The sequence below is a fragment of the Aeromonas mytilicola subsp. aquatica genome, assembly GCF_044336385.1.
In the GTDB taxonomy this organism is placed as follows: Bacteria; Pseudomonadota; Gammaproteobacteria; order Enterobacterales; family Aeromonadaceae; genus Aeromonas; species Aeromonas rivipollensis.
Map to the genome: position 1 here is coordinate 1,937,831 of NZ_CP172298.1, position 112,416 is coordinate 2,050,246.

109 protein-coding genes, 1 tRNA gene, 2 other RNA genes and 1 riboswitch (1 of these 113 running past the window's edge) are annotated in these 112,416 nt (G+C 61.5%); of the genes, 66 read left to right on the plus strand and 46 right to left on the minus strand.

Annotation, left to right across the window (positions count from 1 at the left end):
• The 7 genes from ACFWHB_RS08970 to zapA all read right to left on the minus strand — a co-directional run.
• On the minus strand, positions 1–42 hold the beginning of the coding sequence (locus tag ACFWHB_RS08970; RefSeq protein WP_262110700.1) for a sugar phosphate isomerase/epimerase family protein. It extends 1,056 nt beyond the left edge of the window; only the first 42 of its 1,098 coding nucleotides appear in the window; it begins with the start codon at positions 40–42; its stop codon lies off the left edge, out of view.
• Positions 43–191: 149 nt separating this feature from the next.
• Complete coding sequence (locus ACFWHB_RS08975) at positions 192–1,160, minus strand: substrate-binding domain-containing protein (protein ID WP_234566827.1); 969 nt, start codon at positions 1,158–1,160, stop codon at positions 192–194.
• Positions 1,161–1,275: 115 nt separating this feature from the next.
• Positions 1,276–2,268, minus strand: a complete 993-nt coding sequence (locus ACFWHB_RS08980; RefSeq protein WP_290029725.1) for an ABC transporter permease — start codon at positions 2,266–2,268, stop codon at positions 1,276–1,278.
• Entirely contained in the window at positions 2,249–3,736 is a 1,488-nt protein-coding gene (locus ACFWHB_RS08985; RefSeq protein WP_395949999.1) for a sugar ABC transporter ATP-binding protein, read from the minus strand. Before ACFWHB_RS08985 ends, ACFWHB_RS08980 begins: the two co-directional genes overlap by 20 nt.
• A 48-nt stretch (positions 3,737–3,784) precedes the next feature.
• Positions 3,785–4,801: a LacI family DNA-binding transcriptional regulator gene (locus ACFWHB_RS08990; protein ID WP_395950000.1), complete on the minus strand. Its 1,017-nt coding sequence runs from the start codon at positions 4,799–4,801 to the stop codon at positions 3,785–3,787.
• A 203-nt stretch (positions 4,802–5,004) separates the two neighbouring features.
• Positions 5,005–5,187: non-coding RNA, 6S RNA (ssrS, locus tag ACFWHB_RS08995), on the minus strand.
• A 16-nt stretch (positions 5,188–5,203) separates the two neighbouring features.
• Positions 5,204–5,536, minus strand: a complete 333-nt coding sequence (gene zapA, locus ACFWHB_RS09000) for a cell division protein ZapA (protein WP_025327271.1) — start codon at positions 5,534–5,536, stop codon at positions 5,204–5,206.
• A gap of 173 nt (positions 5,537–5,709) precedes the next feature.
• Here zapA and ACFWHB_RS09005 point away from each other — a divergent pair, with 173 nt between their 5' ends.
• From ACFWHB_RS09005 to ACFWHB_RS09055, 11 genes are all read left to right on the plus strand, one after another.
• Positions 5,710–6,279, plus strand: a complete 570-nt coding sequence (locus ACFWHB_RS09005; protein ID WP_163148693.1) for a UPF0149 family protein — start codon at positions 5,710–5,712, stop codon at positions 6,277–6,279.
• Positions 6,280–6,487: 208 nt separating this feature from the next.
• Positions 6,488–7,711 carry a 2-octaprenyl-6-methoxyphenyl hydroxylase gene (ubiH, locus tag ACFWHB_RS09010; RefSeq protein WP_395950001.1) on the plus strand — a complete coding sequence of 408 codons (1,224 nt, stop codon included), beginning with the start codon at positions 6,488–6,490 and terminating at the stop codon, positions 7,709–7,711.
• A 99-nt stretch (positions 7,712–7,810) separates the two neighbouring features.
• Positions 7,811–9,031, plus strand: coding sequence for an FAD-dependent 2-octaprenylphenol hydroxylase (locus tag ACFWHB_RS09015; RefSeq protein ID WP_395950002.1), 1,221 nt, complete (start codon positions 7,811–7,813; stop codon positions 9,029–9,031).
• A gap of 387 nt (positions 9,032–9,418) precedes the next feature.
• Positions 9,419–10,516 (plus strand): glycine cleavage system aminomethyltransferase GcvT, encoded by a 1,098-nt coding sequence (gene gcvT / locus ACFWHB_RS09020; protein ID WP_395950003.1) that lies wholly within the window; start codon positions 9,419–9,421, stop codon positions 10,514–10,516.
• 77 nt (positions 10,517–10,593) lie between these two features.
• On the plus strand, positions 10,594–10,983 hold the full coding sequence (gcvH, locus tag ACFWHB_RS09025; protein ID WP_025327266.1) for a glycine cleavage system protein GcvH: 390 nt from the start codon (positions 10,594–10,596) through the stop codon (positions 10,981–10,983).
• A gap of 299 nt (positions 10,984–11,282) precedes the next feature.
• Entirely contained in the window at positions 11,283–14,159 is a 2,877-nt protein-coding gene (gcvP, locus tag ACFWHB_RS09030; RefSeq protein WP_395950004.1) for an aminomethyl-transferring glycine dehydrogenase, read from the plus strand.
• Positions 14,160–14,697: 538 nt separating this feature from the next.
• On the plus strand, positions 14,698–14,988 hold the full coding sequence (hxsD, locus tag ACFWHB_RS09035; protein ID WP_157868080.1) for a His-Xaa-Ser system protein HxsD: 291 nt from the start codon (positions 14,698–14,700) through the stop codon (positions 14,986–14,988).
• A complete protein-coding gene (hxsB, locus tag ACFWHB_RS09040) occupies positions 14,978–16,432 on the plus strand; it encodes a His-Xaa-Ser system radical SAM maturase HxsB (protein WP_395950005.1) in 1,455 nt (484 codons plus the stop codon). Before hxsD ends, hxsB begins: the two co-directional genes overlap by 11 nt.
• A 3-nt stretch (positions 16,433–16,435) precedes the next feature.
• On the plus strand, positions 16,436–17,641 hold the full coding sequence (hxsC, locus tag ACFWHB_RS09045) for a His-Xaa-Ser system radical SAM maturase HxsC (protein ID WP_395950006.1): 1,206 nt from the start codon (positions 16,436–16,438) through the stop codon (positions 17,639–17,641).
• Entirely contained in the window at positions 17,638–18,216 is a 579-nt protein-coding gene (gene hxsA / locus ACFWHB_RS09050) for a His-Xaa-Ser repeat protein HxsA (protein ID WP_395950007.1), read from the plus strand. Before hxsC ends, hxsA begins: the two co-directional genes overlap by 4 nt.
• Before the next feature lie 41 nt (positions 18,217–18,257).
• Positions 18,258–18,530 carry a DUF5334 family protein gene (locus ACFWHB_RS09055; RefSeq protein ID WP_395950008.1) on the plus strand — a complete coding sequence of 91 codons (273 nt, stop codon included), beginning with the start codon at positions 18,258–18,260 and terminating at the stop codon, positions 18,528–18,530.
• A 376-nt stretch (positions 18,531–18,906) separates the two neighbouring features.
• Here ACFWHB_RS09055 and ACFWHB_RS09060 read toward each other — a convergent pair whose 3' ends face one another.
• Positions 18,907–19,395 (minus strand): VOC family protein, encoded by a 489-nt coding sequence (locus ACFWHB_RS09060; RefSeq protein WP_395950009.1) that lies wholly within the window; start codon positions 19,393–19,395, stop codon positions 18,907–18,909.
• 207 nt (positions 19,396–19,602) lie between these two features.
• Between ACFWHB_RS09060 and ACFWHB_RS09065 the strand changes: the two genes are divergently transcribed.
• Together ACFWHB_RS09065 and ACFWHB_RS09070 are read left to right on the plus strand one after the other, a co-directional pair.
• Positions 19,603–20,352: a class I SAM-dependent methyltransferase gene (locus tag ACFWHB_RS09065; RefSeq protein WP_395950010.1), complete on the plus strand. Its 750-nt coding sequence runs from the start codon at positions 19,603–19,605 to the stop codon at positions 20,350–20,352.
• A 347-nt stretch (positions 20,353–20,699) separates the two neighbouring features.
• A complete protein-coding gene (locus tag ACFWHB_RS09070; protein WP_395950012.1) occupies positions 20,700–22,256 on the plus strand; it encodes a GGDEF domain-containing protein in 1,557 nt (518 codons plus the stop codon).
• Positions 22,257–22,384: 128 nt separating this feature from the next.
• Here the strand turns inward: ACFWHB_RS09070 and ACFWHB_RS09075 are convergent, their stop codons facing one another.
• Positions 22,385–22,630, minus strand: a complete 246-nt coding sequence (locus tag ACFWHB_RS09075) for a hypothetical protein (protein WP_025327258.1) — start codon at positions 22,628–22,630, stop codon at positions 22,385–22,387.
• 116 nt (positions 22,631–22,746) lie between these two features.
• Between ACFWHB_RS09075 and ACFWHB_RS09080 the strand changes: the two genes are divergently transcribed.
• Positions 22,747–24,048, plus strand: a complete 1,302-nt coding sequence (locus ACFWHB_RS09080; RefSeq protein WP_368168826.1) for an MFS transporter — start codon at positions 22,747–22,749, stop codon at positions 24,046–24,048.
• A gap of 77 nt (positions 24,049–24,125) precedes the next feature.
• Here the strand turns inward: ACFWHB_RS09080 and ahpF are convergent, their stop codons facing one another.
• From ahpF to ACFWHB_RS09095, 3 genes are all read right to left on the minus strand, one after another.
• Positions 24,126–25,712, minus strand: coding sequence for an alkyl hydroperoxide reductase subunit F (ahpF, locus tag ACFWHB_RS09085; protein WP_395950013.1), 1,587 nt, complete (start codon positions 25,710–25,712; stop codon positions 24,126–24,128).
• Positions 25,713–25,853: 141 nt separating this feature from the next.
• Entirely contained in the window at positions 25,854–26,420 is a 567-nt protein-coding gene (ahpC, locus tag ACFWHB_RS09090; RefSeq protein WP_005324327.1) for an alkyl hydroperoxide reductase subunit C, read from the minus strand.
• Between the two features lie 641 nt (positions 26,421–27,061).
• Entirely contained in the window at positions 27,062–27,508 is a 447-nt protein-coding gene (locus tag ACFWHB_RS09095; protein ID WP_106886567.1) for a CBS domain-containing protein, read from the minus strand.
• Between the two features lie 276 nt (positions 27,509–27,784).
• Between ACFWHB_RS09095 and queA the strand changes: the two genes are divergently transcribed.
• The 7 genes from queA (at position 27,785) to nlpI (ending at position 34,804) form a co-directional block, all read left to right on the plus strand.
• A complete protein-coding gene (gene queA, locus ACFWHB_RS09100) occupies positions 27,785–28,837 on the plus strand; it encodes a tRNA preQ1(34) S-adenosylmethionine ribosyltransferase-isomerase QueA (RefSeq protein ID WP_395950015.1) in 1,053 nt (350 codons plus the stop codon).
• Between the two features lie 117 nt (positions 28,838–28,954).
• Positions 28,955–30,091: a tRNA guanosine(34) transglycosylase Tgt gene (gene tgt, locus ACFWHB_RS09105; protein WP_042650443.1), complete on the plus strand. Its 1,137-nt coding sequence runs from the start codon at positions 28,955–28,957 to the stop codon at positions 30,089–30,091.
• A 50-nt stretch (positions 30,092–30,141) separates the two neighbouring features.
• On the plus strand, positions 30,142–30,477 hold the full coding sequence (gene yajC / locus ACFWHB_RS09110; RefSeq protein ID WP_395950016.1) for a preprotein translocase subunit YajC: 336 nt from the start codon (positions 30,142–30,144) through the stop codon (positions 30,475–30,477).
• Between the two features lie 18 nt (positions 30,478–30,495).
• Positions 30,496–32,349, plus strand: a complete 1,854-nt coding sequence (gene secD / locus ACFWHB_RS09115; RefSeq protein ID WP_395950017.1) for a protein translocase subunit SecD — start codon at positions 30,496–30,498, stop codon at positions 32,347–32,349.
• A gap of 9 nt (positions 32,350–32,358) precedes the next feature.
• The gene (gene secF, locus ACFWHB_RS09120; RefSeq protein ID WP_395950018.1) at positions 32,359–33,306 is read left to right on the plus strand and encodes a protein translocase subunit SecF; all 948 of its coding nucleotides are present in this window, start codon (positions 32,359–32,361) and stop codon (positions 33,304–33,306) included.
• Between the two features lie 106 nt (positions 33,307–33,412).
• Entirely contained in the window at positions 33,413–33,781 is a 369-nt protein-coding gene (locus ACFWHB_RS09125; RefSeq protein WP_163137803.1) for a rhodanese-like domain-containing protein, read from the plus strand.
• A 90-nt stretch (positions 33,782–33,871) separates the two neighbouring features.
• On the plus strand, positions 33,872–34,804 hold the full coding sequence (gene nlpI / locus ACFWHB_RS09130) for a lipoprotein NlpI (RefSeq protein ID WP_395950020.1): 933 nt from the start codon (positions 33,872–33,874) through the stop codon (positions 34,802–34,804).
• Between the two features lie 151 nt (positions 34,805–34,955).
• Here nlpI and ACFWHB_RS09135 read toward each other — a convergent pair whose 3' ends face one another.
• Both ACFWHB_RS09135 and ACFWHB_RS09140 read right to left on the minus strand, forming a co-directional pair.
• Positions 34,956–35,828, minus strand: a complete 873-nt coding sequence (locus ACFWHB_RS09135) for a U32 family peptidase (protein WP_395950021.1) — start codon at positions 35,826–35,828, stop codon at positions 34,956–34,958.
• A 12-nt stretch (positions 35,829–35,840) separates the two neighbouring features.
• Positions 35,841–36,836, minus strand: coding sequence for a ubiquinone anaerobic biosynthesis protein UbiU (locus ACFWHB_RS09140; RefSeq protein ID WP_395950022.1), 996 nt, complete (start codon positions 36,834–36,836; stop codon positions 35,841–35,843).
• Between the two features lie 190 nt (positions 36,837–37,026).
• On the opposite strand from ACFWHB_RS09140, the gene ACFWHB_RS09145 reads away from it, so the two are divergent.
• A complete protein-coding gene (locus ACFWHB_RS09145; RefSeq protein WP_290071010.1) occupies positions 37,027–37,542 on the plus strand; it encodes a ubiquinone anaerobic biosynthesis accessory factor UbiT in 516 nt (171 codons plus the stop codon).
• Here ACFWHB_RS09145 and ACFWHB_RS09150 read toward each other — a convergent pair.
• Positions 37,507–37,923 carry a hypothetical protein gene (locus ACFWHB_RS09150; RefSeq protein WP_106886574.1) on the minus strand — a complete coding sequence of 139 codons (417 nt, stop codon included), beginning with the start codon at positions 37,921–37,923 and terminating at the stop codon, positions 37,507–37,509. The genes ACFWHB_RS09145 and ACFWHB_RS09150 overlap by 36 nt on opposite strands.
• 183 nt (positions 37,924–38,106) lie before the next feature.
• Between ACFWHB_RS09150 and trmJ the strand changes: the two genes are divergently transcribed.
• The 20 genes from trmJ (at position 38,107) to ACFWHB_RS09250 (ending at position 57,030) form a co-directional block, all read left to right on the plus strand.
• Positions 38,107–38,838, plus strand: coding sequence for a tRNA (cytosine(32)/uridine(32)-2'-O)-methyltransferase TrmJ (gene trmJ / locus ACFWHB_RS09155; RefSeq protein WP_290071009.1), 732 nt, complete (start codon positions 38,107–38,109; stop codon positions 38,836–38,838).
• A 93-nt stretch (positions 38,839–38,931) separates the two neighbouring features.
• Positions 38,932–39,435 carry a Fe-S cluster assembly transcriptional regulator IscR gene (iscR, locus tag ACFWHB_RS09160; protein WP_025327241.1) on the plus strand — a complete coding sequence of 168 codons (504 nt, stop codon included), beginning with the start codon at positions 38,932–38,934 and terminating at the stop codon, positions 39,433–39,435.
• A gap of 52 nt (positions 39,436–39,487) precedes the next feature.
• The gene (locus tag ACFWHB_RS09165) at positions 39,488–40,702 is read left to right on the plus strand and encodes an IscS subfamily cysteine desulfurase (RefSeq protein ID WP_395950023.1); all 1,215 of its coding nucleotides are present in this window, start codon (positions 39,488–39,490) and stop codon (positions 40,700–40,702) included.
• A 54-nt stretch (positions 40,703–40,756) separates the two neighbouring features.
• Entirely contained in the window at positions 40,757–41,140 is a 384-nt protein-coding gene (iscU, locus tag ACFWHB_RS09170) for a Fe-S cluster assembly scaffold IscU (protein ID WP_005299770.1), read from the plus strand.
• 15 nt (positions 41,141–41,155) lie between these two features.
• Complete coding sequence (gene iscA / locus ACFWHB_RS09175; RefSeq protein ID WP_005324290.1) at positions 41,156–41,479, plus strand: iron-sulfur cluster assembly protein IscA; 324 nt, start codon at positions 41,156–41,158, stop codon at positions 41,477–41,479.
• 86 nt (positions 41,480–41,565) lie between these two features.
• Positions 41,566–42,084: a co-chaperone HscB gene (hscB, locus tag ACFWHB_RS09180; RefSeq protein ID WP_025327239.1), complete on the plus strand. Its 519-nt coding sequence runs from the start codon at positions 41,566–41,568 to the stop codon at positions 42,082–42,084.
• A gap of 28 nt (positions 42,085–42,112) precedes the next feature.
• Positions 42,113–43,975, plus strand: a complete 1,863-nt coding sequence (hscA, locus tag ACFWHB_RS09185; RefSeq protein ID WP_395950024.1) for a Fe-S protein assembly chaperone HscA — start codon at positions 42,113–42,115, stop codon at positions 43,973–43,975.
• A 1-nt stretch (position 43,976) separates the two neighbouring features.
• Positions 43,977–44,315: an ISC system 2Fe-2S type ferredoxin gene (gene fdx / locus ACFWHB_RS09190; RefSeq protein ID WP_005324284.1), complete on the plus strand. Its 339-nt coding sequence runs from the start codon at positions 43,977–43,979 to the stop codon at positions 44,313–44,315.
• 158 nt (positions 44,316–44,473) lie between these two features.
• On the plus strand, positions 44,474–45,778 hold the full coding sequence (pepB, locus tag ACFWHB_RS09195; RefSeq protein WP_395950025.1) for an aminopeptidase PepB: 1,305 nt from the start codon (positions 44,474–44,476) through the stop codon (positions 45,776–45,778).
• Complete coding sequence (gene pepB, locus ACFWHB_RS09200) at positions 45,775–47,067, plus strand: aminopeptidase PepB (protein WP_290029758.1); 1,293 nt, start codon at positions 45,775–45,777, stop codon at positions 47,065–47,067. The genes pepB (ACFWHB_RS09195) and pepB (ACFWHB_RS09200) overlap by 4 nt, the downstream gene beginning before the upstream one ends.
• A gap of 270 nt (positions 47,068–47,337) precedes the next feature.
• On the plus strand, positions 47,338–47,766 hold the full coding sequence (gene ndk, locus ACFWHB_RS09205; protein WP_005324280.1) for a nucleoside-diphosphate kinase: 429 nt from the start codon (positions 47,338–47,340) through the stop codon (positions 47,764–47,766).
• A gap of 168 nt (positions 47,767–47,934) precedes the next feature.
• A complete protein-coding gene (locus tag ACFWHB_RS09210) occupies positions 47,935–49,038 on the plus strand; it encodes a bifunctional tRNA (adenosine(37)-C2)-methyltransferase TrmG/ribosomal RNA large subunit methyltransferase RlmN (protein WP_395950026.1) in 1,104 nt (367 codons plus the stop codon).
• 12 nt (positions 49,039–49,050) lie between these two features.
• Complete coding sequence (tapF, locus tag ACFWHB_RS09215) at positions 49,051–49,842, plus strand: PilW family type IVa pilus biogenesis/stability lipoprotein TapF (RefSeq protein ID WP_106886581.1); 792 nt, start codon at positions 49,051–49,053, stop codon at positions 49,840–49,842.
• Positions 49,832–50,761 (plus strand): RodZ domain-containing protein, encoded by a 930-nt coding sequence (locus ACFWHB_RS09220; RefSeq protein ID WP_163137810.1) that lies wholly within the window; start codon positions 49,832–49,834, stop codon positions 50,759–50,761. Before tapF ends, ACFWHB_RS09220 begins: the two co-directional genes overlap by 11 nt.
• Positions 50,762–50,771: 10 nt before the next feature.
• The gene (gene ispG / locus ACFWHB_RS09225; RefSeq protein ID WP_025327232.1) at positions 50,772–51,887 is read left to right on the plus strand and encodes a flavodoxin-dependent (E)-4-hydroxy-3-methylbut-2-enyl-diphosphate synthase; all 1,116 of its coding nucleotides are present in this window, start codon (positions 50,772–50,774) and stop codon (positions 51,885–51,887) included.
• Positions 51,888–52,026: 139 nt separating this feature from the next.
• Positions 52,027–53,304, plus strand: a complete 1,278-nt coding sequence (gene hisS / locus ACFWHB_RS09230) for a histidine--tRNA ligase (protein ID WP_205641911.1) — start codon at positions 52,027–52,029, stop codon at positions 53,302–53,304.
• Positions 53,305–53,307: 3 nt separating this feature from the next.
• Positions 53,308–53,958: a YfgM family protein gene (locus ACFWHB_RS09235; protein WP_041205942.1), complete on the plus strand. Its 651-nt coding sequence runs from the start codon at positions 53,308–53,310 to the stop codon at positions 53,956–53,958.
• Positions 53,951–55,135, plus strand: a complete 1,185-nt coding sequence (gene bamB / locus ACFWHB_RS09240; protein ID WP_106886584.1) for an outer membrane protein assembly factor BamB — start codon at positions 53,951–53,953, stop codon at positions 55,133–55,135. Before ACFWHB_RS09235 ends, bamB begins: the two co-directional genes overlap by 8 nt.
• 74 nt (positions 55,136–55,209) lie before the next feature.
• A complete protein-coding gene (gene der / locus ACFWHB_RS09245) occupies positions 55,210–56,709 on the plus strand; it encodes a ribosome biogenesis GTPase Der (RefSeq protein ID WP_106886585.1) in 1,500 nt (499 codons plus the stop codon).
• Between the two features lie 87 nt (positions 56,710–56,796).
• Positions 56,797–57,030 carry a zinc ribbon domain-containing protein gene (locus ACFWHB_RS09250; protein WP_395950027.1) on the plus strand — a complete coding sequence of 78 codons (234 nt, stop codon included), beginning with the start codon at positions 56,797–56,799 and terminating at the stop codon, positions 57,028–57,030.
• Positions 57,031–57,374: 344 nt separating this feature from the next.
• Here ACFWHB_RS09250 and mltF read toward each other — a convergent pair whose 3' ends face one another.
• Positions 57,375–58,868, minus strand: coding sequence for a membrane-bound lytic murein transglycosylase MltF (mltF, locus tag ACFWHB_RS09255; RefSeq protein ID WP_111912205.1), 1,494 nt, complete (start codon positions 58,866–58,868; stop codon positions 57,375–57,377).
• A gap of 149 nt (positions 58,869–59,017) precedes the next feature.
• Here mltF and purL point away from each other — a divergent pair, with 149 nt between their 5' ends.
• Positions 59,018–62,911 (plus strand): phosphoribosylformylglycinamidine synthase, encoded by a 3,894-nt coding sequence (purL, locus tag ACFWHB_RS09260; RefSeq protein ID WP_395950028.1) that lies wholly within the window; start codon positions 59,018–59,020, stop codon positions 62,909–62,911.
• Positions 62,912–63,176: 265 nt separating this feature from the next.
• Here the strand turns inward: purL and nuoN are convergent, their stop codons facing one another.
• The 21 genes from nuoN to mepA all read right to left on the minus strand — a co-directional run bounded on the left by nuoN (position 63,177) and on the right by mepA (position 83,622).
• Positions 63,177–64,640 (minus strand): NADH-quinone oxidoreductase subunit NuoN, encoded by a 1,464-nt coding sequence (gene nuoN / locus ACFWHB_RS09265; RefSeq protein WP_041205930.1) that lies wholly within the window; start codon positions 64,638–64,640, stop codon positions 63,177–63,179.
• 49 nt (positions 64,641–64,689) lie between these two features.
• Entirely contained in the window at positions 64,690–66,207 is a 1,518-nt protein-coding gene (gene nuoM, locus ACFWHB_RS09270) for an NADH-quinone oxidoreductase subunit M (protein ID WP_394293711.1), read from the minus strand.
• 68 nt (positions 66,208–66,275) lie between these two features.
• A complete protein-coding gene (gene nuoL / locus ACFWHB_RS09275; protein ID WP_106886589.1) occupies positions 66,276–68,123 on the minus strand; it encodes an NADH-quinone oxidoreductase subunit L in 1,848 nt (615 codons plus the stop codon).
• Positions 68,120–68,428: an NADH-quinone oxidoreductase subunit NuoK gene (nuoK, locus tag ACFWHB_RS09280; RefSeq protein WP_041205926.1), complete on the minus strand. Its 309-nt coding sequence runs from the start codon at positions 68,426–68,428 to the stop codon at positions 68,120–68,122. The genes nuoL and nuoK overlap by 4 nt, the downstream gene beginning before the upstream one ends.
• A complete protein-coding gene (nuoJ, locus tag ACFWHB_RS09285; protein WP_163137819.1) occupies positions 68,425–68,976 on the minus strand; it encodes an NADH-quinone oxidoreductase subunit J in 552 nt (183 codons plus the stop codon). Before nuoJ ends, nuoK begins: the two co-directional genes overlap by 4 nt.
• Positions 68,977–68,985: 9 nt before the next feature.
• Positions 68,986–69,528 carry an NADH-quinone oxidoreductase subunit NuoI gene (gene nuoI, locus ACFWHB_RS09290; protein ID WP_005324242.1) on the minus strand — a complete coding sequence of 181 codons (543 nt, stop codon included), beginning with the start codon at positions 69,526–69,528 and terminating at the stop codon, positions 68,986–68,988.
• Positions 69,529–69,535: 7 nt separating this feature from the next.
• Positions 69,536–70,504 carry an NADH-quinone oxidoreductase subunit NuoH gene (gene nuoH / locus ACFWHB_RS09295; protein WP_005324240.1) on the minus strand — a complete coding sequence of 323 codons (969 nt, stop codon included), beginning with the start codon at positions 70,502–70,504 and terminating at the stop codon, positions 69,536–69,538.
• Complete coding sequence (gene nuoG, locus ACFWHB_RS09300; protein ID WP_395950029.1) at positions 70,501–73,230, minus strand: NADH-quinone oxidoreductase subunit NuoG; 2,730 nt, start codon at positions 73,228–73,230, stop codon at positions 70,501–70,503. Before nuoG ends, nuoH begins: the two co-directional genes overlap by 4 nt.
• A gap of 58 nt (positions 73,231–73,288) precedes the next feature.
• Entirely contained in the window at positions 73,289–74,656 is a 1,368-nt protein-coding gene (nuoF, locus tag ACFWHB_RS09305; RefSeq protein ID WP_395950030.1) for an NADH-quinone oxidoreductase subunit NuoF, read from the minus strand.
• The gene (gene nuoE, locus ACFWHB_RS09310) at positions 74,653–75,219 is read right to left on the minus strand and encodes an NADH-quinone oxidoreductase subunit NuoE (RefSeq protein ID WP_395950031.1); all 567 of its coding nucleotides are present in this window, start codon (positions 75,217–75,219) and stop codon (positions 74,653–74,655) included. The genes nuoF and nuoE overlap by 4 nt, the downstream gene beginning before the upstream one ends.
• 65 nt (positions 75,220–75,284) lie before the next feature.
• The gene (gene nuoC / locus ACFWHB_RS09315) at positions 75,285–77,090 is read right to left on the minus strand and encodes an NADH-quinone oxidoreductase subunit C/D (RefSeq protein WP_395950032.1); all 1,806 of its coding nucleotides are present in this window, start codon (positions 77,088–77,090) and stop codon (positions 75,285–75,287) included.
• A 2-nt stretch (positions 77,091–77,092) separates the two neighbouring features.
• A complete protein-coding gene (locus tag ACFWHB_RS09320) occupies positions 77,093–77,767 on the minus strand; it encodes a NuoB/complex I 20 kDa subunit family protein (protein WP_025327215.1) in 675 nt (224 codons plus the stop codon).
• A gap of 29 nt (positions 77,768–77,796) precedes the next feature.
• The gene (locus ACFWHB_RS09325; RefSeq protein WP_025327214.1) at positions 77,797–78,201 is read right to left on the minus strand and encodes an NADH-quinone oxidoreductase subunit A; all 405 of its coding nucleotides are present in this window, start codon (positions 78,199–78,201) and stop codon (positions 77,797–77,799) included.
• A 258-nt stretch (positions 78,202–78,459) separates the two neighbouring features.
• Complete coding sequence (locus tag ACFWHB_RS09330) at positions 78,460–79,338, minus strand: MotB family protein (protein WP_395950189.1); 879 nt, start codon at positions 79,336–79,338, stop codon at positions 78,460–78,462.
• Positions 79,313–80,071 (minus strand): flagellar motor protein, encoded by a 759-nt coding sequence (locus tag ACFWHB_RS09335; RefSeq protein ID WP_111912217.1) that lies wholly within the window; start codon positions 80,069–80,071, stop codon positions 79,313–79,315. Before ACFWHB_RS09335 ends, ACFWHB_RS09330 begins: the two co-directional genes overlap by 26 nt.
• Before the next feature lie 348 nt (positions 80,072–80,419).
• A non-coding RNA gene (locus tag ACFWHB_RS09340) (RtT sRNA) lies at positions 80,420–80,548 on the minus strand.
• A 54-nt stretch (positions 80,549–80,602) separates the two neighbouring features.
• A tRNA-Ser gene (locus ACFWHB_RS09345) sits at positions 80,603–80,690 on the minus strand.
• Positions 80,691–80,867: 177 nt separating this feature from the next.
• Positions 80,868–81,485 (minus strand): TPM domain-containing protein, encoded by a 618-nt coding sequence (locus ACFWHB_RS09350; RefSeq protein ID WP_106886594.1) that lies wholly within the window; start codon positions 81,483–81,485, stop codon positions 80,868–80,870.
• Positions 81,486–81,505: 20 nt separating this feature from the next.
• Positions 81,506–82,234, minus strand: coding sequence for a TPM domain-containing protein (locus ACFWHB_RS09355; RefSeq protein ID WP_395950033.1), 729 nt, complete (start codon positions 82,232–82,234; stop codon positions 81,506–81,508).
• Positions 82,231–82,836: a LemA family protein gene (locus ACFWHB_RS09360; protein ID WP_162627421.1), complete on the minus strand. Its 606-nt coding sequence runs from the start codon at positions 82,834–82,836 to the stop codon at positions 82,231–82,233. Before ACFWHB_RS09360 ends, ACFWHB_RS09355 begins: the two co-directional genes overlap by 4 nt.
• Positions 82,837–82,878: 42 nt before the next feature.
• The gene (mepA, locus tag ACFWHB_RS09365; protein WP_106886596.1) at positions 82,879–83,622 is read right to left on the minus strand and encodes a penicillin-insensitive murein endopeptidase; all 744 of its coding nucleotides are present in this window, start codon (positions 83,620–83,622) and stop codon (positions 82,879–82,881) included.
• A gap of 163 nt (positions 83,623–83,785) precedes the next feature.
• On the opposite strand from mepA, the gene ACFWHB_RS09370 reads away from it, so the two are divergent.
• Both ACFWHB_RS09370 and ACFWHB_RS09375 read left to right on the plus strand, forming a co-directional pair.
• Complete coding sequence (locus ACFWHB_RS09370) at positions 83,786–84,328, plus strand: hypothetical protein (RefSeq protein WP_106886597.1); 543 nt, start codon at positions 83,786–83,788, stop codon at positions 84,326–84,328.
• Between the two features lie 211 nt (positions 84,329–84,539).
• The gene (locus ACFWHB_RS09375) at positions 84,540–84,818 is read left to right on the plus strand and encodes an RNA recognition motif domain-containing protein (protein WP_081805676.1); all 279 of its coding nucleotides are present in this window, start codon (positions 84,540–84,542) and stop codon (positions 84,816–84,818) included.
• A 76-nt stretch (positions 84,819–84,894) separates the two neighbouring features.
• Here ACFWHB_RS09375 and ACFWHB_RS09380 read toward each other — a convergent pair whose 3' ends face one another.
• Positions 84,895–85,794 (minus strand): aldo/keto reductase, encoded by a 900-nt coding sequence (locus ACFWHB_RS09380; protein ID WP_111913375.1) that lies wholly within the window; start codon positions 85,792–85,794, stop codon positions 84,895–84,897.
• 178 nt (positions 85,795–85,972) lie between these two features.
• On the opposite strand from ACFWHB_RS09380, the gene ACFWHB_RS09385 reads away from it, so the two are divergent.
• The 3 genes from ACFWHB_RS09385 (at position 85,973) to ltaE (ending at position 88,265) form a co-directional block, all read left to right on the plus strand.
• Positions 85,973–86,380 (plus strand): transcriptional regulator, encoded by a 408-nt coding sequence (locus ACFWHB_RS09385; RefSeq protein WP_025327205.1) that lies wholly within the window; start codon positions 85,973–85,975, stop codon positions 86,378–86,380.
• A 74-nt stretch (positions 86,381–86,454) separates the two neighbouring features.
• Positions 86,455–87,162 (plus strand): short-chain dehydrogenase, encoded by a 708-nt coding sequence (locus ACFWHB_RS09390; protein WP_163147531.1) that lies wholly within the window; start codon positions 86,455–86,457, stop codon positions 87,160–87,162.
• An 86-nt stretch (positions 87,163–87,248) separates the two neighbouring features.
• Positions 87,249–88,265, plus strand: coding sequence for a low-specificity L-threonine aldolase (gene ltaE / locus ACFWHB_RS09395; RefSeq protein WP_289983159.1), 1,017 nt, complete (start codon positions 87,249–87,251; stop codon positions 88,263–88,265).
• A 66-nt stretch (positions 88,266–88,331) separates the two neighbouring features.
• Here ltaE and ACFWHB_RS09400 read toward each other — a convergent pair whose 3' ends face one another.
• The 4 genes from ACFWHB_RS09400 to ACFWHB_RS09415 form a co-directional block, all read right to left on the minus strand.
• Positions 88,332–88,763: a PAS domain-containing protein gene (locus ACFWHB_RS09400; RefSeq protein ID WP_042650276.1), complete on the minus strand. Its 432-nt coding sequence runs from the start codon at positions 88,761–88,763 to the stop codon at positions 88,332–88,334.
• 59 nt (positions 88,764–88,822) lie between these two features.
• Complete coding sequence (locus ACFWHB_RS09405; RefSeq protein ID WP_395950034.1) at positions 88,823–89,845, minus strand: response regulator; 1,023 nt, start codon at positions 89,843–89,845, stop codon at positions 88,823–88,825.
• Between the two features lie 46 nt (positions 89,846–89,891).
• Positions 89,892–90,836, minus strand: coding sequence for a LysR family transcriptional regulator (locus ACFWHB_RS09410; RefSeq protein ID WP_395950035.1), 945 nt, complete (start codon positions 90,834–90,836; stop codon positions 89,892–89,894).
• Between the two features lie 77 nt (positions 90,837–90,913).
• The gene (locus tag ACFWHB_RS09415) at positions 90,914–91,615 is read right to left on the minus strand and encodes a DUF2982 domain-containing protein (protein ID WP_111913365.1); all 702 of its coding nucleotides are present in this window, start codon (positions 91,613–91,615) and stop codon (positions 90,914–90,916) included.
• Between the two features lie 169 nt (positions 91,616–91,784).
• On the opposite strand from ACFWHB_RS09415, the gene ACFWHB_RS09420 reads away from it, so the two are divergent.
• The 5 genes from ACFWHB_RS09420 to ACFWHB_RS09440 all read left to right on the plus strand — a co-directional run bounded on the left by ACFWHB_RS09420 (position 91,785) and on the right by ACFWHB_RS09440 (position 97,706).
• Positions 91,785–93,725, plus strand: coding sequence for a putative bifunctional diguanylate cyclase/phosphodiesterase (locus tag ACFWHB_RS09420; RefSeq protein WP_163157413.1), 1,941 nt, complete (start codon positions 91,785–91,787; stop codon positions 93,723–93,725).
• A gap of 153 nt (positions 93,726–93,878) precedes the next feature.
• Positions 93,879–95,441 (plus strand): AbgT family transporter, encoded by a 1,563-nt coding sequence (locus ACFWHB_RS09425; protein ID WP_395950036.1) that lies wholly within the window; start codon positions 93,879–93,881, stop codon positions 95,439–95,441.
• A gap of 67 nt (positions 95,442–95,508) precedes the next feature.
• Positions 95,509–96,234: an oxygen-insensitive NADPH nitroreductase gene (nfsA, locus tag ACFWHB_RS09430; RefSeq protein WP_395950037.1), complete on the plus strand. Its 726-nt coding sequence runs from the start codon at positions 95,509–95,511 to the stop codon at positions 96,232–96,234.
• 159 nt (positions 96,235–96,393) lie between these two features.
• The gene (locus ACFWHB_RS09435) at positions 96,394–97,158 is read left to right on the plus strand and encodes a hypothetical protein (RefSeq protein WP_042650272.1); all 765 of its coding nucleotides are present in this window, start codon (positions 96,394–96,396) and stop codon (positions 97,156–97,158) included.
• Positions 97,152–97,706, plus strand: coding sequence for a VOC family protein (locus ACFWHB_RS09440; protein WP_395950038.1), 555 nt, complete (start codon positions 97,152–97,154; stop codon positions 97,704–97,706). The genes ACFWHB_RS09435 and ACFWHB_RS09440 overlap by 7 nt, the downstream gene beginning before the upstream one ends.
• A gap of 13 nt (positions 97,707–97,719) precedes the next feature.
• Here ACFWHB_RS09440 and ACFWHB_RS09445 read toward each other — a convergent pair whose 3' ends face one another.
• On the minus strand, positions 97,720–98,940 hold the full coding sequence (locus tag ACFWHB_RS09445; protein ID WP_395950039.1) for an MFS transporter: 1,221 nt from the start codon (positions 98,938–98,940) through the stop codon (positions 97,720–97,722).
• Positions 98,941–99,033: 93 nt separating this feature from the next.
• Between ACFWHB_RS09445 and ACFWHB_RS09450 the strand changes: the two genes are divergently transcribed.
• Positions 99,034–99,945, plus strand: a complete 912-nt coding sequence (locus ACFWHB_RS09450) for a LysR family transcriptional regulator (RefSeq protein ID WP_395950040.1) — start codon at positions 99,034–99,036, stop codon at positions 99,943–99,945.
• Positions 99,946–100,017: 72 nt separating this feature from the next.
• Here ACFWHB_RS09450 and ribA read toward each other — a convergent pair whose 3' ends face one another.
• Entirely contained in the window at positions 100,018–100,611 is a 594-nt protein-coding gene (gene ribA, locus ACFWHB_RS09455) for a GTP cyclohydrolase II (RefSeq protein ID WP_106886607.1), read from the minus strand.
• A gap of 261 nt (positions 100,612–100,872) precedes the next feature.
• Between ribA and cmk the strand changes: the two genes are divergently transcribed.
• The 6 genes from cmk (at position 100,873) to pyrF (ending at position 106,173) form a co-directional block, all read left to right on the plus strand.
• Entirely contained in the window at positions 100,873–101,565 is a 693-nt protein-coding gene (gene cmk / locus ACFWHB_RS09460; RefSeq protein ID WP_042649706.1) for a (d)CMP kinase, read from the plus strand.
• Between the two features lie 93 nt (positions 101,566–101,658).
• Entirely contained in the window at positions 101,659–103,329 is a 1,671-nt protein-coding gene (rpsA, locus tag ACFWHB_RS09465; RefSeq protein ID WP_005327816.1) for a 30S ribosomal protein S1, read from the plus strand.
• Positions 103,330–103,421: 92 nt separating this feature from the next.
• Complete coding sequence (gene ihfB / locus ACFWHB_RS09470) at positions 103,422–103,706, plus strand: integration host factor subunit beta (RefSeq protein WP_005299934.1); 285 nt, start codon at positions 103,422–103,424, stop codon at positions 103,704–103,706.
• A gap of 156 nt (positions 103,707–103,862) precedes the next feature.
• Positions 103,863–104,147 carry a LapA family protein gene (locus ACFWHB_RS09475; RefSeq protein WP_005327818.1) on the plus strand — a complete coding sequence of 95 codons (285 nt, stop codon included), beginning with the start codon at positions 103,863–103,865 and terminating at the stop codon, positions 104,145–104,147.
• 9 nt (positions 104,148–104,156) lie between these two features.
• Positions 104,157–105,323, plus strand: a complete 1,167-nt coding sequence (gene lapB / locus ACFWHB_RS09480) for a lipopolysaccharide assembly protein LapB (protein WP_106886608.1) — start codon at positions 104,157–104,159, stop codon at positions 105,321–105,323.
• Positions 105,324–105,474: 151 nt separating this feature from the next.
• On the plus strand, positions 105,475–106,173 hold the full coding sequence (pyrF, locus tag ACFWHB_RS09485) for an orotidine-5'-phosphate decarboxylase (RefSeq protein WP_111913353.1): 699 nt from the start codon (positions 105,475–105,477) through the stop codon (positions 106,171–106,173).
• Between the two features lie 105 nt (positions 106,174–106,278).
• Here the strand turns inward: pyrF and rrtA are convergent, their stop codons facing one another.
• Entirely contained in the window at positions 106,279–106,857 is a 579-nt protein-coding gene (gene rrtA, locus ACFWHB_RS09490; RefSeq protein ID WP_395950041.1) for a rhombosortase, read from the minus strand.
• Here rrtA and ACFWHB_RS09495 point away from each other — a divergent pair.
• From ACFWHB_RS09495 to ACFWHB_RS09515, 5 genes are all read left to right on the plus strand, one after another.
• Entirely contained in the window at positions 106,823–107,467 is a 645-nt protein-coding gene (locus tag ACFWHB_RS09495; protein ID WP_395950042.1) for a tRNA-uridine aminocarboxypropyltransferase, read from the plus strand. The genes rrtA and ACFWHB_RS09495 overlap by 35 nt on opposite strands.
• Before the next feature lie 28 nt (positions 107,468–107,495).
• Positions 107,496–108,185 (plus strand): 7-cyano-7-deazaguanine synthase QueC, encoded by a 690-nt coding sequence (gene queC, locus ACFWHB_RS09500; protein ID WP_395950043.1) that lies wholly within the window; start codon positions 107,496–107,498, stop codon positions 108,183–108,185.
• Positions 108,186–108,246: 61 nt separating this feature from the next.
• Positions 108,247–108,918, plus strand: a complete 672-nt coding sequence (queE, locus tag ACFWHB_RS09505) for a 7-carboxy-7-deazaguanine synthase QueE (RefSeq protein WP_163147543.1) — start codon at positions 108,247–108,249, stop codon at positions 108,916–108,918.
• A gap of 1 nt (position 108,919) precedes the next feature.
• The gene (locus tag ACFWHB_RS09510) at positions 108,920–109,150 is read left to right on the plus strand and encodes a DUF3820 family protein (protein WP_005327834.1); all 231 of its coding nucleotides are present in this window, start codon (positions 108,920–108,922) and stop codon (positions 109,148–109,150) included.
• Complete coding sequence (locus tag ACFWHB_RS09515; RefSeq protein ID WP_106886611.1) at positions 109,147–109,710, plus strand: cob(I)yrinic acid a,c-diamide adenosyltransferase; 564 nt, start codon at positions 109,147–109,149, stop codon at positions 109,708–109,710. Before ACFWHB_RS09510 ends, ACFWHB_RS09515 begins: the two co-directional genes overlap by 4 nt.
• A 71-nt stretch (positions 109,711–109,781) precedes the next feature.
• Here the strand turns inward: ACFWHB_RS09515 and ACFWHB_RS09520 are convergent, their stop codons facing one another.
• The gene (locus tag ACFWHB_RS09520) at positions 109,782–110,186 is read right to left on the minus strand and encodes an H-NS family histone-like protein (RefSeq protein ID WP_025327182.1); all 405 of its coding nucleotides are present in this window, start codon (positions 110,184–110,186) and stop codon (positions 109,782–109,784) included.
• Positions 110,187–110,506: 320 nt separating this feature from the next.
• A riboswitch (Lysine riboswitch) is annotated at positions 110,507–110,678 on the plus strand.
• Positions 110,679–110,763: 85 nt separating this feature from the next.
• Here ACFWHB_RS09520 and ACFWHB_RS09525 point away from each other — a divergent pair.
• Positions 110,764–112,344, plus strand: coding sequence for a Na+/H+ antiporter NhaC family protein (locus tag ACFWHB_RS09525; protein WP_111913730.1), 1,581 nt, complete (start codon positions 110,764–110,766; stop codon positions 112,342–112,344).
• Positions 112,345–112,416: the final 72 nt, after the last annotated feature.

Genomic DNA, 112,416 nt, shown 5'->3' on the forward strand with positions numbered 1-112,416 from the left:
GAACTGGGCGAGGAAGATGGCCGGTCCCTTGATGGTCTTCATGGGCACTCCTGAATAAAGGCAGTTAACCCCCCCCGGCCTCCCCCTTCACAAGGAGGAGGAGTAAAAACTCCCTCCCCTGCGAAGGGGAGGGTTGGGGTGGGGTCTGGGCTCCCGTGAAGGGGAGGCCGGGGCTCTCACATATGACAGCCTTAGAACGGGGAGTCGGGGAAGTAGAACTCCTTGGCCGTCTGCGGGGTGATCAGCACAGAGGGGATGATGGTGTTGGCCGGCAGCCGTTCGCCCTTGAGGCGAGCCTCTGCGGTCAGCATGATGGCGTCATACATGAACTTGGGGGAGTAGGAGACGTTGGCCTGGATGCGGGGATCGCTGCCCTCCATCAGTGTCTTGATCGCCCCCTTGGCCCCGGCGCCGCCAAACACCAGCTTGATGTCGGTGCGCTTGGCCTGATCGATGGCCTTGATCACCCCCACCGCCATGTCGTCATCGGCGGCCCAGACGGCGTCTATGTGCTTGAAGCGGGTCAGGAAGTCCTGCATCACCTTGAAGGCATCATCCCGGTTCCAGTTGCCATATTTGGCATCGAGGATCTTGATGCCGCCGTGCTGCTTCATCACGCCGCTGAAGGCATCGAAGCGCTCGTTGTCCAGGGTGGTGGGAATACCGCGCAGGGCGACTATGTCTCCCTTCCCATTGAGGGTCTTGGCGATGAACTCGGCGGGCAGCTTGCCAAAGGCGGTGTTGTCCCCGGCCACGTAGGCATCCTGGGCGCTGGTGTCCGTCAGCCCCCGATCGACCACGGTGACATAGACCCCCTTCTGCTTGACCTGGGCGACCGGCTTGGTCAGGGAGGCTGACTCGAACGGGAAGATGACCAGCGTATCCATCTTGTTGACCGTCAGCAGATCCTGCAACTGGTTGGCCTGTTCAGGGGCATTGGCGGCGGTCTTGACGATCACCTTGAGATCGGGATGGGCCTTCTCGAGATCCTCCTTGGCCTTGTTGGCCCACCAGACGATGCCGGCGGTGAAGCTGTGGGTCGCGGTCGGGATGGAGACCCCCAGTGTCATCTTCTCGGCTGCCGAGGCACTGCCGGCAGCGATCATCAGGGCGCAGGCGCCCAGGGTGTGTAGCGTTAAGTTGTGTAGCATCTTGTTCATCTTGATAGCCTCTTGACTGTTGGGCTGCTGCCCGTTCCTTGTCGCAGGCGAGGGGAGACCCCGCCACTGGTGTCATTGCCGTTTCTTCGCTTTCATCTTCCTGTCCACAACAGCCTCAACGCCTGTGTTGCATGAAGGCAACCATGATGATCACTATGCCCTGCACGGCGGCATTGAGGTAAACACTGATGATGCTGGTCAGATTGAGGATATTGCTGATGACCGACAGCAGTATGGCGCCCACCAGGGTGCCGAAGATGCGCCCCTCTCCACCCTTGAGGGAGGTGCCCCCCACCACCACGGCGGCGATGGCCTCCAGCTCCCACAAGAGCCCTGTGGTGGGAGTGGCGGATCCCAGACGCGGCACATAGAGCAGGGTGGCGATGCCGACGCAGAGCCCGAGCAGCGCATAGGTGAGCAGCTTGACCCTATCGACCCGGATGGCGGCATAGCGCGCCACCTGCTCGTTGGAGCCGATGGCCTGCACATGGCGGCCGAAAGCGGTGCGGTTGAGCAGCAGCCCCCCCGCCAGCGCCACCAGCAGCAGGACCCAGACCGGGATGGGCACCCCCAGCAGGCTGCCGTAATAGACGGGGCTGTAGCTATCGCTGAGGGCATCGTCCAGGGTCAGGGCGCCGCCATCGGCCAGATAGGTCAGGACGGCCCGAAAGATGCCGAGGGTGCCCAGGGTGACGATAAAGGGCTCAATCCTGCCTTTGGTGATGAGCAGGCCATGACCGGCGCCAAACAGCAGGCCGAGCAGCAGGGCCAGCCCTATGCCGAGCACAACCACCAGCAAAGGGGCATCCACCAGCACCCCGGCACCGAGCCGGTTCATGATGAGGATCATGGCCCCGGCGATCAGGGCGGCCATGGCACCGACCGAGAGATCGATGCCGCCGGACATGATAACGAAGGTCATGCCCACCGCTATGATGCCGATGAAGGCGGTGCGGGTCAGCACGTTGAGAAGGTTGTCCAGGGTGGCGAAGTCGGGGTTGAGCAGGGCGCCGAGCAGGCACAGCAGGATCAGCCCCAGCAGCGGGCCAGTCGCCGATAGCAGGGAGAGCAACCGCTCTTTGCGAGTATCAGTGGGTACCGGTTGCATAGGCGATCAACTCCTCTTCGGTCAGATGATGGGCGGGCAGCACCGCCTGGAGGCGGCCAGCCCGCAGCACGGCGACTCTGTGGCACAGGCCGATCAGCTCGATCAGCTCGCTCGAGATGACGATGACGGCGCGCCCCTCGGCGGCCAGTCGCTGGATCAGGAAATAGATGTCACGTTTGGCGCCCACATCCACCCCCCGTGTGGGCTCGTCGAGGACGATGACCCTGGGGTCCGGGTGCAGGAACTTGGCGAGGGCCAGCTTTTGCTGATTGCCCCCCGACATCATGCGGGCCCGGGCCGAGTGGGAGCCGGCCTTGATGCCGAAATCATTGATGGCCCGGGTGAGGGCCGCCTGCTCGGCTCCCTTGTCCAGCCAGGGGTGGGCATAGCGCGCCAGCGTCATCAGGGTGAGGTTCTCGGCCAGCCCGAGGTCGATGTGCAGCCCCTTGCCCTTGCGATCCTCCGGCAGATAGGTGAGCCCCTGGCGCATGGCGGTGAGCGGGCTGTCGATGCGCACGGCCTTGCCCGCCAGCTGGATGCGGCCCCCCTTGCGCTCGCGCAAGCCTAGGATGGCCTCGAAGGCCTCGGTGCGACCGGCCCCCACCAGTCCGGCGAAGCCATAGATCTCGCCGCTGCGCACCTCGAAATCGAGACTATCCACCCAGCCGGTGACGCAGAGCCCGCTCACCGCGAGGGCTATCTCTGTGCCCTCCGGCGGCGGCAGCCTGGGGGGGAACATGTCCGACATCTCGCGTCCCACCATGAGGTTGGCCATCTGCTGGCGGGTTAAGGACGCCGTCTCCCCCCGGCTGACGAAGCGACCATCGCGCATGACCACCACCTCGTCGGTGATCTGCTTGACCTCGTCCAGCTTGTGGGAGATGTAGATGATGGTGGTACCCTGGGCCTTGAGCCTGGCGATGAGGGCGAACAGCCGCGCCGTCTCCCCCGGGGTCAGGGTGGCGGTCGGTTCATCCATGATCAGCAGGCGGGCCTGGCGTGACAGCGCCTTGGCTATCTCCACCAGCTGCTTCTCCGCGACGATAAGCTGCCGTACCTTGGTGGCAGGGGCGCGTTGCAGCCCGACCTGCTCCAGATAGTGCTGCGCCCGGGTCGCCATGGTGCGCTCGTCCAGCAGGCCGCCCCTGGTCAGCTCATGGCCGAGGAAGAGGTTCTGGGTCAGGGTCAGGTGCTCGGCCAGGTTGAGCTCTTGATGAATGAGCACTATGCCCGCCTGCTCCGCCTCGCGGGAGGAGCTCCAGCTGCGCTCCTCGCCATCGATGCGGACCACACCGGCGCTGATGGACTCGTAACCGGCGAGGATCTTCATCAGGGTGGACTTGCCGGCGCCATTCTCCCCCAGCAGGCCGTAGACCCGCCCCGGCGCCAGGCTGAAGTCTACCCCGTGCAGCACCCGGATGGGGCCGAAGTCCTTGCAGACGCCGCTAAATTCAACACTGAGACTCATCAGCTTCTCCTTTGATGTTGATCCCGTTCGGTCTGCTGGTGGCGTGCATCAGGCGCTGGCTCTGCTGACGAGCCTATGGGGGAGCAGGCGTCCGATCAGAGGAGTGTCTGGGGCGTTCAGGCGCTGCAGCAGCAGCTGGGCGGCCTCGGCACCGAGCGCCTCCATGGGTTGCGCCATTGTGGTGAGCGGTGGATTGAGCTGGGCGGCCATGGGTATGTCATCGAAACCCATGATGGCGATGTCGTCCGGGATGCGCAGCCCCGCCTCCTGCAAGCGGTGCATCAGGCCTATGGCCAGCGCATCGGCGACGGCGAAGATGGCGGTGGGGCGCTGCGGGCAGTCGAGCAGTTGCTGCGCCGCCTCGGCCCCGGCCAGGAAGCTGAGGCTGGTGACCCGGATATTCCACTCATCCGCCAGCGCGAGGCCGGCTTCTGCCAGGGCCTGGCGGACCCCGGCCTCCCGCTGGCGGGCATAGAGGTAGGCGGGATCCGCGCCTATGAACGCGATGCGGCTGTGGCCCCGGCTCAGCAGATAGCGGATCGCTTCCGCCGCCGCTCCCTGGTTATCTATGCCCACGTAGGGAACCGGCATGGCGGGATCAAACTCGCAGCAGGCAACCCAGGGCAGCGCGTTGATCTCCTGGCTCAGTCCCTGCTGGATGGAGTCGGGATCCAGGCAGATGGCGCCGTCGGCTCTGTGGGTGCGCAGCAGTTCGAAGGCCGAGCGCTCCCGGCCAGGGTCGGCGCCGGTGTCGCACAGCAGCACGAAGTAGCCGTGCTGGCGGGCTACCCTGTCTATGCCGCGCACTATCTCGATGTAGAAGGGGTTGCCGAGGTCGGGCACCATGATGAGCAGCAGCCAGCTTCTGGCGGTGCGCAGGCTGTTGGCCAGCTGATTGACGCGATAGCCGAGCTCCTCGACGGCGCGGTTGACCTTGGCCTGGGTCTTGCCGGTGACGCCCTCCTGATGGTTCAGCACCCTGGAGACGGTGGCGACCGACACCCCGGCCCGCGCCGCGACGGCGGCCATGGAGACGGGATTGACGGGGGCGGGGGAGCGGCGCATTCCTGGTTCCTGTGGTTGAAATGTAATCGATTACATTTTTAGGTGATACAGGGACAGTTCGCAAGGTGGAAGTAACAAAAAAACAACAATCAGATATCGCGTTGATATTGTGCGTATTTTTAATGGCGATTTTGCTGCGAAGGGGGCTGAGTGGGGGGAACGAATAAAAAAAGCCCGTCATATCAATGACGGGCTCTTGCACTAGGTACCCCGGAGATGCCGTTGCCGGTTTGGGCCCTTGAACCGTGAGTTCAAGGCGGAGTCCTAAACTGGCCGCAGGCTTCTCGGTCGGGCCGAGCATGCGCAATAGTCAGAAGATAGAACTCCTGTTGGGTATGATTATCGGCTCGGGGACTTGAACCGGCTGACGCACACCCCAGGGAATTTTAAAACGGGTCGCGCTTAGGGCTTAAGGCCCTCATCGCTGGAATCACCATATTGTCCGTGCTCGATCAAGGCCGCTTCTATGGTGCGCTGCAGCATCTTGATCCGCTTGTCCATGGTCTCAGAGTATTGGTGGTTCTTGTCTTTTTCAAGGCAGAGCTCATGACAGAAATTGAGCGCCGCCATGATGGCAAGCTGTTCATTGCTGGAGACCTTGGAGCGTTGACGCAGCTCGATAAGCTTGTCACTCAGCTGGTCGGCGGCCTGGCGCAGGGCATCCTGTTGTCCCAAGGGACAGGATACCTTGTAGGGACGTCCCAAAATGACGATTTCTACGGCCTCTATGCTCATGCCTTCCTCAATACGGCGGGGCTGATTCCCGCCTTTATCCACGTGGACAACTGGGCGGGACTATATAGCGCAGATGCAGAAGTTTCAAGGCCTTGCTGGCTCTGGGAGGGGGAGAATGCTAGGATCTCGGCCATAATTTTTGCATATTTGCCTGAACTTTGAGCGGATCTTCGATGAGCAAAACGAACCCCCTGAAATACATGGCCGTGGCCGACCTGATGGAGCAGCACGAGCTGATGGCGACGGCTGTCGAGGCCCATGGCGTGATTTGCGGCCTGGTGTGCGGTGGCGTGGTACTGGATGACAAGAGCTGGCTGCCCCCTTTCAACGATCTGATCAACGATGGTTTCGGCCTGCCGGCGCCGGTGCGCCAGGTGATGACAGATCTCTATCAGGGTGTCATCGAGAGCCTGATGGCGCAAAAAGGGGTCGAGCTGCTGCTGCCAAGCGACGAGGCACCCCTCGACGAGCGCATCGATGCCCTGGTGGACTGGTCCCAGGCCTTCCTGGCCGGTTTCGGCGTGGTGCAGCAGGAGCTCTCCAAGGCCTCCGAGGAGCTGCAGGAGATGATCCAGGACATCGCCAGCATCACCCAGGTCTCCGCGGAGTTCGATCAGGAGGATGACGAGAACGAAGCCTCCTTCCTGGTGCTCTACGAACACGTGCGCCTCGGGGTCATGATGGCGTTCGAGGAGTTTGGCAAGCGCCCGGATACCCCGAGCGCCCCACCGACCCTGCACTGAATCCCGGAAGAGTCCCCACACTGACATAGAAAAGAGCGCCGGATGGCGCTCTTTTTACGTGACGGCTCTGCCAGGGGGGAGGGGGCGCTCGGCGCCGTCTTGCATGCCAACTGACGGTGCCAAATCGGTTTTTTGCCCGTGGCCTCGCATCCCGTCTCCCGGCTTTGTGATAGCATTGGCCCACGTTTTTAGCCTATGCCCTCTTCTCATGTCTCATTCTGATCCGGTTCACGTCGACGTGGCTATCGTCGGCGGTGGTATGAGCGGCGCCGTGCTGGCCCTCTCCCTCGCCGCCCTGAAAGGGCCGAGCGGTGCCCCCCTGCAGATCCTGCTGCTGGAGGCGAGCGCCCCCGAACTTCATCGCCATCCCGGCTTCGATGCCCGCGCCATCGCGCTCTCCGCCGGCACCTGCGAGGCGCTGGCCCGTCACGGGCTCTGGTCCCGTTTCGCCCCTCACTGCGCCCCCATCACCCATATCCATGTCTCGGATCGGGGCCACTGCGGCCAGACCCGGCTCACGGCGGCGCAGTTTGGTCTGCCCGCCCTCGGCCAGGTGATCGAACTCTCTGCCGCCGGCATAGAGCTGCAGCAGGCGATGGACGCCACCGCGAACATCAGGCTGTGCTGTCCGGCCCAGCTTTCGACCATAGCGCCGCAGGAGGAGGGGGTGACCCTGACCCTCGCCAGCGGCGAGCGCTATCAGACCCGGCTGCTGGTGGCGGCCGATGGGGGCAACTCCTTCGTGCGCCAGCACTTCAAGCTGCCGGTCAGTCGCCATGACTATGAGCAGAGCGCCATCATCGCCACGGTCAAGACCGCCGAGGATCCCGCCGGCCGGGCCTTCGAGCGCTTCACCGAAGGGGGCCCGCTGGCACTGCTGCCCATGCAGGAGGGGCTCTCCTCCCTGGTGTGGAGCGTCGCCCGGGACGAGGCGCAAGCCCTGATGGCGCTGGATGACGCCGCCTTTCTGGCCCGCCTGCAGCAGGCCTTTGGCTGGCGGCTCGGGCGCTTCGTGCGCACAGGGGCGCGTCACCTCTACCCTCTGGTGCTGACGGTGGCCGACTATCCGCTGGCCCAGCGTACCGTGCTGGTGGGCAATGCCGCCCATCTGCTGCACCCCATCGCCGGCCAGGGCTTCAATCTCGGCATGCGCGATCTGGACTTGCTCACCCAGGCGATGGCCCGGGCGCTTGCAGCCGGGGAGGACATCGGCAGTTTCGAGGTGCTGAGCGCTTACTGGCAGCAGCGCAAGGGGGATCAGGAGCAGACCATCTGGCTCACCTCCTCCCTGGCCCAGCTCTTCTCCAACGGCCATGCGCCCCTGGTGGCTGGCCGCAATCTGGCGCTCTCCCTGATGGGGCGACTGCCTTGGCTGCAGGCGCCGCTTGCCTCCCGCACCCTGGGGTTCGTCGCCGACCTGTGTCGAAAATGAGGTGTGCCGAGAAGAGGCCGCAGCGGACAACTTGATGAGGGGATGCCAGCGGGCGTCCCCCTGCTGATCCCGGCGATCAGCCACCAAAGGATAGAGATGATGCAGATGCAAAATGTGGATGTGGTGATTGTGGGGGGCGGCATGGTGGGCCTTGGGCTCGCCGCCGCCCTCAAGAACAGTGCGCTCAAGGTCGCCATCGTCGAGGGGCAGTTGCCCGACACCGGGCTCGGGGAGGCACCGGACAACAGGGTCAGCGCCCTTAGCCTCGCCAGCCAGCGCATCTTGCAGGGGGTCGGTGCCTGGGACGGGATAGTGGCGCGGCGCCTGCAACCCTATGGCAGCATGGAGGTGTGGGAGCAGGACAACTTCGGCCATATCGGCTTCGATGCCGCCAGCTTGCGCCAACCGGCACTCGGCCACATAGTCGAAAACCGGGTCATCCAGCTGGCGCTGCTCGATGCCATTGCGGGGGCGAGCAACATCAGCCTGCTCACCCCGGCCCGGGCCCAGAGCCTGCAAGTGAGCGATGCGGGGGCCCTGTTGCTGCTGGAAGATGGCCGCGCCCTCTCGGCTAAAGTGGTGGTGGCCGCCGACGGTGCCCACTCCTGGGTGCGCCGCCAGGCCGACATCCCACTCACCAGCTGGGACTACGGCCACCACGCCCTGGTGGCGACGGTGCGCAGTGCCGAGCCCCACGAGGCGGTGGCCCGCCAGATCTTCACCCCCGACGGCCCGCTCGCCTTCCTGCCCCTGTGGCAATCCGACCTCTGCTCCATCGTCTGGTCGGTGCCCGCCGTGCGGGCCGAGGCGCTGTGCGCCCTGGATGACGAAGGGTTCAATCGCCAGCTGACCGCCGCCTTTGATGGGCGGCTGGGATTGTGCAAGGTGGAGGGGCCCCGCAGCGCCATCCCGCTCACCGCCCGCTACGCCCGGGACTTTGCCCGCGAGCGGCTGGTGCTGGTGGGGGATGCGGCCCACACCATACACCCGCTGGCGGGGCAGGGGGTCAACCTGGGTCTGCTGGATGCGGCGGCCCTGGCCGAGCAGCTCCTCAAGAGCCAGAGCGCGGGGGCGGATATCGGCCTGCTGGCCAACCTGCGCGGCTATGAGCGCTGGCGCAAGAGCGAGGCTGCCCGCATGTTGGCGGCGATGGAAGGGCTCAAGCGGCTATTTGGTGGCAGCCACCCCCTCAAGAAGCTGGTGCGCGGGGTGGGATTGCGGGCCGTCGATGGTCTGGCGCCGCTCAAACAAGGGGTTATTCGGGCAGCCATGGGGTTAGAGGGTGAGCTGCCCGCCCTGGCCAAGGGTGAAAAAATCTAATCTTACTCCCGGGTTTTGACAATAAAACTAATCTGACAAGGCTGAATGCCCCTCCGGGGTGTCAGCCTTTAATGTTGGCGGGAAGCGAAACGTTTTTCTGTAAATTGTGACGTAACGGTAAAAATCAACATTAAATCTCGTGCATGCCGGGTTTGTACTGTTTTTATCACTGTTTTTGTCTTAGTGTCTGGTGTCAGTTTGTCGGGGCGGTATTAGTTTTTTTTGAGCGGCACCCAGGCGCTCTTGTCATATAATCCGCACCGTTCAAGGAATCACTCCTGCCCCACGGGTGGGAACGAGCACAGACCTTGTGGTCCGCCCTCCCGCTGTGCTGGGGAGCCGGAGCGGATTGCGAGCGTTGTCGCGAACGCTTAAGGAAACACAGCGATGATCCAGACTACTGTACTGCATCCCAAACACCTGGAAGCTGGCGCCAAGATGGTGGACTTCCACGGTTGGGAAATGCCCATCAACTACGGCTCCCAGCTGGAAGAGCACCACGCGGTGCGCAGCGATGCGGGCATGTTCGATGTCTCCCACATGACCATCGTCGATTTGACCGGCGAGCGGGTCAAAGCCTTCCTGCAACACCTGCTGGCCAACGACGTGGCCAAGCTCACCGTCCCCGGCAAGGCCCTCTACAGCGGCATGCTCAACCCGGAAGGCGGCGTCATCGATGACCTCATCACCTATTTCCTGACCGATACCTTCTACCGCCTGGTGGTGAACTCCGCCACCCGCGAGAAGGATCTGGCCTGGATCCGTCACCACGCCATCGACTTTGGGGTGAGCGTGACCGAGCGCCCGGAGCTTGCCATGATCGCGGTGCAGGGCCCCAACGCCAAGGCCAAGGCGGCCAAGGTGTTCACCCCCGAGCAAAATGCGGCTGTCGAGGGCATGAAGCCTTTCTTCGGTGTGCAGGCCGGTGATCTCTTCATCGCCACCACAGGCTACACAGGCGAAGATGGCTACGAAATCGTGGTCCCCCAGGAGAAGGCGTGCGATCTGTGGCAGGCCCTGCTGGACAACGGCGTGGCCCCCTGCGGCCTCGGCGCCCGTGACACCCTGCGTCTGGAAGCGGGCATGAACCTCTACGGCCAGGACATGGACGAGTCAATCTCGCCCCTGGCCGCCAACATGGCCTGGACCCTGGCCTGGGAGCCTGCCTCCCGCCAGTTTATCGGTCGCACCGCCCTGGAAGACCAGAAGGCCGCCGGCACTAGCCCTAAGCTGGTGGGTCTGGTGATGATCGATAAAGGGGTGCTGCGTGCCGGCATGCCGGTCACCTTCACCACAGCAAGCGGCGAGACTCGGGAGGGGGTGATCACCTCCGGCTCCTTCTCCCCCACCCTGGGCTACAGCATCGCGCTGGCGCGGGTGCCCCGTGATATCGGTGCCGAGGCCCAGGTGGAGATCCGCAAGAAGCTGGTCACCGTGAAGGTCACCAAGCCGGCCTTCGTGCGCAACGGCCAGCCCCTGGTGTAATCATTGATTGCGGTGAAGGGTGTCCCTTCGCCGACCCCATTTTGTTGAAGCGATCCAAGAGCATAAAGGAAGCACAAATGAGCCATATCCCGAGCGAACTGAAATATGCCACCTCCCACGAGTGGGTCCGTGTTGAAGCCAACGGCGAGGCCGTGATCGGTATCACCGAGCACGCCCAGGATCTGCTGGGTGACATGGTGTTCGTCGATCTGCCGGAAGTGGGCAAGCAGGTGAGTGCCGGCGAAGATTGCGCCGTGGCCGAGTCGGTGAAAGCCGCCTCCGACATCTACAGCCCGGTGAGTGGCGAGATCCTGGCCATCAACGAAGAGCTGGAAGGCAGCCCCGAGCTGGTCAACTCCGACCCCTACGGTGCCGGCTGGCTGTTCCGTATCAAGCTGGATGACGCGGGCGAGCTCGCCAACCTGCTGGATGCCGAAGGCTACCAGAACGTGGTGGACGAAGAGTGATGCCCCCGGGCCCTGCCAACACAGCAGGGCCCCTTTGTATGACCGCCAGCCGGGTACACGCCGGCCGGCGGAAGGGTGAAGTCGCCCGAGCCTGCCGTTTGCCAGCCTGGCCTTGCCAGGGGGCAAGCGGGTCGGTACGCCACAAGGCGATCCCCTGTCGATGCTGTCGCAGCATCCGGCGCCGCACCCTGTCTGCGGGGCCCAGAACATGAGTGGAGTCGGTATCCGCCGACGATCAGGAACATCAGGTCTTGGTTATCAGGATTTCATGCCAGGACTTATTACCAGGAAATAGGGAAATGACCCAGTCACTGTTTGAACTCGAGCAAAAAACCGATTTCATCCGTCGCCACATAGGCCCGGGTGAGGAAGAAGTGCGGGCCCTGCTCGCCACCGTGGGCGCCGAGAGCCTGGACGATCTGATTGAGCAGACTGTCCCTGCTGCCATCCGCCGCCTGGGCCCGCTCGGTATCGGCGCCCCCATGACCGAAGTGGAAGCCCTGGCCAAGCTCAAGGGCTATGCGGCCAAGAACCAGATCGCCAAGAGCTACATCGGCATGGGCTATCACGACACTCACGTGCCCCACGTCATCTTGCGCAACGTCTTGGAAAACCCGGGCTGGTACACCGCCTACACCCCCTATCAGCCGGAGCTGGCCCAGGGCCGTCTCGAGGCGCTGCTCAACTTCCAGCAGCTCACCCTGGACTTGACCGGCATGGATCTGGCGAGTGCCTCCCTGCTCGATGAAGCCACCGCCGCCGCCGAAGCCATGGCGCTCGCCAAGCGCATGGCCAAGTCCAAGTCCAACCTCTTCTTCGTGGCCGACGACGTTCACCCCCAGGTGATCGACGTGGTCAAGGAGCGCGCCGTTCACTTCGGTTTCGACGTGGCCGTGGGCCCCGCCTGTGATGCTGTGAGCGAGGAGGTGTTCGGTGCCATGTTCCAGTACCCGTCCACCACCGGGAATGTGACCGATCTGCGCTCCCTGATCGCCGCTGTCCAGGCCCAGAAAGGGCTGGCCTGCGTCGGTACCGACATGCTCTCCCTGCTGCTGCTCAAATCCCCGGGTGAACTGGGGGCCGACGTGGTGTTCGGCTCCGCCCAGCGCTTCGGCGTGCCCATGGGCTACGGTGGCCCGCACGCTGCCTTCTTCGCCACCCGCGATGCCTACAAGCGCTCCATGCCGGGACGCATCATAGGCGTCTCCAAGGATGCCCGTGGCAAGAGTGCCCTGCGCATGGCGATGCAGACCCGCGAGCAGCATATCCGCCGCGAGAAGGCGAACTCCAACATCTGTACCGCCCAGGTACTGCTGGCCAACATGGCGAGCTTCTACGCCGTCTACCACGGCCCTGTGGGGCTGAAAACCATCGCCTCCCGCGTCCATCGTCTGACCAGCATCCTGGCACTGGGGCTCACCGCCAAGGGGCTGACCCTCAAGCACGACAGCTGGTTCGACACCCTCACCGTGCTGACCGCGGGCAAATCCGAGTTGATTGCCAAGGCCGAAGGACTGGGCATCAACCTGCGCGCCGATCTGGACGGTGCTGTCGGCGTGTCCCTCTCCGAGACCACCACCCGCGATGACGTGGCCGAGCTGTTCGACCTCTTCCTGGGGCAAGGCCATGGCCTGGATGTCGCGGCTCTGGATGCCAAGGCCCAGGCTCACCACGGCATCCCGCAGGATCTGCTGCGCACCGACGCCGTGCTGACCCACGAGGTGTTCAACAAGTACCACTCCGAGACCGAGATGCTGCGCTACATCCACCGTCTCGAAGCCAAGGATCTGGCCCTGAACTACGCCATGATCTCCCTGGGCTCCTGCACCATGAAGCTCAACGCCACCGCCGAGATGATACCGGTGACCTGGCCCGAGTTTGGCAAGCTGCACCCCTTCGCCCCGCTGGCCCAGACCCAGGGTTACCAGCTGCTGCTGGCAGACCTCGAAGACTGGCTGGTGAAGGTGACAGGTTATGACGCCGTCTGCATGCAACCGAACTCCGGCGCTCAGGGCGAATACGCCGGTCTGCTTGCCATCAAGAAGTACCACGAGTCACGCGGCGAGGGGCATCGCGATGTCTGCCTCATTCCGGCATCGGCCCACGGCACCAACCCGGCCTCAGCCCAGATGGCGGGCCTCAAGGTCATAGTCACCGCCTGCGACAAGTTCGGTAACGTCGATCTCGACGATCTGCGTGCCAAGGCCGCCGAGGTGGGGGAGAAGCTTAGCTGCCTGATGGTGACCTACCCCTCCACCCACGGGGTGTACGAGGAGACCATCAAGGAGGTGTGCGACATCGTTCACCAATATGGCGGTCAGGTGTACCTCGACGGTGCCAATATGAACGCGCAAGTAGGTTTGACGGCGCCAGGCTTTATCGGTGCTGACGTGTCGCACCTCAACCTGCACAAGACCTTCGCCATTCCCCATGGCGGTGGCGGCCCGGGCATGGGCCCCATAGGTGTGAAGCAGCACCTGGCCCCCTTCGTGGCCGGTCATGCGGTGGTCAAGACCGACAAGGAGAGCCGTGACAACGGCGCCGTCTCGGCGGCCCCCTTCGGTTCGGCCAGCATTTTGCCCATCAGCTGGATGTACATCGCCATGCTGGGGGACGAGGGGCTCAAAAAATCCACTCAGGTCGCCATCCTCAACGCCAACTACCTGGCCAAGAAGCTGGGGGAATCCTTCCCTGTGCTCTATACCGGGCGCAACGGCCGGGTGGCTCACGAGTGCATCCTGGACATCCGCCCGCTCAAAGAGGCCTCCGGCATCAGCGAGATGGACGTGGCCAAGCGCCTGATGGACTACGGCTTCCACGCGCCGACCATGAGCTTCCCGGTGGCGGGGACCCTGATGGTCGAGCCGACCGAGTCGGAATCCAAGCGCGAGCTGGATCGCTTCGTGGAAGCCATGACCGCCATTCGCGCCGAGATAGCCCGGGTGCAGGACGGCCACTGGAGCCTGACCGACAACCCCCTGGTCAATGCGCCCCACACCCAGGATGACGTCATGGACGAGCAGTGGAACCGCGGCTACACCCGCGCCGAAGCCGTCTTCCCGTCCGACGCCGTGCGCGCCAGCAAGCTGTGGCCCTCGGTCAACCGCATCGACGACGTCTACGGCGATCGCAACCTGTTCTGCTCCTGCGTTCCGACCGAGGATTACGCCAAGTAATAGCGGCGCTGATCACGGCCATTTAAGTTGGAAACCGTGACATTGAAGTTGGAAACCGACCATTTAAGTTGGAAACTCAAAGGCCCTGCAACAGCAGGGCCTTTTTTATGCTTGGTTTGATATAATGTAATTAAATTACAAATTAAGAATTTATTAGACCGTCGTTAGTTGATCAGTAGCATTCATATATCAAGGGCGCGGTATACTTGATACAAAAGTTTGCGTTATTACTCAAATTTCCCTATCGGGCTAAGCACCGGCATGGTGCCAAAGGATAATCTGGGTACCGAAGGAGGGCCAACGATAGGCACATGAAGGGGTAAAGCAGCTCACCAACACATAATGGTAACAACATCAGCTATTCACAACACTAAGTATGAGATGTTCCGTCGTGAGCATTGCACCTAAACATTGAGCTAACGCAAGCATAGCTTAGATAATCCAAAAAATACTAACTTGAAAATTCACTTCGATACCTCATTTTTGGTATAGTGGAAGAATTCTTTGTTTTCCTCATATGTATTTCCTGAGTGTAATCATGATCGTAATCATCGACCCTTTTTTCAGTAAAGATGCCATATTGCGAACTTGTTACGGGTTTGCAGGTAATTTTAATTTCGAAATTCAAATGAAAAGTGGAATGTATTTCATTACTGTTGCGGCATTGGATACCACTCCGATAGCCAGCGACTTTGAGGCTGAATTTAAAAATGCGCTGATTGACCACGAGTTGCGGGTAGTGATTGAGGAAAAAACGAAGGTAGTGAAAGAGGCGTTGGTGTGTGCTGCGCTGCGTGAAGCATGGAGCGAACCGGTTGATGCGAAATAAATTTAAGAATAAAGCCGATTTTGCTGACAAAGATAAAAACTATACACTGTTTCCTTTTAACTTTGAACGCTTGAGTCAAGATGAAATACTCATCGTCAATGCAGTTGGTGAATTTTCATTTATTCAGGATCGCGAATTGCAAGAATTGGTGGTTGGTGAACTGCCAACTGACACTGAGTTATATCAAGAGTTAAAACGAAAGAGCTTCTTGGCAGGTTCTGAGGATTCGTATGCACTGCGCTGTTTATCTGCCAAATACAGGCAGCGCAAATCTTTCCTCAGTGGCGGGCCGGGACTGCATATCTTTGTGATCACATTGCGTTGTGGAAATTCTTGCGAGTATTGTCAGGCGAGCCGCAAATCAGTGACCTCGTCACAGCACGACATGTCACAAGAGACGGCCAGAAATGCGGTAGATCGGGTGTTCGAATCACCCAACCAGCGCATCACCATTGAGTTTCAGGGAGGTGAGCCTTTGCTCGCCTTCGATTTAATTAAATTTATCGTGGACTACGCTCACGAAAAAAACAGTGTGCATGGCAAGAGCCTCGTGTTTGTCATTGCAACTAGCCTGCAATACATTACCGATGAGATGCTGGATTTTATCAAGTTCCACAGTATTCAGATCTCAACGTCGCTGGATGGCCCAGAAGCGCTACACAACAAAAATCGGCCATCCTCATGTGGTAATAGCTATCAAAGTACCCTTGCGGGTATTCGAAAGGTGAGAGAGGCCATTGGCGATGAGGCCATCGCCGCCATGACCACCATCACTAAAGACAGTCTACCTTTTCACCAAGAGATCGTAGATGAGTATGTGAAGCATGGCTTCCATTCGATATTCTTACGGCCGCTCAACATGTATGGCTTTGCCGTCAAAAGGGAAAGCAAGGTCAGCTATACCGCTGCCGAGTATTTCGCGTTTTATCAAAAGAGCCTGCAATACGTCATCGATATCAATAAAGCAGGCTACTACCTAGATGAAGTCACTGCGTCCTTGGCACTGAACAACATGCTGACCGGACGTGCGGTGGGCTATGTGGATCTGCGCTCGCCCTGTGGCGATGGCACAGGGGTGCTGGTCTATCACTACAACAGCTATGTATACCCATCCGATGAAGCCAGAATGCTCTATGACATGGGCGATAACAAATTCTGTTTGGGCTCAGTAGAGGCACCCTATGTGGAGCTGATTTCGTCGGATGTGATGGGCGAGATATTGATGAGCGGGGTGGCCGAATCCCTTCCGGCTTGCGCCTATTGCGCCTATTTACCCTACTGTGGTGCGAACCCCATCCAGAACTATTCCCGTACTGGTGACATGGGCGGACACAGGGCTAAGAATGACTTCTGTAATAAGCAGAAGCCGTTGTATCGCCACTTGTTCAGCCTCCTTGAAGAGAACAAGGATGTATTCACTTCATGGATCACAAGGGGGAAGTGAGCGATGAGCTTCAAACTGAAATTAAGAGCGGTCATTCATCATCCCTCTACAACTCGCCGCCCGTTGCGGGTAACAACAATTGATAGCTACATAGCCACGGGGAGATCACCGGACGAGTTATGCCTGATCTACCCCGACTGGCAATATAGAGGCGAAGCCCTGCTTTCCATCAAGTGGGGGGCTATTGTCATTTATGATCAAGCAACCCCGCTTTTTGACGGTCAAATCATTCACGTCACCGAGGAAGGCGAGCGCCTTGACGATGGCGACATCATTGTGACGTTAACGGATGCCGTGTATATCGCCTACAAGCAGCACAGTGACTCCAACTCACTGTTTCTGACAGAGCGGTGCGATAACTTCTGCATCATGTGCTCGCAGCCGCCGAAAAATGTGGATGACACGTGGCGGGTAAATGATGCACTGGGCATCATTGATTTGTTGGATGATGAGCCGCGTACTTTGGGGATCAGCGGCGGTGAACCGACGACGTTAGAGACAGATTTTTTGAAAATTCTGGCCCATTGCCACCAGAAATTACCGCAAACCCAGCTTCATATTTTGACCAATGGAAAAAACCTGAGTAACAGGGAGCTGATCGATGAGATTCAGCAGATTGGGCATGAGCGGGTGCTATGGGGGGTCCCATTGTATGGGGCAATTGCCATCGATCACGATTACCATGTGCAGTCTCGCGGGGCATTCAACCAGACCATCAACGGCCTCTATCACCTAAAAACGATTGAACAGTCCATCGAACTGCGGATCGTCTTGACGAAAGATGTACTCAGCAATATCGAAGCGCTGTGTGAATTTATTGCTAGAAATTTATCGTTTGTCTCTTTTGTTGCCCTCATGGGGCTCGAATTAACGGGCTTTGCCAAGCGAAATTACACTACGGTGTACTCTCCCATCGCTGAGTATTTACCCGCGTTAAGCTCTGCCATGAATACCCTGAAAATGAATAATATGCAGTTCTGTCTTTACAATATCCCGCATTGTCACCTACCGCGGAGTTTGCGCGATTTTGCCGCGCAAAGTATTTCCGACTGGAAAAATGGATTCCCGCAAGGTTGTGAAGATTGTGCCTCGAAGGCGGTTTGCTGTGGTTTCTTTGCTTCGAACCTAGATCACAAATCTGGTATTTTAATTAGTTCATTATGTAGTGTTGATGATGACTCTTACATTGGGGTAATAGATCTTTTATGAAAAAACTAATGTCCACGTTGCAGCGTTGGGGTGTACTGAGTCTGGGTGTGCTAGGTGGTCATGGGGTCACGGCCAGCGAAGCGCATCTCTCCGATGACGCCTTCAATCAGATGAACTTAGACAACTTGCCCAACATGGAAGCGTCGTTGAATATGGACGTGAACAACCTCTATGCAGGGCATAGTTCACATCGCTCGCACAGTTCACATCGTTCGCATTCTAGTCACCGCTCCCACTACTCAGGCTATGGCACCTCAACCTATTCGACCCCTGTCGCAGTTCCTTCGCGAGTATATAGCGGCACCCGAAACAGCCTAAACCAAAGCTTGCAGGCCCCTCTTGAAGTCACTTCACCAGCAAGACGGCTGACAGCCAATGACAGCGCCATGATGGATCTGGTCATGCGGGTGCAATTAGCACTGTTCACCAAAGGCTATGATGTAGGCACTATCGACGGCAAGATTGGGCCGAAAACCCGCGCCCAGATAAAACGCTATCAGAGTGATAACAGGTTAAGTAGTACGGGAACACTGACGACCGCCTTACTCACAAGTTTGGGTATTCAAATTCAGTGAGTCATTAGGGCATTCTTAACTTAATTAAAAAGGGATTACAGATGAAAAAAATAACAATCACTCTAGCTTTCTTTGCTGCAATAATGTCTTCTAATATTTATGCATGGGAAGGTGTTGACAATCATTCTGGGAGTGACATTGAGATTGAAAGTGGTAGTTTAGTAAGAGCGGGGCAGGAAATTGAATATTATGACCATGATTCTGGAGAGTATCGTTCAGCGGATGTTGAGAGCGTAGAGTCTAGTGGTAGTGGTGCAGAGGTAGAAGTATATGATCATGAATCAGGTGAATATCGTACATTTGAAATGGAATGACTTCGCAGTTTCACTTGGGTAATACCTCCAATCGGTTGAGCACCGTGTCCTGACCAGCTAATAATCTCTCCGAGAGGGATGCGGATGATTCGGTGTAGTAATGTAGGCAATAAACAGAAGCCTGTTTTAATATTACACAGCAATCAAAGCTTGGTTTCTAACTTCAATGTCCTATTTGCTCGTGAAGCTGGTGGAGAATCGCTTTTGAGTTTCCAACTTAATTGTCACATAGGATCTAGTTAAGATATTGAAATTTTTGAGCCACGAGTTTCCAACTTAAATGGTCGTGATCAGGCGCCCGGAAGGGCTGATAACCCATAAGCACAAGGCCACCCCATCGGGTGGCCTTGTCGTTTGTGGCGCCCGCGCGAACGGGCTAGTCGCCCCGGCGCGCCGCCTCTATGGCGGCGATATCTATCTTGCCCATCTGCATCATGGCCTCGAAGGCGCGCCTGGCGGCCTCGGGGTCGGGATCCGTGATCGCCTCGGTGAGGGCCAGGGGGGTGATCTGCCAGGAGATGCCCCACTTGTCCTGGCACCAGCCGCACTCGCTCGCCTGACCACCGTTATCGATGATGGCGTGCCAGTAGCGATCCGTCTCGGCCTGGGTCTTCGTTGCGACCTGGAACGAGAAGGCCCAGCTGTGCTTGACCCCGGGGCCGCCATTGAGCCCGAGGCAGGGGATCCCCATCACCCTGAACTCGACCGTCAGCACATCCCCTCGCTTGCCGGCGGGGTAGTCGGCCGGGGCGCGGTGCACGGCGTCGACGGCGGAGTCGGGGAAGGTGCTTGCGTAAAACCGTGCCGCCTCCTCGGCATCCCCGTCATACCAGAGGCAAATCCTGTTCTTTGCGGTTGTCATCATCTCGTGGCTCCTGCCGGTTGCTGTCATCCTATGCCCCTCCCTTTCTCTTGCCCCAGTGGTTGCTACCTGGCGCCGTCTGTTGCCAGCCGGGGAGTTGCATGATGTCGTCAAGTGTAGTGGCATAGGGATCCGGGCCGCCCGGTTTGGCGTGCAGAGCGACAGGCAGGGCGACCCTATGCCCCGCCAATGACAAGAGAGGTGTGCGCGATGGACAGTACCCAGCGATTCTCGACCCGGGTCGAGGCCTATGTGAAGTACCGCCCCGGTTATCCTGCGGCCATGCTGGACTTTCTGGCTGGCGAGCTTGCCATGGGGCCCGAGGCCCAGGTGGCCGACATAGGGGCGGGCACCGGCATCCTGACCGCCCTGCTCGCACCCCGGGTGGCGCGGGTCTGGGCGGTGGAGCCCAATGACGAGATGCGCGCCGCCGCGAGGCGACTGCTGGTGGATGTGGGCAACATCGGCTGGTCTCACGGCAGTGCGGAGGCCACGGGCCTGCCGACGGGCTCGGTGGATCTGGTCACTGTCGCCCAGGCGTTTCACTGGTTTGATCGCGCGGCCTTTCGGCAGGAGTGCCAGCGCCTGCTCAGACCCGGTGGCCGGGTCGCCCTCATCTGGAATGACAGGCTGACCGACACCCCGTTTCTCAGGGCCTATGAGGAGGGGTTGCACGCCTATTCCGGGGATTACGAGGAGGTCAATCATCGCAACCTCGGCGAGCACGACTTTAGTGCCTTCTTCGAGGGGGAGTATCGGCTCGATCGCTTCGAAAACCGCCAACTGTTCGATCTGGACGGCGTGCTTGGGCGGCTCAACTCCTCCTCCTATGCCCCCGCCGTCGGCACCCCGGCCCATGAGCAGATGACGGCGCTCATCCGCCGCGAATTTGGCCGAAATGCGGTGGGCGGCAGGGTCTCTTTCAACTATTGCACCCTGGTCTACAGCGGCCGGGTGTAACGGGGCCCATGCAGAAAATGAAGGGCGATGGGGCAGGGGGCATGCCCAATCGCGTGGACTGGTGACAGTCGGCGCGAACGGCATGCTCCCTTGGCTCCCGTTCTCTAATCGCAGAAAACGACACCCTGGCGTTGCCGACTGGTTTTTTTTTGCTCAGAAAACAGACCGCATCTCTCTGTTTCCCCTGATAAAACCTAATTTCGCCGAAAATCTGCCTGAATCGTGCTTGAACAAGGCCGTGAAAAGAGTCGCCCTCCCTGAAGGGCTGGCGGCATACTGCGCGCCTTCCGATGTGGCCATGCCTGTCTTGCAGGGCAAACAGCGGGGTATTGAGCAGGACCCAGGGTATGTTGACCTTCAGACGCACGCAGAAAAATTTCACCTTCATTACGGGCTATCTCTGGCTGCTGGCCTTGCCGATGCTGCTCGGGATCGGCGGCATGTTCGCCCTCTCCGTCTACAACCACGGGGTGGTGGTGGAGCAGAAGCTGGTCAGCCTCAACGGCATGGCGGTGGTAACCGAAGCCAGGATGCTCGATCACCTCGAGCAGCTGATGTCTGTCGAAGTCACTGCGGATGCACTGACCCCAGTGCTCTCCACCTCTAGGACCCGGGAGGCCTATCGCGAGCGCTGGGGGAAGATGACGGCCCTGGATCCCCTGGTGATGCTGATTTTTCATGCCGATTCGAATGGCTATTTCTTCTCCGGCAGCGAAGAGGCGGATCTGGCCTGGGTGAATGCCAAGGTCAATGTGGACTCCCGCGCCTGGTTCAAAGGGGCGCTGGCGTCGCGCGCCTTCTACTGGACACCGGCCTATCAGGACATCTTGACGGGCGATCATATTCTGACCCTGGCCCACCGCCTGCCCGATGACCAGCAGCAGGGTGAGCGGGTCATCGGCATCGATGTGAACGTCGCACAGTGGTCCCAGATGCTCAGGGACATGCTCTATGGGGACAACGCCGTGAGCCACATGGTGATTGACCGCCGCACCAACCAGATCCTGGTGAGTTCGCAGTCGGCCTACAACGGCCAGATCTTGCAGGCCCCCTGGCTGGCGCGTCTGACGGCGCAATCAGGCTCTTTCTACGAGGAGATGAGCAACGAATATGTGGCTTACGGTACCCTGCCAGACAGGGAGCACTGGATGGCCATCACTGTGCAGCCAAGGCGGGATTCGGTTGCCGTCATCGGGGGCAGTCTGGCGCTGGGGCTGCTGGCCGTTGCCTGCACCCTCTTCATCACAATGTCGGCCTTCTTTCGCCTGCGTTTGCTGGTGCTCATCGACAGTCTGGCGAGCCGCATCCGCCGACTCGGCGCCGGTGCGCGCGAGCCCCGGCCGGTGAGTGCCTTGCCCTCCTTCCCTGAGATGGCCTTGCTGGATCAGGAGCTGGATCAGGTGTCCGATCACCTGCAAGAGTCCTTTGACCTGGCCCACAGGGACGCGCTCACCGGCAGCTATAATCGGCGCTTCCTGGATCAGCGGCTGCGCCAGTTGCACCAGGAGGGGCGCAGTGTCGTCCTCGCCCTGGTCGATCTGGACAATTTCAAGCAGCTCAACGACGTCTATGGTCATGCCGGCGGTGATGCGGCGCTGTGCCGCAGTGTCGAGCTGGGACGGGAGTTGCTGGGGGAGGGGGTTTCCCTGTGTCGTTACGGTGGCGAGGAGCTGGTCGCCCTCTTCGAGCAGCACTCGCTGGCGCAGGCCGAGGGGTTGATGGAGCTGTGGCGCTGCCGGCTCAGTGAGCTGAAATGGCGGGAGAAGGGGATGCGGGTCACCTTCAGTGCCGGCATAGGCGAAAGCCAGGGGCGCACCCCCGAGGCGCTGATGACCCTGGTCGACAAGGCCATGTATCAAGCCAAACGGGCCGGCAAGAACCGCATTCATCGCAGCGAGGAGTGAGCGCCCTGGCTGCTGGCGTCTCTCTCATGACAAGGCCCTCGTCGTTCACGGCGAGGGCCTTTGTTATTTCCCGGGTACCTCGTTTGGCTGTGCTGCGAAGCAGACAGTCGCGAGGGGGCCTTGTGACCTTAGCCCTGGTCTATGCCCAGGATGGCCATGGCTTTGGCCAGGGTATCGACGGATTCCTGATGCTTGCCCGCGTTATGCAGGGTCTCTCCTTCGGCCCTTAGCTGCTTCACCTCGGCCAGTTTCTCGGCACTGAGGGCGGGGTTCGTGGCCAGGGCATCATCAATCTTCTTCATGTCCATGGGGCAGTGAAAGGCGATGGCGCTCCCGGCGAAGAGCAGGGCGGCCAACAACAGCATGAGTCTCATTTTGACGACCTCCTTGATGGGATCCCGTTAAGAATAGCCCCACAGGGCCGGGACTATTGGGTTGAACCGGGCAAGAAACAGACGCTACCATGATCTTTTCGACACGAGGAGGCGTCATGACACTCACAAGGTTGCTGTCACCCCTGACCAGTCTGGTGATCTTCATTCTGGGTCACGGCATGTTCAATACCCTGCTGACGGTGCGCCTCTCGGCAGAACAGGTGTCGGTGCAGGCCATCGGCCTGGTGTCGGCGGCCTATTTCGGGGGCCTGGTGCTGGGGGCCTTCATCAACGCCCGCCTCATCATACGGGTGGGCCATATCCGGGCCTATGCGGCCTACGCCTCCCTGCTCTGTTTCCTGTTCCTGCTGCACGGCATGGTGGTGGAGCCCATCGCTTGGGCGGCGCTGCGGCTGGTGGGGGGCTTTGCCACCGGCGGCCTCTTCGTGGTGCTGGAGTCCTGGATGCTGGTCTCCAGCACCCCGGCCAACCGGGGACGGCTGATGTCCCTCTACATGATACTGCTCTACGGATCCCTGGCCATGGGCCAGTTGCTGCTCAAGTGGGTGGATCCCATGGTGTTGACCCCCTTTGCCCTGTGCGCCATGGCCGCCACCCTGTCGGTGGTGCCGCTCGCCCTCTCCCGGGTGGCCACTCCTGCCATGGTGGCGCCCCAGCCGGTCGGGGTGCTGGAGCTTGTCCGGCTCACCCCGGCGGGGATGGGTAGCAGCTTCACCTCGGGCCTGATTCTCGGGGCCATCTACGGCCTGTTGCCGCTCTATTTTACCGACAGCGGCGCCTCGCTCTCGCGGGTAGCGGACATGATGGCGCTGGTGATCCTGGGGGGCATGTGCCTGCAATACCCCATAGGGCGGATGTCTGACCGCTATGACAGGCGGCTGGTGATCCTGCTGCTGTGCGCAGCGCTGACTCTGCTCGCCCTGCTGATGGTGTTGTTGCCCGAGGGCTGGCGCGAGCCGATCGCGGGGGCCCTGGTGTTCCTGCTGGGGGGCATGGCGTTCTCCATCTATCCCTTGAGCCTCAGTCACGCCTGCGACGAGTTGCGCCCGGATCAGGTGCTGGGGGCCAATCAGGGGCTGCTGCTCGCCTACAGCCTGGGGGCCATGATAGGGCCGCTGCTGGCCCCCTTCGTCATGCTGCAGTTCGGGTCAGAGGGGCTGTTCGTCTACTTCGCCCTGTGCGGCGCCCTGCTGGCGGGCTATCTGGGCTGGCGCAGGCGGCAGCGGGCACCCATTCCCCTGGCCGAGCATCAGGTGTTCATGCCGGTGCCGCCCAATACCCCCATGACCGCCGAGCTGGAGCCGAGAACGGATCTGGAAGGAGAGGCGGTGCCCGCGACCTATGCCACACCCGAGGTGGAGGATGTGGAAGGGATGGAGGAGCCGCAGGCTCGCTGAGAGCCAGCCTGCCCGAAGACGCGCATAAAAAAGCCGACTCCCAGGGAGTCGGCTTCTTGTTGGTGCTAAGGCCGTTATCAGGCGGTCACGGCGTCGGCTTTGACGGCATGAGCCTCAGGGGCCGCATTGCGGATAAGGTAATCGAAGGCACCCAGGGCTGCGGTGGCACCGGCGCCCATGGAGATGATGATCTGCTTGAACGGCACTGTGGTGGCGTCCCCTGCGGCATAGACGCCGGGCAGGGAGGTCGCGCCCTTGGTGTCGATCTCGATCTCGCCAAAGCGGGTCAGGGCCACCTCGCTCCCTTTCAGGAACTCGGTGTTCGGTACCAGACCTATCTGCACGAAGATGCCCGCTACCGCCAGGTGCTTGATCTCGCCCGTGGTGCGGTCCTCGTAGTCCATGCCCACCACCTTGCTGCCGTCACCTATCACTTCGGTGGTGCGGGCGCTCATGATGATGTCGATGTTGCCCATGGAGCGGGCCTTCTTCTGCAGCACCTCGTCGGCGCGCAGGGTATCGGCGAACTCCACCACGGTGACGTGCTCGACGATGCCGGCCAAGTCGATGGCCGCTTCGATGCCGGAGTTACCGCCACCTATCACCGCCACCCGCTTGCCCTTGAAGAAGGGACCGTCGCAGTGCGGGCAGTAGGCCACGCCCTTGGTGCGGTACTCGAGCTCGCCCGGCACGTTCAGATCGCGCCAGCGGGCACCGGTCGCCAGGATCACGGCGCGGCTCTTCAAGGTGGCGCCGGAGGCCAGCTCCACGTTCACATAGCCATCCTTGCTGATGGCGGCGGCACGCTGCTCGGTGATCACTTCCACGCCGTACTGCTTGACGTGTTGCTCCAGGCTGGCGGCCAGCTTGGGGCCCTCGGTGTAGGGCACTGAGATGAAGTTCTCGATACCGACGGTGTCCATCACCTGGCCGCCGAAGCGCTCGGCGACGATGGCGGTGCGGATCCCCTTGCGGGCGGCATAGATGGCGGCTGCAGCGCCAGCCGGGCCACCGCCGACCACCAGCACGTCATAGGGGGCTTTTTCGCTCAGCTCTGCGGCCTTGCGCTCGGCCGCGCCGGTATCGAGCTTGGCGACTATCTCTTCGAGCGAGGTGCGACCCTGGCTGAACGGCTGGCCGTTCAGGTAGACGTTCGGCACCGCCATGATCTGGCGCTCGTTCACCTCATCCTGGAACAGGGCACCGTCGATCATGGTGTGGGTGATGCCGGGGTTCAGGGTGGCCATCAGGTTCAGGGCCTGCACCACGTCCGGGCAGTTGTGGCAGGAGAGGGAGATATATGTCTCGAAGTGGAACTCGCCCTTCAGGTTCTTGACCTGCTCCAGCACGGCCGGATCGGCCTTGGAGGGGTGACCGCCGCTTTGCAGCAGGGCGAGCACCAGGGAGGTAAATTCATGACCCATGGGGATGCCGGCAAAATGCACGCGCGGTGCCTGGCCTTGTGGCGCCACGCTCATGGAAGGCTTGCGAGCGGCGGTGCCATCGTTCATGGAAATCTTGGGGGACATCTCTGCTATCTCGTTGGCCAATGCCAGGAGCTCTGCGGATTTGTCGCTGTCATTGCCGGACACGCTGATCTCGATGGGATTGACGATGTACTGCAAGTAACCGTTGAGTTGTTGTTTGAGGTTGGTATCTAACATGGTCGAATTCCTTCTTGTTATGGCGGTCGGCACTATTCATGAATACAGAAAGCACTGGATGCAAAAAACAGTGAATGCAGGAAGCGCTGGGCCAGAAAGCAGACCGGCCCTTGAGTGGGCCGGTCTTGGAGAGCAGGAGGCTTAGATTTTGCCTACCAGATCCAGGGACGGGGCCAGGGTGGCATCGCCTTCTTGCCATTTGGCCGGGCACACTTCACCCGGGTGAGCGGCAACGTACTGGGCAGCCTTGACCTTGCGCAGCAGTTCCAGAGCGTCACGGCCGATACCGCCGGCGTTGATTTCAACGATCTGGATGACGCCTTGCGGGTCGATGACGAAGGTACCGCGGTCAGCCAGGCCAGCTTCTTCGATCATCACGCCGAAGTTGCGGGTGATGGTGCCGGTCGGGTCGCCGATCATCGGGTACTGGATCTTCTTGATGGTGTCAGAAGTGTCGTGCCAGGCCTTGTGAGTGAAGTGGGTGTCGGTGGAGACGGCGTAGATCTCGACGCCCAGCTTCTTGAAGGCAGCGTAGTTGTCAGCCAGATCGCCCAGCTCGGTCGGGCAAACGAAGGTGAAGTCAGCCGGGTAGAAGAAGACCACGGACCACTTGCCTTTCAGGTCAGCGTCAGACACCTGAACGAATTTGCCATTGTGGTAGGCGGTAGCGTTGAACGGCTTGATTTCAGTGTTGATATAGGTAGACATGTATTTGCTCCTTGGTGATGTACATATGCCCGTCTGGTCGTGAAGTGCTTGGCCAGGCGAGGCGCTTAACTTTCGATGGAGGCATCATAGGGCTTTTCTCTAATCGGTCAAAGCCACAATTTTGAATCACTTAAATCTACTTATTAGATAGCCCATCGCAACTGTACCTAACATGAATATCTCAGGCCTTCAGAGATAACTCATTGTCGAAGTTCAATTTCTGTCCTCCATGTCACATTTTCAAGTCCCGGATGGGAACTTGTTTTATGCCAAAGGGGCGAGAGGAGTGTTGAAGGCGCGTCGGGACAGGGGGGAGGCGTGAGAGACGGGCAAAAAAAATCCCGGCGCCGTCGCACAGACAGGGCCGGGTCATCAAACAAGGAATGGCGATATAAAAATGCTTTACAGCAAAGACTAACTACGGGGTGTGCAAACTTGCAGACATATGAAGAGAAGACATCGGGTGCACAATCCTCATCTTCTCTTCGGCAACTATTGCATGGACGGCATCATAGTGTGATGAAGATCACAAAGCAAGTTTGTGGTGTAATTTTTCAATCAAACTGAAAGTGTTTCAGTTATTTAGCCGGTAAATTAGGCTGAAAACGCTTTTATTGTAATTTTATTACAGTTTTTGGTGATCAGAAATCCGAGGGCGGCTCCTGCTCTTCCATCAATTCCAGCAGATTGATGGCCACAGTGATGAAATCCGACTCCGTGACTATGCCCACCAGTTTGCGTCCCCGCACCACCGGCAGGCAGCCATATTTGTGGCGCTGCAGGTAGAGGGCCGCCTCCTTGATGCCGGCGTGGGGATCCACGCTCGCCACCTGGCGGGTCATGATCTCGTCGAGCTGGACGCTGTCGGTGAATTCTGCCTCCCGCTCCGGATTGATCAGCAGCAGCTTGGACTCGCGGGTGGCCAGGATGTCGGAGAGGGTGACCAGTCCCAGCAGATGCTGGTGCTCGTCGACGATGGGGATGTGGCGGATCTGCTCCTGCTGCATCAGCTCCATCGCCTGCTTGACGCTGTTCTGCGGCCCCAGGGTGAAGGGGTGTTCGGTCATGATTTCAGTCAGGGTCATCATGGTGGGCCTCCTTGTGTCTCTGATCTCACCCTAGCTCAGCTCCTGGCCGTGGAACCTGATCAGGGTCAATACAGATCATTAAAGAATCATTAACCCAGGGGGCTGTGGGCGCTGCGGGGTACAAATTGGCGTCCAAGCGCCCGTGTCGGCGCGTCCAGGGCCCACAAGGCTCACAAAAAGAGCGCTATCCCTTGCCGGCCTTGGGTTTTTGGTCTTTTGGGTTGCCTTGGAAGAGGGGGATAACTAGACTAGCCGCCGATTCCCCCGAGGTGAAAGATGCAAGTATCCGATTTTCATTTTGATCTGCCAGACGAGCTGATTGCCCGCTATCCGATGGCAGAGCGTACCGCCAGCCGCCTGTTGCAGCTCGATGGTCAAAGCGGCGCCCTGCGCCACGGTCAATTTGTGGATGTGCTGGACCAGCTCAACCCGGGCGACCTGCTGGTGTTCAATAACACCCGGGTCATTCCGGCGCGCATGTTTGGCCAGAAGGCCAGCGGCGGCAAGCTGGAGGTGCTGGTGGAGCGCATCCTGGACGAGCACAGCGTGCTGGCCCATGTCCGCTCCTCCAAGTCCCCCAAGCCCGGCACCCGTCTCATTCTTGATGGTGGGGTCGAGGCCGAGATGCGCGCCCGCCACGACGCCCTGTTCGAGATCCACTTCCTGGACCCGCGCCCCGTGCTTGAGATCCTGGAGGCCATAGGCCACATGCCGCTGCCGCCCTATATCGACAGGCCCGACGAGGATGCCGACAAGGAGCGCTACCAGACCGTCTACAACCAGAAGCCGGGCGCCGTGGCGGCGCCGACCGCGGGTCTGCACTTCGACGAGCCGCTGCTCGAGCAGATCCGGGCCAAGGGGGTGGAGCTGGCCTTCGTCACCCTGCACGTGGGGGCGGGCACCTTCCAGCCGGTGCGGGTGGACAGGATCGAAGATCACCACATGCACTCCGAGTATGCCGAAGTGCCGCAGGAGGTGGTGGACGCCATAGCCGCGACCCGCGCCCGGGGTGGCCGGGTGATTGCGGTGGGCACCACCTCGGTGCGCTCCCTGGAGAGCGCCGCCAAGGCGACCCTGGCCCAGGGCAAGCCGCTGGCGCCCTTCTTCAGCGACACCGACATCTTCATCTTCCCAGGCTACGAGTTCCAGATTGTCGATGCCATGGTCACCAACTTCCACCTGCCGGAATCGACCCTGATCATGCTGGTCAGCGCCTTCGCCGGGTACGATCAGGTGATGGCGGCCTATCAGGCGGCGGTGGAAGAGCAGTACCGTTTCTTCAGCTACGGGGACGCCATGTTTGTCACCCGTCGCCAGGTTGAGGCATAAGCCTCAGCCTTCAGAAGCCGTTCAGGGAGGCCTTGTCAGGATCCTGGCCGGTTTCTTGTATCGGGCCCATGGGGCCCTCCGTTGTCAGACTGTTTCTCTGACTGAATCGAGGTAGCAATGAAATTTGAACTGAAAACCACAGATGGTCGCGCCCGTCGCGGTCAGCTGGTATTCGAGCGCGGTGTGGTCCAGACCCCGGCCTTCATGCCGGTCGGTACCTACGGCACCGTCAAGGGGATGACCCCGGAAGAGGTGCGCGAGACCGGCGCCCAGATCCTGCTTGGCAACACCTTTCACCTCTGGCTGCGGCCGGGTCAGGCGGTGATGCGCGCCCACGGGGATCTGCATGACTTCATGAATTGGCAGGGCCCCATCCTCACCGACTCCGGTGGTTTCCAGGTGTTCAGCCTGGGTCACATTCGCAAGATCACCGAGGCGGGGGTGCATTTCCGTCACCCCATCAACGGCGAGAAGATCTTCCTCGACCCCGAGAAATCCATGGAGATCCAGTACGATCTGGGCTCCGACATCGTGATGATCTTCGACGAGTGCACGCCCTATCCGGCGACCTACGAAGAGGCGCGCAAGTCCATGGAGATGTCCCTGCGCTGGGCCAAGCGCTCCCGCGACAAGTTTGATGCCCTCGGCAACAAGAACGCCCTGTTCGGCATCATCCAGGGCTCAGTCTACGAGCCGCTGCGGGATGTCTCTCTGGACGGCCTGCTGGAGATAGGCTTCGACGGCTATGCGGTCGGCGGTCTGGCGGTGGGTGAGCCCAAGGAAGACATGCACCGCATCCTGGATCACGTCTGCCCGAAGATCCCGGCCGACAAGCCGCGCTACCTGATGGGGGTGGGCAAGCCCGAAGATCTGGTGGAAGGGGTGCGCCGCGGCATCGACATGTTCGATTGCGTGATGCCGACCCGTAACGCCCGCAACGGTCATCTGTTCACCACGGACGGTGTGGTCAAGATCCGCAACGCCAAGTATCGCGAGGACACCAGCACCCTGGATGCGGACTGCGACTGCTACACCTGCAAGAACTACACCCGCAGCTATCTGTACCATCTGGACAAGTGCAACGAGATCCTCGGTGCCCGTCTGAATACCATTCATAACCTGCGTTATTACCAGCGTGTGATGCAGGGTTTGCGGGACGCGATCGAGCAGGGTAAATTAGACGACTTTGTAACTGAGTTTTACCGTCGGCAAGGGAAGCCCGTGCCTCCGTTAACTGAAAATGACGTGAAATAACAACGACATATAAGTTAGTTTTCAAATCTACATCAATAAGAGGTTGTTAAATGAGCATTATCTCCAAGGCGTATGCAGAAGGCGCAGCTCCGGGTGCACAGGGTGGTGGCATGGAAATGATCATCATGCTGGCCGTGTTTGGCCTCATCTTCTATTTCATGATCTATCGTCCCCAGGCCAAGCGCGCCAAGACTCATCGCGATCTGATGAGCTCCCTGGCCAAGGGTGACGAAGTGCTCACCTCCGGTGGCCTGGTCGGCAAGATCGCCAAGGTCTCCACCGATAGCGAATACATAGTGCTGGCCCTGAACGATCAGACCCAAGTCACCATCAAGCGTGATTTCGTCTCTGCCGTTCTGCCCAAGGGTTCTATCCAGTCCCTTTAATCTCCCGAGGAGCACAGCGTGTTAAATCGCTATCCGCTGTGGAAATACCTGATGGTGATCGTCGTGATCGCCATCGGTTTTCTATATGCAGCCCCCAATCTTTACGGCGAAGACCCGGCCTTGCAGGTATCTGCCAGCCGTGGTGCCGAAGTCAAACTAGAGACGCTCGATCAGGTGAAGGAGACGCTCGAAGCGGCTCAGATCCCGGTCAAACATGCTGCGTTCGAACACGGTTTCATCCTGATCCGGTTCACCAATACCGAAGACCAGCTCAAGGCACGTGACATCGTCGCCAACAAGCTGGGCGACAACTTCATCACTGCCCTCAACCTGGCACCTTCCACTCCTGCCTGGCTCGAAGCCATAGGCGCCGCTCCCCTCAAGCTGGGTCTGGACCTGCGCGGTGGTGTGCACTTCCTGATGGAAGTGGACATGGCCGAGGCGCTGACCAAGCAGCAAGAGCAGATGGTGCAGGATTTCCGCTCCGAGCTGCGCACGCAGAAGATCCGTTACTCCGGCGTGCGCCGGGTCGGTGATCAGGTGCAGGTGGTGTTCCGCGAGGAGGCCGATCAGGCCAAGGCGACCTCTTTCCTGCGTCGGCAGAATCCGGATCTCACCTTCACCACGGAGCAGAAAGGGGATGACTTCATCCTGCTGGCTGGCCTGAGTGAAGCCAAGATCAAGGAAGTGAAGAAGTACGCCCTCGAGCAGAACATCACCATCATCCGTAACCGGGTGAACGAGCTGGGTGTGGCTGAGCCGCTGGTACAACAGCAGGGTGCCGAGCGCATCGTGGTGGAGCTGCCCGGTATCCAGGACACTGCCCGTGCCAAGGAGATCCTGGGGGCCACCGCCACCCTGGAGTTCCACATGGTCGATGAGGCCGCCGACATCCAGGCCGCTGCCGCGGGCCGGGTGCCGCCGAGCTCCAAGGTCTACAACGATCGCAATGGTCGTCCAGTGGTGCTGCAAAAGCGCGTGATCCTGACCGGTGACCACATAGTGGGTGCCCAGTCCGGTTTCGATGAATACAGCCGTCCCCAGGTCAACATCAAGCTCGATGGCCAGGGTGGTAACAAGATGGCCAACTTTACCAAGGACAACGTCGGTAAGGGCATGGCCACCGTCTTCATCGAGTACAAGCCGGTGGGACAACCCGGTCCGGACGGCAAGCGCAAGTTCCGCAAGCAGGAGGAGGTGATCAACGTCGCCACCATCCAGTCGCGCCTTGGCAGCCAGTTCCGCATCACCGGCATCGACAACGCCAACGAAGCCCACAACCTGGCGCTGCTGCTGCGTGCCGGTGCCCTGATAGCCCCCATCCAGATAGTCGAAGAGCGCACCATAGGCCCGAGCCTGGGTCAGCAGAACATCGACAGCGGTATGGAGGCCATCGGCTGGGCCATGCTGGTGATAGTGCTCTTCATGGGGATCTACTACCGTGCGTTCGGCTGGGTGGCTAACCTGGCCCTCTCCATGAACCTGGTGCTGATCGTCGGCATCATGTCGATGATACCCGGGGCCACCATGACACTGCCGGGTATCGCCGGTATCGTGCTGACGCTGGGCATGGCGGTGGATGCGAACGTGCTGATCTACGAGCGTATTCGTGAAGAGATCCGCAACGGCCGCGGGGTGCAGCAAGCCATCCACATGGGCTTCGACCGCGCCTTCTCGACCATCGCCGACTCGAACGTCACCTCGCTCATCACCTGTGTGATCCTGTTTGGTATCGGCACCGGCGCCATCAAGGGCTTCGCCCTGACCCTGGGCATAGGTCTGACCGCCTCCATGTTTACGGCCATTACTGTATCCCGCGCCATCATCAACCTGGCCTGGGGCGGACGGCGCATCGACAAGCTGCCGATCTAAGGAAGAGACATGTTTCAGATTCTACATTTTGAAAAGCCCATCCCCTTCATGCGTTTCGCCAAGTCGGGAATGGTGTTCTCTGCCTTGCTGACGATGCTTGCCCTGTTCTGCCTGTTCGATCGCGGTCTGAACTGGGGGCTGGACTTTACCGGGGGCACCACCATAGAGGTGGGGTTCCAGCAATCGGTGAGCCTGGACAAGATGCACGAAGCGCTGGATCAGCAGAAAATTGAAGGGGCGACCCTGCAATTCTTCGGCTCCAGCCGCGACGTGCTGGTGCGCATGGCCCCTCAGGAGGGGGTCAAGGTCGAGCAGCAGGGCAACGAGGTGCTGGCGGCCGCCAAGCTGATCGACGAGAGCGCCGTGCTCAAGCGGGTCGAGTTCGTCGGTCCTTCGGTGGGTGACGAGCTGGCGACAGACGGTGCCCTGGCCATGCTGGCCTCCATCCTCTGTATCCTGGCCTACGTGGCGGTGCGCTTCGAATGGCGTCTGGCGATGGGGGGCATCCTCTCCCTGGCGCACGACGTCATCATCACCCTCGGCATCTTCGCCTACTTCCAGTACGAGTTCGATCTGACCGTGCTGGCGGCGCTGATGACCCTGGTGGGCTACTCCCTGAACGACACCATAGTGGTGTTCGACCGCCTGCGGGAGAACTTCCGCAAGGTGCGCAAGGGGGATACCGCCTTCATCATGGATCTCTCCATGACCGAGACCCTGAGCCGGACCATCATCACCTCGGGGTTGACCTTCGTGGTGGTGGTGGCGCTGCTGCTCAAGGGCGGCCCGCTGATCCACGGTTTTGCCATCGCCATGGTGATAGGGGTGGCCTTCGGGACCTACTCCTCCATCTATGTGGCGAGTGCCTCTGCCATGTTCTTCGGGGTCAAGCGGGAGCACATGCTGCCGACCCAGGTGGAAAAAGAAGGGGCGGATCAGCAAGAGATCCTGCCGTAACAGACAAGGGCGCCACAAGGCGCCCTTTCTCTTGGGGGGCGGCTGAGTCATTATGCTCCCCAGTACCCATCCTCATGACCCATTGCAAGAATGCAAGGAGCAAGCCATGCAACACAATCCCCGTTTTCTGGCCCTGGTAGAGGCCATTCGCCCGCAGATACGGGAAACCGACGTGCACCAGATCAGGCGCTGGCAGGAAGAAGGCCGTGTTTTTCACCTGATCGATGTAAGGGAAGATAACGAGTGGGCGAAAGGGCACCTGCCGGGGGCCGAACACCTTGGCCGCGGCGTGATGGAGCGGGACATCGAGACCCGTTTTCCCGATCCCGACACCGAGCTCTACCTCTATTGTGGTGGGGGATTTCGCTCCATCCTGGCGGCGGACAACCTGCAAAAGATGGGGTATTCCCGGGTGGTCAGCGTCGATGGAGGCTTTCGTGGTTGGCGTGACGCCGGATACCCTGTCGAATCCTGATTTATTTGAGGGATAGGGGTTGCGCCACATGACAAAAGGCCGGTTGACCTTTACCATATGCGGGGTCAAGCGTAAGCGTCGGAGTGTTCATTGAACGTCAGGATAGGGATTGGATACCTCACCGGTATCCTGTTGTTGCTCCCCATGTGGGGATGCAGCAGTAGCAGTCAGGTTACAGCGCCTCAAGTTCCCAAGCCGCAACCCGCTTCATTGGTATTGGCGACCCCCTTGCAGGTCTCCTACCAGAGCGAGTTGGCCTTGGCGCGACTCGGGCAGATGCTCAGTGAAATGGAATTGACGACCGAACAGCGCGCCGAGTTGTTCTATGAGCGTGCCGTGGTGTTTGACCGGGTTGGCCTTCGTTCCCTCGCTCGGCTCGACTTCAACCGCGCCCTGCGGGAGAAGCCCGACTTTGCCGAGGCTTACAACTTCATCGGTGTCTATCTGGTTCAGCAACAGAACTATGACGAGGCCTATGAGGCATTCGATTCGGCTCTCGAGCTCGCCCCGGATTACGATTACGCCTACCTCAACCGTGGCATAGCGCTCTATTACGGCAACAGGCCCGAGCTTGCCACCGCCGACATGAAGCGTTTCTACGAGGCGCAGCCGGAAGATCCCTACCGGGTGATCTGGCTCTATCTGGCCGAGCAGAAGCTCAACGGGCCGGCGGCCATGAGCCGGATGCGCGAGCGGCTGAACAAGTATGACGACGACGCCTGGAACTGGGATCTGGTCCGCCTCTATACCGGCGAGGTCAACGCCACCCAGCTGATGGGCAACGTGGTGAAAGGAGTGAAGGACAACCGGGAGCTCGCCGAGCGCCTGTGCGAGACCTACTTCTACCTCGGCAAGTTCGAGCTGGCCAAGGGCAACCGCAAGGAAGCCATCAGCTACTTCAAGCTGGCGCTGGCCAACAACGTCTATGACTTCATCGAGCATCGCTATGCCCTGCTCGAGCTGGAGCTGATGGCGCGCAAGCCCTTGCCGCCGGGTGCCCAGGGCAAAAACAGCAAAGCGTGAGAAGGGCATCAGCCCTCAGTGAAAAAGGCCTCTTGATGAGGCCTTTTTGCTGTCTGTTGCTGAGGGATGCGGGGTGTCATTCCACTGTCATTCCACCAGGCTCATGCGGGGACCTCTGGTGCCGGTAGCCGTGGCGGCCGTCCCCGCCTGATTACTCCACCAGGCTCATGCCGGGGATCTGCCGCCAGTAACCGTTGCAGTCCCGCTCCTGCTGCAGGGGCAGCGGTGCCTGACCCTGCTGGTTGGCCTTGAAACGGGCCAGCATGTCGAGTGTCTCCATCCCTTCGGGGGAGAGGCGCACCACATCCACCAGTCCCGCCATGCCTTCGAGCTCGTTGCCGAGGTTGTAGCAGTAGCCGGACTGGGTCTGGATGCCGTTGAGATTGAACACCTTCTGCCCCTCGCGGCTGTAGGCCAGTCGCCCAGTAGGGTAGTGTATGCAGGCGAGCTCGCAATTGTCCTTGGGCTTGTCGAGGGATCGGGCGGTGAAGCAGCGCGCCGAGTAGGCGAGCGGCAGGTGGCCGTAGGCGAACACCTCCACCTCGAACTGCTGGCGGGCGCTGCCCAGATCCTCATTGAGCTGCACCAGCCAGTCGCGGGAGAGCTCCACCGGCATCACCCAGCGTCGCATCCCCTGTTTGAGCAGCATGCGCAGCACTTCGGCGTTGTAGGCATTGATGGCCGGGCCGCACACGAAGGGCAGCCCCGCCTCCCAGGCGAGCTGGACTGTGCCGAGATCGTTGGCCTCGACCATGAGATCGCCGTTGTCGACCAGCCGCTTGACCTCCTTGAGCTCCGACGGCGCCGAGATCAGCGCCAGGGTGGAGAGCACGGCCTGCTTGCCCGAGCTCGCCACCTGGCGGGCCAGGGCAATCCAGTCATCCCCTTTCAGTTCACGGCGCTTGCTGCACACCGTCTCGCCCAGATAGATGATGTCGGCCTGGCTCTGCGCCGCCGCCTCATAGAAGGCCTGGGTATCGGCCTTGGGCCAGTAGAAGAGCAGGGGTCCGAGAGAGAATTGCATGATGTGCTCCTTTTATTGCCACTGGCGATGATAGGCGCCGAGGGTGGTCTGGCTTCCCTCGGAGACGCGGGCAAGCTGGGCATCCCACTCGCTCTTGACGCTGTAGGCGTCGGGGTTGGCCTGATAGGCGTCGATGGCGGCGCGCCAGACCCGGGTTACCTGCTCGACATAGGCGGGGCTGCGCTGGCGACCCTCGATCTTGACCGACTGGATCCCGGTCTGGAACAGCTCAGGTAACAAGCCAAGCGTGTTGAGACTGGTGGGCTCCTCCAGGGCGTGATAGGTCTGGCCATCCACCTCGAAACGCCCCTTGCACAGGGTCGGGTAACCGGCGTTTTCCCCGGGGCCGTAGCGGTCGATCAGCACCTCGTTGAGCCGCGATTCGAGGCCGTTCGGGGTCTCCTCCCAGCGCACGAACTTGGCGGGGGAGCAGGCGCCCACTGTGTTGGGGCTCTCGCCGGTCATGTAGGAGGAGAGATAGCAGCGCCCCTCCGCCATGATGCAGAGGCTGCCGAAGGCGAACACCTCGAGGCCGACGTCGGTTTCGCGGGCCAGCTGCCTGACCTGATGCATGGAGAGCACCCGTGGCAAGACCACCCGGCCGACGTTGAAGTGCTGCTGGTAGAAGCGAATGGCGGCGGCGTTGGTGGCGCTGGCCTGGACAGAGACATGGAGCTCCATGTCGGGATGATGGCGGCTGGCGTAATCCAGCACGGCGAGATCGGCGATGATCAGGGCATCGGCACCGAGTGCCACCCCTCGGTCCACCGCCTGCTTCCATCTGGCATCCGATCCCGGGTGGGCGAAGGTGTTGATGGCGATGTGCAGCTTGCGACCGTGCTGGTGCACATAGTCCACCGCTCTTTCCAGCTTGCTGTCGGTGAAGTTGAGCCCGGCGAAGTGGCGGGCATTGGTGTCGTCCTTGAAGCCGATATAGACGGCATCGGCCCCGTTATCCACGGCTGTCTTCAGTGCCGGCAGGGTGCCTGCCGGGCAGAGTAATTCCATCGGGTACGCTCCGAGAGGGCAAAAATGCAAAAAGTGGCCCGATTGTATGCAGGCTTGGGCCCCCGCTTTTTGACCTGAGGCAGCTTTAGGTGGCTTTACCCTTCTTGAGGTAAGTCGGCACAAGTTTGATTTTCAACAGGATCCTGATAATTGCACTGTGTTTGAATGGGCAAAAAACTGGGAGTTTATCGTGTTTCATCAACTGCAACGCCGCCTGGTCGAACAGGCCCCTCGTCTCTTGCGCCATCCCCTCAAGCTGGTGCCCTTCACCCTGCAGCAAAACCTGATGGAGGCCTTGCTGGCGCAGGCGTTCAAGGAGGCCATCCAGGATGGGGACTTCGCCTTCCTGGCGGGCAAGTGGCTCAAGGTCGAGGTGTCGGATCTCGAGCTCTGCTGGTTTGTCAGCGAGCGAGCGGGAAAACTGGTGGTGGCCCGTGAATGCGAGCGAGCCGATGTCTGCTTCAGCGGCAGCAGCCAGGATCTCATCCTGATTGCCGGTCGCAAGGAGGATCCGGACTCCCTCTTCTTCCAGCGCAGGCTGAAGATTGAAGGGGATACCGAGCTGGGCCTTGAGGTGAAGAACCTGATGGACAGCCTGGATCTCGATGGGCTGCCCGGGCTGATGAAATATCCCCTGACGGATCTGGCCACCCTGATAGAGCGGGTGCGATCAGCGCAGGATCCGCTGCCCGCGTCTATGGCCTGAGCCGCGTCTCAGCTGCAGGGCCAGCCCCCGGGTATGGTGGCGGTGACGCCGCCGGGCCCACAGGCAGCGGCCAGCCCAGAGGCAGGGGAGCAGGGCGAGCAGGGCCGTGGTGTCAGGCAGGCGCAGCAGCACCAGCCCGAGTGCCAGCCACAGGAAAGGCAGGGCCTCGTAGTACCACTCCGGTTGCAGCCAGCGCTTGGCGGGATAGATGACCAGATCGGTGCGCCTGTAGTTGGAGCGCATCATCCAGATGAGGGCGCCCACGGCAAACAGCAGGGTCGCCGCGAGCCAGAGCAGCGGGGAGTGGGCAAAGGACCACAGCACGGCGGAGAGCAGCAGGTAAAGCAGCGGCAGTTGTTCGTAGATCCAGGGGGGCAGCATGAAAGGGTGACTCCGGGTAATGCAGCTGACCCTCTAAGGTTAGCCCTCCCTTTTCCCGTCTTCAGGCCGGTTGGTTATACGAACCATCACTTTTGTTCTGAAATGCAGGGTCAGAAGCGGTGCCAAAATAGCGATTGGTTATGTTACAATTGCGCGCCATTTTTGACTGAAGATTGACTGGGCATGTTGGATCAGATTCGTATCGTGTTGGTAAACACCTCTCACACCGGCAACATGGGGTCTGCGGCGAGAGCCATGAAGACCATGGGGCTGACGCAGCTGGTGTTGGTTGATCCGCAAGCCTTGCCAGATGACGATGCCATCGCCCTGGCGGCAGGGGCCAGCGATGTGCTGGCCAATGCCCGCATAGTCCCGACGCTGGATGACGCCATCGCCGATTGCGGCCTGGTCATCGGCACCAGTGCCCGATCCCGCACCCTGAGCTGGCCCATGCTGGATCCCCGCGAAGCGGGCGAGAAGCTGGTAGCGGAAGGGGTGGAGCACCCGGTCGCTCTGGTGTTTGGCCGTGAACGCACCGGCCTCACCAACGATGAGCTGCAAAAATGCCACTATCACGTGGCCATCCCGGCCAATCCCGAATACAGCTCCCTCAATCTGGCCATGGCGGTGCAGACCCTCTGCTACGAGGTGCGCATGCACTGGCTGGCGACTCAGGAGACTGACACAGCGGCAGAGGCGGAGCGGGTCGATTACCCCAGCGCGCAGCAGTTGGAAGGCTTCTATCAACACCTGGAGCAGACTCTGCAGAAGACAGGTTTCATCGCCGATGATCATCCCGGTCATGTGATGAGCAAGCTGCGTCGTCTGTTCAATCGCGCCCGGCCGGAAGTGGTTGAATTGAATATATTGCGGGGCATTCTCACCTCGGTGCAGAAAGCCCGGCCGCAGGATTAATCCCGACTGATTTACTCAACCATATACTTGACTGTTTTAGTCGGGTATGTGACCATGTGCCCATATTGATTTGTTCGCAAGACGGTAAGGCATATGAGACTGACCTCAAAAGGACGTTACGCTGTGACAGCCATGCTAGACGTGGCGTTGCATGCAGAGCAGGGGCCCGTTCCCCTGGCTGATATTTCAGAGCGCCAGGGCATCTCCTTGTCCTATCTGGAACAACTGTTTGCCCGTCTGCGCAAGCATGGACTGGTGAGCAGCGTGCGCGGCCCTGGCGGCGGTTATCGCCTCGGCCTGGCCCCTGGCGAGATCTCGGTAGGTCAGGTGATCACCGCGGTCGATGAGTCGGTCGATGCGACCAAGTGTCTCGGCAAGGGTGGCTGCCATGGCGGTACCCAGTGTCTGACCCACTCCCTGTGGCGTGACTTGAGCGAGCGCATTTCCAGTTTCCTGGGTGACATCACCCTGGCGGAGCTGGTCGGCCAGGCCGATGTGCGCCGCATCGCCGGCAAGCAAGATGAACAAATGAAAACCGTGTTGTCCCTGGTTGACCGGGCAGAACGCGGTGATGTGAGCTTGAAAGTCCAACTATAAACGTGCTTTCCACGACGAGTCGCTGTGTGACTCCGTCGTAACGGAGAAAAACATGAAACTGCCTATTTACCTTGATTATTCGGCAACCTGTCCGGTGGACCCGCGTGTCGCAGAAAAAATGATGCAGTGCCTCACCATGGACGGCCTGTTTGGCAATCCTGCCTCCCGCTCTCACCGTTTCGGCTGGCAGGCCGAAGAGGCGGTGGACCTGGCCCGTAATCAAGTGGCAGAGCTGATTGGTGCAGATCCTCGCGAGATCGTCTTCACCTCCGGCGCGACCGAATCCAACAACCTGGCCATCAAGGGCATAGCCCACTTCTATGCTGGCAAGGGCAAGCACATCATCACCTCCAAGACCGAACACAAGGCGGTGCTCGACACCTGCCGTCAGCTGGAGCGTGAAGGTTACGAGGTGACCTACCTCGAGCCGATGCCCAGCGGCCTGTTCACTCTGGAGCAGATCGAAGGCGCCCTGCGCGATGACACCATTCTGGTCAGCATCATGCACGTCAACAACGAGATCGGTGTGGTGCAAGATATCACCGCCATCGGCGAGCTGTGCCGCTCCCGCAAGATCCTGCTGCACGTGGACGCAGTCCAGAGCGTGGGCAAGATCCCGGTCGACGTGGAAGCGCTGAAAGTGGATCTGCTCTCCATGTCCGCCCACAAGGTATACGGTCCTAAGGGCATAGGTGCCCTGTACGTGCGCCGCAAGCCGCGGGTCCGCCTGGAAGCCCAGATGCACGGTGGTGGTCATGAGCGCGGCATGCGTTCCGGCACCCTGGCGACCCACCAGATCGTCGGCATGGGCGAGGCCTTCCGCATCGCCAAGGAAGAGATGGCGAGCGAGAGCCAGCACATCATGGCCCTGCGTCAGCGTCTGTGGAACGGCATCAAGAACATCGAAGAAGTCTATATCAACGGCGATCTGGACCATCGTGTCCCGGGTAACCTGAACGTCAGCTTCGCCTATGTGGAAGGGGAATCCCTCATCATGGCGCTGAAGGATCTGGCTGTCTCTTCCGGTTCGGCCTGTACCTCGGCCAGCCTGGAACCTTCCTACGTGTTGCGCGCCCTGGGCCTGAACGACGAGCTGGCACACAGCTCCATCCGTTTCAGCATCGGTCGCTTCACCACAGAGGAAGAGATCGACTACGCAATCAAGCTCATCTGCGACTCCATCGGTCGTCTGCGCGAGATGTCCCCCCTGTGGGAGATGTTCAAGGACGGCGTCGATCTGAACACGGTCGAATGGGCACATCACTGATCCTTGCCAGCGTGGCAAGTGTTTGGTGAACAACGGAATTAGCAGGAGTTAGATATGGCTTACAGTGAAAAAGTAATCGACCACTACGAGAATCCCCGCAACGTCGGTGGTTTTGACAAGAACGATCCCAGCATCGCGACCGGCATGGTCGGCGCCCCGGCCTGTGGCGACGTGATGAAGCTGCAACTGAAGATCAGCGACGACGGCATCATCGAAGATGCCAAGTTCAAGACCTACGGCTGTGGCTCCGCCATCGCCTCCAGCTCCCTGGTGACCGAGTGGGTCAAGGGCAAGACCCTGGACGAAGCCGCCGGCATCAAGAATACCGACATCGCCGAAGAGCTGGCCCTGCCACCGGTGAAGATCCACTGCTCCATTCTGGCGGAGGATGCCATCAAGGCCGCCATCGCCGATTACAAGCAGAAGAAAGGTCTCTAAGGTCCGGAGAGCAGTATGGCCATTACCATGACAGATGCCGCAGCGGCACGGGTTTCCTCTTTCATAACCAACCGGGGCAAGGGCATAGGCCTGCGCCTCGGCGTTAAGACCACCGGCTGTTCTGGCCTTGCCTATGTGCTCGAGTTTGTGGATGAGCTGGCCGCTGAGGATCAGGTGTTCGAGCAGAACGGTGTCAAGATCATCGTCGATGCCAAGAGCCTGATCCATCTGGATGGCACCGAGCTGGACTTCGTCAAGGAGGGCCTCAACGAGGGCTTCCAGTTCAACAACCCGAACGCCAAGGGCGAGTGCGGTTGTGGCGAGAGCTTCAGCGTCTAATCGATGAAGCCGGCAGCCTGCTGCCGGCTTTGCCGTTCAAGATGGATGTTGAGCAAGGCACTAGCCTTCGAGTCTGAGGACACAGAATGAATCATTTCGAGCTGTTCGGGCTGGCAGAGGGCTTCGAGCTCGATACCCGCCAACTGGCAGACACCTACCGCCAGTTGCAAACCCGGTTCCACCCCGATCGTTTTGCCACCGCCCCCGAGCGGGAGCAGTTGGCCGCGGTGCAGCGTGCCGCCCAGATCAACGATGCCTTCACTACCCTCAAGTCCCCCCTGCGCCGAGCCGAATACCTGCTCTCCCTGCGCGGCACCGACATTCGAGGCGAGCAACAGACTCTGCAAGACACCTCTTTCCTGATGCAACAGCTGGAGTGGCGCGAGCGTCTGGCTGACCTGAAAGGGAATGCGAGTCCTGAGCGTGCCATCGAAGATTTTCGTCGCGAGATCAGGCATGATCACCAGTCTCTGATGCAACGGCTGACCGACGCCCTCACCGCGGGTGAAGATCTGACGGCGGCCGATTGCGTGCGCAAACTCAAGTTTGTCGACAAGCTCCTCGAGGAGCTGGAACGATTCGAAGACTCGCTGTTCGAGTCTTGACCCTCTAACGCTGGAATTGTGATTACCCATGGCATTACTGCAAATCGCCGAGCCCGGCCAGAGCGCCGCGCCTCATCAGCACAAACGTGCCGTTGGCATCGATCTCGGCACCACCAACTCCCTGGTCGCGGCAGTGCGCAGCGGCCAGGCCGACACCCTCTGTGACGAGCAAGGGCGCGATCTGCTGCCCTCTGTGGTGCACTATCAAGCTGCCGGGAGCCAGGCCGACGCCATCCGGGTGGGCTTTGACGCCAAGCGTGAAGCCGCCCTCGATCCCCACAACACCATAGTCTCGGTCAAACGGATGATGGGCAAGGCGCTGGCCGACATGGATACCCGTCAGCAGCCTTACGAGTTCGTGGCCGCCGACAACGGCATGCCCCAGATCCAGACCCGCCAGGGGCTGGTCAATCCGGTGCAGGTCTCGGCCGAGATCCTGAAAAAACTGGCCGAGCGCGGCGCAGCCTCCCTCGGCGGCGACCTCGACGGCGTGGTCATTACTGTGCCCGCCTATTTCGACGACGCCCAGCGCCAGGGCACCAAGGATGCGGCTCGTCTGGCCGGCCTGCACGTGCTGCGGCTGCTCAACGAGCCCACTGCCGCCGCCATCGCCTATGGCCTCGACTCCGGTCAGGAAGGGGTGATCGCCGTCTATGACCTCGGGGGTGGCACCTTTGACATCTCCATCCTGCGCCTGCATCGCGGGGTATTCGAGGTGATGGCCACCGGCGGCGACTCGGCGCTGGGGGGCGATGACTTCGATCACCTGCTGGCGGACTGGATCAAGGCACAAGCCGGCCTGAGCGGCCAGCTCGATGCCCGCACCCAGCGCGAGCTGCTGGACGTGGCGGCGGCGGTCAAGCACGGCCTGACCGATGCCGACCGCGTTCCCTGCACCTTTGCCGGCTGGCAGGGGGAGGTGAGCCGCAGCCAGTTTGACGAGCTCATCATGCCGCTGGTCAAGCGCACCCTGCTGGCCTGCCGCCGCGCCCTGCGCGATGCGGGGCTCGAGCAGGTGGAAGTGCTGGAAGTGGTGATGGTGGGGGGCTCCACCCGGGTGCCTCTGGTGCGCGAGCAGGTGGGAGACTTCTTCCAGCGTACGCCGCTGACCAGCATAGATCCGGACAAGGTGGTCGCCATCGGCGCCGCCATCCAGGCGGACATCCTGGTGGGCAACAAGCCCGATGCCGAGATGCTGCTGCTGGACGTCATCCCGCTCTCTCTGGGTCTCGAGACCATGGGGGGGCTCGCCGAGAAGGTGATCCCGCGCAACACCACCATACCGGTGGCTCGCGCCCAGGAGTTCACCACCTTCAAGGATGGACAGACTGCCATGGCCATTCACGTGGTGCAGGGAGAGCGCGAGCTGGTGGCGGATTGCCGCTCCCTGGCCCGCTTCACCCTGACCGGCATTCCGCCCATGGCGGCCGGCGCCGCCCACATTCGCGTCACCTTCCAGGTGGATGCGGACGGGCTGCTGTCGGTCAGCGCCATGGAGAAGTCCTCCGGCGTGCAGGCGGAGATCCAGGTCAAGCCCTCCTATGGCTTGGCGGAAGAGGACATCCTCAGCATGCTGAGCGCCTCCATCGCCAATGCCCAGCAGGACATGGATGCCCGCATGCTGGCGGAGCAGCAGGTCGAAGCCGATCGGGTGGTGGAGAGCCTCAATGCGGCGCTGGCCGCCGATGGCGAGGCGCTGTTGAGCGCGGCTGAGCGTGCCGAGATCGATACCGCGATCCATCATCTGCTGGCCATGCGTGCCACAGGCACAACCAATCAAATCAAAGATGCCATCGAGGCGGCGGATGCCGTCAGTGGCGAGTTTGCGGCCCGTCGCATGGATGCCTCCATTCGCAAGGTGCTGACCGGCCAAAACGTCAACAAGGTGTAATATGCCAAAACTGATCATTCTGCCTCACCCCGAACTCTGTCCGGACGGCGCTGCCCTCGAGGGTGCGACCGGTGAGACCATACTGGACATCGCCCTGCGCAACGGCATCGAGATCGAGCATGCCTGCGAGAAGTCCTGTGCCTGTACCACCTGCCACTGCGTGGTGCGGGAGGGCTTTGACTCCCTCGAGCCGAGCGATGAGCTGGAAGATGACATGCTGGACAAGGCATGGGGGCTGGAGCCGGAATCCCGCCTGAGCTGCCAGGCCCGTCTGGCGGACGAGGATCTGGTGGTGGAACTGCCCAAGTACACCATCAACCTCGCCTCCGAGCGTCATTGATTGACCCGCTAATTACACATGAGTGAATTGCGCGTGCAGCATCCCATGGTGCAGTGATGATATGGTGAAGGCCGTACCCCTCGGGGGAACGGCCTTTTTTGTTTCCGTTACCCCGCGTTGTTAATGAATCGTGCCAAGAAAAAAGGAAGCAAGAGAAGATGGCTGACATGATGAAGGTACTGTTATCCGCCCAGGCCGCTGCCGCCGTCTGGGGTGAAGGCGCCCTGCTCAGTTTCAGCGGTGAGGAGACCCTGATCCATCTGGGCGCCACCGCCCAGCAGCAGGATGCCTTGCGCACCATTCAGCGGGCAGCCCGCCGACTCGAGTCGAGTGGCATCAAGCGGGTGAGCCTGGCCGGTGAGGGTTGGGATCTGGAGCGTCGTTACGCCTTCGCCCAGGGCTTCTATGCCGCCAAGGGGCAGCGTGAACTGGACTTCGGCGAGCAGAGCGCGGCGCAGGCCCGCGAGCTGGAGGCGCTGATCAAGGCGACCCGCTGGGTGCGCGAGGTGACCAACGGTTGCCCGGAAGAGATCTACCCCATGAGCCTGGCGGAGTCCGCCCTGCTGCTGATCCGCGGCCTGGGTGGCGATCAGGTCACCGCCCGCATCACCGCAGGAGAAGCCCTGCGGGAGGCCGGTCATATCGGGATCTGGTCGGTGGGCCGCGGCAGCGAGCGCGAGCCCGTGCTGCTGGAGCTGGACTACAACCCGACCGGGGATCACAACGCCCCCGTGGTGGCGGCCCTGGTGGGCAAGGGCATCACCTTCGACTCCGGCGGCTACTCCATGAAGTCCTCTGACAACATGCTGCCGATGAAGTCCGACATGGGCGGTGCCGCCATGGTGACCGGCGCCCTGGCGCTCGCCATCAGCCGTGGCCTCGACAAGCGAGTGAAGCTCATTCTCTGCTGCGCCGAGAACCTGGTCTCCGGCCACGCCTTCAAGCTGGGTGACATCCTCACCTACAAGAACGGCATCTCGGTGGAGATCCAGAACACTGACGCAGAAGGGCGTCTGGTGCTGGCCGACGGCCTGCTGGCGGCCTCCGACAGCGGCGCGGCCCACATTCTCGATGCCGCCACCCTGACCGGCGCCGCCAAGACGGCGCTGGGCCGCGACTACAACGCCGTGTTTGCTCTCGACGAGGGGGAGCAAGCGCGCGCCCTGGCCGCCGCTAAAGCCGAGAACGAGAAGGCCTGGCCCCTGCCGCTGGAACCCTGGCATGTGGGTCAGCTCACCTCGGCCTTCGCCGAGCTGGGCAACGTCGCCTCCGCCGAAGGCACAGCCGGTGCCACCACGGCGGCCGCGTTTTTGTCGCGCTTCGTGCGTGACGAGGGCAAGGGTTGGGTGCACCTGGATCTCGCCGCCTCCTATCAAAAATCCGGCAACGAACTGTGGGCGACCGGCGCCAAGGGTCACGGTCTGCGCACTATCGCCCGCTGGCTGCAGGAGGTGACTCAATGAACATCTGGCTGAGCCGTGAATTTGCCGCCCCCGAGTGGGGAGAGGGGGCACTGCTTTCCCATCGCCCCGATGGCATGGTGATCCACCTGGTGACGGCGTCGCCCTTGCTGGACATCCAGCAGGCGGCCCGCCGCCTCTGTGGTCAGGGGATCCAGAAGGTCGCCCTGTGCGGTCACTGGGAGCGCGAACAGCAGTGGGCCTTCGCCCAGGGGTTGCAGACCCCCAAGGCAGAGGTGGAGCTGCAGTGGGCGACCTCGTCCGAAGAGGACAGGGAGGAGCTGGAGGCGCGCTGGCTGTGCGGGCGCTGGGTGCGCGAGATGACCAATGCGACCCCGGAGCAGCTGGGCCCGCTGGAGCTGGCGGTGGAGGCGGCGGCCTTCATCACCGAGCTGGCGCCGGACAGGATCAGCCATCGCATCCTCAAGGGGGAGGCGCTGCAACAGGCGGGTTGGGTCGGTCTCTATCAGGTTGGCCGCGGCAGCGATCGCGAGCCGGTGATGCTGGAGCTGGACTACAACCCCACCGGGGATCGCAATGCCCCCGTGGTGGCGGCCCTGGTGGGCAAGGGGATCACCTTCGACTCCGGCGGCTACTCCATGAAAACCTCCCAGGGCATGCTCACCATGAAGCATGACATGGGGGGGGCGGCCATCGTCACCGGCGCCCTGGCGCTGGCCATACTGCGCGGCCTCGACAAGCGGGTGAAGCTCATCCTCTGCTGCGCCGAGAACCTGGTCTCCGGCCATGCCTACAAGCTGGGTGACATCCTCACCTACAAGAACGGCACCACGGTCGAAATCGTCAACACAGACGCAGAGGGGCGCCTGGTGCTGGCCGACGGCCTGCAGCTCGCCGGTGAATCCGGCGCGCCCCTCATCATAGACGCCGCCACCCTGACGGGGGCCGCCGTGATGGCGCTGGGGGGACGCTACAACGCCCTGTTTGGCCTCGACAAGGGGCTGGTGAGCCGCGCCATGGCCTATTCGGATGCGGAGCAGGAGCCGGCCTGGCCGCTACCGCTCGAGCTCTGGCATCGTCAGCAGTGCCCGTCCCACTATGCCGATACGGCCAACAGCCGTCCGGTGCCGGGCGGTGGCCCGGGCGGTGCCTCCAACGCGGCGGGTTTCCTCTCCCGTTTCGTTGCCAACGAGGGGCAGGGCTGGCTGCACGTGGATCTGGCCGCCTGTTTCAGCGAGAACGGCGACAACCTCTGGGCCCCCGGGGCCAACACCCTGGGGATGCGCACCATAGCCCATACCCTGCTGGCGGAGACGCGCCGAGGGGCATGACAAGGCGAAAGGGCACCTCGGGGTGCCCTTTTCAGTGGTGCTGGTTATATGAGCAATAGATAAGGTTTTAGCGGGTTAGCGTGACTATCGTGCACAAGCGCACATTTTTTCTCAGTGCCATGGCACAAGATGAGTCACCATGTTGTTTCAAGGAATTATTTGTTTAATAAAAAGTTGCTTTTTTGTGTGTTATTTCTTTTTTTGTTTACGTATAATCGCCGCCGAACATGGATTCCTACAATAAAACTCTGTAGTTAAGGAAAGAACTCAATGGCTATCGAACGTACCTTCTCTATCGTCAAGCCGGACGCGGTCAGCAAGAACCTGATCGGTGCCATCTACAGCCGCTTCGAGAGCGCCGGCCTGAAAGTGGTCGCCGCCAAGATGCTGCACCTGAGCAGCGAGCAGGCCGCCGGTTTCTACGCCGAACACCAGGGCAAGCCTTTCTATGATGGCCTGGTCGCTTTCATGACCTCGGGTCCCGTCATGGTACAGGTGCTGGAAGGGGAAGACGCCATTCGCCGTCACCGCGAAATCATGGGCGCCACCAACCCGAAGGAGGCCCTGGCCGGCACCCTGCGTTCCTGCTACGCCGAGAGCATAGATCGCAACGCCGTGCACGGCTCCGATGCCCCGGCCTCTGCCGCCCGTGAAATCGCCTACTTCTTCTCCGACGCCGAGATCTGCCCGCGCGGCTGATTTTCGTCAGAAGATCAACAAGGGAGCCTCGGCTCCCTTTTGTTTTTTGGTCATTCGGTCAATATCCCCTTATTCTCCAGGTGGAAAGGCAGACCCATTATTTGTACAATGCCGCCCCCTGACGTAGGTCAGCCGATAATTTATGAAGTGTGTGAGCTGAGGCCCTTGATGAGCGAAACAAAAACCAACCTGCTGGATCTCGATCGGGATGCCATACGTGCCTTCTTCGTCGAGCTGGGCGAGAAGCCGTTCCGGGCAGATCAGATAATGAAGTGGATCTACCACTCCGGTTGTGATGACTTCGATCAGATGAGCAACGTCAACAAGGCGTTGCGTGAGCGTCTCAAGGCCATTGCCGAGATCCGTGCCCCCGAGATCAGCCGTGAACAACGCTCCGCAGATGGCACCATCAAGTGGGCCCTGCAGGTCGGGGATCAGGAAGTCGAGACCGTCTACATCCCGGAGGCGGATCGTGCGACCCTCTGTGTCTCCTCCCAGGTCGGCTGCGCCCTGGCGTGCACCTTCTGCTCCACCGCCCAGCAAGGTTTCAACCGCAACCTGAAGGTCTCCGAGATCATCGGCCAGGTCTGGCGCGCCGCCAAGGTAGTCGGTGGCAAGCGCCCCATCACCAACGTGGTGATGATGGGCATGGGCGAGCCGTTGCTGAACCTCGCCAACGTGGTGCCTGCCATGAGCCTGATGATGGATGACTTTGGTTTTGGCATCTCCAAGCGCCGCGTCACCCTCTCCACCTCAGGTGTGGTACCGGCACTGGACATGCTGGGGGACCAGATCGACGTGGCCCTGGCCATCTCCCTGCATGCGCCGAACGACAAGCTGCGCTCCGAGATCATGCCGATCAACGACAAGTACAACATCGAGGCCTTCCTGGCGGGTGTGCGCCGTTATCTGGCCAAATCCAACGCCAATGGCGGCCGGGTGACGGTGGAGTATGTGCTGCTCGATCATATCAATGACGACATGCAGCATGCCCACGAGCTGGCGCAGGTCCTCAAAGAGACCCCTTGCAAGATCAACCTGATCCCCTTCAACCCCTTCCCGGGCAATCCGTTCGGCAAGCCGAGCAACAGCCGCATCGACCGTTTCTCCAAGGTGCTGATGGAATACGGCCTGACCGTCATAGTGCGCAAGACCCGCGGGGATGACATAGACGCCGCCTGTGGCCAGCTGGTGGGGGAGGTGATCGACCGCACCAAGCGCACCATGAAAAATCGGATGCAACAGGATGGGATTTCCGTCAAAATGGTTTAACTCGCTAAGCCATTGTATAGACAGGAAATGGATATCCGTACATTGATCGTAGTGGCAGCGCTCTGCGCGCTGCCTGGCTGTGTCACCGAGACCACTTACGCTGGCCAGAATTCGACCCAGCGTGAAGTGGGTCCCGACTTCAAGGCGGCTGCCCAGACCCGTCTCGATCTGGGTATTCAATATCTGCGTCAGGGCAATGCCGAACAGGCCAAATTCAACCTTGACCGCGCCCTCCAGTACGATCCCAGCAACCCTCAGGTCTATATCGGCTTCGCCTATTTCTACCAGCAGGTATCCGATTTCAAGGCGGCCGAGGAGAACTACAAGAAGGCGCTGGCCATGGATCCGACCAATGCTGACGCGATGAACAACTACGGTGCCTTCCTGTGCAACCGTGGGCGTTTCGAGGAGGCAGAGAAGGCATTCCTGCAGGCGGTCAGCCAGCCAGATTACGTCAAGATCGCCGATACCTACGAGAATGCGGCGCTCTGCTCGGTGCAAAATAACAGAAATGACAAGGCCAACGAGTACTATCGTCTGGCCTTGGGGTATAATCCCCGCAATCCAAGGTTATTGCTGGACATGGCCGAGCTTTCCATGAAAGATGGCAAGCTGCCTGATGTGCAGTCTTACCTCGTGCGTTTTGCCGAAGTGGCAGACGAAAACGAGGAGAGCCTCTGGCTCCGGCTGCGGCTGGCCCAGGCCATGGACAAACCGGCATTACTTCACCAATTCGGGACTGAGCTGGTAAGGCAATATCCCACTTCGCAACAAGCCAAGCGTTACTTAGCCAATGACTACTGAACAGCCACACGATTTTCAAGACGACTCCCAGGCAGTGGGCCCAGGCCAGCTGCTGCGCAACGCCCGTGAACAGCTTGGCTGGACGCGAGAGCAGGTTGCGTCCCGCATTCACCTTCGTCTGACCCTGATCGCCGCCATCGAGGCGGATACCTACGACAAGCATACGTCCCACACCTTCATTCGCGGCTATCTGCGCGCCTATGCCAAGCTGGTCGGCATTCCCGAGGAGACCATACTCGCGGCCTACGACAAGCTGGGACTGACGCCGCCCGATAACATCGACATGCAGAGCTTCTCCCGTCGCTCCCGCCAGCAAGCCAACGATAGTCGGCTCAAGGTGGTGACCTGGCTGGTGATCCTGGTGCTGATCGCGCTCTCCATCGCATGGTGGTGGCAGAGCACTGCACGTCGTTCCGCCGGGGATGAAGCCCTGGCGGCGAGCGAAATGGGCACGGAGCAGACGATGTCTGTCGCCAGCGTGACGCCTGCCGTGGATGTCGCCGACCCCGTATTGCCCGTGGCCTCCGACGCCGTGGCGACGGAAGTTGTGGTGAGCGACGCCGCCGCCACAGTGCCGGCCGTCGTTGCCGCGACCAGTGCCGCCCTGTCTACCGAGACCTCGGCTGCTGAGGCAACCCTGGCACCGGCAGAGCCGGCCGCCACCGAACCTGGCAAGGCGCCCCAGCTCAAGATGAGCTTCACCGCCGACTGCTGGCTGGATGTCAAGGATGCCAACGGCAAGACCCTGTTCAGCGGTCTGAAGAAGGCGAACGACGAGCTTGTTCTGGAAGGACCCGAGCCACTCAGATTCATCGTTGGCGCGCCCATGGCGGTCAATCTCGAATACCAGGGCAAGTCCTTCGACATGAGCCGTTACAACAACGGTCGGACTGCTCGCTTCTCACTGCCGCAGGAGTAATCTGTCCGCCATGTCCGCTCACGAATCCCCCATTATTCGTCGTCAATCCAGGCAGATCATGGTCGGCAATGTGCCGGTTGGGGGCAATGCCCCCATCACGGTGCAAACCATGACCAACACCAAGACCACGGATGTCGCCGCCACCGTCGAGCAGATCCAGCGGATCGAGCGGGTCGGTGCTGACATAGTCCGGGTCTCGGTACCCACCATGGAAGCGGCGGAAGCCTTCAAGCTCATCAAACAGCAGACCCGCATTCCCATCGTCGCCGACATCCACTTCGACTACCGCATCGCCCTGAAAGTGGCCGAATACGGTGCCGACTGCCTGCGCATCAACCCGGGCAACATCGGCAACGAAGAGCGGGTGCGCGCCGTGGTCGACTGTGCCCGTCATTACAACATTCCGATCCGCATCGGCGTCAACGGCGGCTCCCTGGAGCGTGATATCCAGGAAAAGTATGGCGAGCCGACCCCGGAAGCCCTGCTCGAGTCGGCCATGCGCCACGTGGACTACCTGGATCGCCTCAACTTTGAGAATTTCAAGGTGAGCGTCAAGGCCTCCGATGTGTTCCTGGCGGTCGGTGCCTATCGCCTGCTGGCCAAGCAGATCGACCAGCCGCTGCACCTGGGGATCACCGAGGCGGGCGGCTTCCGTGCCGGCGCGGTGAAATCCGCCATCGGGCTCGGCATGCTGCTGGCCGATGGCATAGGCGACACCATCCGCATCTCCCTGGCCGCCGATCCGGTGGAAGAGGTGAAGGTGGGCTTCGATATTCTCAAGTCCCTGCGCATTCGCTCCCGCGGCATCAACTTCATCGCCTGTCCCTCCTGCTCCCGTCAGGAGTTCGATGTGATAGGGACGGTGAACGCCCTGGAAGAGCGGCTCGAGGACATCATCACCCCGATGGATGTTTCCATCATCGGCTGCGTGGTGAACGGCCCGGGCGAGGCCCTGGTCTCGGATCTGGGGCTGGCGGGCGCTGCCAACAAGAGTGCCTTCTACGAAGGGGGCCAGCGGGTCGACAGGCTCGACAACAAGGATCTCATCCCGACCCTGGAGCGCCGTATCCGCGCCCGGGCGGCCATGCTGGATCCGGCCAACCAGATCCAGGTGGACAAAGGTTGAACCATTGAGGGGCCACCTGGGGTGGCCCCGGCTTTAGGTTGTTGATTTTAAATCCCGCATCCGGGCACCCTGATTTTACCTCGGGGCCGAAAATCCCTATAATGCGGCCAAATTTTACCTCTTTTTCTCGAGTATCAACGTGGCAAAACAGATCCAAGCTATTCGCGGTATGAATGATTGCCTGCCGGAGCAGAGCCCGGTATGGCAGAAAGTGGAACAGATCCTGCGCCAGGTCGTCGCCAGCTACGGCTACAGCGAAGTGCGCATGCCCATCGTCGAACAGACCCATCTGTTCAAGCGCGCCATCGGTGAAGTGACCGACGTGGTCGAAAAAGAGATGTACACCTTTGAAGACCGCAACGGCGACAGCCTGAGCCTGCGTCCGGAAGGGACCGCCAGCTGCGTCCGTGCCGGCATCGAGCACGGCCTGCTCTACAACCAGGAACGCCGGATGTGGTACATGGGCCCCATGTTCCGTCACGAGCGTCCCCAGAAGGGCCGTTATCGCCAGTTCCACCAGTTCGGGGTCGAGCTGTTTGGCATCAACGGGCCTGATATCGACGCCGAGCTCATCATGCTGACCCACCGCCTGTGGCGTCTGTTCGGCATCAGCGATCACGTCACCCTGCAGCTCAACACCCTGGGTCAGAGCGACGAGCGCGCCGCTTACCGCGATGCCCTGGTGGCCTACCTGGAGCAGTACAAGAGCGAGCTGGATGAAGAGAGCCAGCGCCGCATGTACAGCAACCCGCTGCGAGTGCTCGACTCCAAGGACGAGAAGGTACAGGCCATTCTGGTGGGTGCCCCCCGTCTGTTCGATCACCTGGGTGAAGAGAGCCTGGCCCACTTCGAGGGGCTCAAGCGCCTGCTCGAGTCTGCCGGCATCCAATACGAGGTGAACGAGCGTCTGGTACGCGGCCTCGACTACTACAACCTCACCGTGTTCGAGTGGGTGACGAGCAGCCTGGGCGCTCAGGGTACAGTCCTGGCCGGAGGCCGTTACGACGGTCTGGTGGAGCAACTCGGCGGTCAGGCGACCCCGGGCGTGGGCTTTGCCATGGGCATGGAGCGCCTGGTGCTGATGCTCGAAACCCTCGAGCTCAACGCCGACATCCGCCCGGCGGTGGATGTCTATCTGGCCATGGTGGGCGAGGGCACCGAGCAGGCTGGCTTCCAGCTTGCCGAGCGCCTGCGCGACGCCCTGCCGGACTTGCGCCTGATGAGCCACTGCGGTGGCGGCAACTTCAAGAAACAACTCAAGCGTGCCGACAAGAGCGGCGCGGCCATTGCCCTGATCCTCGGCGAGACCGAGGTGCAAAGCGGGGAGATCACCATCAAATATCTGCGTGGCCAGGCCGAGCAACAGACCGTCTCGGTCGATGCCGCCATCGCCCTGCTGGCAGCTAAAGGAGAGTAAGCTGTGGAAGTGTATACCACTGAAGAACAACAGGTTGAGGTCATCAAGAGCTGGTGGAAAGAGAACGGCACCTCGGTACTCGCCGGGACTGTGATCGGTCTGGTCGGCCTCTTTGGCTGGCGTTACTACAACGAGCTGCAGCAGACCAACCAGGAAGCCGCCTCCCAGGCTTATAACGCCATGACAGCCCAGCTCGCCAAAGGTGACGATGCCGCCCTTGAGCAGGCCAAGAGCTTCATCAGCGCCCATCAGGGCGACGCCTATGCGGAGCTGGCTGCCCTGCAACTGGCCGCGGCTGCGGTCAAGGCGGGCAAGCTGGATCTGGCCGCCGAGCAGCTGACCCAGGTGGCCGCGAACGGCGACGAGAGCATCAAGCCCATCGCCGCCCTGCGCCTGGCACGGGTGCTCAAGGATCAGGGCAAGGCCGACGAGGCCCTGGCCCAGCTTGGCAAGATCAACAACGACGCCTTCAAGGCCCAGGTGGCGGAAGTGCGTGGTGACGTGCTGCTGGGGCAGGGCAAGCCCGAAGAGGCGCGCGATGCCTATCAGGTGGCGGCCGATGCCGGTGGCCTGCAGAGCAGCGCCGAACTCAAGCTGAAGATGGACGATCTGGCGCTGCCAGCGGTCACTGCGGGTGAGGCTCCGGATGCGTAATCTGTACAAGAAAATGGCGCTGGGGGTGGCAGTCTCCCTGGCCCTGCAGGGTTGCTCCCTGTTCAGTTCAGAGGAAGATTTGACCCCGATGGCGCCTCTGCCCGTGGTGGAGTCCGCCTTCAGTGCCGATACCCAGTGGTCCTCCTCCGTCGGGGATGGCATAGGTGATTTCTACTCCCAGCTGCAACCCGTGGTGGAAGAGGATCACATCTATGCCGCCGCCCGTGATGGGGATGTGACCGCCTTCGATCGCAACAGTGGCGAGACCCTGTGGAGCGTGGATCTGGCAGACTTGCCCATCAACGCCGACAAGCGCAGCGCCCGCCTCTCCGGCGGTCTGGTCTCCCGCTACGGCAAGCTGTTCCTCGGCTCCGAGAACGGGGTGGTCTACGCCCTGAACGAAGCGAATGGGGAAGTGCTGTGGCAGACCACTGTGCCCGGTGAAGTGGTGGCGAGCCCCGCCGTCGAGGATGGTCGCGTGGTGGTGCTGACCACCTCGGGCCGTCTGATGGCGCTCGATACCGATGAGGGCAAGCTGCAGTGGACCCTGTCCGAAGAGCAGCCGCCCCTGACCCTGCGCAGCGCCAGCACCCCAGTCATCACCAACGGTGCCGTGCTCTATGGCCGTGCCGATGGCAAGGTGGGCATAGCCCTGCTGAGCAACGGCCAGCCGGTGCGCCAGTCCAAGGTGGCCGACCCGCGCGGTGCTACCGAGCTGGATCGCATGGTCGATGTGGACGCCCGTCCGCTGATTGCCGGTGATGAGCTCTATGCCATCGCCTACAATGGCCAGCTGATGGCCCGCAAGCTGATGACGGGTGACGAGGTGTGGAAGCGCAAGTATTCCGGCTACCGCGACATGGCGGTCACCGGCAATGCCATAGTGCTGACCGACAGCCGCAGTCATCTGTTTGCGGTGGATCGTCGCAATGGTCTCGAGCTGTGGTCCAACACCCAGCTGGAAAACCGCACCGTGACCGCTCCCGTCGTCCTGGGTGACTACGTGGTGGTCGGCGATGTGGAAGGTTACCTGTATTGGCTGGATCGGACCGATGGGTCCATCAAGGCCATGCAGCAGCTCGACAGCAGTGGTCTCTATGCCGCGCCTCTGGTGGACGGTGACACCCTGTATGTGCAGAGCCGTGGCGGCAAGTTGTACGCTATCAAGCGTCCCTGATCGCCCGTCAATCTGAATATCCGGCTCCTGGTCTTCGGACCCGGAGCCTTTGTCGTCTTGAGAATGAGGCTTTTATGACTCCTGTAGTAGCCCTGGTGGGCCGCCCCAACGTGGGGAAATCCACCCTGTTTAACCGCCTGACCCGTACCCGGGATGCCCTGGTTGCCGATTTTCCCGGCCTGACCCGGGACCGTAAATACGGCCAGGCGAAGTTGGGCGAGCTGGAATTTATCGTGGTCGATACCGGCGGTATCGATGGCACCGAGGAGGGGATCGAGCTGAAGATGGCCGAGCAGTCCCTGCTGGCCATCGAAGAAGCCGATGTGGTGCTGTTCATGGTGGATGCTCGTGCCGGTTTGACCGCCGCGGATCAGGCCATCGCCGAGCACCTGCGCAAGACCCACAAGAAGGTGTTCCTGGTCGCCAACAAGACCGACGGCATCGACGGTGACTCAGCGGTCTCCGAGTTCTATGGCCTGGCGCTGGGGGAGGTCTACCAGATCGCCGCCGCCCACGGTCGTGGCGTGCTGAGCCTGCTGGAGCTGGCGCTGGCCCCCCACCTTGAGACCCTGGTCGAGGCCGCCGCCGAAGAAGAGGCGCAGGAAGAGGAGGACTTCGACGAAGAAGCCCTGCTGCGCATGGTGGCCGCCGGTGATCTCGACACCCGGGAAGACACCAAGGAGACCCCGTTTGCCGACTTGCCCATCAAGTTCGCCATCGTCGGTCGCCCCAACGTCGGCAAGTCCACCCTGACCAACCGCATGCTGGGTGAAGACCGCGTCATCGTCTATGACATGCCGGGCACCACCCGCGACTCCGTCTACATCCCCATGGAGCGTGACGAGCAGAAGTACGTGGTCATCGACACCGCCGGCGTGCGTCGCCGTGGCAAGGTGCACGAGACGGTGGAGAAGTTCTCCGTCATCAAGACCTTGAAAGCCATTGAGGACGCCAACGTCTGCCTGCTGGTGATAGACGCCCGCGAGACCATCACGGATCAGGACTTGAGCATCCTCGGCTTCGTGCTGAGCAGCGGCCGCTCCGTGGTGCTGGTGGTGAACAAGTGGGACGGTCTGGATCAGAAGGTGAAGGAAGACATCAAGAACGAGCTGGACAGACGCCTGGGCTTCATCGACTTCGCCCGCGTCCACTTCATCTCCGCCCTGCACGGCAGCGGCGTCGGCCATCTGTTCGAGTCCATCAACGAGGCTTACCAGTCGGCCACCCGTCGTACCAGCACCGCGATGCTGACCCGCATCATGCAGATGGCGCAGGAAGATCACCAGCCGCCCATGGTCAACGGTCGCCGGGTCAAGCTCAAGTATGCCCACGCCGGTGGCTACAACCCGCCGCGTATCGTTATCCACGGCAACCAGTTGAACGATCTGCCGGACTCCTACAAGCGGTATCTCATCAACTACTTCCGCAAGTCCCTGAAGATCATGGGTACCCCGATCCGGGTCGAGTTCCAGGAGTCGGTCAACCCCTTCGAGGGCAAGAAGAACACCCTGACCCTGAGCCAGGAGCGGCAACGGGATCGCCTGCTCAAGGCGAAGAACAAGAGCAAGAAATAAGCTCTGACGGCTGCCCTGGTGGCAGCCGTTTTTCTATCTGTCGAACGAGGGATGAGCCCAGTGCGCCTGCCCTTGGAGGAGATGACCATGAGTCTCTTGACATGCCCGGCCTGCCAGGCCGAGCTGGACAGCCGCAGCCCCGAGGTGAGCTGCGGCCAGTGCCATGCCCGCTATCGGATCCGGGCCCTGTGCCCGACCTGTCAGCAGAGCCTGGAGCGGCTTCGGGCCTGCGGCGCCGTGGATTATTTCTGCAACCACTGCAACAGCCTGGTCTCCAAGCGTGCCGTGCGGTTCGAGGCGATCCCGAGCGAGGCGAGCTGATGGAATAAAAAAACCCGGCCTTGGCCGGGTTTATGCTGTTGTGTGCTCCGCAATCAGCAAGGTATAGGAGCGATTTCGGTGCCATATCTTGCGTTTCATGTCGGCCAGTTTCAGCTTGCGTCTGGGGCTCCAGGCGCATCTGGTCTTTCTGGTCAACGTGGCTCTTCTGCGTGTTCGCATCTGGTTTTCCTCCCTGGTCATCCCGGCGACGCTGACGGCCCCTGAGATGGGCTGCCATCGGTATCGCAAGTTGATGAATATATTGCAATAAGCCTCTCTCAGACAGGCTCTGGCCTGGGGCAATGGTAACAGAGAATTCCCCCAGGCGACACACCCCGCAGGGCTCAGGGGGTGATGATCTGGCTGACTACCTCGGCGATGATGGCGGGGCGCTGTGCCGGGGCTGCCGGCTCGCTGCCGTCGTCTTCGTCCAGGGTCTCGCGGCGATGGGCCTTCTGCTGCTCGTTGTCGAGCCAGAGCAGGCTCTGGTAGTACTGGCGCACGTTGTTGACGTAGTTGCGCGCCTCGCCACCCCGGGCATAGCCATAGCGCACCTTGCGATGCCAGCGTGACTGCTGCAGCAGGGGCAACACCTCTTTCACGTCGCTCCAGGCATCGGGATTCTTGCCGAGCTGCTTGGTCAGGCGGCGGGCATCCATCATGTGGCCATAGCCGATGTTGTAGGCGGTGAGGGCAAACCACACCTTCTCGTCCGCCGGCACCGAGTCCGGCACCTTCTCCATCATCTCCTGCAGGTAGCGGGCGCCCCCCTTGATGCTCTCTTCCGGGTGGGTTCGATCGTTTACCCCCATCGCCTTGGCGGTGGGCTCGGTCAGCATCATCATGCCGCGCACCCCGGTATAGGAGCGGGCCTGGGGGTCCCAGTGGGACTCCTGATAGCTGATGGCGGCCAGCAGGCGCCAGTCTATGTCCTTGGCATGGGTCTGGAACAGCGCCTGGTACTTGGGCAGCAGGCTCTTGGCCCGCTTGAGGAAGGTGCGGGTGTCGACGAAATCGAAGTTCTGCACGTGGCCGAAGTACTTCTCGTCGAGCTTGGCGATGGAGCCATCCATGAAGCGCTGGCCGAAGAAGTCGATGATGCTGGCGTAGAGGCTGTCATCGGGCAGCTTGGTCATGGCCCAGGCCACTGTCTGCTTGCTGGCCAGGGTCAGCCCCTCGGTGAGCTCGGGGTAGTAGCGTTGGGTGCGGGCCAGCACAGTGTCCTGCACCACCGTGTAGTCCACCTCGCCGTCGGCGACCTGCTTGAGCAGCTCCTCCACGTCGGCGTCCCGGTTGATGCGCCAGCTCAGATTGGGGTACTGGCTGGCCAGCTCCTTCATCAGATCCTCACCGGTGGAGCCCGCAGGCACCACTATGGTGCCCTTGATGTCGCCGAGATCCTTGGGCCTGGGGGAGCCGTTGCGATAGACCAGCTTGGGGGAGACCTGGTAGAAGCCGGGGCCGAAGCGAAACAGCTTGCGCCGCTCCGGGGTCACCACGATGGCGGCGGCGGCGAGATCCAGGCTCCCCTTCTGCAGCTGTTCGACCAGCTCGGCGGTGGAGTAGGCCGGAACTATGGTCAGCTTGACCCCCAGCCAGTCGGCATAGTGCTGCGCCAGCTCGTAATCGAACCCCTGGGCGGTGTCGTCACGCTGGTAATAGGAAGTGGGACCATAGAGGGTGCCAACACGGATCTCGCCCCGTTGGCGGATCTGCTCCAGCTGGCTGGAGGGGGAATAGAAGTCACAGCCGGCCAGGGCCAGTGTCAGCAACATCCCGATAAACAGTCGAAAAATGCAGCGCAAGTAGGTGAGTACCCTTGTTGAAAAAATCGGCATTTGTCAAAAGAGAGGCACCTTTATACCAGAGAGTGTGGAGGGAGTCACATCGTGGGAGATGAGAAAAACGTTTGTTCGCGGTGAGCCTGATCCCTATAATACGCGCGTCTCAAATCCCCCCACACTCTAAAACTTGGTGAGAAAGGTATATGGAAATCTTGCGTGGTGCCCCAGCACTGTCTGAGTTTCGTGTCCACAAGCTGCTGCAGAGCTGCGCACAGAGAGGAGTAGAGATAGCAGACGTCTATGCCGAATACGTGCACTTTGCCGAGCTTTCGAGCCCGCTCTCGCCCCCGGAGCGAGCGACCTTGGGCCAGCTTCTGCGCTACGGCCCGACCATCCCGGAACACACCCCCAGCGGTCAGCTGTTTCTCGTTACCCCCCGCCCCGGCACTATCTCCCCCTGGTCTTCCAAAGCAACCGACATCGCCCACAACTGCGGCCTGAACCAGGTCAAGCGGCTGGAGCGCGGCATTGCCTATTACGTGCAGGCCAAGGGTGAGCTGACCGCAGCCCAGCGTGGCGAGGTCGCAGCCCTGCTGCACGATCGCATGATGGAGGTGGTGTTCGATGAGCCGAGCCAGGCAGCCGCCCTGTTTGCCCATCACGAGCCGCGCCCCTTCACCCAGGTGGATGTGCTGGGCGGTGGCCGCAGCGCCCTGGCCTCGGCCAACATCGAGCTGGGCCTGGCCCTCGCCGATGACGAAATCGACTACCTGGTGGAGAACTTCACCCGCCTTGGTCGCAATCCCAACGACATCGAGCTCTACATGTTCGCCCAGGCGAACTCCGAGCACTGCCGTCACAAGATCTTCAACGCCGACTGGACCATAGACGGTGAGCAGCAGCCCAAGTCGCTGTTCAAGATGATCAAAAACACCTTCGAGCAGACGCCGGATCATGTCCTGTCTGCCTATAAAGACAACGCCGCCGTGATGGAAGGCAGCCAGGGTGGCCGCTTCTTCCCGAGCCCCGCCAGTGGCGAATACCAGTATCACCAGGAGCGCGTCGACATCCTGATGAAGGTGGAGACCCACAACCACCCGACCGCCATCTCTCCCTTCCCGGGGGCGGCCACCGGCTCCGGCGGCGAAATTCGCGACGAGGGCGCGACAGGCCGTGGCGCCAAGCCCAAGGCGGGCCTGGTGGGCTTCTCCGTCTCCAACCTGCGCATCCCAGGTTTCGAGCAGCCCTGGGAGCAGGATTTCGGCAAGCCGAGCCGCATTGTCAGCGCCTTTGACATCATGCAGGAGGGGCCCCTTGGCGGCGCCGCCTTCAACAACGAATTCGGTCGTCCGGCCATCCTCGGCTACTTCCGTACCTTCGAAGAGCAGGTGCCGAGCCACAACGGCGTCGAAGTGCGCGGTTACCACAAGCCCATCATGCTGGCGGGCGGCATAGGCAACATCCGCAGCGAACACGTCCAGAAAGGGGAGATCCCGGTGGGGGCAGCCCTGATCGTGCTGGGCGGCCCGGCCATGAACATAGGTCTGGGTGGTGGTGCTGCCTCTTCCATGGCCTCCGGCCAGTCTGCCGAAGACCTCGATTTCGCCTCTGTGCAGCGGGACAACCCCGAGATGGAGCGCCGTTGCCAGGAGGTGATCGATCGCTGCTGGCAGCTCGGCGATGACAACCCCATCGTCTTCATCCACGACGTGGGGGCCGGTGGCCTCTCCAACGCCATGCCGGAGCTGGTGAACGACGGCGATCGGGGCGGTCGCTTCGACTTGCGTGCCATCGCCAGCGACGAGCCGGGCATGAGCCCGCTGGAGATCTGGTGCAACGAATCCCAGGAGCGCTACGTGCTGGCGGTCGCCCAGGACAAGCTGCCCCTGTTCAAGGCCCTGTGCGAGCGTGAGCGCGCCCCCTATGCGGTCATCGGCACCGCCACCGAAGAGAAGCATCTCACTCTCTCGGATGCGCATTTCGACAACCAGCCCATCGATCTGCCCCTGGACGTGCTGCTCGGCAAGGCGCCCAAGATGCACCGCGACGTGCAGACCCTGCCCGCTCAGGGCAAGGCGTTGCAGCTCGATGGCATCACCCTGAGTGACGCGGCCGAGCGGGTACTGCGCCTGCCGACAGTGGCGGAGAAGTCCTTCCTCATCACCATCGGCGATCGCAGCGTGACCGGTCTGGTCAACCGCGACCAGATGGTCGGCCCCTGGCAGATCCCGGTGGCCGATTGCGCCGTCACCGCCGCCACCTACGACAGCTACCATGGCGAAGCCATGTCCATGGGGGAGCGCACCCCGGTGGCGCTGCTCTCCCACGCGGCTTCTGCCCGCATGGCGGTGGCCGAGGCCCTGACCAACCTGGCGCCGGCTCATATCGGTTCCCTCAAGCGGGTCAAGCTCTCCGCCAACTGGATGTCTGCCGCCGGTCACCCGGGGGAAGATGCCGGCCTCTATGAGGCGGTCAAGGCGGTGGGCGAGGAGCTATGCCCGGCCCTTGGCATCACAATCCCTGTGGGCAAGGACTCCATGTCCATGAAGACCCGCTGGCAGCAGGACGGTGAGGAGCGCAGCGTCACCTCGCCCCTCTCCCTGCTTATCTCCGCCTTCGCGCGCGTGGAAGACGTGCGCAATACCGTCACGCCGCAGCTGCGTACCGATCTCGGCGAGACCGACCTTATCCTCATCGACCTTGGCAACGGCAAGCAGCGCCTTGGCGCCTCCGCCCTGGCCCAGGTCTATCGCCAGCTTGGTCAGAGCGCCCCGGATCTGGACAACCCCGTCCAGCTGAAGGGCTTCTTCAACGCCATCCAGGCGCTGGTGGCGGATCGCAAGCTGATTGCCTACCACGACAGATCCGATGGCGGTCTCTTCGTCACCCTGACCGAGATGGCCTTCGCCGGTCACTGCGGCCTCGACATCCAGCTCGACCGCGTGGGTGGCGAACTGCTGCCGGCCCTGTTCAACGAGGAGCTGGGTGCCGTCATCCAGGTGCGCCGCGACGACAAGGAAGCCGTGCTGACCCTGTTGGCCGGTCACGGTCTGGCGGCCTGCTCCCATGTGCTGGGTACTGTGCGTGAAGACGATCTCATCCTGTTCCAGCGTGCCGGGACCGAAGTGTACCGCGCCAGCCGCACCGCCCTTCGCACCCTCTGGGGCGAGACCAGCTGGCAGATGCAGCGCCTGCGGGACAACCCCGAGTGCGCGGATCAGGAACATGCCGCCCGCCAAGACGCCACCGACCCGGGTCTGCAGGCCAGGTTGACCTACAACCCGTCCGAGGACGTGGCCGCGCCCTATATCGCCCGCGGGGTCTCCCCCCGCCTGGCGGTGCTGCGCGAGCAGGGGGTCAACTCCCACGTGGAGATGGCAGCGGCGTTCGACCGCGCCGGGTTCGCGGCGGTGGATGTGCACATGAGTGACATCCTGTCCGGTCGCATCAAGCTGGAAGAGTTCCAGACCCTGGTGGCCTGTGGCGGCTTCTCCTACGGCGACGTGCTGGGAGCGGGGGAAGGCTGGGCCAAGTCCATCCTGTTCAACGACAATGCCCGCGAGCAGTTCCAGCGCTTCTTCGAGCGTGGCGATACCCTCTCCTTGGGCGTGTGCAACGGTTGCCAGATGATGTCCAACCTGCGGGATCTCATCCCGGGGGCCGATCTGTGGCCGCGCTTCGTGCGCAACCGCTCCGAGCGTTTCGAGGCGCGCTTCAGCCTGGTGGAAGTGCAGGACTCCCCGTCCGCCTTCTTCGCCGGCATGGCGGGCTCTGTGATGCCCATTGCCGTCTCCCACGGGGAAGGGCGGGTGGAAGTGCGCGATGCCGCTCACCTTGCCGCGCTGCAACAGAGCGGCCTGGTGGGGCTGCGTTTCGTGGATAACCGCGGTCAGGTCACCGAGCAGTACCCGGCCAACCCGAACGGGGCACCGGCGGGCATCACTGCGGTCACCACCACGGACGGCCGCGCGACTATCATGATGCCGCACCCGGAGCGGGTATTCCGTACAGTGGCGAACTCCTGGCACCCGGACAACTGGGGCGAGGATGGTGCCTGGATGCGGATGTTCAGAAACGCTCGCGTGCGTCTGGGTTAATCCCGCGCTGAGGTTCTAGAGAATCAAAAACCGGCCCCCGTGGCCGGTTTTTTTATGGGCCTGTGAGGCGCTCTGCGAGCCTTGGGCAGATGGCAGATGGCAGATGGCAGATGGCAGATGGCAGATGGCAGAGGAAAGGGGAGTAAGGGTGAGAGAGCAGAGAGGAGGGCACTGTGAGTCGGGCTCTCTTGCCGGGTCCGGCAGTCTGGCGAGATAAAAAAACCGGCCACGGGGGCCGGTTTTGCTCTGTGGACTGACGCTGAGGTTAGCGCAGCACCACGTGTTGGAAGCCCTGCACCAGGCTGATGACAGGCTGGGGGTAGATGCCGAGCGCCACCACCAGGATGGCGGAGAGCAGCACCACAAGCCCGCCGGAGGAGAAGGCCCAGTCGGCCTTGGCATCGCGCAGTTGCATGCCGGGTTCCCGCAGGTAGAGGGTGACCATGACGCGCAGGTAGTAGTAGAGCCCCAGGGCACTGCCGAGCACTATGGCGCCGGAGAGCCACCACAGCTGCGCCTCGACCGTCACCCCGATGAGGTAGAACTTGCCGATGAAGCCCAGCGTCATGGGGATGCCCGCCAGGGAGAGCATCATCACCGTCATGACGGCGGTCAGGTAGGGGCGCTTCCAGAACAGGCCGCGATAGCTGTGCAGGGAGTCCGCATCCTTGCCGCGATAGGGGCTGGACATCATGCTGATGACGCCGAAGGCCCCCAGGCTGGTGAAGAGGTACATCAGCAGGTAGACACCGGCCGCTTCCACCGGCATCTGGCCGAGGCGGCTCGCCACTATCACCGCCAGCAGGTAGCCGAAGTGGGAGATGGAGGAGTAACCCATCATCCGCTTGATGTTGGTCTGGATCAGCGCCAAGAGGTTGCCGACCACGATGGAGATGACCGCCATGGCCGCCAGCAGCCAGTGGATCATGGGATCCGAGGTGGCCGGCACCGCCAGGTAGAAGCGCAGCAGCACGCAGAACACGGCTATCTTGCTCACGGTGGCGAGGAAGGTGGCCACAGGTGCCGGGGCGCCCTCATAGACATCCGGGGTCCAGAGGTGGAAGGGGGCGAGCGACAACTTGAACGCAAAGCCCACCAGCATCAGGCCAAAGCCCCCCATCAGCAGCGGGTGGTGAGCCGGGCTCTGGGCCAGGGTAAGGCCGAGATCGCTGAAGCTCAGGCTGCCCGCCTGGGCATAGAGCAGCGCCATGCCGAACAGCAGGAAGGCGGTGGCGGCGGCGGAGAGCACCATGTACTTGATGCTGGCCTCCAGGGAATGGCGCTCGCGGTAGGCATAACCCACCAGACCGAACATGGGCAGGGTCAGCATCTCGATCCCGATAAACAGTGACGCGAGATGGCGGGAACCCGCCAGCACCAGGCCACCGGCGGTGGCGATCAAGAGCAGCAGGTAGAACTCTTCCCGGTTGTCCGGGTAGCCCTTGAGCCAGGAGCGACCGAAGGTACAGGTGGCCAGGGCGCCGATGAGCACCAGCCCCATGTAGAAGACCGCGTAGCTGTCCACTTGCAGCAGGGGAGTGACCCCCTGATCCCCTTGCGCCATCACGATGGGCAGGGAGAAGAGCGCCAGGTTGAGGCCTGTGATGGTCACCACGAAGGCGGTGTCATCGCAGCGCTTCCAGGCGATGGCGAGCATCAGGGCGACCATGGCCCCTGTGGTCAGCAACAGGGGCAGCAGGGCCAATAGTTGGGCGGCGGTAAACGTCATGACAAGGCTCCCGGTGTGGACAAGGAAAGGGAGAGAGAAACAGAGGGCATCATTGCAGTGCTCCTGTGGCTGGCAACGCGTACCAGTGCAGCACGCTCAGCAGGCTGCTGCTGGCGGTGTCGAGCACGGGTTGCGGGTAGAGACCGAGCAGCACCAGCAGACCGGCGATGGTCAGCATCATGGCCAGCTCCCGTCTGTCCAGGCCCTTGAGGACGCTCTCGTCCTTGGGGGCACCGAAGCAGGCGCGCTGCAGCATGATGAGGGAGTAGACCGAGGCCAGCACCAGGCCGAAGGTGGCGATGATGGTGATGATGGGGGCCACCTGGAAGCTGCCGATGAGGATCAGGAACTCGCCGACGAAGTTGCCGGTACCCGGCATACCAAGGGAGGCCACCGAGAAGAACAGCATGACGCCGGGCAGGTAGCGCAGCCGACCCCAGAGGCCGCCCATCAGGCGCAGGTCACGGGTGTGCAGCCGCTCGTAGAGCTGACCGCACAGGATGAAGAGACCGGCGGCGGAGAGGCCGTGGGCTATCATCTGCACCACCGCCCCTTGCAGGGCCAGCTCGCTGCCGGAGTAGATGGCGATCATCACGAAGCCCATGTGGGAGATGCTGGTGTAGGCCACCAGCCGCTTGATGTCGGTCTGGGCGAACGCCAGCAGGGCGCCGTAGATGATGCCGAAGAGGCCAAGGAGCATGGCGTAGGGGGCGAACTCGGCGGAAGCTTCCGGGAACAGCGGCAGGGTGAAGCGCAGCAGGCCGTAGGCGGCGGTTTTGAGCAAGATGCCCGCGAGATCCACAGAACCCGCGGTCGGCGCCTGGCTGTGGGCGTCCGGCAACCAGCCATGGAGCGGCACCAGGGGCATCTTGACCGCGAAGGCGATAAAGAAACCCAGCATCAGCAGCCACTGCACGCCCATGCTCATCGGGGTGTTGAGCAGGTCGAGGTAGTTGAAGGTGAAGACCCCTGTGCTGGCGTGGTGGGTCAGCACCAGCCCGAGGATGGCCACCAGCATGATGAGGCCGCTCGCCTGGGTGTAGATGAAGAACTTGGTGGCCGCGTTGATCCGGGATTTACCGTCGGTGACCGAGTGGCCCCAGAGCGCGATCAGGAAGTACATGGGAACCAGCATCATCTCCCAGAAGAAGAAGAAGAGGAACAGGTCCACCGCCATGAAGACGCCGAGCACGCCCCCCAGGATCCACAGCAGATTCAGGTGGAAGAAGCCGATGCGCTGCACGATTTCCTTCCAGGAGCAGAGGATGGCCAGCACACCGATGAAGCTGGTGAGCATCACCATCAGGAGCGACAAGCCGTCTACCGCCAGGTGCAATGAGATGCCGAAGCGGGGGATCCAGGGTTGCTGCCACTCGGCCGCCCAGACGGGGAGGCCGGGGCTGGCGAGGGAGAAGTCACCCCCCAGCCAGATGGCACCGGAGAGCACCAGGCAGGCGCTCATGGAGAGCAGGGCTACCCAGCGAACGAATTGTCCGCCGAGCCGCTCCATCTGCCAGCAGAGCAAGCCGCCGATAAAAGGAATTAACAAGATCCAGAGTAAGGTCACGATATCAGCTCTCGTCTAGGTTCTAGTCGGGCAGGCCCCGGGCCTGCCACACATATTGGGCTCATGGATCAGCCGAGCAGCAGCAGGGCCAGGATCAGGGCGGCGCCCATCCCCATGGAGGCGGCGTACCAGCGCAGCTTGCCGGACACTGTCCAGGCCAGCAGCTGGTGGCCACCCTGGGCCAGCACGGCGGGCAGGTTCATCATCCGATCCAGCGGGTCCTTGCCGAGCAAGCGGGTCACCAGCAGGTAGGGCTTGACCCAGATCCAGTCATACAACCAGTCAAAGCCCCAGGCATTGAACCAGAGGGTGCTGAGCGCGCGGCCGGCGGCACTCTCGGCGATCCCCTTCGCCAGGCGACGTTCGCCAAGGAAGAGGAAGGCGGCAAGCGCAATGCCTGCCACGGCGATGACGCCGGAGAGGATCTCGAGGCTGTGGCGTCCCTCTTCGATATGATCCCCCGGGCCTGCCGGCAGCACTCCGGCGAGCGGCGGTACTATCAGGGCACCCACACCGGTGGAGAGCACCAGCAGCACCAGCAGCGGCAGCTGGTGGGCAAGACCGTGGCCTTTGTGCGCCTGCGTCTGCGCCTTGCCGTGGAAGGCGATGAAGATGAGGCGGAAGGTGTAGAGGGAGGTCAGGAAGGCCCCACCCAGACCGGCCCACAGCAGGGCGCTCTGGCCACTGGCCTGCACCTGCCAGAGGATGGCGTCCTTGCTGTAGAAGCCGGCGGTGACCAGCGGCAATGCGGCCAGGGCCGAGCCCCCCACCAGGAAGCAGGCATAGACCAGGGGCAGACTCTTGCGCAGGCCCCCCATCTTGAAGATGTTCTGCTCGTGGTGGGTCGCGACTATGACGGCCCCGGCAGAGAGGAACAAGAGCGCCTTGAAGAAGGCGTGGGTCATCAGGTGGAAGATGGCCCCTTCCCAGGCACCGACCCCCAGGGCCAGGAACATGTAACCTATCTGGCTCATGGTGGAGTAAGCCAGGATCCGCTTGATGTCGGTCTGTACCAGGGCGGCAAAGCCTGCCAGCACCAGTGTGATGGCACCGACCAAGGCCACCAGATGGAGGATCTCCGGGGCCAGCAGGAAGAGGCCGTGGGTGCGGGCGATGAGGTAGACACCGGCGGTCACCATGGTGGCCGCGTGGATCAGTGCCGAGACCGGGGTCGGGCCCGCCATGGCGTCTGCCAGCCAGGTCTGCAGGGGCAGCTGGGCGGATTTGCCAACCGCGCCGCCGAGCAGCATCAGGCAGGCGAACGACAGGGCAGGGGAGCCCTCGGCAAAGACCACTGGGGCGCGCACCAGCAGCTCGTGGATGTTGAGGGTGCCGAGCTCGCGGTAGAGCACGAAGAGCCCGATGGCGAGGAAGACGTCACCGACCCGGGTCACCACGAACGCCTTGAGGGCGGCGGCGCCGTTGGCCGGGTTGCGGTAGTAGAAGCCGATCAGCAGGTAGCTGCACAGCCCCACCCCTTCCCAACCCAGGTAGACGAACAGCAGATCATCGGCCAGCACCAGGAACACCATGCTGGCGATGAAGAGGTTGGTGTAGGTGAAGAAGCGGGAATACCCCTCTTCTCCGCGCATGTACCAGGAGGCGAACAGGTGGATGAAGAAGCCCACCCCGGTCACCACCCCCAGCATGGTCAGCGACAGCCCATCCAGCGCCAGACGGAAGGTGGGCTGGAATTCACCCACCGACATCCACTGCCACAGGGTCTGGGTATAGACGCCGCCCTCGGGGGTGTGATTGAGGAAGTCGAACCCGACCCAGATGGTGGTCAGGGCCGACAGGCCTATGCTGCCGACACCGATGAGTGCCGCGCTGCGCTCGCCGAGACGGCCGATGGAGAAGGCCAGCAGCAGCCATCCCAGCAGGGGGAACAGGAAAGTCAGGTATAGGAGGCTCATCCGCGCATCTCGCTCACAGTGTCCACGTTCAGGGTGTGGTAACGACGATAGAGCAGCAGTAACAGGGCGAGGCCTATACTGGCCTCCGCTGCCGCCAGAGAAATCACCAGTATGTACATGATCTGGCCGTCGGCCTGGGCCCAGCGGCTACCCGCCACCACGAACGCCAGGGCGGACGCATTCATCATGATCTCGATACTCATGAGGATAAACAGCAGGTTGCGGCGGATCAGCAGACCGCACAAACCGATGCAGAACAGAATTGCCGCGAGCAGCAAGCCGTGCTCCATGGGGATACCACTCATTGCTGACCTCCTTCCTGGGATGGGCGAGCGGTGGGTTTGGGGACGGAAAGCACTTCCCCGCTCTTGTCTTCACGGCCAAGGTGATAGGCGGTGACCAGACCCGCCAGCAGCAGTATGGAGGCGAGCTCCACCGCCAGCACATAGGGGCCGAACAGGGCGATGCCGACCTCTTTCGCACTGACGTCGGTCTGCCCGAGTTCACCGCCGGTGACCCCGAGGATGCCGTAGGCCAGGAAGCCGAGCAGGATGAGGGAGAGCAGGGCGGGCCCACCCCAGGTCATGGGGGTGAGCCAGTTGCGCTCCTGATCCTGGGATGAACCCAGGTTCAGCATCATCACCACGAACACGAACAGCACCATGATGGCGCCGGCGTAGACGATCACCTGCAGGGCGCCTGCGAAGGAGGCTCCCAGGCAGAAGAAGATCATGGCCACGGCGATGAGCGAAATGATGAGATTGAGCAGCGCATGCATGGGGTTGCTGGTGCTGATGACCCGCAGCGTGCTGTAAACGGCGACCAGGGCCGCGGCATAAAATGCCAGTTCCATGATTGACTCCTAGGGCAGCAGGCTCTTGACATCGATGGGTTTGGCTTCGTTCTCGGCATCCCCTTTGGGCTTGCCGTCGATGGCCATCCCGCTCATGCGGTAGAAGTTGTAGTCCGGGTATTTGCCGGGGCCGCTGATCAGCAGATCTTCCTTCTCGTACACCAGATCCTGGCGGCGATACTCGCCCATCTCGAAATCCGGCGTCAGCTGGATGGCGGTGGTGGGGCAGGCCTCTTCACACAGGCCGCAGAAGATGCAGCGGGAGAAGTTGATGCGGAAGAACTCTGGGTACCAGCGACCGTCGTCCCGCTCCGCTTTTTGCAGCGAGATGCAGCCGACCGGGCAGGCCACGGCGCACAGGTTGCACGCCACGCAGCGCTCGTCACCGTCCGGATCCCGGGTCAACACGATGCGGCCACGGAAACGGGGCGCGGCATAGACCTGCTGCTCCGGGTAGCTCAGGGTCTCGCGGGGGCGCCAGGCATGGGAGAAGACCATCCCCAGACTGCGCAGTTGGGTGCCAACACCCTTGATAATGCTCGTAATTTTCATTGGTGCCTCACTGCACGTTCATAAGCACGACGGCGCCGGTTACCAGCATGTTGAGCAAGGTAAGCGGTAAGCAGACTTTCCAGCCAAAGGACATCACCTGGTCAAAGCGCGGGCGGGGCAGGGAGGCCCGCAGCAGGATGAAGAACACCATGAAACAGGCGGTCTTCAGGGCAAACCAGATGAAGGGCGGCAACCAGGGGCCGTGCCAGCCACCGAAGAAGAGGGTCACGATGAGGGAGGAGATCAGCACTATGCCGATGTACTCGCCCACGAAGAACAGACCCCACTTCATGCCCGCGTACTCGATGTGATAGCCGTCGGCGAGCTCCTGCTCGGCCTCCGGCTGGTCAAACGGGTGACGGTGGGTGACGGCAACCCCGGCAAACAGGAAGGTGATGAAGCCCAGGAACTGGGGGATCACGTTCCACAATCCGGCTTGCGCCTCCACGATCTCCCGCAGGTTGAAGCTGCCGGTCTGGATGACGATCCCCATCAGTGACAGGCCGAGGAACACCTCGTAGGAGAGGGTCTGGGCCGAGGCGCGCAGGCTGCCGAGCAGGGAGTACTTGTTGTTGCTCGACCAGCCGGCAAAGAGCACGGCGTAGACCGCCAGCCCTGCTATGGCCAGGATGTAGAGCAGCCCCACGTTGAGATCCGCCACGCCCCAGGTGGGGGTGATGGGCACCACCGCAAACGCCAGAATGAAGGCGGTAAAGGCGATGATGGGGGCCAGCACGAAGATCCGGCGATCCGCGAAGGGCGGGATCCAGTCCTCCTTGAAGAACATCTTGACCATGTCGGCCGCCAGTTGCAGCAGGCCGAAGGGGCCCACCCGGTTGGGGCCGTACCTGTCTTGCCAGAGCGCCAGCAGACGGCGCTCGATGAAGCTCATGAAGGCGCCAGCCCCCACAATCCCCACCAGCACGATCAAGGCTTTGCCTACCTCCAGCAACAGATCGATCAGCTCATTGCTCATGCGATGGCCTCCTGCAAGTCAGTCACATAGACCTGGTGCAGCGCGGTCGGCAGACCATGGGCGCCCAGGGGCAGGCCGAGCAGACCCTGTGCCAGCCGTTCGCTGATCCGCAGGGTCAGCCGCCAGTGGTGACCACCCCAGGAGAAGGCCACCAGATTGCCGGCATGAAGGGCCAAACGGGCGGCATCGACCGGGTTCAGCACCAGCTCGGGGTCCCCCATGCGGGCCTGGATGACGGGGCTGCGCGCGGAGAGCTCGTCGCCACCGAACAGCTGGTCATAGCTCACCACTTGCAGCGCCGCCTGGGCGGTGAAGGGGGCGGGAATGGTGTCGAACCAGCCGAGGGACTCGCTGCCCGGCTCCAGCAGGCGACGACCGGGATCCCCGGCCCGCAGGTTGCCACCCACCTCGTCCTGGAACTTGTTCCAGGCGGAGGGGGAGTTCCAGCCCGGTGCCCAGGCGAACGGCACCTGTTGCAGGGGTTGGCGGGCACCGGCGTAGCCTTCCATGGAGAAGTTGAAGGGGGAGTCGGGGTCTTGCGCCACCCGGGGCTCGCTCACGTTCTGATCCGCCAGCATGGAGGTGCGGCCGCTGTAGCGGTGCGGCTCGCGGGCGAGCTTCATGCCGCGGATACGCAGCCCGGCATTGGGGGCGGCTTCGCCCATGGTGGCCAGCAGCGGGGCAGAGGCGGCGCAGGCCGCACTCACCTCGTCGAAGCTGCTCCAGCGGGGGGACTTGCCGTCCAGCGTGCCTTGCAGCGCGGCCAGCCAGCGCCAGCCTTCGCGCACCTGGATGTCGGCGTCGTAGAAGGCGGGGGCATAGACCTGGAAGAAGCGCTGGGCACGGCCTTCCATGTTCACCACAGTGCCATCGGCCTCCGCAAAGCTGGCGGCAGGCAACACCAGGTGGGCCTGCTGGGCGGTGCGGGTGTCCTGATGATCCACCACCAGCAGATGCTGCAGGCGCTTGATGGCGGCATCGACCCGGTTGCGGGGGGCGCGGCGATAGAGATCGTTCTCCAGGGTGATCAGCGCAAGGGACTCGCTCCCTTCGATGCGCTCGAGGGCGGCTTCCAGGGGAGCGGCGTTGCCGGCCAGCATGGCCAGCCCCAGGCTGTTGGCCTCCTGGGCCACCAGTGCCAGTTCGACGGTCTGACCACGACCCTTGAGGGCGTGGGCTATGTTGCTGGCCGCCTCGATCAGCGCCTGGCTGCGGGCACCGGAGCCCGCGATGATGAGCGGCTTCTTGGCGTTGCCAAGCAGCTCGGCCCAGCGGGTCGCTTGGGCCAGCTGATCGGCGCCCAGATCCTGCGGGGCAGGGGCGGAACCGTCGAGCAGGTGGGCGATGGCAAAGCCGAGGCGGGCCTGATCGGCGTGAGGGGCATGCAGGGTATCGGCGGCCACGTCGTCCAGACGGGTCTGATCCAGGCTGGTGATGAGCAGCGGATAACGCTCATTCTGAGCGAGCGTCTGCACCGCGGCGACCTGCCACAGGTCCACCTTCAGCTTGCGGGCGATTTCACGTCCCTTGCCCTTGACTGCCTGACGCAGGGCAAGGCTGATCCGGGCGGCCGTCTGGGTGACATCTTCACCCAGCACCAGCACGGCGTCGGCCTCTTCCATGTCACGCAGGCTGGGGGTGCGTACCCCGCCCTGGTGCAGGACATGCAGCATCTTTTGCAGGCAGGCCCATTCACTCTGCTCGACCCCTGCGTAGAAGTTGGCTGCGCCCACCAGCTCGCGCAGGGCGAAGTTGCTCTCGAGCGACGCCCGGGGCGAGCCGATGCCGATGATGCCGGAGGCGGTGCGCAGGGCATCGGCGGCGCGGTTGAGGGCGCCATCCACCGTGATGGCCAGCTTGTCATTGCCATCCTGAAGCAGGGGTTGGCGCGGGCGGTCGGCCTGGTTGACATAGCCGTAACCGAAGCGGCCGCGATCACAGAGGAAGTAGTGGTTCAGGGCGCCGTGGAAGCGGTTCTCGATGCGGCGCAGCTCGCCGTAGCGCTCACCCGGGCTGATGTTGCAGCCGACCGAGCACTGCTGGCAGATGCTGGGGGCAAACTGCATGTCCCACTTGCGGTTGTAGCGCTCGGAATGGGTCTTGTCGGTGAAGACGCCGGTGGGGCAGACCTCCACCAGGTTGCCGGAGAACTCGCTCTCCAGGGTGCCATCCTCGACCCGGCCGAAGTAGACGTTGTCGTGGGCGCCGTAGACCCCCAGATCCTCGCCGCCGGCGTAATCCTTGTAGTAGCGCACGCAGCGATAGCAGGCGATGCAGCGGTTCATCTCGTGGTTGATGAAGGGGCCGAGATCCTGATTCTGGTGGGTGCGCTTGGTGAAGCGGTAGCGGCGGCTGTTGTGGCCCGTCATCACCGTCATGTCTTGCAGGTGGCAGGCGCCACCCTCTTCACACACAGGGCAGTCGTGGGGGTGGTTGGTCATCTGCCACTCCACTACCGTCTTGCGAAACTCCTTCGCCTCTTCGTCCTCGATGGAGATATAGGTGCCATCTGTGGAGGGGGTCATGCAGGACATGACCAGGCGGCCGCGCTTGTCGTCGGCATTCTGATACTGTTTGACCGCACACTGGCGGCAGGCGCCGACGCTACCGAGCGCCGGGTGCCAGCAAAAATAGGGGACGTCCAGACCCAGCGACAGACAGGCTTGCAGCAGGTTATCTGCCCCGTCTACCTCGAACTCTTTACCGTCTACATGAATGGTTGCCATACAACTTCCCTGAAACCTGTTTTGTGAAATCGGCTATTGCCCGATGCGTTCTGGCGTATTACCAGCGCTCGCCCAGCAGATTGGGCTGGATACCCTTGAACAGCTTGTGATTGTCATGGGGGGCCTTGACCCCGGCCTCGAACTCGGACCGGAAGTACTTCATGGCACTGCCAAGGGGCTCGACGGCGCCAGGGGCATGGGCGCAGAAGGTCTTGCCCGGCCCCAGGAAGCTGACCAGCTGCTCCAGGGTGGCGAGATCCTCGGGCTGGCCTTCGCCTCGCTCCAGGGCCCGCAGGATCTTGACGCTCCAGGGCAGGCCGTCGCGGCAGGGGGTGCACCAGCCACAGGATTCGCGGGCGAAGAACTCTTCCATGTTGCGCAAGAGTCCGACCATGTTGATACTGTCATCCACCGCCATGGCGAGGCCCGTCCCCATACGGGTGCCGACCTTGCCGATGCCACCGGCATACATCTGGGCATCCAGGTGTTCGGGCAGCAGGAAGCCGGTACCGGCACCGCCCGGTTGCCAGGCCTTGAGGCGATAGCCGGATTTCATGCCGCCGGCATAGTTCTCGAACAGTTCGCGGGCGGTGATGCCAAAGGGCAGCTCCCACAGGCCCGGGTTGTTGACCTTGCCGGAGAAGCCCATCAGCTTGGTGCCGTGATCTTCCGAGCCCGGCAGCGCCAGCCCCTGGTACCACTCGACGCCGTTGCCGATGATGGCGGGCACGTTGCACAGGGTTTCGACGTTGTTGACGCAGGTCGGCTTGCCCCAGACGCCGGAGACGGCGGGGAAGGGGGGCTTGGCGCGCGGGTTGGCGCGGCGCCCTTCCAGGGAGTTGATAAGCGCGGTCTCTTCGCCGCAGATGTAACGCCCTGCGCCGGTGTGGACGAACAGCTCGAAGTCAAAGCCCGAGCCCAGGATGTTCTTGCCGAGCAGGCCGGCGGCCTTGGCCTCTTCCACCGCGCGGCGCAGGTGGATGGCTGCATCCACGTACTCGCCGCGCAGGAAGATGTAGCCGCGATAGGCCTTGAGGGCCCGGGCACTGATGATCATCCCCTCGATCAGCAGGTGGGGCAGCTGCTCCATCAGCAGCCGGTCTTTCCAGGTATTCGGCTCCATCTCGTCGGCGTTGCAGAGCAGGTAACGGATGTTCATGCTCTCGTCTTTGGGCATCAGGCCCCACTTCACCCCGGTGGAGAAGCCGGCGCCGCCGCGACCCTTGAGGCCAGCGTCCTTGACGGTGCCGACTATCTCATCGGGGCTCATATGACTCAGTGCCTTGCGGGCCGCATCGTAGCCCTGCTTGCTCTGGTATTCGTCCAGCCAGACCGGCTGGCCGTCATCCCGCAACCGCCAGGTGAGCGGATGGGTCTCGGCTGAACGGGCGATGCGGTTGGCGGTGCCAAAGGATGCCAAACTCATGGATAAGCCTCCAGGGTCTTGAGCAGGCTGACGGCATCGAGCCCACCGTAGGTATCGTCGTCGATCATCAGCGCCGGCCCCTTGTCGCAGTTGCCGAGGCAGCAGACCGGCAGCAGGGTGAAGCGGCCGTCAGGGGAGGTCTGGCCGGGGGCCAGATCCATGACCTCTTTCAGGCCGGCCAGCAGCTGCTCATGGCCGTTGATGTAACAGACCATGCTGTCACAGACACGGATGATGTGGCGGCCTACCGGCTGGCGGAAGATCTGGCTGTAGAAGGTGGCGACCCCTTCCACGTCGCTGGCAGGGATGCCGAGCACGGCGGCGATGGCATGGATGGCACCGTCCGGTACCCAGCCGCGGGCCTGCTGCACTATCTTGAGCGCTTCTATGCTGGCGGCGCGGGGATCTTCGTAGTGGTGCGTCTCATGCGCTATGGCATCGCGCTCGGCCTGGCTCAGGACGAAGTCGTCCTTCTGGCTTGGGACTAGGCCGTCCCCCTTGCTCTGGCATGCGCTCTGTCCCGCTGGGGACGATGTATTCTTGCACTGACATTGCTGGCTCATGAACTTAACCTTTTGTCGTTTATTCTTCTTGTCCCGTTGCGCCCCTGTGAGGACGCGGCGGGGACTTAACGATCCACATCCGACATGACGAAATCGATACTGCCCAGGTAGACGATGAGATCCGACACCATCTGGCCGCGGATCACCGAGGGGATCTGCTGCAGGTGGGCAAAGCTCGGAGTCCGGATCCGGGTCCGGTAGCTCATGGTGGAGCCGTCGCTGGTCAGGTAGTAGCTGTTGATCCCCTTTGTCGCCTCTATCATCTGGAAGGACTCGGCGGCCGGCATCACCGGGCCCCAGGAGACTTGCAGGAAGTGGGTGATCAGGGTCTCGATATCTTGCAGGGTGCGCTCTTTGGGCGGCGGCGTGGTGAGCGGGTGATCCGCCTTGAAGGGGCCCTCCGGCATGTTCTTCATGCACTGCTCTATGATGCGCATGCTCTGGCGGATCTCCTCGATGCGCACCGTGGCTCTGTCATAAGCATCCCCATTGCTGCCCACCGGCACCTCGAACTCGAACTGATCGTAGCCGGAATAAGGGCGCCATTTGCGCACGTCGAAGTTGAGGCCGGTGGCGCGCAGACCGCCCCCCGTGGTGCCCCAGGCGAGCGCCTGCGCCGTGTTGTAGGCGGCGACGCCTATGGCACGACCACGCAGTATGCTGTTGCGCATGGCGGCCTTCTCATACTCCATCAGGCGCTTGGGCAGCCAGCTCAGCAGGTTGTCCTGGATGAGACGGGCCCAGCCGATGGGCAGGTCGTGGGCCACACCGCCGATGCGGAACCAGGCCGGGTGCATGCGCGCGCCCGTGATGGCCTCGATGATGGTGTAGATCTTCTGCCGGTCGGTGAAGGTGAAGAAGACAGGGGTCATGGCCCCCACGTCCTGGATGTAGGTGCCAAGGAACAGCAGGTGGCTCTGGATGCGGAACAGCTCCGCCATCATCACCCGGATCATGTCGACCCGGTTGGGTACCTTGATCCCCGCCAGCTTCTCGACCGCCAGCACATAGGGCAGGTTGTTCATCACCCCGCCTAAGTACTCGACCCGGTCTGTGTAGGGAATGTAGCTGTGCCAGGACTGGCGCTCGCCCATCTTCTCGGCACCCCGGTGGTGATAGCCGATGTCAGGCACGCAGTCGCGGATCTCTTCCCCGTCGAGCTGCAGCACCAGGCGGAAGGCGCCGTGGGCTGAGGGGTGGTTGGGACCGAGGTTCAGGAACATGTAGTCCTCGTTCTCGTTGCCCCGGGCCATGCCCCACTCTTCGGGCTTGAACAGCAGGTTGTCCTGCTCCTGATCCTGCTTGACCGCATCGAGCATGAAGGGATCGAACTCGGTGGCGCGGGCCGGGTAGTCCTTGCGCAGCGGGTGTCCCTGCCAGCTCTTGGGCATCATGATGCGGGTGAGATGGGGGTGACCGTCGAAGGTGATGCCCATCAGATCCCAGACTTCCCGCTCGTACCAGTTGGCGTTGGGGAAGTGACGGCTGACGGTGGGCAGGTGCAGATCGCTCTCCATCAGTGGCACCTTCAGCATCACATCGGCGTTACGGTCGATGGAGATGAGGTGATAGAAGACGGTGAAGTCGCTGCCCGGCAGGCCGTGGCGATGGCTGCGCATCCGCTCGTCGGTGGCGCTGAGATCAAACAGCATCACGAAGGGGGAGGGAAGCTTTTGCAGGAAGCCCATCACGTCCAGCAGCAGATCGCGGGAGAGCCAGATCACCGGCACCCCGGTACGGGTGCTCTGCACCGTGAAGCGCTCGGCACCGAAGTGGGCGAACAGCTCGCCGACCACCTGGGCATCGGCGTGATCCGCCGTCTGCCCCTGGGCCATGGTGTAGTTGCTTGGGAATTCTCGAGTCAGTTTCATGGTCAGATCTCATCCGGCGTGCGCAGGTTGGTGACTTGGATGCGCTCTTCCCGCTTGCGATCCTTCTCGGCCTGCATCTGGGGACGGTAGATCCCCTGGTCACCCACCACCCAGGAGAGGGGGCGGCGCTCCTTGCCGATGGAGTCCTGCAGCAGCATCAGGGCCTGCAGGAACGCTTCGGGACGGGGCGGACAGCCCGGAATGTAGACGTCGACGGGCAGGAACTTGTCCACCCCCTGCACCACGGAATAGATGTCATACATGCCGCCCGAGTTGGCACAGGCGCCCATGGAGATGACCCACTTGGGTTCGAGCAGCTGCTCATAGAGGCGCTGGATGACAGGCGCCATCTTGATGAAGGGAGTGCCGGCGATCACCATGAAATCCGCCTGACGGGGCGAAGCCCGGATGACTTCGGCGCCGAAGCGGGCCACGTCATGGGGGGAGGTGAAGGCGGTACACATCTCCACATAGCAGCAGGAGATGCCGAAGTTGTAGGGCCAGAGGGAGTTCTTGCGGCCCCAGTTGACGGTGTCTTGCAGCACCTCTTCGAGGCGCCCGATCATGATGCCGCGGGTCGCCTGCTGCGCCAGTGGGTCATCGACGGTCTGGCGCTGTTCCTGGGGGTAGCGCTCAACGGGCGCATCCGGGTCAATCCGGGTCAGGGTGTACTTCATGGTGCAACCTCAAAGGGATAATCGGTAAATCAGTCTGGCTTCTTGTCAGTCAGGACGCGTTTCTTCGGGGCCCAGTCGAGGGCACCGATGCGCCACAGGTAGATGAGGCCTACCAGCAGCAGGGTGATGAAGATGGTGGCTTCGATAAAGCCGACCCAGCCGCTTTCCCGAACGGAGACGGACCAGGCGAAGAGATAGAGCGCCTCGACGTCGAAGATGACGAAGAACATGGCGACCAGATAGAACTTGGCGGAGAAACGCAGACGGGCATTGCCGACGGAATCTATGCCGGATTCGAAGGGCCTGTTTTTGGCACGGCCATAGGCTCGTCCCCCCAGCAAGGCCGCGACGCCTATCATGGTCAGGCAGATGCAGATGGCCCCAATGACATAGACAGCAAAGGCCCAATGCTGGACAGCAATATCAGCAAACATAGGAGTTTTCCCTAACCGAATTAATCATGTAACTTAACAAGGATGCTACGTATTATGCCAGTTCCATACTGATTTACATGTCATTTCAAAGGATTAATTATTAATCAACGGGAGGAAAATCGCGTTTTGCTAGCGGGGTCAATTTTCTCATTTGAGAATCATTTTCAATTGCTTTTACGCGGTGGGGAAAACAGCTGATTCGCTTGAAAAATAAACTAATCGACAAAACGAAAGACCCCGCATGGCGGGGTCTTTTCATCAGGGGGCGAGGAGGGGGAGGGCTTGCTCCGCCGCCTTGCCCTGGGAAAGCACTATCTCCACCCGGCGGTTGGCCTGGCGATGGGCCGGGGTGTCGTTGGCAAAGCGGGGCTGGGTGTCAGCCACACCCTGGGCGATGACGCGGCGCGAATCCAGCTTGGGGTTGGTGAGCAGGGTATGGACTATGGTGGCCGCCCGCAGCACTGACAGCTCCCAGTTGTTGCGATAGAGCTCCACCGGCGCCTGGGAGTTGTCGGTGTGGCCGGTGACCACCACCATGCCCGGAATATCGGCCAGCACATCGGAGACCTTGTTGACCAGGGGGATGAACTGGGGCTGCAGGAAGGCCGAATCGGCGGGGAACAGGGTCTTCTCGCCGATGCGGATCACCAGCTGGCTGCCGAGCTGCTCCACCTCGATCTCCTGGGATTCAATCTGGCTCTTGAGCTGCTGCTGCAGTTTTTGCTTGGTGACAGTGGCCCAATCCTGCTCCTTGGTCTTGTGGGGCCATGACTCGGTGGAGCTGGGCTTCTCCGAGGCGCCTATGGTCTCGTTGAAGGGGTCGGCCGCGGCGGCCGGGCTCTGGGTGTCCAGCAGCTCCTCCTTCTGGGAGGTACCCGGCGTGGTCTTGGACTCAGGCTCCAGTATGCCTGTCCCCCCCTGCATCACCGGAGAGCCCGCGGGCAGAGAGATGAGGCCTATCTTGCCAAGAGATTCGATAAAGCCCTGGATCAGCACCCGGGTCTCCGACTGCTTGGCCATGGCGAAGGAGTAGAGCACCACGAACAGGGCAAACAGCAGGGTCATGAAGTCGGCATAGGAGACCAGCCAGCGCTCATGGTTCTCCGGTGCCTCAGCCTTTTTCTTTTTCGCCACCATGGCCTCCGAGATAGGGTTCAAGGGTCACTTGCAGCCGTTGTTGTGACTCGCCGTCCACTATGCAGAGGATGCCGGTCAGGGTCATCTCCTTGTAGTGGCGGATCTGGTGGGCGAAGCCCTTGTAGCGGTTGCCAAAGGGCAGGAAGATCAGGTTGGCGGCGCCGACCCCGTAGATGGTGGCGATGAAGGCCACCGCGATGGCGCCCCCCAGCTTGTCGGGCTGATCGAGTAGCCCCATGGCATGGATCAGGCCAAATACGGCACCGACTATCCCCATGGTCGGGCAGTAGCCCCCCATGGCTTCGTAGAATTTGACGGTCTGCTCGAGATCTTCCTGCTCGAACTCGATCTCGTTCTCCAGCACCTCGTGGATCTTGGTCTTCTCGTAGCCATCCACCATCATCTGCACCCCTTTTTTCAGGAAGGGATCCTTGATGTCATCGATCATTCCCTCCAGCGCCAGCATGCCGCTGCGCCGGGCGTTGCCTGCCAGGGTCTCCAGCAACTGGGCCTGCTCCAGCATGTCGAGGCGCAGGGGAGAGATGAGCCACTTGAAACGCTTGAAGGTCTTGCCGACCACGGAGAAGGGGAACTGGGTCAGGGCGGCACCCACTGTGCCCCCGATCACGATGAGAAAGGCGGGGAGATCGAGCAGGGCGCTGGGGTGCCCCCCCTCGATGATGTTGCCACCCAGGATGGCAGCCAGGGCCAGCAGCAAACCAATAAGACTCATTTGTCCATATCCCTATGCGTTGTGTGTGGCTAGTGTAGCCATTTAACTATCAGTTTTTCAAAACGAAATACAATCGGTGAGCAATATCCGGGAGCTAACCGGCACGGGGTTACCCTACTGTGTCGGCCCGAGTCGCGGGATCATGAGGGCTGGCAAGCACCAGCATGGCAGCAAGGGGCAACCGGGTATCCTGGCCCCTTGGTCAAGTGGAGAGGGATTGTGCCGACAGGTCGGTGATAAAAAGAGAGTGATGGGCGAGGAGTGGTGGAGATCGGTCTTCCTCCCTCGGTTCTGGGGGCGCAGGAGTTCAAACGCAAAAAACCGACCCTGAGGTCGGTTTTTTATAATTTGGCGGTGGGGAGGGATGATTCGCCACTGCGTGGCTCACCCCTTCGGGGCGGCCGTTGGCCGTTCATCGCAGCAAGCTGCTCTGCTCGAACCCGGCGAGGGTTCTCACCCTCCCTCCATGGGCATCAGATTTTGCTGTGCCACCAGATGCAAAAAACCGACCCTGAGGTCGGTTTTTCAATTTGGCGGTGAGGGAGGGATTCGAACCCTCGATACGTTGCCGTATACACACTTTCCAGGCGTGCTCCTTCAGCCACTCGGACACCTCACCAAATTTTTGACTGCTGTTTAACGTGTTCAATCGCCACGTGGTTCGCTGCGCTGTTGCGCTGGAACGGGGCGTAATTTAGGGGAAAGCTGACTCGGGGTCAAACACTTTTCCCCTTATTTTTCAGAATCTTTATCGAATGCCTATCCCTTGCACAGAATGCCGGTTTTTTAAACCGGCTCAGGGTTTGTCCAAAATGATCAGGCTGTCGGGCAACTCGTTTTGATCCCGGGTCGCCGGAAACGCATCGGTCAGGATGGCGCTGGTACGCTCCACGCACTCGAGGAAGCCCTGCTCCACCTCCTTGTTGCGCACTCGCACCACGAAGTCGTCGATGATCTGCTGCCACTGCGCGTTGTCTATGTGCTGGGCTATGCCGTCATCCACCAGGATCTCCACATAGTGCTCCGCCACCGAGACGAAGATCAGCACCCCGAGCCGGTCGCGGGTGCGGTGCAGCCCCTGCTCGACAAATTGCAGGCGGGCCATCAGTGCAGCCCTGTGCTGACGCACCTTTTTCGGGATCAGCCGCATCTTGATGGGGGTCCAGTGGAACAGCAGGCTCAGCAGCAACCAGACCGACCACTGCACCAGCAGGATCTCGTACCAGCCGAGCCAGAAGCCGAGCTGGAATACCAGCAAGGGGGTGAGCATGGCCAGCAGCGCCGCCCAGAGGGTGGGAATGTAGCGATACCCATCGCTGGCCGGAGCCAGCACCGTGACCAGTTCAGCATCAGTCTCTAGCTCCGCTTCGCGCACCTTGGCCTGAAGCGTGTGGAAGAACTGTTTAGAAATCATGATTTGTCTCTTTATTCCTGTTACCAGCCACCGGAGGCTCCGCCGCCGCCAAAACTGCCGCCGCCACCGCGAAATCCACCGCCGGAGCGGCCAGAGGAGCGGCCAGAGGAGCCTCCACCAAATCCACCCGTTCGACGTCCCCCTCTTAACCAACCGCCACCACTGTGCAGAATCATGATTACGATCAGAACAATTACAGTGTGGAAAAATCGCCAGAGGTCGCTGAGTATCCCACCCTTGTTGTTTTTGTTGTTGTCTGCCGGCCGGTACTCACCCGCCAGGGCCTTCATGATGCTCTGGCTGCCGGCCACCACGCCGGCCACCATGTCGCCGCGCTTGAAGGCGGGCAGGATCCGGGTCTGGATGATGTTGGCGGCGATGGCATCGGGCAGGGCGCCCTCCAGGCCATAGCCCACCTCGATGCGCACCTTGCGCTCATCCTGGGCGATCAGCAGCAGCACGCCGTTGTTCTTGCCCTTCTGGCCTATGCCCCAGTGGCGACCGAGCTGGTAGCCGTACTCCTCTATGGTCTCCCCATCCAGGTTGTCGACGGAGACCACCACCAGCTGGATACCGCTGCGCTTCTCGAAGGCAGCCAGCTGCTGGGTCAGCTGGTGGGCCTGTTTGCGAGACATCAGCGCCGCCTCATCCACCACACGCCCGCTCAAGGTTGGAAAGTCGGGGGCGGCATGCAGCGCTGCCGTCCAGAGCAGCAGCAAGGGGAGCAGCGCGCGCAACATCATGGTCATTGGAAGCTGACCTTGGGCGCCTCATCGGCACCGGGCTTGGCGCTGAAACTGGGTTTGGCCTCGAGATCCGAATAGAGCAGCTTGGACCAGATGACCCCCGGGAAGGTGCGGATCTCGGTGTTGAACTGGCGCACCGCCTCTATGTAGTCGCGCCTGGCCACAGCGATGCGATTCTCGGTGCCTTCCAGCTGGGCCTGCAGGGTCAGGAACTGCTGATCCGCTTTCAGATCCGGGTAGCGCTCGACCACCACCATCAGGCGGGAGAGGGCGCTGGAGAGCTGATCCTGGGCCGCTTCAAAGGTCTTGAGCTGGGAGGGGTCGCTCACCTGCACGCTGCCGACCCGGGCGCGGGCATCGGTGACCGCTTTCAGGGTCTCCTGCTCATGGCTGGCGTACCCCTTGACGGTGGCCACCAGGTTGGGAATGAGATCGGCGCGGCGCTGATACTGGTTCTCGACCTGGCCCCAGCTTGCCTTGACCTGCTCATCCAGGGTGGGGATGTTGTTCATGCCGCACCCGGTCAATCCCAGCAGCAGGGTGAAAGTCAGCAGGCACTGGGTGGCCCTGTGCCGGAGTGAAGTGGCCATCTTGTTGTTCTCCATTGAAATTTCTGACGGATATCGGCTCACCATAGCAGCTTGTGGTCAACCCTCACAACGCCTCGGTAAGACGGGGGCACGGTAGCTCATGGAGACCTTGGGCAACTGGGGCTTGTCCTTGAGCCAGGAGGCCAGCTCGGCATCGCAACCGTTGCCGGGTGGGATGGGGGCCTGGGGCTGGCAATCCGGGCTGTTCGCCGGGCAGCGCAACCTGACGTGAAAGTGGCTGAAGTGGCCGACCCAGGGGCGCAGCTTGGCGACCCAGGGTTCATCGGCCGCCCGTTTGCACACCTCGGCCTTGATGACGGGGTTGACGAAGATGCGCGCCACCTCGGGCTTGCTGGCGGCGAGGCGCAGCAGATTGAGCTGCTGGGGGCCAAAGCGCCCCGGCAGCATTTTGTAGCTGGGCTCATCGATCAGCGCCCACTCCTTGGGGGCGTCCTGCTCCCATTTGCTGATGGGGCGGTTTGCCATCCGGAACCAGATGTCGGCGTCGAGGCCGGTCTGGTGGCTGCGATGGCCCGAGGTGAAGGGGCCGCCACGGGCCATGGCGAGATCGGCGATATAGAGATCCGGCATGCCGGCCAGCCTGGTCTGGTTGGCCAGGCCCTGCAAGTAGTGAATGAGATCGGGGTGACCGTAATAGCGCAGCCGCTTGGTGCGGATCACCTGATAACCGGGTCCCGTCAGCGGCAGGGATACGCCGTTTTTCAGACAACCGGCCGCGTAGCCGCCGATGGCTTCTGCATAGAGGGCGCTGGTGGTGAACAGCAGGGCAGTGGCGAACATGGGACTCCTGAAGATGGCGGGCTCAGACAGCCCCAAGCATACCAAGAGTGGCGGCCAGTCGTCATCCGCGCCGCCGCGCCGGTTGCAACCCATGGGCGGGCTCGCGCACAATGCGGGCCAACACGGGGCGGCAGGGCCGTTTCCATCATGTGAGGAGGATGAAATGAGAGTCAGTGAACTGGCATCGCGGGGGGGCGTGAACTGGCTGATGCCCCCGGCGCGGCGCTTCTACGGGGTTATGATCTGCCTGTTGCTGGCGAGCCTGGGCACTGTGGTGGCCGCGCTCTTGCTGGGGTATCCCGAGATGGGGCTGCTGCCCTGGGTCGGTCTGGTGTTTGGCGGCATAGTGCTGGTGATGATGGTGTTGCCGCGCAACTGGCAGCGCTGGCGGTTGGCGGAGCTCGCCTGGGACGACCATCACCTCTATCTGCTCAACGGCGGCGAAGACAGGGCCCTGGCCCTGCCGAGGGCGGCCCTGGTGGGCATAGAGCGGGATCGCAAGGTGGGGCACGACGGTCAGTGGCTAGACTTCAGCCTGGATCTGGGGCTGGATGGGGAAACCCTGGCCGACGCCACCGCCTTGCTGGGGCTGACCCGGGAAGGCACCCATGAGGTGGCCCCCGGAGTCTATCGCTTTGGTTTTAAACGGGCCTGGCACAGCCGCCGCGCCCTGAGCAGCTTGTTGGCCGCGCTGCAACCAGTCTGACTATTTTCTCGACAATTTATCGCAAAGCTCAGATACTCCCTCTGATTCGAATTGATCTTTCCTGCTCCGATAGTCCAAGAGATCAACAACTTGGGCCTCGAGGTAGGGAGTGCCACGGCATGATGCCATGGCTGGTCCGGCAGGGGGGTTGTGCCCTTACTCCAGGTCGGTGGATGCATAGAGAAGGCACCTTGAATCGAGAGTGGATGGCATGAAGATTTACGTAGGTAATCTGTCGTACCGGATGACGGCCGACGAACTGACAAATGTGTTCAGCCAATTTGGGCAGGTAGACAAGGTCGATATCATCATCGATCGCGATACCGGTCAGTCCAAGGGGTTTGGCTTCATTGAAATGCCTGTCAACGGGGATGCCGAGAAGGCCATCGCCGAGTTGCACGGCACCGAAATAGGTGGCCGGACCATCACAGTCAACCAGGCCAAACCGAAGACAGATGCACCTCGTGGTCGCCCCCAGCGCCATCGTTGAATCGTCTCGATAACGAAAAACGGCATGGAGCAATCCATGCCGTTTTTGTTTGCCTCGCGCTCAGTGGCCGGCGGGATCAGGGCACATCGTAACCCAGGGCGGCCTTGCGGATGCGGAACCACTGCTGGCGGTTGAGCTGGATGGACTCGGCCGCCACGGCGGCGGCGATCCGCTCCCGCTTGCCCGAGCCGATGAGCGGCAGCGGCTGGCTCGGCAGCATCATCACCCAGGCGTAGACCACCTGCTCTATGTGCTGAGCGCCCACTTCATGGCGGATCTGCTCGAGCTCGGCCCGCAGCGGGGCATAGGCGGGATCGTTGAACAGCCGTCCGCCACCGAGGCAGGACCAGGCCATGGGCTTGATGCCCAGTTGCTGGCACTGATCCAGGGCGCCATCCAGCGTCCCTTCCTGGTGCAGCGGCGAGATCTCCAGCTGGTTGGTGACCAGGGGGAAGGGCAGGCGGGATTGCAGCAGCGCGAATTGGTGGGGCGTGAAGTTGGAGACACCGGCGTGCTTGATCTTGCCCGCCTGCTTGAGACTGATGAAGGCCTCGGCCACCTCGTCGGCATTCATCAAGGGATCCGGGCGGTGGATCAGCAGCAGATCCAGGTGATCGGTGCCGAGCTTTTGCAAGGAGGCCTCGGCGCTGGCGACGATGTGGTCCTTGCTGGTGTTGTAGTGATTGAGGGCGTGTTCCGGCTTGGCGGTGAGGGCGATGCCGCACTTGCTGACAAGCTCCATCCGGCTGCGCAGGGAGGGCTCCAGACGCAAGGCCTGGCCGAAGGCCTCCTCGCACTGGTAACCGCCGTAGATGTCGGCGTGATCTATGGTGGTGACCCCGAGATCCAGGTGGTATTTCATCAGATCCAGCAGGGCGGCCGGGGAGAGTTGCCACTCCATCAGGCGCCAGTAGCCCATGATGAGGCGGGAGAAGGTGGGGCCTTGATGGTGCAGGGCAAGACGGGATACGGACATGGTGACTCCTCTACGGATAAAGAGACGGACAAATAAAGGCAGAATCAATGCTGCCAGCATCTTGGTCTCTTCTGGCGGACAAGGCAATAATGCCCCCCTCGCGAATTCGAACTATGGTTCTGACCGATACAGGGGCCCGGGCGCAGAGACGGGCCAAAAAGACGATGGAGGGGTTGTGATGGAAGGATTTGCCGCCAGGCTGCAGAGCCTGATCGGGGAGGGCAGCGTCAGCGCCTTCGCCCGCAAGGTGGGGCTGAGTGAGGCCCTGATCCGCAAGTATCTGAAAGGGGCCGAGCCCGGTCTTGGCAAGGCGAACCAGATCGCCATGGGGGCCAACTGCTCCCTGGAGTGGCTCGCCACCGGCTGCGGTTATCTCTATCGCCAGGCCGAGGTGGTGGACAGGGACGCGCTGGCGGCGGCGGGGGCGCTGGTGCAGGAGAAGCTCCCCGGCCAGCCGCTGCCGGACGAGCAGCATCTGGTGACCCTGCTCGCCTATTACCAGTTCCTGCGCAGCCACAAGCAGGCGGACGGTTTTCTGGATCTGGCGCGGGCGCGGGAGTTCGGCCGCCATCTGGCAGAGGCCTGAGGCCGCCGGGGTCCCCGGCAGGGCGCCATTCTTCTGATACTCTCTAAGCAATGGACAAATCCAAGGACACACAGATGAGTTATCTGATCCTGGGCAGTGGCGGATTGGGGGGGGCCCTGGCCCACGAACTCGCCAGCCGTGGCGAAGAGTGGTTGCTGGCGGGCAGGCAGTTGCCAAAAGGGCTGGATCCCGCCTGCTATTTCCCGTTGCAGGAGGTGGACCCGCTCTCCTTCGAGGCCCTGTTCACCCTCTATGACGCCACCACATTGCCGAGGGTGGTGATCAACACCATAGGTCTGCTGCACGATCTCAACCACATGCCGGAGCGGCGGGTGGAGGAGGTGAGCCCCCAGTGGCTTGGGGAAAGCCTGCAGGCCAATGCCTGGCCCCACCTGGCCCTGGGTGCCAGCCTGAGCCGGCTCATGACCCCCGAGAGCCGGTTGTGGCTCTGCTCTCTCTCGGATCTGGCCGGCAGTCTGGGGACGGCCAACCTGGAGGCCGTCGGGCGCTACAGCTACCGGATGAGCAAGGCGGCCCTCAACATGGGGGCCAGGATCCTGGCCGCCGAGTGGGCCGAGCGCTTCCCCGGCGCCGGCGTCATCACGGTTCACCCCGGGCTCATGGATACCCCCATGCAGCAACCCTTCCGGCAGGGGCTTGACCCGGCCCTGTTGCAGGATCCCGCTCTGGTGGCACCGCAGTTGCTGGATCTCCTGGCCTCGCTGACCCAGGCGCACTCCGGCCGCTTCGTGGACTTGCGCGGCCAGCCGCTGCCCTGGTGAGCCGCCGGGCTCACATTCCCGCCCCCCATCCCTTGCCAGCATGGTGCCGGCTGGTTAATGTCATGCTCCTGCATCAGGAGGATGACATGCGCTATATCGATTTACGAAGTGATACCGTGACCCAACCCACGGAAGCCATGCGCCAGAGCATGCTGCATGCCGAGGTGGGAGATGATGTCTACGGGGAAGATCCCAGCATCAATGCGCTCGAGCGCAAAGGTGCCGAACTGCTGGGCAAAGAGGCGGCCCTGTTCGTGCCATCCGGCACCATGTCCAACCTGCTGGCGATGATGAGCCACTGCCAGCGCGGGGAAGGGGCCGTGCTGGGCGCCGCCTCCCACATCTATCGCTACGAGGCGCAGGGCTCTGCCGTGCTGGGCTCGGTGGCCCTGCAGTCTGTCCCCATGCAGGCCGACGGTACCCTGGCCCTGAGCGACGTGCGGGCCGCCATAGCCCCCGATGACGCCCACTTCGTCCAGACCCGACTGGTGTGCCTTGAAAATACCCACAATGGCAAGGTGCTGCCGCTGCATTACCTGCGCGAGATGCGCGATTTTGTGGATGAGCACGGCTTGCTGCTGCACCTGGACGGGGCCCGCCTCTTCAATGCGGTGGTGGCGAGCGGCGAGCCGGTCGCGGCGATAGCGGCCCCCTTCGACAGCATCTCCGTCTGCCTCTCAAAGGGGCTGGGGGCGCCGGTCGGTTCACTGCTGGTGGGTTCCCATGGCTTCATCGCGCGGGCCAGACGGCTGCGCAAGATGCTGGGGGGCGGCATGCGTCAGGGGGGGATCCTGGCCCAGGCCGCCCTGTTCGCCCTGGATCAGCACGTCACCCGGCTGGCGGACGATCATCGCCGCGCCAGGCGTCTGGCAGAAGGGCTGGCCCCCTTGCCCGGCATAGCGCTCAATATGGAAGAGGTGCAGACCAACATGGTGTTCCTGCGCTTGACTCAGGGGGATCCCGCCACCTTGCTCGGCTTCATGAAGGAGCGCGGCATCCTCTTCTCCGGCTATGGGGAGCTGAGGCTGGTGACCCACCTGCAGATCACCGATGACGACATCGACGAGGTGATAGATGCCTTCACCGAGTTCCTGAATGGCTGAGCCTGATCGGCATGAAGCGAAGAAGGGCGCCTGATGGCGCCCTTCTTGTGTCTCTGTGCCGAAGAATCACCCCTGGCGCTGGCCCGTGATCAGCATGGCCTCGTCGGTGGCGTCGTAGATCATGATGGCCAGATGGGTGACCTCGCCGCCAAAATCGGCCAGGGGCACCAGGGTCAGGTTCTGGTACATGTGGGGTGCCGAGCCCGTGATGGGGCGGTAGTTGGAGAAGCGCAGCAGGTAGGGGCGCTGCTCCCAGGTGCTGAAGGCGCGGTTGTTGAGCTTGAACACCATGTTCGCCTTGCGCTCGAGCCAGGCCCTGTCGACGTCGGGGAAGAGGTCAAACAACACCTGATCCCGCACCTCGCCGGCCAGTCGGCCGCTGTGGCTCTCCATGAAGCCGTTCCATACCTGAACCCGGTAGCCCTTGTCGAGCACGACCAGCCCCACGTCCAGGTTCTGGACTATGTTCATCAGCCAATGAAATTCCCGGATTTCCATGGTCACTCCTGGTGCCTGAGCCTGTGTTGTTGATGCTGCAAGGTGCTGATTGGCAACCGTTAAAGCATATGCATGATCTTGTTGTTCATGGTGGCGATGGAGTCTTCGGTGAACAGCAGCAGCAGGTCGCACTGCACCGCATACCCCTGCACCCGGTAGTTGATCTCGATGGCCAGGGTGCGGCGCCAGCGGCTCTGGTTGGTGCGAATGAGATCCCTAATGGGCCTGTGCTGACCGAGCACCACGGGATGGCCCTGGCTGAAGGGGGTGTCGAGCTGGTTGGCATAGCCGCGCAGGAAGGCCCCGATCAAGACGTTGGCGGTATCCATCAGCAGTTCCAGCTCGGCGTTGTGATCCAGCACCCCCTGATGGTTCATCAGGCGTGCCAAGTCCTGGAAGCTGGCGTCGTGAAACAGCAGGAGCGCCTCGCCGGCAATGCCGGCCCCGATGAAGCCCTGGCAGACGGCGGAGAGGGTATCCGACTCGGCGGCGGCCGAGAGGGCCATGTGCAGCTCGGAGACCTCCAGCACGTTGACGTTGGGGATGGGCAGCAGCACGAAGGCATCCAGCAGGCGAGCCAGCAGATCGGCCCCCTGGCCCATGGCGACGTTGGCGAGCTCCTGATAGACATCCCGCTGCTCTGGGGTGAACTGGATGGTGCTCTCGAGGGGGGCGTGACCGGGGACGGCAAGGGCGGGTGCGGCGGCCGGGTGGGGCGCCGCTTGCCACAAGCCGTGGCGGCTGAGCAGGGCGAGCAGGCTCTCCGGTGAGGCCGGTTTCTTGATGAAATCGAGGGCCCCGAGGGCCATGACGCGGGCGTGGGCTTCCGGCTGGATGTCACCGGAGACCACAATCACCTTGCTGCGCAGCCCCTCGCGCTTGAGGGTCTCCAGCACGCCATAGCCGTCCATCTCTGGCATGGTCAGATCGAGAAAGATCAGATCGCCGTGGCCCATCAGGATCTGCTCAACCCCTTCCAGGCCGTCAGCGGCCTGATGCAGGGTGACATTCCAGTCGGCAGGCAGGGCGCGCATCAACTGCTTGCGAGCGAACCCCGAGTCATCACATATCAATACATTCATAGTGTTAGCCGACCTGTGCAACGAGGATTGCGCTAAGTGTGGGCGATCAACCGTCAGATGCAACGGGCAGCGGCATGGCCGGCAAAAATTGATCGTCCCGCTGATGATGGCGATAGCGTGCGGAGTATTTCTCGACGAAATCGGCAAACATCTTAACACGCAACGGGGTGAACTGGGGCTGGCAATGGAGCATGTAGAAGGGGCGCTTGCCCGACTGCCAGTCCGGCAGCACGGCGACCAGCTGCTCGTCTTGCAGGAAGGGGTGCACATAGTGCAGGGGGGCATTGACGATGCCGAGGTGGCGCCGGGCCGCCCGCACGGCGGCCTGGGTCTGGTTGACGTTCAGGCGCGGTGTCCGCTTGATCTGCACCGTCTGCTGATCCCGCCCGCTCAGCTGCCAGTGCTGGTGGGGCCAGCAGTAGATGAGGTCGTGCTCTTCCAGCTGGGCCGGGTGGGAGGGGATGCCCATCTTCTCCAGATAGAGAGGGGAGGCAAACAGGCCGTACTCGATGTGACCGAGGCAGAGGGCATTGGGCAGGGTCTGGGAGAGCTCGCCGTTGAAAAACACCAGATCCCTGTCCTGATCACAGAGGGGGGTGTGGTCATTGGTCTGGCTGATGTCGAACTGCACCCCGGGATAGCGCAGACCGAAGTCAGCCAGCATGTCGACCAGTATGGTATTGGAGAGGGCGATGGGCGCGGCGAGGCGGATGAGGCCGCTGATGTCCCTCTCCTGGCCCTGGATCTCGCCGGTCGCCTGCTCGATTTCGGCCAGCGGCGTGCACAGGCGCTCGTAATAGCGCAGCCCCTCGTCGGTGAGGCGCAGCTTGCGGGTGGATCTGTGCAGCAAGGCGCACCCGAGCTGTTCTTCCAGTTGTGAAATGCGTCGACTGATGGTGCCGGTCGGCATGCCCAGCGCGGCGGCGGCGTGGGAGAAACCGCCCTCTTGCACCACCTTGACGAACAGATAGAACTCTTCGATGTACTTCATAAGCGGCTTAGGGGGTGTTTGTAACAAGCCCGTGACCTTATGAAGAGTCGCCAGGCTTGGCAAGCGCAATCCGGCGTTTAATTGATCTGGATTAGATTCGACTCGCGCTGGTACTGATTGAGCAAATGGACGAAGTCGGCGGGGGGGCGGTCCAGGCTGTTGTCCGGCACCAGCAGATCATAACCCAGCAGATCCCGCAGTCTGGCCATGCGGTTGCCCAGCATGGCGATCACCCCATCGTACTGCTGGCCTGAGGGGGAGCGAAAGCGGCTCTCCTCCAGCAGCCCCTCGCCCAGCAGCCCGCTGCCGCAGCCTCCGGTGAGGCAGTCGGGGCGCTCGCTGCTGATGGCCTGCAACAGCACGGCGCGCTGCTCGGTCAGCAGGCGAACGGCCAGCCTGGGTGTGATCAGCGTCAAGAAATCGTCGTAATCCTTAATCTTCAAACCTATGTAGGGCAGGGGCACCAGATCCCACCCTAAATGGATACGTGGCTGGTCAATTCGCTGAATATTTCTCCATTTCAGGATCCAGCCACCGTACTTATGGTGATATTGCAGACAATCCTGACACAGGGAGAGACTAAAATGAGGCTCAGCCAGTTTCAGCGCCCCGACAAGAATTGTCATCAGACCCGTCAGCAGGAGGAAGATGACCGGCATTAGTAGTTGTTCAGGAAAGAAAAAAAGTATAAAAATCATAGCAATGGTTATGACCATGCCCAACAATACCAGTGTGAGCCCATTTCTTCTGACCATGGGGATCACATGTAGCGTTTTCATATGATTTCGGCCCTTTTTCACCTGTCTGTTTCCAGATTATGGGTCGGAACGGATTTTGTACCAGCACGGACGCGTTTGCCAAAGACGGGTCCAGGCTGGTTCTGCCATGAGCTTTCAGCATGAATCATCACGCAACATGAATACGCTAGACGAACGCCTGCTTACCGCGATGGACGTGCTCCATACGCCCATCTGGGTCTATGACATCCAGCGTCACCACATTTACTGGGCCAATGGCTCCGCCCTGGGATTGTGGGAGGCGAGCTCCCTGGCCGAGCTGCAATCCCGCGACTTCTCGGCCGACATGGCCGCCGCCATCGATCTGCTGTTGCAGCGTTATCTCGGTGATTTTCAACAGGATCGCAGTTACAACGAGTGGTGGACCCTCTCCCCCAAGGGGGTCAAGAAGCAGGTCTATCTGCGCCTCTCCGGGATCCAGCTCGCCGGGCGCCAGATGATGATGACGGAGGCGGTCATCGATGCCGACACCCTCTATCAGGAGTCCTCCCTCGCCACTGGCGATACCCTGGCCTGCCTGTTCGACAACGAGGGGGCCCTCGAGAGCGGCAACCACCACTTCGACATGTGTTTCGGCACTGGCATCACCCGGCTTGCCCAGGTCTTCTCCGGTGACGACGAGGCCTTCTACACCCGGCTCTCCCGGGTGGGGGAGGTGGTGGCCGAGGGGGAGTGCCGGACCCAGAAGGGGATGCGCTGGTTCCAGTATCAGTTCCGCCACATCCAGCAGGGTGCGCGGATCTTGCTGACCATGCGGGACATCACGGATCGCAAGCTCGAGGAGCTCGAACACCGTCACCTGGCCTGGCACGACTCCCTCACCGGCCTGCTCAATCGCTACGGCCTGATGAAGTCCCTCGAGGCCTATTGCGGCCTGGGGGGGCGCTTTGCCCTGGTGTTCATGGACCTGGACAACTTCAAGCTGGTCAATGACAACTATGGCCACAAGGCGGGGGATCGCCTGCTGGAGCGGGTGGCCGGCCGGCTCAAGCAGATCTGCCCGCGGGACGTGGAGCTGGCGCGCCTCGGCGGAGACGAGTTCACCGCCCTGGTGCCCCTCAGTCAGGCCAGCGAGCGGGCGCAGGAGGTCGCGGATCTCATGCTCTCCCAGATGAGCAAGCCACTGCAGCTGAGCGGGGTGCCCGAGGTCACCATAGGCGGCAGCATCGGCATCGCCATCTATCCGGACGACGCGGACGACGGGGACAACCTCATCACCCGTGCCGACATGGCCATGTACCAGGCCAAGCAGATGGGGCGCCTGCGTTGGCAGCGCTTCACCCCCAGCATGCAGCAGAGCCTGCACCGCAAGCTGACCCTGAAGCAGTTTCTGGCCAAGGCCGTCGGCAGGGGGGAGCTGAGCCTGCGCTATCAACCCCAGGTGGACGTGGCCCAGGGGAAGCTCATCGGCCTGGAGGCCCTGCTGCGCTGGTACAACCCCGTGCTCGGGCACGTCTCGCCGGCGGAGTTCATCCCGCTTGCCGAAGAGATGGGGCTCATTCGTGAAATAGGGAGCTGGGTGCTCGCCACCGCCTTGGCCCAGATGGGGGAGTGGCAGCGCCAATGGCAGGTGCGGGTGCCGGTGTCGGTCAACCTCTCCGGCTTCCAGCTCTCTGCCTCCCTGCCGGGGCAGGTGGCGCAGCAGCTCAGGGAGTCAGGGGTCGAGGCGGGCCTGCTGACGCTGGAGCTGACCGAAACCGTGCTGATGCTGGACATGAAGGGTTGCATCGAGATCCTCGACGCCCTGAGCGAGCAGGGGATCAAGATCGCCATCGACGACTTTGGCACCGGCTACTCGTCGCTCGCCTACCTCAACCGTCTGCCCATCGACACCATCAAGCTGGACCGCTCCTTCGTGGTGGGGCTGAACCTGCCGGTGATCCGGGCCACCGTGGCCATGGCCACCAGTCTGGGGCTCGGGATCCTGGCGGAAGGGGTGGAGGACGAGCACGAGCTGGCGGCCCTGCGGGCCCAGGGCTGTCACGTCTTCCAGGGGTTCCTGTTCAGCCCCCCCATGACCCCGGAGGAGGTGGCGGCGGCAGGCTTCGGGATCCGGTGCAAGCTTGGTCACTATCCGCTGATCGGCGGCTGAGCCCGCCGCTGACAATGTGCGGCATGTCCCATTTCCGGAGCGCGACATGCCAAATTAAACATAATTAATCGAATTTTTGTCTCATATCATGGGATTCATTAGACGTTATCGCTAGTATGCGCGCTCATTCCTTGGTAATGGAGTATCACCATAATGAGTCAAGCCGCAGTGAACGAGCGTCAGGCCAGTCCCAATGGCTGGTTGAACCGCTTCCTGAACGGGGTCGAGAAGGCGGGCAACAAGCTGCCGGATCCCGCCATGTTGTTCCTCTATGCCTTGCTGATCGTCTGGGTCGGCTCCTGGATAGGCTCCCAGTTCTCCTTCGATCTGGTCAATCCCCGCACCGGGGAAGCCGTGGTGGTCAACAACCTGTTGACCGGGGCGGGGCTGGCCGAGTTTCTCGCCAGCATGGTCACCACCTTCACCGGCTTTGCGCCGCTCGGCATAGTGCTGGTGGCCATGCTGGGGGTCGGGGTGGCCGAGCAGTCCGGCTTCATCAACACCGGCCTGAAGAAGTTGCTCAAGGTGACGCCGGCGCGCTTCCTGACCCCCATGCTGATCCTGGTGGCCATCGTCAGCCATACCGCAGCAGATGCGGGCTATGTGCTGGTGATCCCCATCGGCGGCATCATCTTCCATGCGGCGGGCCGTCATCCGCTGGCGGGCATAGCCGCCGCCTTTGCCGGGGTCTCCGGCGGCTTTGCCGCCAACTTCCTGCCCTCCGGCGGGGATGCCCTGCTGCAGGGGTTCACCCAGTCGGCGGCCCAGCTGCTCGACCCCGACTACATGGTCAACACCCTGTGCAACATCATCTTCACCGGCGCCTCCTCCCTGCTGATCATCTGTGTGGGCTGGTTTGTCACCGAGAAGATAGTGGAGCCGCGCCTCAGGCAGGTGCCCCTCAACGAGGATCTGGAGAGTGCCGACGAGATGGGGCGCTACAGCGCGCAGGAGAGCCGGGCCTTCAACTGGGCCGGGTTTGCCATGCTGGCGGCCGTGGTGCTGCTGGGGCTGGCCCTGTCCCCGGACGACTCGCCGATGCGGGCACCGGATGGATCGCTCACCACCTTCGCGGCACCCGTGATGAAGTCCATTGTGCCCCTCATCTTCCTGCTCTTCATCCTGCCCGGCATCGTCTACGGCTTCGTGGCGGGGAGCTTCAAGAGCGGCAAGGACGTGATCGACGCCATGTCGGCCACCATGAACAAGATGGGCTCCTACATGGTGATGGCCTTCTTCTGCGCCCTCTTCATCAAGGCGTTTGGTGACTCCAACCTGGGGACCCTGCTGGCCCTCTCCGGCGCCGAGGTGCTCCACGCCCTGGCGCTGCCGGGGGAGGTGACCATAGTCGGCATGATACTGCTCACCGCCAGCGTCAACCTGGTGGTGGGCTCGGCCTCGGCCAAGTGGGCCCTCATCAGCCCCATCCTGGTGCCCATGCTGATGGCGGTGGGGATCTCCCCCGAGCTGACCCAGGCGGCCTATCGGGTGGGGGATTCCGCCTCCAACATCATCACCCCGCTGATGGTGTTCTTCCCTCTGGTGGTGGTCTATTGCCAGCAGTATGTGAAGAGCACCGGCATCGGCACCCTGGTCTCCATGATGTTGCCTTACTCCCTGGCCTTCCTGGTGAGCTGGACGTGCTTCCTGCTGCTCTACTGGGCGCTGGGCTTCCCGCTCGGGCTGCAGGCCCCCTATGTGTATCCTGCCCCCTGAGGGTGACGAGGGGCCTTGGGCCCCTCGCTTTTTTTGGGTACAGTGTGACCTTCATTTTGGAGGCACCATGAACCCGACCATAGATCTCATCCTTTCCCATCGCTCCATTCGTCAGTTCACCCCTGAGCCCATCAGCGCCTCGCAACTCGATCAGATACTGAGCGCCGCCCAGAGCGCCTCCAGCTCCAGCTTCCTGCAGGCAAACAGCCTCATCCGGGTGACCGACAAGGGGCTGCGCGTCACCCTGGCCGAGCTGGCCGGGCACCAGGCCTACGTGGCCGAGGCGGCGGAGTTCCTGCTGTTTTGCGCCGACTATCAACGTCACAGCCAGATAGTGCCGGAGGCACAGACCGGCTTCGTGGAGCAGCTCATGATAGGCGCCATCGACGGGGCCCTGATGGCCCAGAATGCCCTGCTGGCGGCCCAGTCTCTGGGCCTTGGCGGCGTCTACATCGGCGGCATTCGCAACAACCCGGCCGCGGTGAGCGAGCTGCTGGGGCTGCCCCATCAGGTGATCCCGCTGTTCGGCCTCTGCCTGGGCCATCCCGCCCAGCAACCGGAGCAGAAGCCCAGGCTGCCCCGCGCGCTGGTGGTGCACGAGAATCGCTATCCAGAGACACTCGATCGCGCCCTGCTGGCGCAATACGACAGCCAAATCCACGACTACTACCTGGCCCGCAGCAGCAACAACAAGGTGCAGACCTGGAGCGGACAGATCAAGGCCATCCTCGGCAAGGAGGCGCGTCCCTTCATGCTGGGCTTCCTCCAGTCGAAGGGGTTTTGCCTCAAGTAATGGGGGCGGCGGGCGATATGGAGCATGAGGCCCCGGGCATCGCCATCGCCGCGGCTCCCTTGCGTTGTTGTGAGGCAAGGTGCGATCTGGGCGCTACCCTATGCGGGTAAGCTGTTGTAGGATCACGCAATTGGATTGGGACAGGAGTGTGAATACCCTATGATTTTAACCTTGATATTGCTGTCGATTGGCGCACTCCTGTTTCTGGTCATCGCCTATAACGTGGTGCAGCAATACAAACAGAAGGCGGAAGCCGACAAGCGCCAGGCCATCGCCCGCCACAAGGCCGTGGCAGACGAGACGGAGGAGGTGCTGCTGAACGTCAACCTGGTGCCCTTCTCCAAGAACATGGTGCTGCTGCTGCAACACAGGATCCTGGATGCCTACCGCGCCATAGTGCAGGTCATGCCGAATCCCCAGGTCAAGCAGCGCATCATCGACGTCCAGACCCAGATCAAGAACGTGCAGGAGAACTACAGCAGTCAGGACGAGGGGCACTTCAAGACCCCGGAGTCCGACCGTCAGGCGATCCAGATGTTGCAGCTGGCCAAGAAGATGCGGGCCGTGCTGCGGGTCGAGCACAACAAGGGCAAGATAGATCCTCAGGGGTTTGCCCAGGAAGATCGCCGCCTCGAGCTGATGCAGCTCAAGATCAACATCGCCAACCTGATCAAGCGGGCCATGGATGCCCAGATCCAGGGGCAGTACGGCACCTGCCGTCAGCTCTATACCAAGGGGCTCGGCGCCCTGGCCAATGTCTCCGACAAGGACCCTTACCTGCTGGCGCGGGAAGAGGACATGCGACAGGGGATGCGCCAGCTGGAAGAGCATCTGCAGCAGCACAGCGAGAAGGAGCTGCAAAACATCAAGGACAAAGAAGCGGACGAGCTCGATGTCCTGTTCCAACCCAAGAAGAAATGGTGATCATGTCTCATCCACTGGATACCACGCTGGGGCCCATGGCCCCATTCATTTGCCAACTGCTCACTGAAATGCACGCCCTCATGGGGGAATGCGACGCCCCTGTGGTAGATCATCTCTGCTACCGCGCCGCCACCTTGCCGGAATACCTGGCCCTGAAAGAGACGCTGGCGCGCCATGGGGTGCTGCTGGTGGAGGGGATGATAGGGGGCCGCCCCATCGCCACCTATCGCCTGCATCAGCCCGTCTGCTGGCAGCAGGTCACTGTCCCCTGCGTCGAGCTGGCCGCCCCCAAGGCAGGCCGCGCCCATCAGGCGGGGCTGGAGCACATAGAGCTGGTGGTGCCCTCACTGCCGGCGCTGGTGGCCGCGCATCCCGGGCTTGCGTTCAAGACAGCCAACATGGACGACGGGCGCAACCCGGATGTGGGGCTGATGCTGCCTTCGGGGCAAATCAAGTTTCATCTGCGCCCTTTGAGCGAGGTGATCGACGAGGAGCTGCACACTGGCGCCGTGGTGCCGGTGCCGGCGGACTATTACGACGCCCAGTGAGTCGAGGGCCCCGTCACTGGCGTGACGAGGCGTGAGAGGAGAGGGGCGGCGCCGCGCGCCCCTTGAGATGGCCGAGCCAGAGGCTCAAGGCGGCGGTGACGCACAAGACCAGTTCTATGCCGAGCACCAATCCCCAAAGGCCCCCCCGCTCCCAGAAGGGATGCAAGTAAAGCCCCCCCAGACTGGCCCCCAGATAATACCCCACCAGATAGAGCGACGAGGCGAGCGCCCTGTTGTGCTCCACATGCTGGCCGACCCAGGCGCTGGCGCAGGCGTGGGCGAGGAAGAAGCCGAAACTCGAGACAAGCAACCCTCCTATGATGGCGGCAAGGGTACCCTGCAGCAGGGCGAGGCTGCCGAGGGCCATCAGGGCTATCCCCGCCAGCAGCAGGCGCTGCGCCCCAAAGCGATGGGCACAGCGGCCGCTCAGGGAGGAGGCGAGGGTGCCGGTGAGGTAGGTCAGAAACAGCATGCCGAGCCACTGGGTCGGCAGGGAGAAGGGGGCCTTGGCCAGCAGGAAGGTAAGGTAGCTGTACTGGTTCAGGAACACCATGAAGTTGAGCCCGCCGATGAGATAGGCCCCCAGCAGCAAGGGGTTGCCGAGGTGGCTCTGGATGGCCCCGCGCAGTTGTCCGGGCGCCGCCACCACGGCCACGAAACGGGTCTGGGCGGGTAGCAACCAGATGACCAGCGGCAGCAGGGCGAGACTGATGAGCCCGATCCCGAGGAAGGTATGTTGCCAGTCGCCAAACCAGCCCGCCAGCAGGCCGCCGACCACCCGGCCGGCGATGCCGCCGAGGGAGTTGGCGGCGATATAGACCCCCACCGCCGAGAGCAGGGCACGCTTGCTGAACTCTTCTCCCATGTAGGCGATGGCGGTGGCCGGCAGCCCGGCCAGCAAGGCCCCCTGCAGCATGCGCAGGCACACCAGCAGATCGAAGCGAGTCACCCAGGGAATGCACAGGGAAAGCAGTATGGCGCAGGTCAAGGTCCACAGCATGATCCGGCGACGCCCGAACCTGTCCGCCAGGCGGGCGCAGATGAGCAGCGATCCCGCGAGCCCGGCGGTGCAGCCCGCCAGGGTCCATCCAGCCGACAGGGAGCTGACGGAGAACACCTGTGCCAGCAGGGGCAGCAGGGGATGGGTCTGATAGAGATTGAGAAATACCAGGAAGGATCCCAGGCTGAGGGCCAGGGTGGCGCGTATCCATTCGCGACTGCCTACTTCGATCATATGGAGTTGTCCCGACGACTTTTGTGCAGAGTAGTGGGTCGCTCTATATAAATATAATATATTTAAGTTATCAGTCTGATAAATGGAATTGATATGGATCTGAAACAGCTCGGTTACCTGCTGGCAGTGCGGGACGCGGGCTCCTTCACCAAGGCCGCCCAGGGCTTGCACGTGGCGCAACCGGCCGTCAGCATGGCCATCGCCAAGCTGGAGCAACAGCTCGAACTGCGCCTGTTCGACAGGCAGGATCGCAGCGTGCGGCTCACCCCGGAGGGGGAGGTGCTCTGCCGTCACGCCGAGCGGCTGCTGCTGCAGATGCACCAGGCAGAGGCGGAGATGGCCGAGCTCAAGGGACTGGAGCGGGGGGAGGTGCGCATCGGCATTCCCTACATGATGGGCTCCTATTACTTCCCGCCGATCCTGATGGCCTTCAAGCATAGCTACCCCGGTTTGAAGATCCGGGTGGAGGAAGCTGGCACCCGCGAGCTGCTCAGTCGCATGGTGGACGGCAGCCTGGATCTGGCCATCCTTATCACCAGCGATCTGCCGCCTGCCCTCGAGGGGGCCCAGCTGCTGCGCGAGGAGATGCTGATGGTGGTGGGGGAGGAGCATCCCCTGCGCGGGGCCGGCGCCGTCTCGCTGCCGCAATTCTTCAGCCAGGAGCTCGCCATGTTCCGGCGGGGTTTCTACCACAGAGAGCACATGGAGGCGCTGGCACAGGGCTTGGGGATCGAGCCCAACATCGGCTTCGAGAGCAACCTCATCCCCCTGCTCAAGGCGGTGGTGAGACAGGGGTTCGCCGTGACCACCTTCCTGCGCATGGCGCTGGAGGAGGAGACGGCGCTTTGCGGCATCCCCTTTGCTCCGCCCATCTTCCTCGATCTCTGCGTGGCCTGGCGGCGGGGAGATCCCCTCTCCATGGCCAACCGGGCGCTGCGGGATTTTCTGTTGGCACAGGCCAATCCAGAGTCAGCACCATACGGTGCCTTGGTGGACAATCAATAGGGCAGCGAAAACGCCAACAAAAACGCCTCCCGATGGGAGGCGTTTTTCATTCCGCTGCCAGGCTGCGAGCCATCACTTCTTGAACAGATGATCCAGCTTGTTCGCCTTGGTGGAGAGATAGAACTCGTTGTGGGGATTGCGCCCCTCCTGCAGGGGGACGCGCTCGGCCACCGGAATGCCAAAGGATTCCATCGCCTTCAGCTTGCGCGGGTTGTTGGTCATCAAGCGCAGACTCTTGACCTCCAAGGCCTTCAGCATATCGGCACAGATGGTGTAATCGCGCATGTCGGCGGCAAAGCCCAGTGCCACGTTGGCCTCGACGGTGTCGGCGCCCTGATCCTGCAGATGATAGGCACGGATCTTGTTGAGCAGGCCTATGCCACGGCCTTCCTGGCGGACATATAGCAAGACGCCGCGACCGGCCTTGGCGATCTTCTCCATGGCAGCCTGCAACTGGAAGCCGCAGTCGCAGCGCAGGCTGAACAGGGCGTCCCCGGTCAGACACTCGGAATGAATTCGGCCCAGTACGGGCTCACCGTCCGCGATATCGCCCATCACCAGTGCGGCGTGATCCTTGCCTGTACCGGTTTCCTGAAAGCCAACTAGCGTGAAGGTGCCCCAGGGGGTTGGCAACTTGGATTTAGCCACCAGGCTAATGCTGCTCATAGGGTTGCTCCTGACTACAACTGCTTAAAAAAGGCGGCCAGTTTAGCGCGCCTTGTCCATAACAACCATAAGAACAAAACCTTGCAGGAGGGATGGTTTACCGGATTGGTCATAATAGGCGCAATCGCGACGACTTTTGCGCAATTGTGCGCCCTGACAACTGCCAGCGCCGGTGCATTCGGGTATAATCGGCGCCCATTACCCCATCCCGCCAGGGATGTGTGCAACCAGTCAACATGCCGAGTGCGCAGGAGAAAAGTTATGCCTCAGATGGCCCCCGTGATGACAATTGATGGCCCGAGTGGAGCCGGTAAGGGCACCCTGTGCCAGCTGTTGGCAGAGAAACTGGGATGGCACCTGCTCGACTCCGGTGCCATCTACCGGGTGCTGGCGCTGGCGGCCTTGCACCACGATGTGGAGCTCGACGCCGAAGCCGCGCTGGTGCCCCTGGCTGCCAATCTGGACGTGCAGTTCCAGGTCGACGGCGGACAGGTCAAGGTGGTGCTGGAAGGGGAAGATGTCTCCCGTACCATCCGCTCCCAGGAAGTGAGCGATGCCGCCAGCAAGGTCGCCGTCTTCCCCCGCGTGCGCGAGGCGCTGCTGCGCCGCCAGCGTGCCTTCCGCCAGTTGCCGGGTCTCATTGCCGATGGTCGTGATATGGGGACTGTGGTTTTCCCCGAGGCCGAAGTGAAGATTTTCCTCGATGCCAGCGCGGAAGAGCGGGCGCAGCGCCGCTATAAGCAGTTGCAAGATAAGGGCTTTGATGTTAACTTTGAGCGTCTTTTAACCGAGATTCGGGAACGTGACGATCGCGACAGAAATCGCGCCGTTGCCCCCCTGAAACCCGCGGAAGATGCTCTTGTGGTAGACTCAACGTCTATGACCATAGATGACGTACTGGCAACGGTGCTCGCCTATGCGGAGCAACAACTTGGTGATGTCAGCACCAGCTGATGTCAGTCGTCTGCACCATGGATGGCGCAGATAATTTAAAACAACCCCGCTTGTGCCGGATTGCGAGTGGATGTTTCATTTGTGACACAAACAATGATCGAATCTTTTGCTCAACTCTTTGAAGAGTCCCTGAACGCCGTTGAAACCCGTCAAGGTTCCATCGTCAAGGGTACCGTCGTTGCTATCGAGAACGGTTTTGTACTGGTTGACGCCGGTCTGAAATCCGAGTCTGCCATTCCTGCTGAAGAGTTCAAGAACGCCCTGGGCGAACTGGAAATCAACGTAGGCGACACCGTTGACGTGGCTCTGGACTCTATCGAAGATGGTTTCGGCGAAACCAAGCTGTCCCGCGAAAAAGCCAAGCGCCACGAAGCCTGGCTGCAGCTTGAGAAGGCATACGAAGAGCAAGCTACCGTTATCGGTATCATCAACGGCAAGGTCAAGGGTGGTTTCACCGTTGAGCTGAACGGCATCCGTGCCTTCCTGCCGGGTTCTCTGGTTGACGTGCGTCCGATCCGTGACACCGCTCACCTGGAAAACAAAGAACTCGAGTTCAAGGTCATCAAGCTGGACCAGAAGCGCAACAACGTTGTCGTTTCCCGTCGTGCCGTGATCGAAACCGAGAACACCTCCGAGCGCGAAAGCCTGCTGGCCAACCTGCAAGAAGGTCAAGAAGTTAAGGGTATCGTCAAGAACCTGACCGACTACGGTGCATTCGTAGATCTGGGCGGTGTTGACGGCCTGCTGCACATCACCGACATGGCGTGGAAGCGCGTTAAGCATCCTTCCGAAATCGTCAACGTTGGCGACGAGATCGCAGTCAAGGTTCTGAAGTTCGACCGCGAGCGTACCCGTGTATCCCTGGGTCTGAAGCAGCTGGGCGAAGATCCCTGGGTTGCTATCGCCAAGCGTTACCCGGAGACCACCCGTCTGTCTGGCCGCGTGACCAACCTGACCGACTACGGCTGCTTCGTTGAAATCGAAGAAGGCGTTGAAGGCCTGGTACACGTATCCGAGATGGATTGGACCAACAAGAACATCCACCCGTCCAAGGTTGTTAACGTTGGCGATGTGGTTGACGTGATGGTTCTGGACATCGACGAAGAGCGTCGTCGTATCTCCCTGGGTCTGAAGCAGTGCAAGTCCAACCCGTGGCAGCTGTTTGCCGAAACTCACGCCAAGGGCGACCGTGTTTCCGGCAAGATCAAGTCCATCACTGACTTCGGTATCTTCATCGGTCTGGACGGCGGCATCGACGGCCTGGTTCACCTGTCTGACATCTCCTGGAACAACCAGGGCGAAGAAGCAGTACGTGAATTCAAGAAGGGCGACGAAATCGAAGCCGTTGTTCTGCAAGTGGACCCGGAGCGCGAGCGCATCTCCCTGGGTGTCAAGCAGATCGAAGAAGACCCGTTCAACAAGTACCTGTCTGACAACAAGAAAGGTGCTATCGTGAAGGGTAAGGTTACCGAGGTTGACGCCAAGGGTGCCGTGATCGAACTGGCTGACGGCGTGGAAGGCTACCTGCGTGCCTCCGACGCTGCTCGTGACCGTGTAGAAGACGCCACTCTGGTGCTGTCTGTCGGTGACGAAGTTGAAGCCAAATTCATGGGTGTTGATCGCAAGAACCGTACCGTAAGCCTGTCTGTCCGTGCCAAGGACGAGGCTGACGAGCGTGTTGCCATCGACAGCCTGAACCAACAAGAAGAAGTTGTGTTCAGCAATGCCATGATGGAAGCGTTCAAAGCCGCCAAGGGTGAGTAATCCTTGATGCAAGAAAAGGGCGGCTTTACGCCGCCCTTTTTTATCTTGGCATAATGAAAATTGCATGTGATCGGGGAAGGAGATTTAACCTTATGACCAAATCAGATCTCATCGAACAATTGGCTGCCAGCCGCATGCATATGCCGGCCAAAGATGTCGAAGCCGCCATCAAGGAGATCCTTGAGCAGATGGCATCGACCTTGCAAAACGGCGACCGGATTGAAATCCGAGGATTTGGAAGTTTCTCACTGCACTATCGTGCGCCCCGCGTGGGTCGCAACCCCAAGACCGGGGACAAGGTTGAACTGACCGGGAAATATGTCCCGCATTTCAAGCCTGGTAAAGAGTTGCGCGAACGCGTGAACATCATCGAATAATGCAGAAAATGGCATACCTGGGTATGCCTTTTTTATTTTTACGTCTTTAGATATGTGATTTGTCAGGTTTCTCGCAGTCTTTTCCCATTCGCTCTAGAGTCTGCCTGTGATTTTAAGGATAATCAGTCTCTCATTAGCTACAGACAGGGAGATCTTATGAAGCGCATCTTGGCCCTCATCCCATTGGTGCTGGTGTTTGTACTGACCCTCGCCATCGGCTCGCAAAATGGCCAGCTGGTGCAGTTCAACTATCTCATCGCCCAGGGGGAGTTCTCCCTCTCCATGCTGCTGGGGTTCTTCTTTGCCGGTGGCTTCCTGTTGGGCTGGCTGGTGTTCGGTCTGCTCTTCCTGCGCTTGAAACTGCAAAACCGCACCCTCAGTCGCACCATGCGTCGTCAATCCCGTGAGTTGGAGCTAGCCCGGTCGCCAGCCAAGGAATAATGTCCCTCGATGCTTGAACTGCTTTTCCTGCTGTTGCCGATTGCCGCCGGTTATGGCTGGTACATGGGACGCAGGAGTGTTCGTCAGGACACCCAGCAACAGAGTAACCAGTTTTCCCGCCAGTACGTGGCGGGCCTCAACTATTTGCTGTCTGACGAGTCGGACAAGGCGGTGGATCTCTTCATCCAGCTGCTGGAAGTCGACAGCGAAACCATCGAAACCCATCTATCCCTCGGCAACCTGTTTCGTCAACGGGGCGAGGTCGATCGCGCCATCAAGATCCACCAGAACCTGGTCGCCCGCCAGCTGACCCGGGAGCAGCGTCAGCTCGCGCTGCAGGAGCTGGCCCGGGATTTCCTGGCTGCCGGCCTTCTGGATCGGGCCGAAGCGCTCTGGAAGGAGCTGTGCGAAGACAGCGACTTTGAAGAGACGGCGCTGGCGCAGTTGCTCATCATCCATCAACAGCTGCGCGACTGGGACAAGGCCATCGAGGTCGCCATTCGCCTGCAGAAATTCCAGGGCAAGAAGCTGGCGGAGCCCATCTCCCATTTCTATTGCGAGCAGGCGGAGAGCGCCTTGCGCGACGGTGACAAGGGGGCGGGGATCGCCAAGTTCAAGCGGGCGCTCGCTGCCCATCCTGCCTGCGCTCGGGCCAGCCTGCGACTGGCCGATCTGTCGATGGAAGAGGGCAAGTACGAGGAGGCCAGCAAGGATCTGCTGCGGGTGTTCGAGCAGGACATGGATTTTGCCTCCGAAGCCATGCCCAGGCTGCTCGATTGCTATCAGCAGCTTGGCCGCACCCAGGAGCTGATCCCGCTGCTGGAGAAGGCGGTGGAGGATCATGCCGGTGTCAGCGTAACCCTGGCCCTGGCCAATCTGGTGGAGGCGCGCGACGGCCTGAGCCAGGCCCGCGCCCTGGTGCTGCGTCAGCTGCGGCGCCACCCCTCCATGAAGGGGTTTTACCAGCTGGTGGGCTTCCAGTTGGCCAGCGCCGAGGAGGGGCCCGCCAAGGAGAGTCTGGAGCTGCTGCAGCAGCTGGTCGGCGAGCAGATCAAGATAAAATCGACCCACAAGTGCCGCCAGTGCGGCTTTGCCACCCATTCGCTGTTCTGGCAGTGTCCCTCCTGCCGGCAGTGGGGCTCCATCAAGCCTATTCGTGGCCTGGATGGTGAATAGCCCTTAGTGACCAAAAGTCCGTCCCCGCGCGCCTCGAGCGGAGGCGGCAAGCCGAACCCGGCGCTAACCCAAGTGATCAAGATGCCAGACTGCGACCGGCTCGTCGGCCGTGTCGAGTCTGGATGTGGCATAACAACCCATAGGAAGTGACATGCAAGACCCCAAAGTACTGGTCGCGCTGGATTATCAGCACGAAGCCGATGCCTTCGCCTTCATTGAACAGATCTCTCCGGCCGAGTGCCGCCTCAAGGTGGGCAAGGAGATGTTTACCCTGTTTGGCCCCCAGTTCGTGCGTCAGCTGGTGGCCAAGGGCTTCGAGGTGTTCCTGGATCTGAAGTTTCACGACATTCCCAATACGGTTGCCAAGGCCGTGGCGGCGAGTGCCGAGCTCGGGGTCTGGATGGTCAACGTCCATGCCAGCGGGGGAGAACGCATGATGCGCGCTGCCAGGGAGGCGCTGCTGCCCTATGGTGACAAGGCGCCTCTGCTGATCGGGGTGACAGTGCTGACCAGCATGGAGCAGTCCGATATGGCCCCCCTGGGTCTGGATGTTAGCCCGGCCGAGCAGGTGATCCGGTTGGCCACCCTCGCCAAGACGGCAGGGCTGGACGGCGTGGTCTGCTCCGCCGAGGAAGCCAGTGCGTTGAAAGCCTTACTCGGCACCGACTTCAAGCTGGTGACCCCGGGCATTCGCCCGAGCGGATCGGCGGCCGGGGATCAACGCCGGGTCATGACGCCGCTGGCGGCGGTGGAGGCGGGGGCCGACTACCTGGTGATAGGGCGACCCATCACTCAGGCGGCGGATCCGGCCGCCGTGCTGGGGGCGATCAACGCCGAGCTCTGCCGATAAGGGGTCGACCCCTTGATGAGCACAGGCCGGATTGCAGATCCGGCCTGTTGCATTTTGATGGGTGAGAACTGCTGCGAATGAGTGGCAGCCCTTATCCGAGAGGGATCAGGACTTGACGGTCTGCACACCCAGGCCGATGGGGAAGAGGCCGAGCAGCAGGCCGGCAGCCGAGCCGATGAGGTGCGACTCTATGTGCACCCTGGCGCCAATGAGGGCAGAGACAGGGCTCTCTCCCGCACTGTAAAAATCCAGCCCGAGCTTGATGACGATGCCAACTAGCATGAGCCAGCCCGAATGGCGACGATAGCGGATATCCTGCATGGCTCCCCACACGAACAAGCCGTGCAGCAAGCCGGATAGCCCCATGTACCATTGGGTCTGCGGGCACCACCACCAGATCCCGAGCCCGACGGCCGTCCCCAGCAGCAGGAGCAGCACGGGCAGGCGCCAGCCCATCAGGTATTCGCGAAACAGGCTGTAGAGCACCGCAAGCCCGCTCAGGTTGAGCAGCAGGTGCCATCCGTTGGTGTGGGCCAGATTGCCTGTTATGATGCGCCACCCTTCGCCCTGGGCGATCAGGTCGCGATCGAAGGAGAGCAGGTGGTTAGGTACGGTGAAGAAGAGCAAGGCAGTGACGAGCGAAAGCGTGATGACCCAGAGCAGACCCGATTTTTCTGACAACATGAAACAACCCAACGACAGAGAGAGCCGATACTGTACACGCTGTACCCGAGCCCTCAAAGCCTGCCTGTGTGAATATATCCAGCAGGTGCCTCACCTCGCACCGCTCCATATCCTGCAGCATCCCGGCGAGGTCGCCCACCCCAAGGGAACGGCCGCCCTGCTGGCCGCCTCCCTCAGCCATGCCCGCATTCACGTGGGGGAGCATTTCGCCGATGCCGACTGGCTCAATGCCCTGCTCGCCGCCCCCAAGGTGCAGTGCTATCTGCTGTGGCCTGACGAAGAGGCTCAGACTCTGGCGCAGGTGCGCGAGGGCCGTGAGCAAGCCAAAGAGGTGCACTTCATCCTGCTCGATGGTACCTGGCGCAAGGCCTATCGCATGTTGCACAGCAACCCGGCCCTGCAGGCATTGCCGAGGATCACGCTGGGCGCCATGGCGGGGCAATATTCCATTCGCAAGAAGCCGTTTCCCGAGGCGCTGTCGACCCTGGAGGCGGGCTACCATCTGTTATCCCAGTGGGAAGGGGAGCCCGAGCGCTTCGCCCCGCTGATGAACCTCTTTACCCAGTTGAACCGGCAGTGGCATGACTTTGCCCAAGGTCGCCGCGCTTGAATCTGAATTGCAAACAGGAGTGATGAACGTGAAAAAAGCCGTCGTGGTATTCAGTGGTGGTCAGGACAGTACCACCTGCCTGGTGCAGGCCCTGGCCCTCTATGATGAAGTGCACGCCATCACCTTCGACTATGGCCAGCGTCATCGGGAAGAGATCGAGACTGCTCGACGTCTGGCAGGGCAGCTCGGGATTGCCGCCCACAAGGTGATGGATGTGACCATGCTGGGTGAGCTGGCCGTCTCGGCCCTGACCCGTGACGACATCCCGGTCAGCGGTGAGCTGCAGGACAACGGCCTGCCCAACACCTTCGTGCCGGGTCGCAACATACTGTTTCTGACCCTGGCGGCCATCTATGCCTATCAGGTCGGTGCCGACACCCTGATCACCGGGGTGTGCGAGACCGACTTCTCCGGTTACCCCGATTGCCGCGACGACTTCGTCAAGGCCCTCAATCAGGCGGTGTCGCTGGGGCTGGATCGCGCCATTCGCTTCGAGACCCCCCTGATGTGGCTCGACAAGGCGGAAACCTGGGCGCTGGCGGATCACTATGGGCACCTCGAGACGGTGCGCCAGCAGACCCTGACCTGCTACAACGGTATCCAGGGGGATGGCTGCGGCACTTGCCCCGCCTGCGAGCTGCGCAGCCGCGGCCTGCAACGCTATCTGTGCGACAAGGCGGGCATCATGGCCAGCTTGCGCGAGAAAACCGGATTGTGATCCTGCCTCTTTCCCGGGTTTGGGGTATAATCCGCGCCTTTTGCAGCAAGCCGTGACCGAGATGCACTACCCAATCAACGAGATCTTCCAGACCATCCAGGGGGAGGGCGTCTTCACTGGCGTGCCCGCCATCTTCGTTCGCCTGCAAGGCTGCCCGGTGGGCTGTCCCTGGTGCGACACCCGCCATACCTGGGTGGTGGATCCTGCCCGTGAGGTGGGCAGCCGCGAGGTGCTCGACCGATCCAACGAGTCCGATGGCTGGAGCAAGATGAGCACGGAGGAGATCCTGGGAAGCTTCGAGACCCTGGGTTACCGGGCGCGCCATGTGGTGTTGACCGGTGGCGAGCCCTGTCTCTACGATCTGCACGAACTCTCGTCGGCCCTGCTGGCGGCGGGATATCAGGTGCAGATCGAAACCAGTGGTACCAGCGAGATCCTGACCCACGCGCAGACCTGGGTCACCGTCTCCCCCAAGATCGGCATGAAGGGGGGCTTGCCTGTGCTGGTCTCGGCCCTGGAGCGGGCCAACGAGATCAAGCATCCGGTGGCTACCGAGCGCCATATCGAGGAGCTCGATGTCCTGCTGGCCACGGCCAGCCTGCGTCCCGACGTGGTGATAGCATTGCAGCCCATCAGCCAGAAGCCCAGGGCCACCGAGCTGGCCATGGCGACCTGCATCGCCCGTAATTGGCGGCTCTCCATCCAGACCCATAAATATCTGAATATCGATTGATATGGACAGACTCTCCGATGAGCGGGTATTGCTCACCCTGGCGGGCAAGATGCCCTACGGTAAATATCAGGGGCGACGCATCATAGATATTCCAGAGCCCTATCTGGTATGGATGGCGCGCAGCGGTTTTCCGGCTGGCGCGCTGGGCCAAACCCTGGCTCTGGCGTACGAGATAAAACTCAATGGACTCGAATCCATGATTATTCCCATTATTAACAGGATGTCAGAATGAGAATATATACCCGGCAAGGGGACAAGGGCCTCACGCGGTTGGCTGATGGCTCCTCCCTTGCAAAAGATGACAGGCGGGTCGAGACCTATGGCGCCATTGACGAGCTCAATTCCCAGATAGGTCTGCTAATGGCCGAAATACCCGAGAATGAGCCGGCATTATTGGCTGAACTCATATTGTTGCAGCAAGAGCTGTTTGATTTGGGCGGGGAGCTGGCGTTTTCCAGCGAGGCGCAAAATGCTTCCCTGTGGCAGGTCAATGAGGCCTGGACGGCGCGGCTGGAGCAACAGATTGATGCCTACAGCGCCCAGTTGCCTGTATTGCGCAATTTCATCCTGCCGAGCGGATCACGGGCGGCGGCGCAGGCCCATGTGGTGCGCACCCTGACCCGTCGCTGCGAGCGGCTGCTGCTCGGCCTGAGCCGGGAAGAGCAGGTGAACCCGGCTATCCTGCCCTATCTGAATCGGCTAAGTGACTGGTTTTTCACGGTGGCCAGATACTTGCTGGTCTCTGCCGGCACCCCGGAAGTGCTCTGGGTCAAGGCGGCAGACAGGCGCTGAAACGCCCGGCATTGACACAATAAAAAACCTCGCATGGCGAGGTTTTTTATTGGGCGGGACTGTGCTTCAGATCAGATGGCAAAGTCTTCCACAGATTTGCCTTCGGCCACGGCCTTGGCAATGGCGGAGGGCATGCGGCCCTGGCCGGTCCAGGTTTTTTCCACGCCATTGTCCAGATAACGATATTTGGCGGGGCGGGGGGCACGTTTGCCTTTGCTGGCCTTGGTGCTTTCGGTGGCAACTGTGCCCACCAATTCAGCAGGATCTATCCCTGCGGCTTTCAACATTTCGGCGTATTCGGCAATTTTCTTCTGATGTTCTTCGCGGGCCTGGCGTTCTGCAGATTCATCCTGCTGGCGCTCGGCGACCACCTCGGACAATTTCTGCAGTCCCTCTTCCAGTTGCTCCAGGGACAAATCGCGGCAGGCTGCGCGCAGACTACGGATATTCAGCAGAATTTTCAAAAATTCGTTCATATTGGCTACCACGCGAGCAGAAATATTAATGGGAAGGGCTGGTTTTTCGATAATTTATAGGGGGATTTGGCATCAAGTCAAGTCTGCCAAAATAATTAATTAGGCAGATAAATAAAGTCTGGCAATTATTCACGACGCCCGGTTTATTCTTTTTGCAGCGGGTTCATTTCCGAATGAGTGCTGAGTAGATGAAAATATCGACCATGTCGTATTTTATGAACCATTTGACTACCATTTTTCCACTTTTCGCCACACAAGCCTTGAAATTTAATCAAAAAACTTGCTATCACCCGGTGGCTCGATAAAATGTGCCGCGAATACCTTTAAGTAGAGGCGCGCTGCCTATGAGTAACCGAGCGGAGGGTGATGCCTGCGATGCTCGATGAAAGGAGTCGGCGCCGAAGTGACCAGGCCATCATACCGGGTTGCTGGTTCTGCATCGAACAGGTGCAGGACTGCCATAGTCATCCACTATGGAGCGCTACCTGAAGGGGCTGAGGAGTATGCCCGCCCTGGGTTTTGTTTCTTTGATCCTCTCGGTAGATCTCCACCTGTTGTCTTTAGGTGCAAAGAGATCATGGACATCGTTCATTACGCCGACTCCGGTTGGTCCGTCGTTCCCCCCTTGTTGGCCGTCGCCCTTGCGATCATCACCCGCCGCGTCCTGGTGTCGCTGGGGGTTGGTATTGTGGCCGGCAGTCTGCTGCTCAACCAGTTCTCCCCCCTCGATTCCCTGCATTACATGTTGAACACCGTGCTCAAGATCTTCTGGGTCGACGGTGCGCTCAACCGGGACAACGTCAACATGATCCTGTTCATGTTGCTGCTGGGGGGCCTCATCAGCCTGATGAGCGTCTCCGGGGCGACCCGGGCCTTCGCCGAGTGGGCGGCGCGGCGCGCCAAGACCCGCAAGGGGGCCAAGGCCCTCACCGGCATGATGGTCTTCGCCTTCTTCATCGATGACTTCTTCCACAGCCTGTCGGTGGGGGCCATCTGCCGTCCGGTCACCGATCGCTTCCAGATCTCCCGCGCCAAGCTGGCCTATCTGCTGGACTCCACCGCGGCGCCGGTCTGCGTGCTGATGCCTATCTCCTCCTGGGGCGCTTACATAATCGCCCTGGTGGGCGGCATAATGGCGGCCCATGGCCTGACCGATCAGAGCCCCATCTCCGCCTTCGTCGAGATGATCCCGATGAACCTCTATGCGGTCTTCACCCTGATCATGGTGCTGGTGGTGATCGCCTTCCAGCTCGACATCGGCTCCATGCGTCAACACGAGCAGTGGGCGCTGGAAGGCAAGCTGTGGGATGAGTCCAAGGGCCGTCCCATCGGTCTGGACATGGAGTCTCCGGAGGAGAGCAATGGCGGCATGATCGACATGGTGCTGCCGATCCTGACCCTGACTCTGGCGACCGTCTACTTCATGATTGATTCCGGCGCCGCCGTGCTGGCCGGCAAAGGCCTGCCGTTCAGCGTGCTCGGCTCGTTCGAGAACACCAACGTCGGCTCCTCCCTGGTCTATGGCGCCCTGTGCAGCCTGGTGGTTTCCATAGGTCTGGCCATGCGCCTCAAGCTGGGTGCCAAGAACTGGATGAAGGCGGCCCCCCAGGGGATCATGGCCATGCTGCCCGCCATCAACATACTGCTGTTCGCCTGGACCATAGGCGCCGTGGTGCGCGACGTGGAGACCGGCAAGTACCTGGCCTCCATGGCCAACGGCAACCTGCCGATCGAAGTGCTGCCGGCAGTGGTCTTCATCCTCTCCTGCGCCATGGCCTTTGCCACGGGGACCAGCTGGGGCACCTTCGGTATCATGCTGCCACTGGCCGGTGACATGGCGGCCGCCAGCGACATCAGCCTGATGCTGCCGATGCTGGCCGCCGTGCTGGCGGGCTCGGTGTTCGGTGATCACAGCTCGCCCATCTCCAGCACCAGCATCCTCTCGGCCACAGGTGCCGGTTGCCATCACATCGATCACGTGATGACCCAGCTGCCCTATGCGCTTGCCATCGCCTTCGGTGCCGCCCTCGGTTACCTGGTGATGGGGATGATGCACTCTGTGCTGGCGGGTTTCACCGTCAGCGGGCTCTGGTTCATCATCTTCTCCGGTTACCATTTGCGTAAAGCGCGGCTCCAGCGAGACCTGGCGGTCGCATAAATGAAACAAGGGGCCCACGGGCCCCTTGGTTTTGGCAGGGGCTTTGGTTAGCATGCGCCCCATAAATTCAGT

Bases quoted from the DNA above. Each gene is read 5' to 3' on its own strand.
- ACFWHB_RS09475 (WP_005327818.1), top strand. From the start codon at position 103,863: ATGAAGCGCATCTTGGCCCTCATCCCATTGGTGCTGGTGTTTGTACTG.
- ACFWHB_RS09400 (WP_042650276.1), bottom strand. From the start codon at position 88,763: ATGGAAATCCGGGAATTTCATTGGCTGATGAACATAGTCCAGAACCTG.
- ACFWHB_RS09250 (WP_395950027.1), top strand. From the start codon at position 56,797: ATGAGTCTCTTGACATGCCCGGCCTGCCAGGCCGAGCTGGACAGCCGC.
- ACFWHB_RS09410 (WP_395950035.1), bottom strand. From the start codon at position 90,836: ATGAAGTACATCGAAGAGTTCTATCTGTTCGTCAAGGTGGTGCAAGAG.
- pepB (WP_290029758.1), top strand. From the start codon at position 45,775: ATGAACATCTGGCTGAGCCGTGAATTTGCCGCCCCCGAGTGGGGAGAG.
- ACFWHB_RS09140 (WP_395950022.1), bottom strand. From the start codon at position 36,836: ATGGAATTACTCTGCCCGGCAGGCACCCTGCCGGCACTGAAGACAGCC.
- ACFWHB_RS09520 (WP_025327182.1), bottom strand. From the start codon at position 110,186: ATGAACGAATTTTTGAAAATTCTGCTGAATATCCGTAGTCTGCGCGCA.
- ACFWHB_RS09095 (WP_106886567.1), bottom strand. From the start codon at position 27,508: ATGATGACCCTGACTGAAATCATGACCGAACACCCCTTCACCCTGGGG.
- pepB (WP_395950025.1), top strand. From the start codon at position 44,474: ATGGCTGACATGATGAAGGTACTGTTATCCGCCCAGGCCGCTGCCGCC.
- bamB (WP_106886584.1), top strand. From the start codon at position 53,951: ATGCGTAATCTGTACAAGAAAATGGCGCTGGGGGTGGCAGTCTCCCTG.
- purL (WP_395950028.1), top strand. From the start codon at position 59,018: ATGGAAATCTTGCGTGGTGCCCCAGCACTGTCTGAGTTTCGTGTCCAC.
- ACFWHB_RS09445 (WP_395950039.1), bottom strand. From the start codon at position 98,940: ATGATCGAAGTAGGCAGTCGCGAATGGATACGCGCCACCCTGGCCCTC.
- ACFWHB_RS09380 (WP_111913375.1), bottom strand. From the start codon at position 85,794: ATGTCCGTATCCCGTCTTGCCCTGCACCATCAAGGCCCCACCTTCTCC.
- ACFWHB_RS09450 (WP_395950040.1), top strand. From the start codon at position 99,034: ATGGATCTGAAACAGCTCGGTTACCTGCTGGCAGTGCGGGACGCGGGC.
- gcvH (WP_025327266.1), top strand. From the start codon at position 10,594: ATGAGCCATATCCCGAGCGAACTGAAATATGCCACCTCCCACGAGTGG.
- der (WP_106886585.1), top strand. From the start codon at position 55,210: ATGACTCCTGTAGTAGCCCTGGTGGGCCGCCCCAACGTGGGGAAATCC.
- mepA (WP_106886596.1), bottom strand. From the start codon at position 83,622: ATGTTCGCCACTGCCCTGCTGTTCACCACCAGCGCCCTCTATGCAGAA.
- ACFWHB_RS09330 (WP_395950189.1), bottom strand. From the start codon at position 79,338: ATGGTGGCGAAAAAGAAAAAGGCTGAGGCACCGGAGAACCATGAGCGC.
- ahpC (WP_005324327.1), bottom strand. From the start codon at position 26,420: ATGTCTACCTATATCAACACTGAAATCAAGCCGTTCAACGCTACCGCC.
- ACFWHB_RS09515 (WP_106886611.1), top strand. From the start codon at position 109,147: ATGAGAATATATACCCGGCAAGGGGACAAGGGCCTCACGCGGTTGGCT.
- rpsA (WP_005327816.1), top strand. From the start codon at position 101,659: ATGATCGAATCTTTTGCTCAACTCTTTGAAGAGTCCCTGAACGCCGTT.
- ACFWHB_RS09425 (WP_395950036.1), top strand. From the start codon at position 93,879: ATGAGTCAAGCCGCAGTGAACGAGCGTCAGGCCAGTCCCAATGGCTGG.
- hxsB (WP_395950005.1), top strand. From the start codon at position 14,978: ATGCGAAATAAATTTAAGAATAAAGCCGATTTTGCTGACAAAGATAAA.
- ACFWHB_RS09150 (WP_106886574.1), bottom strand. From the start codon at position 37,923: ATGCTGCCCCCCTGGATCTACGAACAACTGCCGCTGCTTTACCTGCTG.
- zapA (WP_025327271.1), bottom strand. From the start codon at position 5,536: ATGAGCATAGAGGCCGTAGAAATCGTCATTTTGGGACGTCCCTACAAG.
- ACFWHB_RS09355 (WP_395950033.1), bottom strand. From the start codon at position 82,234: ATGACCATGATGTTGCGCGCGCTGCTCCCCTTGCTGCTGCTCTGGACG.
- ltaE (WP_289983159.1), top strand. From the start codon at position 87,249: ATGCGCTATATCGATTTACGAAGTGATACCGTGACCCAACCCACGGAA.
- yajC (WP_395950016.1), top strand. From the start codon at position 30,142: ATGAGCATTATCTCCAAGGCGTATGCAGAAGGCGCAGCTCCGGGTGCA.
- iscU (WP_005299770.1), top strand. From the start codon at position 40,757: ATGGCTTACAGTGAAAAAGTAATCGACCACTACGAGAATCCCCGCAAC.
- ACFWHB_RS08990 (WP_395950000.1), bottom strand. From the start codon at position 4,801: ATGCGCCGCTCCCCCGCCCCCGTCAATCCCGTCTCCATGGCCGCCGTC.
- nuoF (WP_395950030.1), bottom strand. From the start codon at position 74,656: ATGAGTTTGGCATCCTTTGGCACCGCCAACCGCATCGCCCGTTCAGCC.
- ubiH (WP_395950001.1), top strand. From the start codon at position 6,488: ATGTCTCATTCTGATCCGGTTCACGTCGACGTGGCTATCGTCGGCGGT.
- ACFWHB_RS09405 (WP_395950034.1), bottom strand. From the start codon at position 89,845: ATGAATGTATTGATATGTGATGACTCGGGGTTCGCTCGCAAGCAGTTG.
- ACFWHB_RS09495 (WP_395950042.1), top strand. From the start codon at position 106,823: ATGACCCAGAGCAGACCCGATTTTTCTGACAACATGAAACAACCCAAC.
- ACFWHB_RS09525 (WP_111913730.1), top strand. From the start codon at position 110,764: ATGGACATCGTTCATTACGCCGACTCCGGTTGGTCCGTCGTTCCCCCC.
- ihfB (WP_005299934.1), top strand. From the start codon at position 103,422: ATGACCAAATCAGATCTCATCGAACAATTGGCTGCCAGCCGCATGCAT.
- gcvT (WP_395950003.1), top strand. From the start codon at position 9,419: ATGATCCAGACTACTGTACTGCATCCCAAACACCTGGAAGCTGGCGCC.
- nuoN (WP_041205930.1), bottom strand. From the start codon at position 64,640: ATGACGTTTACCGCCGCCCAACTATTGGCCCTGCTGCCCCTGTTGCTG.
- ACFWHB_RS09385 (WP_025327205.1), top strand. From the start codon at position 85,973: ATGGAAGGATTTGCCGCCAGGCTGCAGAGCCTGATCGGGGAGGGCAGC.
- ACFWHB_RS09220 (WP_163137810.1), top strand. From the start codon at position 49,832: ATGACTACTGAACAGCCACACGATTTTCAAGACGACTCCCAGGCAGTG.
- ACFWHB_RS09060 (WP_395950009.1), bottom strand. From the start codon at position 19,395: ATGATGACAACCGCAAAGAACAGGATTTGCCTCTGGTATGACGGGGAT.
- hxsA (WP_395950007.1), top strand. From the start codon at position 17,638: ATGAAAAAACTAATGTCCACGTTGCAGCGTTGGGGTGTACTGAGTCTG.
- ACFWHB_RS09420 (WP_163157413.1), top strand. From the start codon at position 91,785: ATGGACGTGCTCCATACGCCCATCTGGGTCTATGACATCCAGCGTCAC.
- tgt (WP_042650443.1), top strand. From the start codon at position 28,955: ATGAAATTTGAACTGAAAACCACAGATGGTCGCGCCCGTCGCGGTCAG.
- nfsA (WP_395950037.1), top strand. From the start codon at position 95,509: ATGAACCCGACCATAGATCTCATCCTTTCCCATCGCTCCATTCGTCAG.
- hscB (WP_025327239.1), top strand. From the start codon at position 41,566: ATGAATCATTTCGAGCTGTTCGGGCTGGCAGAGGGCTTCGAGCTCGAT.
- ACFWHB_RS09370 (WP_106886597.1), top strand. From the start codon at position 83,786: ATGAGAGTCAGTGAACTGGCATCGCGGGGGGGCGTGAACTGGCTGATG.
- ACFWHB_RS09350 (WP_106886594.1), bottom strand. From the start codon at position 81,485: ATGATTTCTAAACAGTTCTTCCACACGCTTCAGGCCAAGGTGCGCGAA.
- ndk (WP_005324280.1), top strand. From the start codon at position 47,338: ATGGCTATCGAACGTACCTTCTCTATCGTCAAGCCGGACGCGGTCAGC.
- ACFWHB_RS09210 (WP_395950026.1), top strand. From the start codon at position 47,935: ATGAGCGAAACAAAAACCAACCTGCTGGATCTCGATCGGGATGCCATA.
- ispG (WP_025327232.1), top strand. From the start codon at position 50,772: ATGTCCGCTCACGAATCCCCCATTATTCGTCGTCAATCCAGGCAGATC.
- cmk (WP_042649706.1), top strand. From the start codon at position 100,873: ATGCCTCAGATGGCCCCCGTGATGACAATTGATGGCCCGAGTGGAGCC.
- ACFWHB_RS09415 (WP_111913365.1), bottom strand. From the start codon at position 91,615: ATGAAAACGCTACATGTGATCCCCATGGTCAGAAGAAATGGGCTCACA.
- ACFWHB_RS09435 (WP_042650272.1), top strand. From the start codon at position 96,394: ATGATTTTAACCTTGATATTGCTGTCGATTGGCGCACTCCTGTTTCTG.
- ACFWHB_RS09070 (WP_395950012.1), top strand. From the start codon at position 20,700: ATGTTGACCTTCAGACGCACGCAGAAAAATTTCACCTTCATTACGGGC.
- rrtA (WP_395950041.1), bottom strand. From the start codon at position 106,857: ATGTTGTCAGAAAAATCGGGTCTGCTCTGGGTCATCACGCTTTCGCTC.
- nuoL (WP_106886589.1), bottom strand. From the start codon at position 68,123: ATGAGCCTCCTATACCTGACTTTCCTGTTCCCCCTGCTGGGATGGCTG.
- ACFWHB_RS09055 (WP_395950008.1), top strand. From the start codon at position 18,258: ATGAAAAAAATAACAATCACTCTAGCTTTCTTTGCTGCAATAATGTCT.
- ACFWHB_RS09075 (WP_025327258.1), bottom strand. From the start codon at position 22,630: ATGAGACTCATGCTGTTGTTGGCCGCCCTGCTCTTCGCCGGGAGCGCC.
- ACFWHB_RS09360 (WP_162627421.1), bottom strand. From the start codon at position 82,836: ATGGAGAACAACAAGATGGCCACTTCACTCCGGCACAGGGCCACCCAG.
- ACFWHB_RS08980 (WP_290029725.1), bottom strand. From the start codon at position 2,268: ATGCAACCGGTACCCACTGATACTCGCAAAGAGCGGTTGCTCTCCCTG.
- nuoJ (WP_163137819.1), bottom strand. From the start codon at position 68,976: ATGGAACTGGCATTTTATGCCGCGGCCCTGGTCGCCGTTTACAGCACG.
- hxsC (WP_395950006.1), top strand. From the start codon at position 16,436: ATGAGCTTCAAACTGAAATTAAGAGCGGTCATTCATCATCCCTCTACA.
- ACFWHB_RS08985 (WP_395949999.1), bottom strand. From the start codon at position 3,736: ATGAGTCTCAGTGTTGAATTTAGCGGCGTCTGCAAGGACTTCGGCCCC.
- nuoE (WP_395950031.1), bottom strand. From the start codon at position 75,219: ATGAGCCAGCAATGTCAGTGCAAGAATACATCGTCCCCAGCGGGACAG.
- ACFWHB_RS09325 (WP_025327214.1), bottom strand. From the start codon at position 78,201: ATGTTTGCTGATATTGCTGTCCAGCATTGGGCCTTTGCTGTCTATGTC.
- ACFWHB_RS09440 (WP_395950038.1), top strand. From the start codon at position 97,152: ATGGTGATCATGTCTCATCCACTGGATACCACGCTGGGGCCCATGGCC.
- hxsD (WP_157868080.1), top strand. From the start codon at position 14,698: ATGATCGTAATCATCGACCCTTTTTTCAGTAAAGATGCCATATTGCGA.
- mltF (WP_111912205.1), bottom strand. From the start codon at position 58,868: ATGCCGATTTTTTCAACAAGGGTACTCACCTACTTGCGCTGCATTTTT.
- ACFWHB_RS09390 (WP_163147531.1), top strand. From the start codon at position 86,455: ATGAGTTATCTGATCCTGGGCAGTGGCGGATTGGGGGGGGCCCTGGCC.
- queE (WP_163147543.1), top strand. From the start codon at position 108,247: ATGCACTACCCAATCAACGAGATCTTCCAGACCATCCAGGGGGAGGGC.
- nuoI (WP_005324242.1), bottom strand. From the start codon at position 69,528: ATGAAAATTACGAGCATTATCAAGGGTGTTGGCACCCAACTGCGCAGT.
- nuoG (WP_395950029.1), bottom strand. From the start codon at position 73,230: ATGGCAACCATTCATGTAGACGGTAAAGAGTTCGAGGTAGACGGGGCA.
- ACFWHB_RS09165 (WP_395950023.1), top strand. From the start codon at position 39,488: ATGAAACTGCCTATTTACCTTGATTATTCGGCAACCTGTCCGGTGGAC.
- ahpF (WP_395950013.1), bottom strand. From the start codon at position 25,712: ATGTTAGATACCAACCTCAAACAACAACTCAACGGTTACTTGCAGTAC.
- iscR (WP_025327241.1), top strand. From the start codon at position 38,932: ATGAGACTGACCTCAAAAGGACGTTACGCTGTGACAGCCATGCTAGAC.
- nuoC (WP_395950032.1), bottom strand. From the start codon at position 77,090: ATGAAACTGACTCGAGAATTCCCAAGCAACTACACCATGGCCCAGGGG.
- ACFWHB_RS09510 (WP_005327834.1), top strand. From the start codon at position 108,920: ATGGACAGACTCTCCGATGAGCGGGTATTGCTCACCCTGGCGGGCAAG.
- ACFWHB_RS09375 (WP_081805676.1), top strand. From the start codon at position 84,540: ATGAAGATTTACGTAGGTAATCTGTCGTACCGGATGACGGCCGACGAA.
- pyrF (WP_111913353.1), top strand. From the start codon at position 105,475: ATGCAAGACCCCAAAGTACTGGTCGCGCTGGATTATCAGCACGAAGCC.
- ACFWHB_RS09135 (WP_395950021.1), bottom strand. From the start codon at position 35,828: ATGCAATTCTCTCTCGGACCCCTGCTCTTCTACTGGCCCAAGGCCGAT.
- trmJ (WP_290071009.1), top strand. From the start codon at position 38,107: ATGTTGGATCAGATTCGTATCGTGTTGGTAAACACCTCTCACACCGGC.
- ACFWHB_RS08975 (WP_234566827.1), bottom strand. From the start codon at position 1,160: ATGAACAAGATGCTACACAACTTAACGCTACACACCCTGGGCGCCTGC.
- lapB (WP_106886608.1), top strand. From the start codon at position 104,157: ATGCTTGAACTGCTTTTCCTGCTGTTGCCGATTGCCGCCGGTTATGGC.
- secF (WP_395950018.1), top strand. From the start codon at position 32,359: ATGTTTCAGATTCTACATTTTGAAAAGCCCATCCCCTTCATGCGTTTC.
- queA (WP_395950015.1), top strand. From the start codon at position 27,785: ATGCAAGTATCCGATTTTCATTTTGATCTGCCAGACGAGCTGATTGCC.
- ACFWHB_RS09005 (WP_163148693.1), top strand. From the start codon at position 5,710: ATGAGCAAAACGAACCCCCTGAAATACATGGCCGTGGCCGACCTGATG.
- ACFWHB_RS09015 (WP_395950002.1), top strand. From the start codon at position 7,811: ATGCAGATGCAAAATGTGGATGTGGTGATTGTGGGGGGCGGCATGGTG.
- ACFWHB_RS09125 (WP_163137803.1), top strand. From the start codon at position 33,413: ATGCAACACAATCCCCGTTTTCTGGCCCTGGTAGAGGCCATTCGCCCG.
- ACFWHB_RS09335 (WP_111912217.1), bottom strand. From the start codon at position 80,071: ATGAGTCTTATTGGTTTGCTGCTGGCCCTGGCTGCCATCCTGGGTGGC.
- ACFWHB_RS09320 (WP_025327215.1), bottom strand. From the start codon at position 77,767: ATGAAGTACACCCTGACCCGGATTGACCCGGATGCGCCCGTTGAGCGC.
- iscA (WP_005324290.1), top strand. From the start codon at position 41,156: ATGGCCATTACCATGACAGATGCCGCAGCGGCACGGGTTTCCTCTTTC.
- hscA (WP_395950024.1), top strand. From the start codon at position 42,113: ATGGCATTACTGCAAATCGCCGAGCCCGGCCAGAGCGCCGCGCCTCAT.
- ribA (WP_106886607.1), bottom strand. From the start codon at position 100,611: ATGAGCAGCATTAGCCTGGTGGCTAAATCCAAGTTGCCAACCCCCTGG.
- nuoK (WP_041205926.1), bottom strand. From the start codon at position 68,428: ATGAGTGGTATCCCCATGGAGCACGGCTTGCTGCTCGCGGCAATTCTG.
- ACFWHB_RS09065 (WP_395950010.1), top strand. From the start codon at position 19,603: ATGGACAGTACCCAGCGATTCTCGACCCGGGTCGAGGCCTATGTGAAG.
- ACFWHB_RS09080 (WP_368168826.1), top strand. From the start codon at position 22,747: ATGACACTCACAAGGTTGCTGTCACCCCTGACCAGTCTGGTGATCTTC.
- gcvP (WP_395950004.1), top strand. From the start codon at position 11,283: ATGACCCAGTCACTGTTTGAACTCGAGCAAAAAACCGATTTCATCCGT.
- nuoH (WP_005324240.1), bottom strand. From the start codon at position 70,504: ATGAGCAATGAGCTGATCGATCTGTTGCTGGAGGTAGGCAAAGCCTTG.
- fdx (WP_005324284.1), top strand. From the start codon at position 43,977: ATGCCAAAACTGATCATTCTGCCTCACCCCGAACTCTGTCCGGACGGC.